The organism is Blautia sp. Marseille-P3087, from assembly GCF_900120195.1.
In the GTDB taxonomy this organism is placed as follows: domain Bacteria; phylum Bacillota; class Clostridia; order Lachnospirales; family Lachnospiraceae; genus Blautia_A.
On record NZ_LT635539.1, the window covers coordinates 692058 to 807400 of the forward strand.

A 115343-nucleotide genomic window follows, 5' to 3' on the forward strand; every position below is an offset into this window, starting at 1 on the left:
ATCTTGCCACCCATTTTCTGATAACGGATGGACTTTTCCATAATCGTCCTGCCATTGCTACCGCTATATTCCAATGAAATCCGAGATGTAATGACATCACCACCAGTCCCCAGTATGCGCAAAACATATGTATCTGTCTGGCTGTCATATATGTTCCAGAAATCTTTATCCATTTAAATATGTGATTTGACAATAATATTCCACTTATCATGGAACCCATTATAAGAATAAGCATGATGATAACCAGTACTGTCTGTATCACTCTGAACGCATTATATTTTCCTTTCCTTACAGAGGCCACCCATTTATGATTCAGTATGTAATGTGAAATAAAAAGCACAAGCATCGCCATACCAATCCACTCATGTGCAGTCTCGCTGAGCAGACTATATGGCATAAGAAGAAGCAAACATATCGTCATTCCTATATCTATCAATATTTTTGCTGTAAATCGTTTATTTTTCATATCCTACCTCTTATCTAAAGCATTCATATTGTCTTTATCTGCATATAGTATCCTCCATTTTCACTTCAGCTAAAGTATAACAAAACGAGACTCCATTAGAAGTCTCGTTTTGTTATTCAGTATTAACCTTTAGGTTTCTACTCGCATGTATTCAATTTTCATTTTACCTTGTTAATAGCATTTATCAGCCGCTTAACCTTAATGGACGGTTTTTTCGAATGAAGAATGCCAAACGGCATAGTATAATCCCACTCTACTGGAATGATTCTGATCAGTGGATGAACACTTTCCCAGCTCTTGAATGCCAGTAATACCTCATTATTGTTTTCGCATCGGTTAAATGCTTCTACATTGTACAGATTAAAGTCTACAATATTGATTTCAGGATGATTTTTCATCATATCATCCCTTAGCATATCGCCATAATAACTCCATCCTCTTCGCATGAGCATAAGATTTTCTCCAGACAGATCATCAAGTGTTATTTTTTCTTTTTTTGCCAGCCTGTGATGAATTGATACCGCCACACAAAATGGTTCTCTTGAAATCTCAGTGCCATCACAGCCTCTGAGTTCAAGCATTGTTTCATCAAAGATTCCAGCTATCACATCAATATTCTTTCCCATATTAGCCAGTATCTCTCTTGCATTCTCTGGTGTATTTTCAAATGTAATCAATTTAAACTTCATCTCCGGATATATTTTCTGTATCTTGGGCCAAAGTTCCACAAAAACTTCCGGTGGCGTCATCGGAGATATTCCAACACGAATGATTTCTTCATTATGATTCATTGCTTCCTGCGCCCGTATCAACGATTCTTGTGAATATTGAATCAGATATTTTGCATCCTGATAGAGCGATTTACCAGCTTCCGTAATAATAAGACCTCTGTGTGTTCTTTCAAATAATTGCAAATCTAAGCTGTTTTCCAAAGAATTTATCTGTTTAATAACCGCAGGTGCACTTATATATAATTCTTCTGCCGCTTTACTAAAGCTTCCAGCTTCGACAACGCAGATAAATGTATCAAGTTGTGGATTATACATCATGTAATTCACTCCTTTGTTCTTATATACATGTTAGCAATAACGTTTTTTATTTCTATTGGCTTAACACTTGATATTATACTTCAACTCAAAAAATATTGCATCTTTTTCTCAATTTCCCCTCAATGCCTTTTTCCTCCGATTTTCGTATGCTTATCTCACAGCAAACCATGCAGCTACCATCATCAGTTGGGCAAGGCATGGTAGCAGACCGCTGTGAAATCAACCGTCAGATTCGTGCGGATAACAAAATGCTCCGAGAATTAAAAGCAAAAGTAGCAAAACTGGCTGAAGCTGTAGAAAAGTCTATTCCGATAATTGCAGAAACATTGGAAGTAATCCGAAATCACATGATTTTTACACAATATCATTTGCTCCACAATGAGATGCAAAAAGAAGTGATCCATGACTGGATGAATCATTTTAATCCAATACTAAATAAATACTACATCGTTAAAAAGAAACTCAAAGCTAAAGTTACAGAACGGAAAGAGCTGAATGTAAAAAAGAGAAAACCAGTATTTTGAATCCCATTCAGCATATAAAATTGAATCAGCAGCTTACCACTGTTACCGAAGAAATTGAAGAACTGAAATCAAGGAAAGAGCAGCTAATCTTCTAGGCACAATGCTCTACCGATAAAGATATGACAAATCTATCCAAGAAATATGACCAGATGAATAACAATCTTGATATCCTGGATTCTCAGGATATCTCGCTCCAAAAACAGCTTGAAAAAGACGCCGCCGCTTTCCGGGAAGAAAAATTTCGTCCTGAACCAGAACAATATACCGAGTTACTGGATACCAGAATCCAGATACGTCCTGATTTCCGGGATAAGCTGATTGAACAGCTCAAGGGGACTTTCGGTAAATATTATGACTATCACCGTCGTGATATTGCAACCAATGAGGTGGATTATCTCAATGTGGAGGATCCTGATGTTCTCCCATCGTGCATGGGAACTTGAATATCAGAGAAAGCAGGAAATACGGCGAAATCAGCCTGCCAAAGCTAAGAAAAGGTCATATGATATAGAATTATAACCGTCTTTGAATAGATACAAAGAGATCAAACCACTTATGGCAGATCTGAAGCGTGTATATGCAGCTCCTACAGAAGAAGTTGCATTGGCAGAACTGGACAGCTTTGACGAAAAATGGAGCGGGAAATACCCTAAGATTGCAAAGTCATGGAAAGATAACTGGGCAAATCTTTCAACCTATTTTAAGTATCCGGAAGCTGTCAGACGTCTGATCTATACCACGAACACGATTGAAGGATTTAACCGCCAGCTCCGGAAAGTCACCAAATCCAAGACGGTATTTCCATCCGATGACATTCTCTTGAAAATGCTGTATCTGGCCATGATAGATATCACCAAGAAATGGACGGGACACCGTCAGGATTGGGGACAGATCCATTCTCAGCTGGAAATTTTCTTCGAAGAAAGATTGGAAAGGTTATAAGCAGAATGCATGCTAGACAGGGCTGGCACAGCCAGTCCTGCTTGACATGCCCTAAAACTGCATTATAATACAAACAAGGACAGAACCCTGAAAAACAGGTTCTGTCCTCGATAACTAACGACATATCTTATATCAGTTTTTTCTGTTTACACAAAACTTGAAACGCTCTCGGTAAAAAAGGGGGGCTTTTTTCTTAAAAACGAAATCTCTGATAAAGGAATTTCTTCATTCTAATGATTGTCCATCTCTCTCAAACCTGCTTCAATCTCCGGTCTCATCTTTTCAAGCTTTCCTAACGGAATGAGAAGAAGAATCATAAGGATACATGGGATCACCGCACCAAATACATAAATGTATTTGATTCCTGCCAGTGTCATTGCTGTCTGTGTTTTTGCCAGTCCATCATAACCGATGAAAGAAAGTAACCCACCTAATAATGCTCCTCCGAGTCCTGCTCCGACTTTATTTCCAAAGCTTGTTCCACTGAAGTAAATACTCTGCATTGGAAGTTTTGTCTTATATCTTCCATAATCAGCTGCAGCTGATGTGTATACACTAAAACTTGCAAGAAGCGGACATGTTCCAATTCCTTTCAGAAGAAGGGCAATAAATACAACGGTTACACTCTTAGGTACAAGAAGGATAGACCCCATTCCTGCCGCCACAACAACCAGTCCGGCGATTGTTACATTTTTTGTTCCGAATTTGTTCATAAGCGGTACACACAGCGGAATTCCGAAGAACTTCGGGGCATACATTGCTACTGACATCAGAGAGAAGATAATTGGATTCTTCAAAATCTGGTTTGCATAATAGATTCCTGTGCTTCCAACCATTGCAAGCTGAAGGTTCAACAAAAGACCAATTGCTGTTGTGCAAAGAAAATACTGGTTTGTAAACAGTGCTTTCAGGCACGCTCCAAGCCCTACTTTCTCACCTTTTTTCGCTTCTACAGAATGACGTTCCTTTGTATTTTTCATAAATACATATAGGAATACATATCCAACAAAAACTGCCAGGATCATGAATACGGTCCAGCCCTTCTGTCCGCCGCCAAATACTGTTACAAGCGGCATAGCACTCATGGAAATAACAAGACTTGTCATGGACTGGATTGTCTGGAAACTTGCTCCAAGAGCTGTTCTGTCTGCTACATTATCTGTGATCAAAGCAACGGAAGTGGATACTCCAACACCTGTCATTGTGTTAAAAATACCTGTAAAGACAAAATACAGAACTGTTCCGTAAATAATCATTCCCGTTGTTCCAATATGTGGCACATTAAACAACAATGCTGCTGAAAATCCGCTGAATAATCCACCAACTAAGATCCACGGTTTTGCTTTTCCCATTTTCGTTTTTGTCTTATCAATGAGAACCCCCATCAAGATATCTGAAATACCATCAAAAATTCTTGCCACAAGGAAAATCATTCCAACAGCAGCTGCCGGGATTCCTGCAACGTCTGTAAAATACATTGACAAAAATGAGCCGCAGATCAATGCTCCAATGTTCACTGCCGGTGATGCCATACCATAAGATATGATTTCTTTTTTCGATAATCTCTTACCTGTATTTTTACTCATCCTTTTTCCTCTTTTCTTTCGTTCTTTCCTACTTTTACTATCTAATAAATCTATAAACCTTCTTAAATATTCAACTGGAAGTTCCACTGATATTCTCCACTTCCAGTCATAATGCATTTTCCAGTCGGCAGACAGATCATTGCTTTTGTATTGCATGGGATCTTCACCCGAATGGATCCTTTTGATTCTTTCACTTTCCAGACTACCTGCAGAACGCCATTCGGTGTATGCTGAGTACATTTTACATCGGTCAATCCACATTTCATATCTGGACAAATCATAACAGATTCATAACCCGGTGCCAGCTCTTTGATCCCCCCGATTTCGCGGTAGATCCAATCCATCACACAACCGAATGCATAATGATTATAACTGTAAGTACTGACCTGTCCATCTTCTCCGATTGCGCCCCAGCTCTCCCACATCGTCGTTGCTCCATGTTCTACTTCATAAAGCCAGCTCGGGCATTTTGTCTGGAACAGAATTTTATAAGCAGTGTCTCTGTAACCATTCTCACAAAGTACATCCAACAAATAGTGAACACTTAAAAATCCTGTATCAAGACAATTATCATTCTCCTGGATCATCTCATTGAGATGTGCAGCCATCTTCGGCTGTAACTCTTTCTGACAAAGGTGATTCTTCAATGCAATAACATACAGTCCCTGGAGTTCTTTCTCCAATGTACCATCTTTACTTACATATTCTTCGATGAATGCCTCACGAATCTTTTCATACAGTTGTCTGTATTCTTTGGCATCCTCTGTCTGTCCGAGAATCTCTGCAATCTCTGCCATTGTAGCCGCTGTATTTGCGAAATAAGCCGGTGCGACATAACGCATTGTCTGTCTTGCCGTCTGGATCATTGCAGTTCCATCCGGATTTCCCAGAACCATACTTGGAACAAGCCAGTCTGCATAATGGAAATCTGTATTCCACAGATAATGGCTGCGTTCCTGATGTTCTTTATCCCAGGTCTCATATTCCTCCGGATGATGGTTCCATGCACGTTCTTTGATGTAATTAATCCAGCGTTTCATCGCCGGGTAATTTTCTTCCAATACACGTTTATCTCCATATTCCCGGTATAATGTAAGCGGAACCTGTTCTACTGTATCTCCCCATCCGCAGCTCGTATGGAATTTCGTCGTTACATTCGCCATCGTCTTGTAAGATTTCAGATATGGAACAACATTCGGGATTTCACCTTTTTCCATCTGTTCTGCTCTTACATTCATCATCCAGCGGGTTAAGAATGCATCTGCCTGCCGGTTCTTACACATTGTCGGTGCAAATACCATGATATCTCCACCCCATCCGGCACGCTCTCTCTGCGGACAGTCTGTAGGAATTGAGATTGTGTTTGTCACTTGGCTCCACCAGATATTCTGGATCAGCTTATTCAACTCTTTGTGAGAAGTTTCTACTGTTCCGATATCTTCCATTTCACTTGAAAGAACAAAGATCTTAAAGTTTTCCGTCGTCATCTCACCCGGCCATCCGGTCACTCTTACATAACGGAATCCATGCCATGTAAAATGTGGTCTATAGGTTTGTTTTCCCTCTTTCGTCACATATACATCCTGCTGTTCTTTATTCACTCCGATAATGTTATTATAATAGTTTCCTTCTTCGTCTAAAACCTCTGAATGCTCTAATTTGATTGTTTTTCCTGCCTCTGCATCCAATGTAATTTCTACATTTCCTGCAACAATCTGTCCAACATCAAGAATATATTCTCCTTTTGGTGAACGAATAATTTCTTTCGGCTGTAAAATTTTTACTGATTTTACCGACGCTCCATACTGTCCAATCAGATTCTCAAATCCATACTCTGCTTTTTTCACTGGTTTCCAGTCATCCGCAGGGAACTCTGCTGTATCCCAGTTCGGCATCTCCAGTCTTGCATCATATTTTTCTCCAACGAAAATATCTGATCTTACAAGAGGACCCGTATGTGATACTCCATTTTCTGCTGAAACAGTCTGAACAGTTCCATCTTCAAATGTGATTCTTGCTTCCAGAAGAAGCCCTGTTGTATCACCAAACTGACAACTGTCACCTGACATTCCGGTTCTTCCGCTCCACCAACCATCAGCCAGCTCTACTCCAATTACATTTTTCCCTTCCCTGAGTCTTTCTGTAACATCATAAGTCTGATACATTAAAATTTTTTCATACGACATAAGATCTGGCGTCATTTCTCGTTCATCTGCTCTGGATCCGTTCAGTGATAATCTGTAAAATCCGTGTGCTGTAGTATAGATTCTTGCTTTTACCGGTGTTTTCTCCAGCTCAAATGGAATTCTTATGTACTGTACCGGCTGGAATTCTGCAAAATCTCTTTCCTTTCCCTTGTGTGGATCATTAAACAAGCTCTGGCGGTTCATCGTCTTTCCCTTGGAGCTGTCCTCTGTAGGTATCTGTTCCGGTTCAATCCAAGAAGCCTTCCATTCTGTTCCCAATTTGCCCGTTTCAAATCTACCTTCAATTTCTGCACTTTCCTGTAAATTATTCCATACTGTTATATGAACATTATATTCGGTCATTGGTTCAGGCTGAAAATGTTCAAGTGAAAGAAGTACATTCTCTTTACTTTCCACTCTTCCACTATCCGCTTTTGCATTTCCCCACTGATCTGTAACTTTAATCTGATATGCACTTTGGAAAATACTTTCCTTTTTGCTGTGCAGCTCCCATGAAAATCGTGGTTTCTCACAGTCCAGACCAATTGGATTCTTCTGGTTTTCTGTTCTGAAATGTTCTAGCCAAAAACCTGTTCCCTCTTTTTCCATCTCTCTCTCCTTTCCAAGAACACTTATTTTCTTGCTTTCTGAGACGAAGTATAATACAATATCTTTCAAGTAAAAACTGATAATACTGCTGATATACCATATAATCTTGCCCAAAGGAGGATTTAATTATGTTTGATAAAATTCCGCTTCTTATGTTTCAATGGAAAATTCCGAGAACTCCCAAAAATAAAAAACTCTTTTCCGACTTCTCTTTTTCTTTTCCAAAAGATGCCATGAGTGCCACAGATGCATCCTTTTCTGATTTTGCTCTGGATGGCACACAGCACTTTATTCATCTGCGCCCAATTTCAGACTATACCAGGGAGCACTTCCTATACCTGCAGTCTTTCGTTTATCTTGAATCGAAATCCGCATATTTCACAAGACGGCAGAATTATTTTTCTTTTCTGATTCAGTATACTTACGAGGGAAGTGGAATTCTTGAATATGAAAATAAAACCTATCTGTTGACTCCTGGGACCGGTTTCCTGATTGATTGCCGTAAACCACACTATTACCACACAGAGTCAACTAACTGGACTCATAGTGATATTCATTTTAATGGAATTTCTGCCGATTACTTTTGTCAGCTTTGGGAAAAGAATGGGGATATTTCTTTTTCAATCCCAAAAGCTGAATTTCAAAACGCATTAGAAAACATCCTGTATCACTATACCAATTTCAGTATTGAAAGAGATTTTCTCGTATCAAACCGGCTGGAATCACTATTGCTTTTACTTTTCCATAAACGTAATGAAAGTACGATGTCTTCCGATAAAGTCATCCCAGAAAATATCCGGTATCTGATTAAATATATGGAAAGTAATTATGCCAAACCACTTACTTTAGATTCCCTTTCTGCCTTTGCCGGAATTTCAAAATTTCATCTGAGCCGGGAATTTAAGAAGTACACAGGACAATCCCCAAATGAATTTCTGATTGATCTCCGGCTTGCAAATGCAAAGTTTCTCCTGTCAGACACCAACCTTCCATGCTACAAAATTGGAGAATTATCTGGAATCTCAGACTTCAATAATTTTGTCCGTTTATTTAAGAAAGATACGAACATGACGCCGGCACAATACAGGAAACAGAATGCACTGCAATAATATATGCCTGCATATTTCAGCAAATTTGTATGGTTGTTTGGCAATATAATCTGTTTTTTTTCTAAATAATCCATATTACAATCTGCTTCACAGAGCAAGAAAACATTGTTATTTATTTTGATATTTAACATTTTTACGAAATGAAGGAGAATACTTTTATGGAAATTGTAACACTGTTGATTCACCAAAATATCATTATGGTCGTCTATATGGCGTGTGGATATTTTCTGTATAAAAAGAAAATTATTACAAAAGCCGGAAGCGGTGATCTCGGAAAAATGCTGCTTTATCTTGTAATGCCAATGGCCATTATCAAGTCATACATCCGGGAATTTTCTGTTGATCTGCTTTTGAGTTTTCTGATCTCCTTTGGAATCTCTTTAATGGCATTAATTCTGGCTATTTTGATCAGTAAACTTTGTTTTAAAAATACCTCTGTTGTAAAACAGTTTGGAAGTGCATTTTCCAATGCAGGCTTTATTGGAATTCCTCTTGTACAGATGGTCTTAGGTGAAGAAGCTGTCTTCTATGTAGCTTCCTTTGTCGCTCTTTTAAATATTCTTCAATGGACTTACGGTGTCTTCATCTTTACCAAAGATAAATCTGTCATCAGTATAAAGAAAATTATCACAAATCCTATTGTGATTGGACTGTGCATCGGATTGTTATTATTCTTTCTTCCGATACAACTTCCAGCTGAGATTACTTCCGTTATCTCAACGCTGGCCTCTATGAATGGACCTTTGGCAATGATCGTACTTGGAACTTATCTGGCTCAGATCAGACTTTCTGAATTATTTAATGATAAAGGAACTTATCTTTGCTCCGTTATCCGTTTATTTCTGATTCCAGTGGCAACTGCACTTCTTTTACTTGCACTGCCGGATGAATACAAGACGATGAAACTGGCTTTGTTATTCGCTGCCGCTGCTCCTGTCGGTGCAAATGTAGCGATTTTCGCCCAGCTCTACGGTCAGGATTATACAGAGGCTGTAAAAGATGTTTGCATGAGTACGGTCTTCAGTATTGTCAGCATGCCGGTGATCACTTTATTAATGAATACCATAGGATAATCCTGCCTATGATATAGATTAGGAAATCAAGAAAGGGGATTTTCACAATGGAAAAAAACACAAATAAAGCTCAAGACAGAATGCAACAGTTTTTTGCAGGAGAAAAACTCAAAACATTAAAACGTTATCAGTATCTTAATAAGATTGCCCAGAAGGGAAAAGTACTTTTTACAGGATCTTCCCTAATGGAACAATTTCCGGTAAATGAAATGTTAATGACTGAAAACATTCCCCTTACCGCTTATAACCGTGGAATCGGCGGATATACAACTGATGATATGCTGGAGCATATGGAGGAAATGATCTTCGGTACAGAACCGTCAACTATCTTTATCAATATCGGAACTAATGATATCGGAAGTAGCGGTTATAAGTTGGAGCATCTGATTGAAAACTATGAAAAAATTCTTCAGCAAATTCGTGAACGGCTTGGGAATGTTAAAATCTATCTGATTGCTTATTATCCAATCAACGACGCACCGGATGTAGCTACTCTGGCATGGGTGAAACAAGTATTAGCAACACGAACCATTGAAAATATTAATAAAGCCAATCAGGCTGTAAAAGAGCTAGCTGATAAAATGAACTGTGAATACATTGACCTGAATGTCGGATTAACTGATGAGAATGGTCGTCTGAAAAAGGAATTTACAATTGAAGGAATTCATATGTATCCGAATGGATATCGGGTTGTTTTGGAAAATCTGAAACCTTATTTAAAGAATATTTCAAAATAATTTTGAATATATTTTTAAGTTTAAGAACATCAAAAAATATATTTAATCCTAAAGGAAAAGAGGTAATCCGTCGTCATTCTTCCTTGACTGGTTACCTAAACCTGATGATGTACGGAAAGCCCTTTTCTATCACAATGTCATTAACTTAAAAGCAGAGATATGGGAGTATCCCAAAGTTTGTATAAACCTCCAAACTGATGTAAGATAGAATTACTCAGTTTGGAGGTTTATTTTATGGCAAGAAAAAAGGATTCACCACCAAAAGCAGCGCTTAGAGAACTCATGGGAAACTACCTGAAAGAAAACAATGTAAAAGTAAAAGATGGAACAGATGTTAATTCCATTATGCAGGATATGATGTCTATCATTTTGAAAGGTGCCCTTGATCAGGAACTGGATGAAAAACTGGGATATTCCAAGTATGATTATCGAAATAAAGAAACCGATAATTCCAGGAATGGACATTCCCAGAAAACGTTACATACCAGTTACGGAGATATGGAGATTGATATTCCAAGGGATCGAAAAGGTGACTTCGAACCACAGGTTGTAAAGAAGTATCAGAATTCGATTACGCAGGACATGGAAGAAAAGATCATTTCCATGTACGTAATGAGGGGCAGATTGTAAAACGTGCTGTTTACATTGCGATTGGGATCGATATGGAAGGACGTAAGGATGTCCTCGGAATGTATGTTGGTCAAAATGAAAGTGCCAAGCTCTGACTCTCCATCCTGAATGGCCTGAAAAACCGGGGTGTAGAAGATATATTGATTGCGTGTGTGGATGGACTGACCGGTTTTCCACAGGCAATTGAAGCAGTATTTCCCCAAACCGAGATCCAGCAGTGCATAATCCATCAGATCAGGAATACCACGAAATTTGTTTCTTACAAAGAGATCAAACCACTTATGGCAGATCTGAAGCGTGTATATGCAGCTCCTACAGAAGAAGTTGCATTGGCAGAACTGGACAGCTTTGACGAAAAATGGAGCGGGAAATACCCTAAGACTGCAAAGTCATGGAAAGATAACTGGGCAAATCTTTCAACATATTTTAAGTATCCGGAAGCTGTCAGACGTCTGATCTATACCACGAACACGATTGAAGGATTTAACCGCCAGCTCCGGAAAGTCACCAAATCCAAGACGGTATTTCCATCCGATGACAGTCTCTTGAAAATGCTGTATCTGGCCATGATAGATATCACCAAGAAATGGACGGGACACCGTCAGGATTGGGGACAGATCCATTCTCAGCTGGAAATTTTCTTCGAAGAAAGATTGGAAAGGTTATAAGCAGAATGCATGCTAAGCAGGGCTGGCACAGCCAGTCCTGCTTGACATACCATAAAACCGCATTATAATACAAACAAGGACAGAACCCTGAAAAACAGGTTCTGTCCTCGATAACTAATGACATATCTTATATCAGTTTTTTCTGTTTACACAACACTTGAAACGCTCTCCAACCGTCTCAAGTGTTGATAACTTTTCCAAGGAAATCATATGCTCATCCGATTTCTCCTTGTCCAAAGAAATCCCCTTGATTTGTACTACTTCCTTGCCTTCTTTAATAATCGGTACCGGAAACTGAAACTTAATATTCTGAATCCAATCTCCATCTTCCCGTCTTTCCGGGAATATATCAATGCGTTCAATAAATGCCTGCATGAACTGCTTCTTTTCTGCATCCATACATTCCGAATACACTTCATTAAAGGCACCTAAAAATCTGTATATACTATCCGCATCAATTTGATTTTTCTTAAACTCATAAATCTGAGACTTCAGTTCTGCCATTGTTTCTTCCACTTCATATCATGGTAATCTATCTATATTTGTGAAACGAGGAATCCGGTGTGGATAATCATCGCCCGAGAGCAGGTAACAGCCCCTGCCGTCATTTAAAAAATACTGCTGCAATGCCGTGGCAAGTGTTGTTTTTCCGGAACCGGAGCCACCGTAAATGCTGATGACCATGCGATTTTTGGTATTCCTCTCACACCATTTCTATACTTTTTCGTATAATACTCCAGCCTCTTTCAGCTCTGTAAAAACAAACTGATACGCCTCATATTCTCTGGTAAACGGCGGAAGCGGAATTCCCGCATGCATCAGTGCTGCACCGGAATACTGTCTGCTGCTCTGTTCTTCCAAATACACGGCATCCGGTTTTAACCCACGCAGGCGGACATAAACGGCTGCCTGATTTGCCTCTACCCTAAGACGCACTGCGCTGACTAATGCATGATCCTGTTCCTCTGACACCGTCATCCATGCCGCAATTTCATCCATAAACGGATCGGACAGCCGCCAGTAGGTTCCCTCGTTAATAAGCGTTTCATACTTCTTGTATGTTTTAATCTGTTCCCGGATCTGCTGTTTTTCCTCATCGGATAAAAGCGCCGGGTTTAATTCGTAACCGAAGGTTCCAGCCATCGCCGTCACCCCTCGGGTGTGGAAACTTGTCACCCGTCCGGTCTGGTGGTTCGGCACCGCTGAAACGTGCGCCCCCATTACGGAAACCGGATAGAAAAACGACGTTCCGTACTGAATTCTTGTGCGGTTGATTGCATCGGTATTATCACTACACCAGATCTGTGGGGAATAATAAAGCATTCCTGCGTCAAATCTGCCGCCGCCACCGCTGCATCCCTCAAGCAGAAGATCCGGATACCGGCTGCACAGGCGCTCCATAAAATTATAAACACCAAGCACGTAATCATAGGAAAGATTTCCGGCATAGACATCTGCCATACTGCGGTTCATATCCCACTTGACATAATCAATTTTTCCCTGATCCAGCACGGCACAAATCTGATCAAATACACAGTCGCGCACTTCTTTTCTGGAAAAATCAAGCAGTAACTGGTTTCTCGAGCGCACCGGCTTTTTCCCCGGAATCTGAATTGCCCAGTCCGGATGTGCCCGGTAAAGGTCGCTGTCTTCATTGACCATCTCCGGCTCAATCCAAATGCCAAATTTCACCCCCTGATTATGCACACGGGTAATAAGCTCTGCCAGGCTTCCCCCCAGTTTCTTTTCATTGACCTGCCAATCCCCTAGGGAAGAATTATCATCGTTTCTTTTCCCAAACCAGCCGTCATCCATCACTACCATATCAATTCCAAGGGAAGCAGCTTCTTTTGCCAGATCCACGATCGTATCTCCCGTAAAATCGAAATATGCTGCCTCCCAGCTGTTGATCAGCACCGGGCGCTGCATATGGACATATTTGCTGCGGCACACATGGTTGCGGATGCAGTTATGATATTGCTGCGACAGTGCAGACAATCCGTCTGCCGAATAAGACAAAATGACTTCCGGTACCGTAAAGGTTTCTCCTTCCGCAAGCGGATAGGAAAACAGTTCTTCATTTAAACCTAGAAGCAGGCGCGTCTGGTTGAACTGATCTTTTTCTGCCTCACAGGAGAAATTTCCGCTGTATACAAACAGCATTCCATAGCAGATGCCTGCGGTCTCTGTTGTTCCTTTTTCTGCCAAAATCACTGCCGGATTATACTGATGGCTGGACGTTCCCCTGCGGCTGCCAAACGCAATGGTTCCATGCCCTAGCGACGTACGCTCCAGATTGCGCTCCATGGCATGCTTTCCATAAAACCGCAGGACATCAAAATCTCCCTGTACAAAATCCAGACAGGCTGCCGCTGCCTTTTCGATCGTAATCTGCCCAGTTCCCGTATTTTTAATCTGGACGCTCCTTGTAATGACATCGTTTTCTTCCAAAACACCATACAGCAGATGAACTTCAACCTGTGCGTTTTCGTCTGCAAGGACAATTTCCAGTGTCTGTGCTTCCTCTTTGTCTGCCCAGACAGCCGGAAGTCCCTGTAACTGGTATTTGCCGCTTCGGATCTCATAACTTTTAAAAAGCAGATCTGCGCTTTCCACCCCTTTTTCATTTTTGATATTCAGCGCAATATTGCGGTAATCCCCAGTTCCAATGGAAGGATACTCCTGTGGCAGCGCATCCAGCGAATAGGTGCGGTCCATGCCCGCTGCATAAGGATTTCCGGAAAATCCACGGTCTGCATAGGTTAAAACATAATCCATGGGGCTGTTTGTTTTATCTCCATAGTACAGATGCAGCAGATATCCCAGTGGATCGACCTGCATCTGATAAGTTGTATGCGCTGTATGCAGGGTAAAGATTTTTTTATTTGGATGATATATAATTGCCATAGAAGCCACCTCGTTTTATTTTTTATCCTTTGACTGCGCCGTTTGCCACACCATTCAAAATCTGTTTCTGACAGATCATATAAAAGATCATGATCGGGATCAGTGCCAGAATATAGGAGGCAAACGCCAGATTGTAATTGGTTCCAAACTGTGTCTGGAAGTTAAGCTGTGCAAGCGGCAGCGTATTCTGTCCGGTTCCGGACATGATCACAAGCGGTGTCATAACATCGTTCCATGTTCCAAGGGCTGTCAGAATCGCAACCGTCGCATGCATCGGTTTCATCATCGGGAATACCACTCTCCAGTAAGTCGTCCAGGTACTTGCCCCATCAATATCTGCTGCTTCTTCGAGTGCTTCCGGAATATTTTTTAAATATCCACTGTAAAGCAGGACATTCATTGGCATGTAAAATACCAGATACAACACGATGACACCGGCACGGTTTCCAAGTCCCATGTGTGCCGTCTGTTTTACCAGAGGCATCATTAAGATGGAAAATGGAACAAACATACCACTGACAATATACAGATAGATAAAACGGAAACTTTTTCTTCTTGCCATGCCCCTCCCGATCACATAGCCTGCAATCGAGTGGATCAGAATTGCCAGTACGATCGTTACCAGAGTGATCAGTAAACTGTTTCCAAGAGAACGCCAGAAATCGGTCACTTCCATTGCCTGACGGAAGTTTTCAAAACTCCATTGTTTCGGGAAAGAAAGTGCACCCGCCACATCGTTTGTCATCTCACTCGGTTTCTTAAATGCAATAATCACTGCCATATACAGTGGGAAAAATACAGTTAATGTCCCCAGAATCAGAACAATTGTAAGTACCAAGTTTGTTTTCTGCTTTTTTTTCATCATAACTGCTCCTCCTTCTTATTCATAACTGTCATCTGGAAAAGTGAAATCGCCACGATCACAATAAAGAATATAACTGCATTTGCACTCTGGAATCCAAACTGTCCGCCATCCATACCGTTTTTATATATCAGATAAGAAATGGATTCCGTGCTCTGTGCCGGACCTCCCTTGGTCAATGACATAATCTGATCGAATACCATGAGGAAATTCTTTGTGCTCAGCACCAGATTGATCGTTACAAACGGCATAACCAGTGGAAATGTTACTTTCCAGAACTGTTTCCATTTACTTGCTCCGTCAAGCATACTCGCCTCGTATACTTCCTCCGGGACGGTCTGCAGACCGGAAATATAAATAATGGTATTCATGGCAACTGCCTGCCATACACCAACAATCAGCACACCAATCCATGCGTATTTTTCACTTGCAAGAATACTGTTCTGTAAAAATCCAATATGGAACACATTTCCCACAGTTGGAAGAATGTAAGTAAAAATAAAACTAAAAATATAACCGATGACAAGTCCTCCTAAAATATTCGGTACAAAATAAATACCGCGCAGTGCACTTTTAAAACGGATTGCACTGTTTAATCCAACTGCCATGATCAGACTCAGCACATTTACCAGTATCGTTCCTGCCAGTGCATATTTAAACGTAAACAAATAGCTTTTTCCCACTCGGGAATCCGTAAACAGATCTGCATAGTTCCGGAATCCAACATAATCGTAAGTTCCATATCCTTTATAATTGGTAAAACTGTAAATCACACCTTTGATCATTGGAAGTGTATTGAATGCAAAAAATAAGATTACAACCGGTATGATAACCGCCCAGAATGTTTTGTCCCTGTTTGACATTTTCTTTTTCATTGTGCATCCTCCTGTTCTTTCTGATAATCCTGTACTTTCCGAATCAGATCCCGGTTATAGCGCTTCCAGTCGGAATCAAATTTTTTCAAAAACTTTTCCTGTGCATTATCGCTTGTATCCAGCAGGAACGTCTGGATCATGGCATCCACACTCATCTCACTCGGATAATGGTGATCCTGATAATCTGCCATGCGGTTGTTTTCAATGTAAGGACGCATATCCTTGAGTGTTTCCGGAATTGCAAAATCCCCGTCTTTGCAGGCAATTCCGCCCTGATCATCCAGATAAATCTGAATGGTCTCATCGTCATACAGATATTTTAAAACTTCATATGCAGCCTCTTTATTTTTGCATGCTTTCATTACGGAAAACTGCAGATCAATTCCTGAATTTAATACATTGTCTGATTCGTTATCATTTGCAGGAAATGTAAAAGAGCCGATATTCATGTCCGGGTTGACCGATTTAATCTGCGGAATTGCATAGCTTCCGATCGGATACATGGCAGCTTCCCCACGGGCAAATGCTGTACAGGCATCGTTATAACCGTATGCATACGGATTTTTTTCGGCGTAATCCAAAAGCGCACGCATCTTTTCTGCTACCGGTCCATACGTATCGGAAAATGTGGTATTTCCCATATTTACCTGATTGCAGGTGTCCGAATCGGTAAGTCCGACCGCCAGCGCATTCCACGGAGCCAGACAGGTCCAGGTATCTTTAAATCCCAGATACAGCGGAAGTGTTCCGCTCTGTTTTATTTCATTACACAGTGTGGTAAATTCCTGCCAGGTGGTCGGAACTTTCCAGCCATTTTCCTCAAACAGATCTTTGTTATATAAAATTCCTGCCGCGTTTGCCACATATGGAAGTGCATACGTGCCATCCTTTGGAATAAACTCCAGTTCCTTATCCATATCCAGATATGCCTGTTTTACGGTCTGGACTTCATCCAGATCGGAAATATCATCAAACAGATCTGCATCTAAAAAGTTGGAATAGTTGATGTCTCCTCCGATTGCGATGATATCCGGATAATCCTCCCGGATAAAACGTGTCTTTAAAATAGTCATTGCTTCGTTTGGAGATGAAATCGTCAAATGAATGTCATCATGTGTTTCATTGAACCGCTTTTCAATTTTTTCAAATGCCTTAACTGCTTCTGGTTTGTAGGAAACCACTTCAATCTCCGTTTTTCCATCCGCCCTTTTTTCGCTTCCGCATCCAGCAAGTCCTGTCATACACATACCAAGTGCAAGCACAGCCGCAAGACCACGGAAAATATTCCTTTTTGCCATATTCCTCTCTCCTTTTCTTAAATATATCCGCTTGCCTTTTTGATAATCTAATTATAACATACCTTTATGCGTCCTTAAATACCCATATTTTTTTAATTTTATATCTAAATGCAATATTTTGTGCTATAATAGATACTAATATCGCATTTTGGTATATAAGGAGTATTTTATGAGCAATATATTATTTAATATTTTTCCGAATGAAAATTTTATTGATCTGTGTATGTATCAGTTTGGATATGAACAGTGTGATCCCGGTCATTCTTTTGGTCCTGCCACACGCAATCACTATCTGTTCCATTACATTCTTTCCGGAACCGGAACCCTTATGGCTGACAATGCAAAAGGTGAAACACAGACCTATTCCATAAAAAGCGGGCAGGGATTTATTATTTTTCCCGGTCAGATCAACACCTACATTGCCGATAAACAGCTTCCCTGGGAATATATGTGGATTGAATTTGATGGCTTGCGTATAAAAGAAGCTTTAAGTGTCACAGATTTGTGTAAAGATGTGCCCATTTATCATTCACACTCCAAAGAATTGCGTGAAAAACTTGCTGATGAAATGCTTTATATTGTAAATCATCCTCATGAATCTTCTTTTCATCTCATTGGCCATCTGTATTTATTTATGGATTATCTGCTGCAGTCAGCAAAATCTACTAAGCTGGTTTCCAGTGGGCGCATGAGTGATTATTATATAAAAGAAGCAATCAATTATATTGAACAGAATTTTCAGAATAATATCTCGATCGAAGATATCGCTACAGTATGTGGCATCAACCGGAGTTATTTGGGGAAAATCTTCCGCAACTCTATTGGCCGCTCTCCGCAGGAATTTCTTATGAACTACCGCATGGTAAAGGCTACCGAATTATTAAAGCTGACATCCTTATCTATTGCGGACATCAGTTCCGCTGTCGGATACGAAAATCAGCTTCATTTTTCCCGTGCATTTAAAAATATTTATGGTGTCTCCCCACGGGAATGGAGAAATCAGAACAAGTAACAATAGATAAGATAGATATCATTCCTATCAGTCTTAATATCTCTCAGTATCATTACCTTGTCCATTGAACATTTCCATATCAGCAAAAAGGACATCCCCTGACCTGTAAAATCTACAGTTCTGGAATGTCCTTTTTACCCATACTTCACTATATTTTTAACACATGATGCTGTATCTCTTCATTCTCATCATGTAGTGCCAGCTCATACCATGCGTTAATCTGCTTATCATATTTTTCCTGATTCGTGCATTTATCCGTTATTCTTCTTGCATCAAGCATTACCGCAGTCTGCCAGATAAGCATGTTACAATTCGGATATTCCTTTATAAATCTCAATGCCCATTCATAAGTCTTTTCATAGCCTTCTTCTGAAAACATCCTGTCCATCTTCCTGATAATTTCTTCGATTTCAGTATCTGAAAGTTTTTCATGAAAAGAAAGTAATGTATCAAGTGAAATATCAAGCAGTCTTGCAATTGGTGCCAGCAGTTCAATATCCGGCTTGGAATTACTATTCTCCCATTTGCTTCATCTCCTAAAAAATTCAAAAGCTTTTGTATACTCAGCATATCAGATTCATATAGATTGCTCAATTGAACAGTGTTTAATTTCTATTCAATTTAATTAACCAGTAGGAAATGTTGCTAAAATACTGTTTAGATTTATCATACATACAAAATGGAAGTTATCTATTTCTCCTCTTCGTTAAGACCTAGTTCATTACATATTACTTGCTATCCCTGATACCTTATTCTTTCTACCAGCGTTTCCTTTTTCAGATTACTGCTTAAAACGCAGGAAAGTACAATCTGCAACAGACCGACAAAAAAAATCATAATAAAAATTGGTACGATTGGAACATGATAGATATTCATTCCAAATATTCCATTATGTTTTGCATAGGAAAAAAGTGCATAGCCGAGCGACAGACCAATGATCAAAGCTACGCATATGGTACCAACCGTAAACATCATTCCCTGTAACTGCAGACATAAATTTAATTGTTTATTTGTCATACCCACAGCCTGTAATACACCATATTCCTGCTTTTTTGTCGTAATATTCATGATTATGGTGTTTGCCATATTCATAAAACCAATGAGTCCTACAACCGCCATAAACAGATAACAGCCAAGCTTCATCATGCGAGCTGTGAATTCTGCAGATTGTAACTGTGCATGATAGGTATCCATTTTTATATGCGAAGTATTAGGAATCAAAGTATTCAGACTCTGTTCCACAGATGCAACATCTTTTTTATCACAGTCCACCCACAGATAGCCATAGGCTGTTCCCCTCGGATTCATGGAACGATATACACCTTCCGGAATGACAAGATAAGTGTCCGCGCTTACAAAGGATCCTGCAATCTTTCCCTGATAGGTATAGGTTTCACTTCCATTCTCAAAATCAAATGCAATGGATTCACCCGGAGCATATCCATCTTGTTCCATCCACATCAACCAACCAAAGAAAATTTCACCATTCTTTACCGCCTGATCATAGTCCATAGAGCCAATATCCCCGTCTTGGCGCATAAACTCAAAATCATTTTTACTCACAATATCAGCCGGAAATCTTGTTCCGTTCAGATTTACAGAGACAATCTCTCTCGTCATGACATCTGTCACTCCTGGAATGCTTTTGATTTCTTCAATCATTGAATCATTCAATGGATTATCCGTCAGAATCGTATCCAGATTATTCTCCGGATATCTTTCATCGTACTCAGCAGAATAGTCAAGCTGCAGTTCAAATTGTCCATGATTAACGGAAAGACGTGCTTCATGCCCCGTATCAATATTTCCTACATAATTAGAGATAATCACAAACAATGCGCAGGAAAGCCCCAGTGTGAGGATGGTACCAATGGTTCTTTTTGGATTACCCGTTATATTTGCCATTGCCATAGAAAACACGGTGACATTTTTTCTGCCATTTCGTTTTCCTTTTTTATGTGTTTCTGCATTTTCTATATACCGTGTTGCTTCGATAGGTGAAATCCGTGAAACAATTTTCATTGGTTTACGCAGCGCCAAAGCAACGGTAAAAAATGACACAAAAATACATAGAAGCATAACAGGCAGGGAAAACAGTGGCATCTGCTGATTTTGGACTCCCATAGAGCCAGTTCCGGTTGATACAAGGTTTCCCTGTTCTACCAGCCAGTTAAAACCGCATTTTGCAATCAGAAAGCCAAGGAGCAATCCAACTGGTATTGAAGAAATTGTCAAAAACATACCCTCTCTGAAGATCAGTTGTTTCATCTGCTTTTTTGTTGCTCCCAGAGCCTTGATTTTTCCATACTCCTGTATCTTGTTAGCAATACCGACCTGAAAAATATTATAAATGACCACAACAGAGAAAAGTACAATTGCAAGAATCAAAACCCCGCATACCGCAATCGTTTCATAACTCGGCTGCAAGACCCATTGCAAATAGAGATCATTGACTATAACGTTTTTTTCTTCGATCCCACAAGCTGCTGCAATCTGCTTTATAACCGAATCAATATTATTCATAGATACATTTGCAGAATCATTTAAAGTAAAATAAATATTATACTGTCTGTCATTCTCTGCGACATGCTCATCATAAAACTCCTGTGACCCGAAAGCAACATAAGATGCCTCGATGGTATACTCATCCCGATCATATAGGATTCCGCTGACAACAAATTCTTCCGGCTTATATTCTGACTGCATCCCTGCGCGGTAATCCAGTGTAACCGTATCTCCGATCTTTACATCACCATACCCCATTGCACGAAAAAATGCTCTTCCTGCGGCAATTTCCTGCATTTTTTCCGGATACTTTCCTTCCTTCAACTCATATTCTTTATTATAAGGAAGCATTTTTCTTGCAGTCTCATCCATGCAGACAAACCCGCCTTTTTCATTGCCTTTTATGATACCTTCGATGCACATAGTGCCTGTAGCATCTATTTCCGCACGGCGGTTTACTTCTTTTAACTGCGATCCGTCTGCGGAAACAAACAGACCATAATTGTTTCCATATGATCCTGCCGCCTGACTTTTCTGTAAATGAATTACCCCATTTCCCACAGTACTGATGATAACAAGCAGCATCGTGGTCAGACAGATTGCCATCATGATCAGTATACTTCTTGTCCTGTTCCTTTTGTCATTGCTATATGCAATCCTGCTTATTGTCTTCATCTGAAATCCACCACCTGTCCGTCCTCAATCACCAGAATACGGTCAGCGACCTGTGCAATTTCGTCATCATGGGTAATCATTACAATTGTCTGTCCATATTTTTTTGCTGTCATCTTAAGCAGAGCGATTACCTCATCACTGGTCTTAGAATCAAGATTTCCTGTCGGCTCATCTGCAAATATAATTTCCGGACGATTCACCAGTGCTCTTGCGATTGCTACTCTCTGCTGCTGTCCTCCGGATAACTGATTTGGCAGATTATAAATCCGGTTTTCAATCCCCAGAGTTGCAATAATATCATTTACATACGCTTCATCCACTTTGCTTCCATCCAGCCCCAGTGGCAGTACAATATTTTCCCAGATATTAACAGATGAAACCAGATTAAATGCCTGAAAAACAAATCCGATTTTTCTTCTGCGGAAAACAGCAAGGGCATCTTCCTTCATCCTGTATAAATCTTTCCCTGCTAAAGTAACACTGCCTTTTGTCGGGGTGTCTAGCCCTCCAAGCATATGAAGTAATGTACTTTTACCGGAACCTGACTTTCCAACAATTGCGACAAATTCTCCCTGCTCAATCTGAATGTCCACCTGATTGACCGCTTTGACCTGATTCTCACCTGCGCCATAAAATTTACAAAGCTGCTTGGTTTCTAATATCACACTCATGTGTTGCCTCCCTTTTTAATTCTGTAAAGTGTACCTTTTCAACCTACATCCAAATTGTATCAGGACAATCTTTCATTTCACTTTCAAAAAACGAGCAGAAGTCTTACAGAATTGTAAGATTTCTGCCCACTTAAAATTTAACCAACATATGGTAATTGAATCACAAACGTGCTTCCTTTTTTCTTTTTGCCGGAGGTTACCATGATTGTACCTCCGTGCTTTTCGATAATTTCTCTCGATAGAAAAAGTCCGATTCCTGTACCACTCTTTTCCATGACCTCCCTGGAACTTCCTCTGTAAAATCGTTGAAAAATTTTGTGATACTCATTCTGCGGAATACCAATTCCCTGATCCTCAATTTCCATTCTTACAAGATCGTTTCTTTTTTGTAACCGGATAAATATTTTTGAACCACCCGGACTGTACTTGACCGCATTATCCAGAACGTTGATCACAGCTTCACCAAGCCACCTTTTATCCTGCATAATCGTGCATGTTTCCAACTCTTTTTCATAGTCAAAAACGAATTCAATTTCTTTCTCATCCGCTTTAGGATAAGTGCGATTCACAGCAGATATGACAGTATCCATAAGCGGAAGTTTTTTCTTATTAATCTGAATCAGTCCAGTTTCCATCTTGGATATTTCAAGAAGCGACTGCAATAATGTCTCCAGTCCATCCAGAGCACTCCGACAACGGATACGAAACTCCTCCTGTTCTGTGGCACTTAAGTCATTCTGCATCAGCACACTAAAACATGTATCCAAAGCTGCAACCGGTGTCTTTAACTGGTGAGAAATATCAGAAACCATTTCTTTCGTGTTCTCTTTTTCTTCCCGTGCTTCTTCCTTTAGCAACTGAATATGATGTCCGATTGCTTCAAGCTGGTCATTCAATTTTTCCAGTTCTGCTGGATTTTCCGTTTTCAGTAAAGCATCAAATTTATTTTCACGGAATCTGATCAGAATTTCTTCCAACTGGTCTAAAATTTTCTGATGACACGCATCTTCTTTTTTCTTCCAATAAAGTAAAAAAGTCAAAAGAAGCACGCATATCACAGTGCTTACAGCACCGGTCACCATAACCTGATGCCGGAATTGCATATAAAATGCATTCCCTTTATTTCCCCAGTATCCATATTGCTCCAATAATTGCTTTCCCTGTTCGTTGGTTTCAATATCCTTATCCTTAAGCAATTCCGAAACAGCATCCAGCCCGGAAACTTCTTCCTTTGCAGCAATCTCTGTCATAAGATTCATTTTATATTTGTAATCTTCATAAAACACATACGTGGTAAAGCAATTTAATATTGCAAACACTAATATGACCGGCAATACCAACGACAAGGCTGATGTGAGTTTCCTGTGATATCTCTTTGTCACTGCCTTACCTCCTGATTCCATATATATCCAAGTCCTCTGATATTCTTTATATAGACCGGTGCAGCCGGATTGTCTTCAATTTTCTCACGGAGTCTTCTGATATTGACAGCGATTGTATTTTCATCCACAAAATCACCTTCCAGATCAAACACATTTTCCAATATTTGTGTTTTTGAAAGAATCTGTTTCGGATTCTGAAGAAAAAAAGTCAGCATTTTCAACTCCGTTTTTGTCAGACTGATTTCACGACTCTTTATCAGGACTTTCATTTCTCCTGCGATAAATACGATATCTCCCGAAATCATCTTTCCGGCTTCCGTTTTCTCCTGTCTGCGGCGGAAATATGCTTCTATTTTCAAAAGAAGTACCGAAAGACTAAACGGCTTTGTAATATAATCATCTGCCCCTGCTTCATATCCCATGACCTGATCCATCTCCTGATCTAGTGCTGTAAGACAAATAATGTATATATTATAATTGCATCTCATCCACCTTACAAATTCCAGTCCATTCCCATCCGGAAGATTCACATCACAAATGGTAACATCCACATTATTATCACTTGCAATTCTTTTCGCTTTTTTCACTGATTCTGCTGAAAAAACCTCATATCCGGATTTTTTCAGTGAGAATGTAATTCCACGATTTAAATTTTCATCATCTTCAACCACGAGTATACCTGGCATAGCATATGCACCTCTCTTTATTAACTATTCATCTTAAAATGCTTCAATGCCTCCACAATTGCACTCTCTTTATCTTCTGGATACTGCGGTTGCCTGCTATCTTCATTTTTAGGTAAATTAGGACTTGGAACAAGTTCCAAGTCTGTCGCGGCAGTCGTCGAATTGCCCTGCAAGCAGTCCATTCTCCTCGTTGCAACGCGCAAATTCTTTCCAACCTCAATTCCGCATTTTCTCTTTACCTGTGAGATATACAGATTGGAAACCTTCATGCCGGCATTATGTTCAGCCACATACTTCTTTATCTCATCATATGTAGCCTTAGTCTCTGCAGATGTTATATCCATATCATCAAGTTCAATCGTGACATTAATGTAATCATCCGGCTTTTGTTTCAGTTGGGACAAAAGAACTACCGTCTCGACATGGCTCGATAGGTCCGGATTGATGTCAGTTTTCGAGAACCGTTCCAGACTAATATGAAATGTTGAAAAATATCTCCGTTTGTTTGCGGAAACATATCAACAAATTCTGTAGCAAAAAAGTATTGATACATTTCGTTATCCATGTCACACTCTGAACCTCGCCCGTCCACGGAAAAAGTTCAACTTTTTTATTCGTTTCTACTATTATAGTGATTCCAACATAAAAGTCAAATTTGACGAAGAACTGCCATCGTCTCCACCTTGTCTGTTCTTCGTACTTATAACAGGTCAAACGCTATTTTTCATCCCGACTGATGACCCAACTCCCATGCACTCGACCTTGGCAAACTGAAAATTTTAATGGCGATGCTACTACTTCTTCGCATTCTCTTCCAGTTCCAGCATGTACTTATCAAAGTCAGACATAAACAGCCTATCCTGAATGACACGATATTTTTCAAATTCGGTTTCGGCCTTTGCCTTGGCAATTTCAGCAGTGATTTTACCTGCATCCTGAAGGACCTCTCTGTCATCTGCCATCAGGAATAGATCCAGTCGCTTTGCCCAGTCCTCCATTGTCATCGGAATATGACGTTCCGCACGATCCTCTGCCAAATCCAGATAAGCAGATACAATACGTTCCAGTGAACGCATTTCCTGCTCACTCAAATAATTCTTTGCAACGCTCACATCGCTTTTTACAATCTTACCTTCCGGTGCTGCTGCCCAAGTGGTTAATCCCATATGTGGCTTATCAGCATCGGCACGTTCATAAATCAACTTCGCTGCTGTATGTCCGTGAACTGCATAATGCATCTTGTTTTGGACCTTTGCAAAGAACTGCTTTGTTGTTTTTGCTGTTCTGTCATAATCAAGAGCTGTAGCATAGATATCCGTTATCTTCTGGTAAAATCTACGTTCAGAAAGACGGATTTCACGAATCTGCTCAAGCAAACGATCGAAGTATTCTACTGTAAGCACAGAGCCACCATTTTTCAAACGCTCATCATCCATAACCCAGCCTTTGATGGTGTAGTCCTTCACGATGCCATTGGCCCACTTGCGAAACTGTACTGCTCGCTCATTATTAACCTTGAATCCAACCGCAATAATCATTTGAAGATTATAATGCTTTGTATCACGAGTCACCTGACGTGAACCTTCGGTTTGAACTATTCGGAAATTCCGAATAGTTGCAGACTCTTCTAATTCGCTATCTGCATAAATCTTTTTAATATGTTCATTTATCGTTGGCAAACCAACGTCATACAATGTGGCCATCATCTTCTGTGTCAGCCATATATTCTCATCCTCATAGCGCATCTCAATGCTGTCCTGCTGATCACCGATAGATGCAACATAAGTCAGGTATTCCGCTGCGCTGGAACGGATGGTTATTTCGTCTTTTTTCTTTTTCAAATAAGAGGCCTCCTTTAACGTCCCAAAATCATTATTCTGCCTGTGCATCAAAGGATTGTTTCACGATTTCCATGATTTGATCTAACTCATCCTGATGCTCCATAAACAATTCTACATCGCCATTTCCCCAACGTCCTAAGCCAGTAATATCTTTGCAAATACCATTAAGCTTACTTTTCTTTCAGCATATTTCAACTTTAGTTTACCTTACTATATTTCTAATAATTTTTCAATTCAAATCCGCGCAAAATAAAACCTCTATCGTTTGCAAAGGTGTGCACTTTTGAAAGTAAAACAACCGTCTCTACATGTGTTGTCACTAGCATAGGAACACACATCCTTTACCTCGTCTGCGATATGGGAACACATTTCTTTCGCTTTTTCTACTGCTTTTGATTTCTTCCCAAATCGTTCTTTTGCGTTTCCAATTTCATTTTTGAATCCTGTTTTATATATGAAAATGATTTTATAGGGATCTTTCTTCCATGAGATTACAGCAAACGTAGTAGTAACGTCTATCAAAAGGCTTTTACATATTAGATAAAATCATGTAAAATTTCTTTTACATAGCTTAATTGCAGTCTATTTAGCTTGTTTCTTGACTACTCATGAAAAATATTTTTACTTTCGCCCCACCTGTATTTTCAGAATTTGAAAGTTTAATCCCTCCGCCATATTTTTCAGCCACAGTTTTTGCAAAAAATAGTCCCATCCCATAATGGGCTTCGCCATTTCTACTTGTGTCATCCATAAAAAACTGCTCTGTGCCATGCAATAATGCTTCTTTTGTAAATCCTGATCCACTATCTTCCACAATGAATGTCAGCTGACCATCCTGCTCCTTTGCACCAATATAGATGATTTCCTTTTCTTTCGTATGCTCCACTGCATTCTGAATCACATTCATTACAGCCCGAAACATTGGATCATAAGCAATCGTTACCTTTTTATCACTTTGCTGTGCCTTCCAGTTTATTTTCTGATGGCAGATTTCTGCCAGCCCGAGTGCCTGTTCCTTTATATCTGCGAAAAAATCTTCTAACCTCACCGTTGTATAGGTAACATCACTGCAATTCCATGATTTTGTGACATCTATCAACTGTTTTACATAACTTTGTATCTGTGTTGTGCCGTTCAAAACATAAGTGATATTATTCTTCTGTTCTGTGGTCAGTTCAGTCTCTGAAAGTAGTTCTGCATTTCCCCGTACAATCGTAAGAGGTGTTTTAATATCATGCGCCAAAGCAGACATCTGTTGTTTCTTTTCCTGCTCTGTTTTCCACTGCTTTTCTAAAGATTCTCGCAATGCATCTCGCATATCATCGATTGCCGATAAACAGTCATCAAACTCTTTGATACCGGAACAGGATGTCTCATATTCCAGATTTTGATCCTTTATTTGTCTGATTGCGTCTAATACAGGCTGCATCTGCTTTTTGATTCTTTTTCCAAAACGTATGGACGGAATGATGATAATCGCTACCGCTCCAATCACTGACATAATACTCATCACATTCTGTGGTCCTATAAAATGCTCCCTCAAAAAAGCTGAATGATATTGAGGTGTCAGGCGATATTGCAATACAACATATTCATTTTCCCTTACAATTACTTTATAAAAATATTTCCCGGATGCGTTTCCGTACTTTGCAACATTCCATGCTATCTGTTCGTATTGTTCTGACAGATCTCCACCTATTTTCTCTCCATTCTCTGAAAAGATTACATAATCACAAAGTGCAGGAATCATCTCAGCAGTTACTTTATCCGCACGTAAAATCGTATCATATGCTTCATTAATCTTTTGCTCTGCATAATTCGCCGGATAGATACAGCCCACACTAATCAAAAGGTACAGCAGCAGCCAAGCAACAATCACCAAACCTACTAATGATCCAAGCATGACCAGTACATATCTCATAAAAATCCAGCTGAGTGCATTGCTTCTCTTTACTCTTCCCATTTATATCCAATCCCCCAGACTGTTTTTATCGGTGTATAATCATAATCCGCAAATTTTGCTCTTATATTTTTGATATGCGTGATAATGGTACTGTCATTACTCTCACTGTCAAAACCAAAGACCTCTTCTAAAATCTGTTCTTTCGAGAAAACCTGTCCCCTGTTTTTAGCCAGGAATTCACAAATTTCGTACTCCGCTTTCGTAAGAGGAAGTTCCTTATCATCAACCAATAGTTTCTTTTGAGATATTTGAATACAGACCCTCCCCAAAACCATCCGGACAGAATGTTCCCTGTGCTCTCTTCTAAGATGTGCATGAATCCTTGCCCGAAGTTCCATCACTCCAAATGGCTTTGAAATATAATCATCTGCTCCCAACGAAAGTCCGTTCACCAGACTTTTTTCCTCCGTTTTTGCGGTAAGAAACAAAATCGGACAATCCACAAGTGCCCTGATTCTTTTGCATAATTCAAAGCCGTCCATTCCAGGCATCATAATGTCAAGTAAAATCAGGTCATAACGATGTAATTCTTCCATATTAAGTTTCAGCGGATTACTTACTTTGGTAACCAGATGTCCATCCTTATTCAAAATGCTTTCTATCATTTCCAGAATTGCCGGTTCATCATCAACTGCCAGTATTTTTGCCATAGTTTCCCTCGATTCTATTCCGATATTCTGTTTCCTTCCCAGTGGTTTACCCACCAAAAATAGTATACCATACTAATCCCTGTAAATATTAAGCAACCTGGTATGAATGACAACCATTCACCTACACTAGTTTCTCCCAATACAGATTGCAGATAAGTATATGGTACTCTACCCGTCCAGCAGACAAATACATATTTCCACACATAATCTCCAAGTCCGGTAAGCATCAATGCACTAATTAGTCCTGATATAATCCCTGCTCCAATGGATACCCCTTTTCCAAACTGAAAAGCCAGAATCAGCTGCCACAGATAAAGTGGAACACTGCTTCCCCACAGCAGCAATGCTGCAAATATACATCCTTTCATGATTTTGATATCGCTTGATGCGATTCTTCCAAATCCAATTCCGAATATGATTGCTGTCAATAGGATAGAGCACAGACACAAAACCAGTAGCATCAACAGTTTCGATAAAAATGCTGCAGGTTTATCCGGTAAAGACAATAGATTTTGAAAATCACCTGCATTTTGTTCCTGTTCCATCACACTTGCTGTAAAAATTCCAATAAGTACCGGAAGTCCTGCTCCTATTGCCTGATAAAATGCAATCACTTTCATATTTTCATTCCATGGTGAAAAAAAGTAATATATTAAAAATATAACGCTGGTTATAATCGGAATCAGTAAGTGTGCCAGAATCACAGATGTTCCTTTCATCTTTCGCAAGTCTGCATTAAGAGATCTTCCAATCATCTTATTTCACCTCTCTTCTCTCAAACCATTTCAAAAACAGAACCGTTACAAAAACAAACCAGATGATTGAGAGACACATTCCCGGAACAATGACTCCCGTATCCAAAAGAGGATTCCCTGCTTCTGCGGCAAGTCCATTTGGTAAAACATGAAGCAACGGGCACATCATCCTCATAGGAATTGCAGAGACAAGTACATACCAGATTCTGGTTTGTGATATTACCACACCGCTGACGGTAATAAATAGGCAGACGAACAGGTTTACAATCATTCCAAAGCGTTCACTTAAAAATAAAGCTACCGGAATCTCCCATAATTCAGAAACCGTCAGAAACAATACTGCAATCAACGCTCCTCCAACTGGAACATGTGTCGTTAGAAGAAAGCCTCCAAGCGTTGCTCCTGCAAACACAATCACATTAGAAAACAAAATCATGTACCCAATATAAATAATTTTCCCCAGCACCAATTTTCTTCTGTCTGTGGGAATAGTCGTTAAATGATAGTATTTTATCTTTTTCTCCTGCGCCACAGAAAGATAACAAAATAGAGCAATCATCCCCGGCAGCAAAAGTGTATACCACCAGTTCCAAACACTTTCTGCATAAGCATTTGTCATCCCAAGAGTAAATATAAATGCCATGACAAATGTAAGAAGAGGAAATCCCCAGATAAACTTTTTTCGCATGGTTCTTTTGGCTTTTTGATGTTCTGCTTTTATAATATTAACCATGGATTTCACCTGCTTTCTGGTTTTTTCTTACCACATTCATAAACAAATCTTCAAGATTATCTCCCTGCTTTAATGCTCCTTCGTATCCTAAGATTCCACCTGAAATAATCCCGACTTTATCTGCAAGTAACTGTACCTCTGAGAGAATATGACTGGAGAGAATTACAGTGATTCCCTGTTCCGGAAAAGACCGGATCAGCTCTCGTAATTCCTCGATGCCTATTGGATCTAATCCATTCGTAGGTTCATCCAATATCAAAAGTTCCGGTTCTCCAAGCAATGCCATTGCAATGCCTAGTCTTTGCTTCATTCCCAAAGAAAACTGTCCTGCTTTCTTCTTTCCGGTGTTTGTAAGTGATACAATCTGCAAGACCTCACCAATTCTATTTTCATCTGTACCAAGCAATAATTGTCTTACCTTCAAATTCTCTCTGGCGGAAAGATTTTCATAAATAGGCGGATTTTCAATTAACGCTCCTATTTTTGATAAATCTTTCCTATCCCATGTTATTCCATCAAAGTAAATCTTGCCTGCAGTTGGTTTCATCATACCGGTCAGCATTTTCAATATGGTAGATTTACCAGCACCATTCGGTCCAAGCAGTCCATAAATCTGTCCCTTTTCTATATTAAGTGAAACATTATTTACCGCTTTCTGTTTTCTAAAATATTTACATAGATTTTGTGTCTGCAACATCATTTTCATCTTTACCATTCATCCTTCCTTCTATATTTCATTTCTTACTGAAATATAATCTATCAGGAAAAAATAAAGATTTGATGAAGATTTATTCTCGTATGGAATAAACCATCAATTGAATATCATTATCAGAACTCGGCTTTCCACTGAAATCAGCAAAACTGTTACAAATACGAAGTCCCAGTTTACCGAATATCTCCGTGATTTCATGCAAACTATATAACCTTATAGGATTTCCTTCTTTTATTTCAGGCTTATAAAATGCTTCTCCATACATATAGTCTACCTGCCCATATATCAGTGTTTTTCTTTCCTTCTCCCATTCAAAAGCAGATAATGTAAGTCCCTTTTCTCCTGCATCCCATAACTTACACGGGAAATGTGTTTCTGCATAGCTTCCATTCATGATATCCATAAAGTGCTTTCCACCTTTTTTTAATGCTTTCGCAATAACAGAAAAAATCTTATGATTTTCCTCATCGTCTTCAAGATATCCTATTGCTCCGTCCGCCATATTCAGCACAACATCAAATTCCTTATCAAATGTAATCGTGCGAATGTCCTGACAAAAGAACTTTGCATTCAAACTTTCTTCTTTTGCCTGCTCGTTTGCATAATCTATGTACGCTGGTGTAATATCAATACCAGTAATCAAAACAAATGGCTGATTCACTCTCCATAACTTTACTCACTCCGCTAAGTAACTGCTCGAAGTCCTTCTTTTCAAGATAGTAACTGATTCCTAACAGGCTGCCAAATGCTTTAGAACCCTTCTCATAACCAAATGTTAAAAGCTCATTCTTCCATTCTGGATCTGCCAGATCACAAGGAACATTAACAGCCGATGCCTTAAGATTTGCCTTTTTGATTCGCTCTGCCTTATCCTTTAACAACTCTGGATAATCAAGTTCGTACACTTTTGTTGCACTATCTTTGTTTCTTAACGCATACAGTCAATCAGAATATAATCATATTCATCCTTCAGCAGTTCCAGATACTCTTTCAGTACTTTTTCCCTATCCTCAACAGTAAATAAGGACATATCCATTCCGGCAAGCAATTTATTGGACGGAATCAGGTCCATCCCTTCTTCATGGTGCAGGACTGCTTCCTTTGGATCAAACTCCAGCCCCATGATGATATTTTCCATCATACTCTTTAAAGTCACTTTGAGATTTTTGGGAAATCCCAGTCCCATTGTCAGATGTCCCTGTGGATCTGCATCTACCAGCACTACTTTTTTCCCATTCTTTGTCAGTCCGGCTCCCAGATTGATGGTTGTCGTCGTCTTGGCTACTCCGCCCTTCTGATTTGCAATAGCAATTACTTTACACATATACTTTCCTCCGATTTACTGTTTTTCTTCTACTTCTACATAAACACGAAAATATTTACTTGTTCCTTTATTTGCGTAAGCATCAGATATTTCCAGGACATCCAGTTCCTTATGCTTTTCCAAAATACGGCGAAACCATTGAATGTCCTTTAAAGTACCCTGTAATCTAATTTTCAGCATATATATCCTCCCAGTCTTTGTAAAAGCAATATTCTGGATAACGGATTTTAATGGCTTCCCAGAAATACCGGGCATATCCACAGCAAAACAGATCCTCTACGGTATAACACTGACATTCTTTCAACTGATCTTCTTCTGCTTCGTAATCTCCGACGCTTGGTGTTCCATTACAATACAGGTTAAATGCCATACGGACGATTCGTAAACTTCCACTGGTCTGCCACCCTTCCTGCAGGCATTCCGTTTTTACACATCCAGTTTTAAAATTATAGATTTTATTCACATTATTTCTTGTGTCCCTGTCGATACCCAGGCAATAAACCAAAGCCCGATGGTAAACATCCTGATATCTGCATTTTTTCAGATATTCCTCATAAAATTTTTCGTGTTCCCTGCTCTTGAAAGTAATTGTTCGAGAATTGCTATTCTCTGCTCTTAACGCTGTGTTTGTCATTCTCATTTTCCTCCTGAATTTTTAATATTTGGGTATAAAAAAGACACTCCATTTCTGGAATGCCCCATAAAAAATAGGGACACCCGCTTTTAACAAGTATCCCTATAATCTATCAATGATCTGATAGCTCTCTATTCATTTTCATATTCAAGATTCTTTGTGTTCCCCGTCCCGAGGTCTAACGCAACAACAACGGTTACTTTCTTCACAAGGCTCTTTTCTTTGTGATTTTCACCTATTTTTCTGAAACTGAAAAACTCCACAAAGTGCGTAAATTCAAGGATTTCTACATATTTTTCCTTTGTAACAACACCACAGTCTCAACGGTACTTTCGTTGTCCCAACAAAGTTCCTGTGTTTCCCTATCTCCAAAATACACCGGAAAACGGAACTTTATGTGCTTCAGGAATCTGCCATCTGGCTGCTCCTGCTCATAAATGTCCACCTGTTCCACAAAGCTGTTAAGAAATTCTTTCTTCTCTAGGTCGGTGAACTTATCATATAGTTTATCAAAATATAAGAGAAATTGATAGACGTTTTCTTCTGATATTTTCTGTTGCTGGATATTCAGCAGGCGGTTCTTAACTTCATCTATACTGTTCTCCACGCCTTCGATCTCATCGTACAGACGGTATAACCTTGTCTCCATATCCTGATATTTCTTCTCATAAAATTTATCCATAATATCCAGACTGTCCATCTGCTGTCCAAGTCTTGCTTTTGCTCCGGTCAGCTGCCTGTGCTGCTTTTCCAATCCGTCAATCTCTTTTTCTATTTCTTCTGTATCTATTCTTGAACCAATTTTATTCAGAATTGCTTCTTCAAATTTAGGATTCTTCACCAGCTTCCGAATAACCTCTTCCACTGCATTGTTAATCTTCTCCTCACTCCATTGTTTACGATATCCACATTTATGACCGTCTACCAGACGACGATGTTTACAGGCATAATAGAAATAATCCTTATATAAGGTTCCGTCTTTCTTTTTCTTTCGGTTCACGTTCCCATACATACCGCTTCCACATAACGGACAGCTCAATATTCCGGATAAAATATGCTCATGATCCAGACTATGTGTCTTTTCATATTTCACACCCGTTTTTTCCCGTTTTTGATGAGCAAGCTCCCAGTCTGTTTCTGAGATGATTCCTTCATGGATACCATCGTGCAGCATATAATTTTCCTGCTTTACAATGCGATATTCATTTCTTGTTCCAGAAACTTTCTCGTTCTTCCTTCGTCCATAAGCCAACTTTCCACAGTATACCGGATTATCCAGAACACCTTTTATAAAGGAAGAGGCAAATGCGTCCAATGTATTATTCTGTCGTTTTTTCTTTTTATATCCATGCTGGTTCAGCCATGCAGCAATCGCAGAGATTCCCATATTAGTATGAATAAATTTGTCATAAATCAAACGAATAATCTCCGCTTCGTCCTCTGCAATCTGTAATTCTCCATTTACCAATTCATAACCATATGGAGCGAATCCTCCGTTCCATTTTCCTTCCCTGGCTTTCTGCTTACGTCCTTCCATTGTCTGAACAAGGATATTCTCTCGTTCAATCTCTGCCACCGCAGACAGAACAGAAATCATCAGCTTTCCGCTATCTTTTGAGCTGTCAATCCCATCTTCAACACAGATCAGATTCACTCCAAAATCCTGCATCCTCTGCAAAGAGTTTAATACATCTGCCGCATTACGACCGAATCTGGAAAGCTTGAACACCAATACAAACTGTACCTCATCTGTTCCATTCTCAATATTATCTAACATTCTCTGAAATTCCGGTCTGCCCTCTACGCTCTTTCCAGACTTACCTTCATCGGAATACTCATTTACGATTTCCATGTTTTGAAATTCCGCATATCTCTTGAGTTTTTCTTTCTGAGCATCCAGACTGTAGCCATCTACCTGCATGGTTGTGGATACTCTGGTATATATATCGCATTTAATCTTTTTATTCTTCATAATCTTCCTCGCAGTATAACTCTGTTTTATTGTCCCAACCTTATTTTAGTACTTGTTCCAACTACTTTCAATACTTATTTTCCGTATTGACGCATTTCTTCGCCAATCATATAATTAAGTTAGATACAGAGCATTTCTGTTATCAAAATATTACCCGCCCACCATCGGCGACTTATAAATGATTGGCTCGAAAATATTGTTCGCTTACCGGAAGCGTCTAATAAATGTCCGGCTTGAAAATTATTTAGAAATAATTTCTGTTTTTGATATTGTGTTTTTATCACACATTGCATATACTATAAATACACAAAAAAGCCAAAAAAGAGGAGGTGTTAGTATGGCTACTTCAAGTATTACTCATAATTTTGTCGTATCCAATCCAAATAGCGTAAAGCGTTTTGTCGCAGCAATTGACGAAGCTGACCGTGACCGCACACCAAAGCAGACACTTCCCGGACGTCAGTTAACAAACCCACAGGAAATCTTAGCTTTAATGTCAAAAAGGAAGAAAAAACATGTCTGATAAATATTTTACCGTTAATATTCGGGCATATTTGGATAAAGACGAACCGACATATATCGGAGAGGAAAGTCTTTACGACTTACTCTCCGATTTTTCTTGTCCCAAAAATCCCGATGTGGAATACTTTTTATTACATAATGCGATTGAGTTTACCAAAAAAGATCAATCTATCACTTATCTGGTATTTGATGCTGAAGATGCTTCACTGGTTGGTTATTTTTCACTTACAGTAAAACCCATCTCTGTCCGTGCTTCAAATATCAGCAAGACAATGGCAAAAAAGCTGTCCCGTGTCAGTATTTTGGATGAAGAAACACACTCCTATACTACCGCAGCTTACCTGATCGCCCAGTTGGGAAAGAACTATTCTCTTCCAAAGGAAAAACGAATTCCTGGAAATATTCTACTGGGATTTGCACTGGAAACCATATCCAGTCTCAAATATTCCGTAGGTGGCGTTATGGAGTTTCTTGAATGCGAAGATAATGAATTTCTTCTGAGCTTTTATACGCAGAATCATTTCAAGCCATTTGATACTCGTATTACCGCTTCTCAGAATAATGAGCCACACACTCTGCATCAGCTTTTAAAATTTATTTGATTTAAAAATGCATGAAAAAAGCGACAGTCTGATTTACATTTTGTATTTCAGGAAACTGCCACTTCTTTTTCTTCCTTATTCTGTTTTTCTTCCTCCAACTCCCGGAGGACTTCTTCGCCGTACTTATCAATCATCCGTACCAGAAAATCAATGCACCGCTCAAATTCAATATTCTGTTGCATAAGCTCCTCCCGTCATTGTTTTGATCTGAGCTTATTTTACAGAACCTGCCGGAAAACCACATTGAATAGAAATTGATTGCAAATTGACACAATCACTTTAAAAATATCCACATTTTCTTGAACCGAATATATGTTCGTGTTATGATAGATATACTCAATCTTAACTACGAAAGGGGAATTTCTATTGAATCGATGCGATTTTTCTTCTATTAGCACTTGCTTAAAAAATCATATCAGCGAAAGTAATCAAATGAGTCAGCCTGATTTTTTATACGAATTATTTGAAGATTTTATGGATGATCCGGCAAATCAGGATTTTTCAATGGACAACGGTCTGGTTTGCCGCTGGATGACTGGTCAGGCTAAAATCAGTCCTAAAATATCCGCTTACTATTCCAAGCCATCCAATCAGGAAAAATTAGCCCATACCATCCACCAGAATCTTCTTCCACTGATGTCTGACTGTAATATGACTATACAAGATATTTACACTTTATTCATTCAGGATGACAGCATCTCAGATGCAAAAAAGAAAAATCTGGCTTCTCTGTACAAACCAGCCAGTTCAAGACTGCTGTTTCTTGCAAAACTGATTTCTTTTGGCATGGAACGCCAATTCATCAAACGTAATACCAAAAATCAGAAGCTACTCGCCGGAGGGGCTTTATCCCCCATTGTGCTGGATTATATTATGGATAGTGAGGTTCCGAAACCATGCCGTCATTTTATCGGAAGAGATAAAGAACTGGAAGAATTATATACCATGCTTGAGGAAAACCGTCATGTTTTTCTTTGCAGAATCGCCGGAATCGGAAAAAGTGAACTTGCCAAAGCCTACGCAAAGCGGTACATAAAGCAATACACCAATATCCTTTATGTAGAATATACCGGCAATCTTCATCAGGATATTACTGACATGGATTTTATTGACGATCTTCCGGAAAGCACTGAACAGGAACGGTTTCAAAGACATAACCGTTTTCTGCGTTCCCTGAAATCTGATACTCTGCTTATCATAGATAATTTTAATGTCACTGCTACACAAGACAGCTTTCTGGCAGTAGTATTAAAATATCGCTGCCAGATTTTGTTTACAACCAGAAGCAAACTGGATGAATACTGTACTCTGCCATTAAAAGAAATATCAGATATGAACGCTCTCTTCCAGCTGGCATCAGTATTTTATTCAGAGGCAGACACGTACCGGGCAACAGTTGAAAAGATCATCGAAACTGTTCACTCTCATACTTTTGCCGTGGAACTGGCAGCAAAACTTCTGGAAAATGGAATCTCGACTCCAGACCAGTTATTAACAAGACTTCAAGTGGAAAAAGCATCTTTCCATAACGAAGATAAAATTAAAATAATCAAAGATGGACAAAGCAGCAAAGCCACCTATTATAGTCATATCCATACGCTGTTTTCTTTATACACTTTATCTCTTAAACAGCAGGATATCATGTGTAATATGTGCTTTCTTCCTTCCACCGGTATTTCTGCCCGTATATTTGCCAAATGGCTGGAACTGTCCACACTAAATGAAATCAACGATTTAATTGAGACTGGTTTCGTTCAGACAACAACACGTCGCACTATCTCTCTGCATCCGATGATTCAGGAAATCACCCTTTCAGAGACAAAACCATCTGTAAGTAGTTGTCACACGTTGCTGGATTCTTTGCAGCACATATGTTTAATGCATGGAATGGAAGTAGATTATTATAAAAAGCTATTTCAAACAATCGGAAATATCATAGAATTGATTGAAAAAGATGATATGCCAAAGTATCTGCTTTTTCTGGAAAATGCATTTCCATACATGGATAACTATAACTATCACAAAGGTATGAAGGGAATCATTCAGGAACTGAAGGTGCTGTTAAAGACAAAAAGCATTGGCACCAACTCTGACCGAGCGTTATTACTGGATTTTCAAGCAACCCTTGAAACCAAACCTGAAAAAGCAATAAAACTGGAAAAGGATGCACTTGCCCAGATAGAAAATATCACTGCTGACAATGCTCGTCTTGTTTCCAACCTTCATGCCAATCTCGGTGGACTTTACCGCATAAACGGTCATCTGAAAGCTTTTGTCAAGGGGGTGCGTGGATATTTTTCATATTACTTACGCAGATTCTCTCTCTGCTTCTGCCTGAATAATGCGTTTCAACCTGTCCTCCGCAGTCAAACCGCTACTATGGTCAAAAAACACTTTGACTTTATAATTTGTTTTGCCTTGCTTAATCACAAAAACTCCATCCGGTTTGTTTTTCTCCGAATGGTTATTTGGGGTGGGTAGTGTACTGTTCACAATATTTGTCATACGATATTCCTCCTACTTAAATGAAAAAAGCCCGACAAGGAAAGGTCTGACAACGAAGTTCCGACAACGGACATCAGAAAACCTTTTTTCTTTATCGGGCGATACTATCTTTTTACTATTTCCTTTTTCTTTATAATATTGGTTGTCATGGTTGTCAGAAAGGGAAAAGTGCCGCAATATCAAGGCTTTCGGGATTTTCGCCCGACAACCAGACCGACAACCGGCTCGACAACCGAAGCGACAACTGGCTTTTATTTTTGCTTCAACCATTCTTCCGGAAGTCCTAACTGTTCCATTTCCTCTGTCGGGATTTCCTGAAAACCATCCATGCTGTTGTCAGGCTCGTTGTCGTTCCTGATACGCTCCCAGCCTTTTTGTCTGCGGTAAGGCTCTGGAAAATACCTAGGATCTAGGATTGCTGAACGCCCTCCAGCCTGTGACAGCGTTATTCATAATGTCGTTGATCTCTCGCAGTTCCCATTGTTTCGGTTCGTCATAATCATGCCCCAGTGCTTCCTTATAAAGCTGTTTGGAACAGACCATGCTGCCGGAATAGCGTTCCAAATAGTCTAAAATCTGTCCTGCCTTTGTGTCCTCCGGCATAAAGTCCTTTTGGTGGGCTTTCAGATAAGCGTTCATAGCCGGACTGAATCTCAGACGGAAATTGCCGCTTCTGTAAATCTCCATAGCCTCTGCCCACATCTGATTGATATACTCTCTGGAAGCCTGTTCATCCGCCAAAATATGAACCTCAGCCCTTTCAGGATAGACCATAACCGGAACGAAGCGGCGGTTGCCTGTTCGGTCAAGGGGAAGAAAGTCAAGGGTATTAGAAGAACCTCCAAACACACATTGTCGTTTTCTGTCTGCCGGATGTGTTTCATACGGTATCTTATAGGTTTCCTTTTGGCGGCTCAGAAAGGATTTGATTTCTTCAATGCTCTTAGCGTTGGCGGTTGCAATCATTTCCGACATTTCAATAATCCAATGCCCCTGCATTTTGCGGTACACGTTTTCATCATCCAGCTTTTTCAAGTCATCAGAGAACCAATCATCATTGACCGCAAGCAAACGGAAGAAAGAGGACTTTCCGGCTCCCTGACCGCCTACAAGACAGAGCATTACCTCAAATTTGCACCCCGGCTTAAAGGCTCGTGAGATAGCACCCAACAGAAACAACTTCAATGCTTCATAGGTGTAATCATCTGTATCAGAACCGAGAAAGTGGTGCAGACAGAAGCGTATGCGTTCCGTTCCGTCCCATTGCAGGGCATTGAGAAAATCACAGACAGGATGGTAACGGTTTTCGTTGGCAATAACCGCAACTGCGTCTATGATTTTCTTCTCTACGGTCAATCCATAGTTTTCTTCAAAATATAGGAGCAGATATTTCACATCTACATCCGTCAATGTCGGGCTGTCACGATACCAGCCGAGGGGCTTCACAATGTCGATTCTTTCGGTCAGAAGATTTTTTCGGATAGCCCCTTTCAAAAGTGGGTCATATTGCAGAACACGCTTATAATTTGCGGCAGTATTATAAACCTTACCTTTCTCGCTCTGCTCTAAGCTGTTTCGGATTTCTTCTACTGTGCATGGTTCTGTCTGCTGACAGTTCTGCAATTCGCTGTTCAAGTTTCAACGCCTCCTTTCTCTGTTCTGCCACAAGTGCTTTTCGTTCCTCCAATGAACCATACAGAAGAATATCAAGCAGATATTCGATATAGTTCTTCCTGTGCAGTGCTTCTGCAAACAGAGGATTCCATTCCTCATCCGGCTGTTTAGGAGCGTATTTCTTTTCCCATTCTCTAAGAAGATGAAAATAATCCGTCAGCACCTTGTAGCAATGATTTTCTCCTTTTTGATACTTCTGTTCCGGTGTCGGCTCACGAATACGAGGGCGGACACTGGGCTTTTGTCGGCTGTCATAGTTAAGACCAAAATCTTCAGCAAGTTTGACAGCAGCTTCCCTCAGCCCGATACCGAATAGCTTCGCTGTCAGATCAACAGCGTCTCCGGTTGCTCCGCAGCCAAAACAGTAATAGCGTTCATCCAGCTTCATACTGGGGGACTTATCCGAGTGAAACGGACAGCACGCTATACCTGTGCGACCCACTTTCAAGCCATAGGCTTCTGCGGCTTGTCGGGCAGTAACATTTTCTTTTACAACTTCAAATACATTCATGTGACTCCTTTCCTGAAACGAAAAAAGCACCTGTCATTTTCAAAACGAAAACAGCAAGTGCCTTAGAGTTCCATATTCAATTTTGGGTGCAAAAAAGCAGGAGACCTTTTCGGATTTCCTGCTTAGTAAAGCTGTGAAGATTTATTAGTAAGAAGATGTCTAAATTTTATTTCTCATCTTCTACAAATTCAAATAACTCCTCCACTGTAACATGAAATACTTTTGCAATATCCATGGCTAATTTAAGAGACGGATTATATCTGCCATTTTCAAGGTGAACTATCGTTTCTCGTCTCGCACCAACAAGCTCTGCAAGTTCGCTTTGCTTATATCCTGCCTGCTCACGATATTCTTTAATTTTTGTAACAAGAGCCATATCATACCCCCTTGCTATCTATAATCACAAACATCAATGTTCTAATAATAGATAAAATCAAAATAGTTAAAACTATAATCCACCCAACTACGCCCATATTGATAGCATCAACATGACCCAAAACAGCACATCCCCAGGCAACTACAACCATAACAGCGACAAAAACCTTCAAGCAAAATGAATCACATCGTTTCAAGTTTCGCTCTGCCATTTCATCAATTCCTTCCTTTTTGTATTTCTTAATTTCTCATTTGCTGAAATGCAAAAAAAGCAGCAAGGAAACAACCAAGTACAAGCTGTAAAGTTAGATACCAGTCTTTCCAATCCGTTCTTGCCCACATCCAGTAGTAAGATGCAAGAATGATTGCGTAGATTATTTTTGTTCCAACAATTTCTCTTAAAGATACTTTTTTATTCATGTTTCTTCCTCCAATGTTATATATTTCGCACTTGCTATGTTATAAATATATCACTCAGATATACAAATGTCAATAGCAAAAGTGAAATATTTTTAACTTAGTTTTCTGACAAACTTACCCTCCCTAAAGCAAAAGCACCTGTCATTTTCAAAGTGAAAACAGCAAGTGCTTTAGAGTTCCATATTCAATTTGGGGTGCAAAAAAGCAGGAGACCTTTTCAGATTTCCTGCTTCTTCTAAATGATAATTATTTCGTCTAATTACTGAAAATCGGGAATTTCCTCACAAAATTCCTCGTTATAATAAGGCACGCCATCTTTGATACCCATAGTGATTTTTGAATCTAAATCCAAATAGTATCCCTCATACTGATAATCTGCCACTTCTTCTGATTCCTCTATCAATTTCTTCAGAGTTTCAGCAGCTTGCAAACTCTCAGCATTGTTCAGACCACCAATCGCCGGTCCGCTGCTTCCCTCATACACTTCCAAGTAAATTTTTTCAGAAGACTCCGACTCAACAAATAGAATATAAGAGTAAGCGTCTTCAAAATTCTGTGTTTCATAATTGGGTTCTCCAAATAATGCACGCAGTCTGCCATAGGCGATTACAGGTTCTAAATCTAAGTTTGTAAGATTGCTGCTGTTTTCCGGTATACTTGTCAGGCTTGTGTCTTTCTTGAAATCAGATATTGTCATAGCATTTTCTCCTCGTATGGTAACTTCCAATTAACCTAATCATCTCGATTTTTCTCTCGAAATAATTGCTCCATATTTGGTATGTGGCAAAAATTCAACTTCTAAAAAATCGTTTTCATCAATGTATTCTGAAAAAACCGTAATTTCAAATACTTTTCCTGTATCTTCATCCTTTACAAAAATGCTTCTACGTTCATGAGAAACATCCGCACCACCATGACTTTGTTCAATAGTATAGCCTTTAATGTAAAAATATTCTTTATTAATTATGTACGGAATATCAAAAATAATTTTCATTATATATACTAAAATAAAAATTACCGTTATTAATAACATTAAATTAGCACCTCTAAGTAATTTAATATCATTTCTACCGTTATATTTATATTGCTCTACAACACTTTTTTTCTTAAAAAAAAGTGCAAATAAAAACTTTCTTTTTTTATACAATACACTATATAACATAATACTGCTATTCCAAACAATATCCCTCTTATTTCAAGTCTAAAAATACTAAATTCCATTTTATGCCTCCCCACAACCAAATAATTCTGTTTTTATATAATCATATATCTCTCCTGCTACTCCATCTCTTATCGATTCAACTAATTGTGCAATATATCCTTTTAATAATGTTTTAAGATGCATTGCACCTGTCCCATTAACAAGCCTTGTTATTCCTCCTGCAAAAATTGCTTGATAGTTATTTCTTCCTGCATTTAATCCTTTTATTTTTATTTTTGATCCTATACCGCCTAAGATACCTCCTAAAATCAAATCTTCAAGTACATCCAAGCTGATTTGTTCTATTCCCCTTTTATTTGTTCCTGTCATCGTTTCAAGACTTTCCCCAACTAATGTTGATGTTCCACTTGAAATCCCTCCAATAATAAAGGGCTTTGATAAAAAATTTAGTATCTTTTCAGAAGCGCCTATAGTTGTACCTACTTTTCCTATAGCTGAAGGTGCTCCCAAAATTCCACCTAATGCACCACCAAATGCTGAACCAATATACGTTTCAATACTGGAAAATTGTACCAGTAAGAGATCTGGTGTTCTCCGCTTTCCTTTTTTATCCGAATAAGTACTGCTTCTTCTTTATCCTAATCTTCCACATTATTTATCAATCACATTACAGATATTTTTTCATCCTTTAATCTCATTAGCAAAACTTCTACATTTTCATTATATCTGTCTATTTTTATTGGTTTTTCTCCTTTTACATAAATAATTATGTACTCCTTTTCTATTATACTTTTGTGTTGCTCAACCTTTGTAATCTCTTTAAATTCAACTGTCCGCATTTTCTTTAGAAAATCTTTCTTATAAAGTTTGTCTTGTACTTCCAGTTGATCATACCAATAGACACCGCTGTAATAAAGCAACAGTAAATCTATCACTCCCAGCAACAGATACATCCAAATTTTCCCATCTCGAGTCAAAAATAATACAATTGTAAAAAAAGTATAAATGCAGAAACCTATGATAGGCAATATTTTCCGGATAATCATTGGCTCTACGATGCAGTGCTCTTTCGTAGATGGAATCAATTCTTCTTCATCTATCCCCCTTTTTTTCAAAATAATTAGTAAATCATAAACATCTCCTTCTGCATCCATTTCATACTGGAATATCTTTTTCTCCCCCTGATAAAAGCGATATTGATTTCTTCTCTTTCCTACGCATCTTGTAATATCTTCAATTCTATATTTCCTTGTAATTCCTAATGCAGAACGGTAGATAATCTCTTGTGTGTCATATTCTATCTTCCATATGTATCCATATAATGTCAGAACAATTCCTAATACTGTAAATCCTATAGATACCAACAAACAAATCAACATAAAATAACAATTTTCTATCTGTTGTACAAATTCCCATTTGAAGATCTGACTTAAAATAAAAGCAATAGTTGTACAACCAAAAAATATTCCGCATGGTAATCCTACTTTCAAGATGCTGGGTGCTGTAATTATATATTTTTTTGTCTGCTTTCTGGATTTCTGCTTTTTGGTTACCTCAACGTCTTTCTGTTCCTTATATTTTTTCATAGCGTATTCAGCTATTCTTATGGATAAAAGAATGCTGATTACTGGTACAAGTTCTTTAATATTCATAGCTGGTCTCCTATCCCATTACTCCACAAATTTCTAACGTTTCTTCACCATCTTTATCGACCTTAATATTGTTGCTTAATATCGACATTATCCAATCATCACTGTTTTCTATTGGCAAAAAATCTTTTAACATATCTTTAATATATCCTCGTACATTGTTCCCTAATGCACAACCGCTTAAGCATAGTGAAACAAGTAACACCAATGTTAATAATTTTTTCATGATAGCCGTTACCTCTTTAAGATTCTCAAATAGTGTATCTCCATTATACTTCATCAACCTAAAGAATGGAAGATATTTTCTTGCTCCCTAAAGCAAAAGCACCTGTCATTTTCAAAGTGAAAACAGCAAGTGCCTTAGAGTTCCATATCCTGTTTTTTGCTTTTCGCCGGAATTGTCCGGCTGACTTCACGCTCTGCCATTTCCTTCTTCTTGCGGCTCAACTGATCTATAATGGAACTTTTGGCTTTCTTCTTGATTTGCTCCGTTCCGGCTTTTTTGACCTCCGGTTTCATCAGCGTAGTTTGGATTTTCTGAATGGTTGATTTCATAGCATTTGTGATTCTTGCAATCACGCCATCCAATCGTTTCGTTGCATACTCGATTTCTTTCTTTGAAGCCTTACGCTCAGGGGAGAGAACCCACGCTTTAGACTGCTCCACAAGCTTAATATCCTCCTTGTGCGTTTCCAGTTTCACAGTATCAGCAACGACCTCAACCGCCTTGTCATAGGCAATATCAGCAACCTCATCCACCAGAGCTTCCACATCCTCAATCTTCATCGTGAGTTCTTCCAACTTTTGCTCCTGTGCTGCCAGTTGCTCCTTTTGCTTGAAAAGAATATAGTCCTGTTTTTCCAGATAAGCACGACCACCATATTCCGGTTCTTCTTCCAGTTGTAAGCCATGCTTTTTCGCCACATCAAACAGAAGCACTCGGCAGGCTGAATCGAAAGTCATCTTGCGGTTGTTTTTTCTTCCGACCGGCTTCTCCGGTTCCGGCAGTTCAAACCCCAGTGCTTCCAAAGCCTTTTCCTGTTGTGGGGCAATCTCCCCATATTGATTTTCACAGTCGAACACATGACGCTCGTGAATATGAGGGGTGCTTTCATCCAAGTGAAGCGCCCAATTCAGGATATGGACATGAGAGCCGAAACGCTCATTTACGATTTCCATAAATTCTGTGACGATCTCAATGAGCAATTCCGGTGGAACATGATTATCAAGCGTTCCAATCTGATAGACCGTTTCCTCTGGACAGGTCTTTTTGCTTTTGAGTAAATCTCCGGTTTCCTTATTTCTTTCAGGGTGTCGGTTCTTCACATTTCTTTCGTTCTGTCCGGTCACAAAATCACGATACCGCTGACGATAGAAAAGCTGTTCCACATCTTCAAAAGTGGCAGACAGCTCATTTTCCTTTTCGGGATTTTTGAAATTGCGGAAGCCATTGTAACAGTCCCAATAGAGATTTTGTTTGGCTCGTTCTTCGTCAATGTGTTCGCTGTTGGCAATATCAAAGCTGCGGTCATTGTGCTTCGGATTATAGACGCCATTCTTTCCGGCTCGTCCATTGTGCCTTGTTAATTTCACATGAGTTCCTCCTTTTCTTTTTGATTTCCCCGACAGGGGAGAAGGGCAGCGAAGCTGATTCCTTGCGGCTTTCTGCGTCAAGTAATACCCAGTACTAAGTGGCGAAACGCCACTTAACTGGGCAAGGCTGCCGCCCTTGACCTGCACAGGGGTATTGCATTCCCTGTACCCATGCACAAAGGGTTGCACCCTCCGTACTCCCGCCCGAACAAACTGACTTCGCCCCGTCCCAAGCTCTGTCAGTTCCTTCGGTTTTACAAAACAGTCCACCGGACTATTTTGCAAAAAGAAAAACCGACGCATGATCGCTTTACGCTCAATACATCGGTTTCTTCATCTGACCTTGACGGTCATATTCAGTTGTGGCAGATTAGCCAATTTGAAAAATTACTCTGGCACATCTACTGAATAACTTAGATTGTTTCCTCTCTTGTCGCTCTTTAAATCATCATAATACCATAGATACATCGTTCTGTCATATACATTGATTTCAATAACACCATCTGGCTTTTGACCTTCTACTTCTAATGAGTAAATTTCCTTATCATGTGCATAGCCAAAAACAAATCTGGTATCTGGATAATTTGGATTCAAGTCCTGTTGAAAATCACTTAATTTTAAAGATGAACGAATTAGTTCTGTAATATCAGATATAAGAATGCTATCCGCTTTAGTTGTAACCGGTGTAGCATTCATAAATGCATATTGTACACTTGCTTCCTCCACCTGTTTTTTGCAGCGTGCCATCACAAAACCTTGAACGGGATCGTTATCGCTTCCTGCCCGATAGAAAATAGTATCATACTGTTTGCCATTCCATATATGCAATATTTCATCAACATGATTAAGAAAATCTTCTGGAACAGAAAATTCTTCATTTTCAGCATTCAAAGGAGAATTCAAAATAGCTTCTTCGACAGAACTATAATATATGAGTTCAGAATCCTTTTTATCGTAATCACTCAAATTGAATTCGACATATGCATTGTCTTTATTGTCATCTTCCGGAACATAAGTATAACGACCATTTTCAATATGGTCATCATAATCAACAAACAGTCCAATACATATCAGCGCTGCAAAAATCAAAAAAACTATTCCTACAATGATTAGCAATATTTTCAAAAATTTTTTCATACAAAAGTCCACCTTCTTGCTTCATTTCAGTAAATTATATCATACCGATATGAACAATTCAATTCACGCTCTATCAAGTAGTTTTTTACTTACCTATAACGCACATTTCCGCAAAATCCATAGTCTCCGATACTTTCCTCACAGGCGATATACAGTCGGAATTCTGTCAGCTCATGAAATAAGAAAAACCGACGCATGATCGCTTTACGCTCAATACATCGGTTTCTTCATCTGACCTTGACGGTCATATTCAGTTGTGGCAGATTACAGGTAATCTACAAATTTCCCAAAACAAAATAGGATATTTATTTTTATTCTATTCAACTACATACCCATATTCTGTGTGTGGTAAATACCTTACAGTTATCTTATCTCCTAAATCGCTACCTGTTCCCCAATATTTTAATGAATGTTCTTCTCCAGTTTTCTCATCTCTAATATGTATTCTTCTTTCACTATTAGAGTTTTCTCCTGACATTGCACCTTGTGTAACTTCTCCGGTAACTTCAACTAAATTGTTAGGTAGTAAATAAGGTATATCCAAGCAACAAGGAACAGTTATAAATATACCGAGAATCAATAACCCAACAACTGCCATCACATTGATTATTTTTTCCCATTTTTGATATTTTATTTTTTCTTCTTCATTGACAGCCTTTCGTTTTATAAACTTCCCATTTTTCTTTCTATGCAAAACATACATAATTAAGACTATAAATGATACTATAATCACTCCAAAAGTTCTAAACATCAATAATGCCATAAATTTGTACTCCTTTCAAAGCGACACGCTATTTATTAACAGCTTTATCAGCTAATCTTTTATCTCCCCATGGCGTTTTCAGCATAGGCTCATTATCAATAATTCCTGCTCTTAAAATTTCAAGGGGTTTTTCTAATTGTAAGATGTTTTTATTATCTATAATAATAGCAGTTTGAAATTCCTCAAAACTTTCAAAAACTCTGTCTTGAAATATAAAAGATATATTTTCTTTACATTCCTCTGCGTTAGCAGGTAAAACACAGGAACCCATCACATATTTTTTCTCATTATAGGAAAACTCAATAAGAGTAAAAGCCATATCATTATCATAATCAGACTTGATAATTTCCATTAGATCTTTTGCTTCAATAATGAGCGTTGGCTTTTCATTTTTCTTAAAACCAAACATGAATAACACCTCCAAGAATTAACTTTATCTTATTTTTCATTATACTTCATCAACTTAACGAATGGAAGAAAAAATTTGTGTGCAGAGTTCCTGTTCAAGCCTTGTAACGCGCATTTATGCAAAATCCATAGTCACCGATACTTTCCTCACGGGTGATATACAGTCGGAATTCTGTCAGCTCATGAAATAAGAAAAACCGACGCATGATCGCTTTACGCTCAATACATCGGTTTCTTCATCTGACCTTGACGGTCATATTCAGTTGTGGCAGATTACAGGTAATCTACAAATTTCCCAAAACAAAATAGGATATTTATTTTTATTCTATTCAACTACATACCCATATTCTGTGTGTGGTAAATACCTTACAGTTATCTTATCTCCTAAATCGCTACCTGTTCCCCAATATTTTAATGAATGTTCTTCTCCAGTTTTCTCATCTCTAATATGTATTCTTCTTTCACTATTAGAGTTTTCTCCTGACATTGCACCTTGTGTAACTTCTCCGGTAACTTCAACTAAATTGTTAGGTAGTAAATAAGGTATATCCAAGCAACAAGGAACAGTTATAAATATACCGAGAATCAATAACCCAACAACTGCCATCACATTGATTATTTTTTCCCATTTTTGATATTTTATTTTTTCTTCTTCATTGACAGCCTTTCGTTTTATAAACTTCCCATTTTTCTTTCTATGCAAAACATACATAATTAAGACTATAAATGATACTATAATCACTCCAAAAGTTCTAAACATCAATAATGCCATAAATTTGTACTCCTTTCAAAGCGACACGCTATTTATTAACAGCTTTATCAGCTAATCTTTTATCTCCCCATGGCGTTTTCAGCATAGGCTCATTATCAATAATTCCTGCTCTTAAAATTTCAAGGGGTTTTTCTAATTGTAAGATGTTTTTATTATCTATAATAATAGCAGTTTGAAATTCCTCAAAACTTTCAAAAACTCTGTCTTGAAATATAAAAGATATATTTTCTTTACATTCCTCTGCGTTAGCAGGTAAAACACAGGAACCCATCACATATTTTTTCTCATTATAGGAAAACTCAATAAGAGTAAAAGCCATATCATTATCATAATCAGACTTGATAATTTCCATTAGATCTTTTGCTTCAATAATGAGCGTTGGCTTTTCATTTTTCTTAAAACCAAACATGAATAACACCTCCAAGAATTAACTTTATCTTATTTTTCATTATACTTCATCAACTTAACGAATGGAAGAAAAAATTTGTGTGCAGAGTTCCTGTTCAAGCCTTGTAACGCGCATTTATGCAAAATCCATAGTCTCCGATACTTTCCTCACAGGTGATATACAGTCGGAATTCTGTCAGCTCATGAAATAAGAAAAACCGACGCATGATCGCTTTACGCTCAATACATCGGTTTCTTCATCTGACCTTGACGGTCATATTCAGTTGTGGCAGATTACAGGTAATCTACAAAAATTATTTTTTCCATATAACTTCCCCACAATGCGGACACTTTTTGGGAATGATTAAATTGCTATTTTCATATTGAATTAAAGATATTTTCTTATTCTTGCGGTCACAAATATCTTTAACTTCTTTATTTACAAGACTACCTCCTTCTTCTCCTAAATATCCCAAAGTAGTCTTATACCATGGAAATTTTCCTTTACATACAGGGCATTTCCATAAAAACAGGAAAATGTATTCAAAAAAGAAAGACACCAACCACATCAAAAAGGTTAAGAAAAATATGACTAAGCAAACAAGTCTAATATAATCAGGCAACACTCCTTTTATAGGCAACATTTCTTTTAGAAAAACCGCAATTCCCCCTACAACAAGTGATGGCACACAAATATATGGCAAAATACGAAATATTTTTTTATTCACTATACTTATCTTGTTTAATGAAGAAATATTTTTATATACAAATTCTACCTTACTTTTTTCCATATATACTGCCTCCCGAAAAGCTCACTTCTAAAATTATCTTTTGTCTATTATACTTCATCAGCCTAAAGAATGGAAGAAAAATTTTGTGTACAGAGTTCCTGTTCAAACCTTGTAACGCACATTTTGGCAAAATCCATAGTCCCCGATACTTTCCTCACAGGCGATAGGCAACGGTCAAAACATCAGGTCTGCACCTGACATTTTAACCGCATATCAGCCCTGATTATCACATTATCCCTGCTGGCTGTTCAGCCCATGCTTTTTCGCATATTCGCTGGCTTTCTGTCTGCGTTCCTCACTGTAAGGCGGCAGGAAACGGATAGACAGACGGGACTTTGCCAGCTCATAAGAAACACCGCCTTGAACATTGGATTTTTCCAGTCGGCAAAGGTCAGGGTACTTCTTAGCAAAAGCAGCCAACCTCTTTTTCAATCCGGCGTTGTGGGTGTAGATATTTGCCTTGTCCTCGCCCTCATTAAAGAGAACGATTGTTTCTTTCTCAATCTTCGTCAGTCTCGTCATAGCAGCCCTCCCTATGGTTTTTCAACACACGCAGCTTGCAGTAAAAGCAGCGATACCACCTTTCAACACCCTCAGCACTCAGCTTGACGGAAAGCATATAAAACAGCTTCTTCGCCACTGGATCGGGTGCAAGGGCAGCTACCATACGCAAACGCTCGACAGTTGCTTTCAGGTTCGGACAGCCAAAGGCATAAAGGGCTTCCATTTCATTCCGGTTCATCTTCATTGTGTTTTCCTCCTTAAAGTTTGATAAATGAAAAGCGACAGACACTTCATAAGGAAATACCTGTCGCTTCGTTTACGATACAAATTTGTTGGTTTTGGACTTGATAAAATCAGCAGTAAATCATTTCCTGTCTGATGATTTCTTCGGCTCGGTTACGGATAGAGTTCATGGACTGTACCCACAACATCTGATTGTCTGCTTTCATGGTTTCGGTCACGCCCTCGGCTTGTTTCATCTGCTCAATGATAAGGCTGCACCTTTCCGTTGCCTGTTCGTTCAGGTCAGCAAGGTAAGTATGCAGTTCGCCGGATAAACAGAGGGCAGAGAACCTTGCAGGGCGGTACTGCTCCAAATATGTCCTGTGCAGTCTGCCCCACATACCGATAGGGCGGTGTTCCTCCGGTAGCTTCAAGTCCGGCACATAGTAATCGCCCACAAGAACATAGTCCAGACCGTTGCTTTTGTCATGGATTCGTGATTTTAATTCTGTCATGCTATTTTTTCTCCTTTCACTTTTTGCCGATTTGATTTGCTTGTGACGTTCTGTTCAACACACACATTGCTATCAGAACTTTTTTCTTCTGCTATACGCTCATGCTCCGCAAATTCTTTTGATTTCTCACGAATCTTTTTCATATACTTACGATTGGATTCTCGTTTTCTGCGAAGTCGTTCCGCCTCTTTTTCAGCAGCAATCCTTTCTTCCTCTGTTGGTTCATGCTGCTCCACAGGTACTTGAAATTGCCCGACATAGTTAAGATATATCTCCACCTCTGTGGTGCGGTCTGCACCTTTTCCTTGTGGCTCGTGAACCAGAATTTTGTCGATAAATTCATTTATCATGGCAGGAGTAAGTTCTGTAATATTCTCATACTTTTTAACCAGCTTTAGAAAACGCTCCACATTATTTTGACCGCCTATAATCCGTTGCATATCAGCGGTGTCAGTCTCAATAATCTTGTTTAGCTCGTTCTGCTCATTTTCATAATCAGTAAGCATACTCTGAAAAAGCCTGTCCGGTAATCTTCCAATCACATTATCCTCGTAGATTTTCCTGATGAGCATATCCAGTTCGTGAACTCGCTTCTGATTTCTTTCAATGCGTTTTTTTACAGTTTCAGAAACAGCAATATCTTTCATCGCCGATTCTTCTTGCAGAGAATAGACAAACTCCTGCTCATTCAAAGAAACATAATGGCAAGTCTCTTGTATGGTTTTCAGAATGATGCTTTTAAGTGCTTTTGTTGAAATATGGTGGCAAGTACAATGTCGGTCATACTTCTGATAAGCAAGATTATATGTGGAACATTCATAACAATCTGCCGGATTGGAATAACTTGTCCTTTTTTCGCCTTTGGCAGTATAGTATATTCTTTCTCGCCCTTTCCGCTGCCTGTGATTATACATCGGCGCACCACAATCAGCACAGTAAATCTTTCCGGTCAGAACATTAGGCTCGCCCATAGGATCTGCTTTTCTTACATTCTGTCTTAACTTTTGAGCAAGCAGCCATGTTTCTTCATCGACAATAGGCTCTTGTGTATCATCAAAAACCACCCAATCTTCCTTATCTGCCCTTTTCGTCTTTTTGTCCTTATAGGAATTTTTGAATGTCCTGAAATTGACAGTCTTTCCGATATACTCTGGTCGGGCAATCAGAGTAGTAACCTGATTTCCTCGCCACATATACGGATTTTCTTTGTCATAGTTGCTTGCATGATTTCCAAGTCCCTTTTTGCCAAGATAATAAGATGGTCTTTCAATTTTTTCTTCTGAAAGTTCTCTTGCTATCTGATAAGGTCCTTTTCCCTCAATAGTCATGCGATAAATTCTGCGGACTACTTCAGCAGCTTCTTCATCAATAATCCAATGGTCGGGGTTTTCGGGGTCTTTCAAATAGCCGTATGGTGGGATATTACTTGTATGAGCGTTGCCGGAAGAACCTCTGGATTTCAGTACAGCTTTAATTTTCTTACTTGTGTCCCTGACAAACCACTCATTCATGATATTCAGAAAAGGGGCAAACTCACTGGTTTCTTGACGGTCACTGTCAATACCATTATTGATTGCTATAAATCGAACTTCCTTTTCTCTAAACAGAATGTCAGTGAAAAAACCTACTTGCAGATGATCTCTGCCGATTCTGGACATATCTTTGCAGATACAGGCAGTGATTTCTCCGTTTTTAACACCTTCAACAAGTCTGTTCCATGAAGGTCTGTCAAAGGTCGCTCCACTCCAACCATCATCGGTAAAATGAACAAGATTCGTAAAGCCATGTTTTATAGCATAATCTTCAAGCATTTGCTTTTGATGAACGATACTGTTACTCTCTCCAGCATTATCATCATCACGAGACAGTCTTTCATACAAAGCAGTAATGCCATTGCTTCTATCTTTTTTTCTTCTCATGCTGAACTCCTTTCTTCAATTCCTATCCACTCCTTACGCTCACAAAATATCACATCCCGATCTTGCAAGAGAACACATGGAAAAAAGTATCTCACTGCTTGACCAATTTAACCTGCTTCATATAAATGACAGCATACCTCAGATTGCCAATTATGCAATGTTCCTGACAGAACAGCAGGAACCCGAAAGAGGAATCTCCGAATTGCAAAAATTATCCGGCATCATCAAGGAATACCATTCCGATGAATGTCTGGATTATGCCAAAGTACAGGAAACCCTTGCAACCATTTATCTGATGACCGCCAATCTTTCACACGCCAAAACACATTTTAAAAAAGCTTTCAAAATATATGAAAAGATCTGGGCTGATGAGCCTGAAATGATTGAAGCAAAATATCTGGAGATTCAGGAGTTATATCCACAGATTGGATTTTCCATTGGAAAAACTCTATCCGGTCTTTTAACAAAATAAGTACAATTTACGGCGGGCAACTTGCCCGCCGTTATATTCAACTATTCGTCAAATAAATATATGCATCTTCCAAAGTGATATCATTATCCAGGACACAATTCTCATTTGACTTTCCTTTGCTTAATATTTTCATATGAATTCCATTTTCTACATACTGCTTAGATGAAATAGAATAATTGGCTTCTAACAAACGGGCCTCTTCTGCATTTTGTACCGTACAATTCCAAACACAGCCCTTTGCATTTTCCAGCAATCCACTCACGCTTCCGGAATATAAAAAACTTCCTTTTTTCATAATGGCAAGCTGTGTACAGGTTGCTGCTAAATCTTCTACTACATGAGTGGAAAACAGCACCGTTCTATCCTTTGAAAAATCAACCAGAAGATTGCGGATCCTGATTCTTTCTTCCGGATCTAACCCAGTTGTTGGTTCGTCAATAATCAAAAAATCCGGATTATTAAGAAGTGCCTGTATGAGTCCGACACGTCTCTTCATACCACCAGATAATTGTCGCATTTTTTTATTCTGATGCTCTGTAAGAGAAGTCTTTTCCAGATAATAGGTAATTCTTTGTTCGAGGTCATTTCTGGATACTCCTGACAGTCCCCCCATATATACAAGACATTCTTTCACCGTAAGATTCGGATATAAGTCGATTTCCTGTGGAAGATAACCAATCTTTTTCTGTATTTTCTCATAATTTCCCTCGTTATATAGAATTCCATCAAGGGAAACCATTCCTTCCGTTTGTTTTAAAACGGTTGTAAGAACCCTCATCAAAGTGGTTTTTCCAGCACCATTCTCACCCAAAAGTCCGTAAATTCCCTTGGGTATTTCAAGAGATGCCTTATTTACTGCAACTACACCATTTTTAAATCTAACTGTTAAATCATTTATTCTAATACTCATAATCTATCCTCTTTTCTTTAAAGCCATTGGTAATACTGCAAATAAAAACAGCCCCGTTATAAAAGACACAAGCGTTCCATAAATCCAACTCTCGGACATTAATTGAGTAGGTTCACAAAAGCTGAAAGAGAACAATCCCAGATTTCCGAAAAATGAACTTCCCGCTTTTGATATAAGTCCAATGACAATTCCAAATAAACATCCAATACCTGCCCACATATTTCGAAGCAATGTACACAAAATCACAGTGCATATACTCCAAAACCAGATAGTTCCAAACATTGCAATGAAATATAAAAGAAATATCTGAATACCCGAAATGCCTTCGTTTACACCGCCCGGTTTTTGCCAGAAAAACAAAACATATCCAACACAAGAAAGTATTAATAAATATAATATTTGAACGCCCACTCTCTGCGATATTACTTTTAACTGCTTTTTTTGATCATACAAATGAAATACATCGGCACGCTTACTTTTTACTTCCATCAAATATGTGTCACTACAAAAAATAATTGTTAAAAATGCTATTGGAGACTGAATTGCTGAACCGATTTCTTCATAGTATATAATCGGATGAATAACACACAATATCAGTATAAATGCACATGAATAAAAAATCTTATATAACGATAGGCAGTTTTTTAGTTCCGTTTTCAATGAACCCTCCTCCTTTTCCAGATTGTAACAGAAATACATACTAATATAACAGATGCGATCACAAGCATAATCTGATTTATATTTGACATTTTGGCTGCATGTGTTTCAAAAAACCTGCCAGGAAATCGCACCATAATAGAGAACGGTCTCATATAATAAATATCATTCTTCTTGGTCAGCATATTTGAATATATAATGTGTAAAAACAAAACTGGTGCTGCCGGAAGCGGATTTTTAAATATTAATGCTGTAATTGTATAGACACAACATATCATCAAAAGATTCGGCACAATATAGATCAGAGAATTCACGCAAAAATCAATTGGTGTTACCGGAAATCCCGATTCTAAAGACGTTTTCAAACACAGCATAAAGAATATAACATTCAAAATCACTAATACGCCCAACATACTAATGAATCCGCTTATTATTTTCCCACATATATATTGGATTGCCGTAACAGGCTTTGTATGTAATAATTCATAGGTATTTTTTCGTGTATCCTGAATAAATAAAAATGATAGCAAGACTGTTGCAAAAAAGGCCATATGCAATCCTGCAAAATCCGTGAACTTTTTGGCAAAGTACCAGGAAAAAGAATGTTCGGATAATTTCCGCTCGATATAATGATTGATTTCTTCTGCTGTCCCCTTATGAATTTCAAGGTTCTCATAAGCATATATTGCATTATAATAGCCATATTGGGATTCCAAAAACTCAGAAGCAGTCTTTACATCCATATTCTGAATTTCTTTCATTACATGATCCGCTTCCTGCCTGCTAAATCCAAAACCATTTTGGGAGGTGTCCATTAACGTCTCTTTGATCGTATCTTCCCACTCCCTTCTTCTTTCTTTATCATCAGATGTGGGAATGTACCCATCCATGACATCGGCATCTTCCAATTCTACATCATTTTGTGTGACCTGTTCATTCTGTTTGATATAATGAATTTGCAAATACGGTGACAGACATTGATACATACTGGCAACTATAATAATCAAGCCAATCCACAAAACAGGGTTCTTTAAATAATCAAGTATACTTCTTTTTATGATTGTTTTCATTGTATCTCTTCCTTTCTTTATTTCTTTAACAACATCATACAAATCAATTCTCAATAAATTCACAACAAAAAAAGACTAAAACCACTTTATTTGTGATTTCAGCCTTATAAAGTATTTTTATTCAGCTTTAAAAAGAGCTTCTACATAAGCACCACCCTGTCTGGCATTATATATTTTCAAATTTCCTCCATGCTTTTCACAGAAAATACGAGAAATATACATACCAAGGCCAAAATGCTTTAAATCATCTTGCGGATTCTTATGATAAAATGGCTCTGTTACTTTTTCCTCGGTATCCACAAATCCTATTCCATCATCTTCAACAGAAATTATAAGAAAACCATCCTTTTTCTTTATCTGCAAAGCAATACTTTTTTGTGCATATCGAACCGCATTTTCCAGTAAGTTGTCTATCACTTCCATGACAAGTTCCTCATCCACTTTCACAATGTTTTGTTCCTGCGCTCTTTCTACCTTACATAATTTACTTTCCTTCTTGGACAGCATGGCAGCTTCTGCCTCAATCTTTTTTGCCAGTTCCGATAATTCTATCTCTGAGCATTGCAGTTCCCTCTGTTCTAAATGGGACATTTTTCTCATGTTTTCCGTGAAATGCTCTATACGGTCAATCTGATACATGCCTGTTTGTAAGATATCAATAACATCCTCTGTTTTTATACTCTCAGCAGAAACAAACTCTAAGAGCATTTCCTGATACCCACGCAATATGGAAAGTGGAGAACGTATATCATGTGCAATTGCATTCCGCAAAGCCTTCTCGTCATCAATCATTCGCCACATCTTTCTGTTGTTATCTGCTAAAGCACTTCGCATCATTTCAAATTCTTTACACAAAGTTCCCATCTCATCTTTATTTTCATAGGACACATGGAAATCCAGTTCATTATCTGCAATCATTTGCGAGGCATCTTTTAGTTCCTGTAGAGGTGTCTTTAACTTATTTTTATAAAAAAAGAATACCGCAGCAACACTCCCAACAATCGAAAAAATCAGTACCGAATATGTTTCCATAAAGTCACACATTTCCGAAAGATGATAGTCCAAACGATTCATCTGCGATTGATTAGGTCTTGATATCTCAATCTCGTATTTCTTTCCATATTGCCGAAACACGTCCGTATAATCTGCATAATCAATATATTTTTCCCATATTTTATTCTGCATATTTCTTGCAAAATGAACTGTAAATCCAGATAACAGAAATGCTGCCGTTAAGCTGATCACAAAATAAAGCAGAATTGTTTTTTTCAGTGACAAGTTTCTTATTTTTTCCATCGGTATCCAATCCCCCATACAGTTTCTATGTATTCTTTTTCTGAATAATCTGCTATTTTTTTCCTTATACGCCGTACTAATTCCGTTATCGTTCTACTATCCCCTTCCGCATCATATCCACAGACTTGTGCATATATACGTTCTTTATCAAACACCTGCCCTGGATGCATGGATAAGAATTCAATAATCTGATATTCAATTTTTGTGAACTCCATCCTGTGTCCAGCTATAGCTACTATTTTTTCAGAATAATCAATCAGCATTTCATCCATGAAACGGTATTCCGTTTTTTGTTGATGCCTTTCTTCTCTCTTTATGTTTGTGACAATCCTTGCTTCCAACTCCCGAAGACTAAATGGTTTCGTAATATAATCATCCCCACCCGAAAGCAACCCATTAATTTTATCATCTTCATCAACTCTTGCTGTTAGAAACAAAATCGGACATAACACTTTACTACGTATCAGACGACATACTTCAATCCCATCCATGCGTGGCATATTGATATCCAACAAAATAATATCCGGTTTCATTTTTATTTTATTTAATGCTTCCATTCCGTCTGTAGCCGTAATGGTTTCATATTGTTTCATATTAAAATAACTACAAAGCATTTTCACCAATTCTTTATCATCATCGACAACTAAAATCTTGTATTTCATCCAAACCACCTCCAGTATCCATATTATACGATAAAAAACAATGAAATCACAACAAGAGTACATGAAGAACGTAAGCACAATATATCTTTTTTCTCAATTTCCCCTCAATGCCTTTTTCCTCCGATCTTCTTATGCTTATCTCACAGCAGAGCAGCACCACACCGGTATGACCTGCTGAATCAATCAATACGAAAACGGAGATGTTTTTTTATGCAGGTGGGACAGCAAAAACCTCCTGTGGCTGATTGCTTTCACAGAAGGTCTTATTTGTTTATGCTGTCACATTTTCATTTTTCAGATATGATTGTCTTTCTCACACACCAGCCTTTCATAATCCAGAAATCCTCGAATATACATTTCTTTTTCCATAATCCCTTCCATGGAATTTTTCGCTGAAATAATTCTGTCCAATGCCTGCCACATCTCCTGTCCGTCACCTCTGAGGACTGGTTCCAGTATTTCTATGTAATGATGAATTTCTGCTTCCAGAGAAAACGTCTCTGGATCGGATTCAAGAAATTATTTTCAAACACAGAATCCATATATGGCTCTATGTCCTTGGCATTTCCCCACCTTGCGGAACCGTATTCTACACCCTGTCGGAACTTCTTGACATTCTTGGCTTTGTAATACACCACAAGTCGGAGTGCTATGCCGCCTGCCACACCAATCAGTAAATCCCTTGGGTGGAAGCTGGGCAAGGGATTGGCAAACAGCTTATCAAGGCGGTTCATGATTGCCATCATCTTATCGGAAGCATTTGTCCCCTCCGATACTCTCCACAACCATGCAACCTTGTCACAGAAATACCCAGCAAAGATATAGGGCAGATTCAAAAGCACTAGCTTCTTGGTATCCATACCTCCTGCTTTTGCTTTCAGATTTTTCGGGATTTCCGTCAGGTCTTTGGTTATGCCTTCAATGATGTTACTCAAAGGCTCTGCCCCCTGTCCTTATTCTTTTCCCGGCTCCGTTCTCTGTTCTTATTCTGTGATACTGCATCCCTAAAGCGTTTCAGTTTCTCCCTTACGGAAGTCCTGCCCTTTCGTTTCTCATTACCATAAACAAATTCCTTGAATGCCTGTGCTACTGCATCGGCATCCCTGCCCTTGAAAAATACCACATATTTCGGCGGGTCCGTTGTCTTGTCTTTCTTGACGGCAAAATCAACATTATATTTACGAGCTACCCGCTCAAAGGATTTGATATTGCCGTCCGTCACTTCGATAGACGAAACTCCCACGCCTTCGCCAACCAGCTTTTTCACAGAAGTTTTACCATGCGTTTTCTGTGCTTTCTGCCTGCGGTGGTTCAGATACATCCGCATTGCAGCCTTCAAGACGTTGGCATCCAATTTAGCGGTCTTAATTACAAGAGCGATTGTTTTCTGCGTTACTTCCTCTTACATAAGTACCTCCGATCTGCATTTCCATGTGCGTATGCTCCGCTAAGGTGGAACATACAGCCGATGTAATAAATACCTCATAATTCTCCTTTCCGCTTCTGGACATCGTGTCCAAAAGCAATAAAAAAGGGCAGCTATAAATCTCTCGACTTATAACTGCCCTGACGCTGTTTTATTTTTATTATTCTATTTCAAACTGACAAACAATAGTCTATCACTTCATTTCTACTATAATACTACTTTTCAAAAGCAGCAAAAATTTCCCTAAGTAGCAAATCGCACTCTTCCCATTCATCTAAAACAAGTTGATCCTGACTTCTTTTAACCTTCAATTTAAACTGTTTCAACACTTCTGATTTAGAAACTATTTCACCTTGATATGCATCTACTTTATCAATATAGGATTTCCAACGAACAGGCTCGTATTCTCCACTTTTTTTCAGAATATCCTTACCAAGAAACATTTCTATTGAGCAAGCACGACCATTAATATTGTCTATTGAACTTCCTCCCGGTCCAATAGTTGGATAATGGAGACACATTTCTAAATCTGGCAAGTGCATAATTCTTACATTTGATGGAATTGGAATATTTTTTAAAACTTTTATTTCACTTAAACCAGCTGAATCATTATCATATAATGCAATAATTCTATTCCTGATTCCAGCAGCAATAAATGCTTTTAAATAATGCGTTAAGTAATTTGTACTTCCCTGCACAACATAAGTTGAAAAATCAATAAAAGAATAAAACTTTACCATGTGAGGATACAACAATTTCATTGCTTCAGATATAACTCTTGCATCTGTACTACCTTCTGTAAGTATAACTGTCTTAGATACTAAATACTCTTTTTCCTCTGGAACCTCATCACACCATCCACCCTCAAATAGATTTGTATAATCAAGAGTAATTATGTCTTCCGATTTAAATGCTTCTAAAATAATACGAAATACATCCCACGGTGATCCTATTTCTTCATCTAAATAATAGAAATCAATGCCAAAATATGTATCATCCTTACAATGTGGTAATGAGTCTAATACTATTTTCTCGCACAGAGAATTGTTCTCTCCCCTGCATTTCTCTAATGATATATAATCACCATTCTCATAAATATCGGACGCTAATATTGAAGAATACTTTTTTACTGCTCGGGCCCAATTTTCAAAGGTATACTCTCTTTCAATATTGTCACTATCGACTTCATCATCAAAATCATCTTCTAAGTAGTCTAAATAATTCTTCTTATGGTATTCAAATAAACTTTTTGCCTTTAGAGTTGTATGTCCCATTACATCTAAACACATTTTTGCATTATTAACAGTCGTAGTAAAATATCGTCTAGTAATACTTTCATCTAGTTCTTTGTCAAATACTTCTTCTATCGTCAAATCATCTTGACTAAAAATTGATAATAAATCACCAAAAGTATTTTTGCGTGATAAAAATTCATAACTTCCAATACATAGTCCAACAATCTCTCCCATGTTACCTCCTTGTCAGCGTTTTCTTCTTTGATTAAGTGTTACTATATATTACTAATTCAGTACCATGGACCAGTATGAAGCATCCCCCAAGAATTGAACTAGTATGTTTACTATGATTACATTATTACTGCAAGCTGAAATCTACCGAATCAAAATAACTTATATACATGGTTCATCAACTTTATATAACTGTTATTTCCCCAAGATGTACTGGTTCTTTTAGTTTAATTCTTTCATATCTCACCCTACTTTTCATTTCCCGTATTTCCGAGAACACATCACTTAATATTAATTGCCTCTTAGATGAATTATTTTCAAATAAATAAGCAAGCATAAAAATTGGAATGGCATGCCGATTTGTTCCATTATCATGATACTGTATCCTTTTATCAACAAAAAGATATAAGGTATCAACGTCTCCTTCCCTTGTAAAGTCAATCTGATTATCAAATAGCTCATTTAGTCTATTAATATCTCTTTCAAGATAGGTTTGATGTTTTTCCAATTGATTATCATATATTTTTTTTAAGGCATCTTCAATTCTTATATAATTCTCACGGTTTTGATATACATTTTCCTTCCATTTACATTCAATAATTAGCAACTTTTTGCCTATTTTATCATATATTGCAACATCAATATCACTATTAAGGGGCTTTCCCTTAAATGTCTCATTAGGTACTGAATAAACATAATTTGTATTATAAAGAATATTCGAATATTTATTCACATGATTAACAATATAATCAATTATTGACTGAGAAACCGTCTCATCCTTATTCTCGAAACGTATTCCTTTGTAGTAATGTCCATTTACTATCGAGAATTGAAAATCATTCAATACTATGGAGCTTGGTATCCAGATAATTTTATTCTTAAATTTTAACAGGGGAAATTCAGTAAAATTTCCACTTGTCACGTTAACATCCATCGAAAAATAATCTATATAACTCATTACAGAATCTCTCGAGATTCCTATTTGCCTCCCTAATGCTAATATTTTGACGAGATCATACTGACATACATATTCCAATTCACCCACCATAGTCGACGAAGCCAACATATACTTCTGCATACAAAGCCTACTCAGATAATAAAGCAATGCCAAAAATGTGGTCAACTCATCTTTGCTCCCAATAATCACTTTATTCGTATTATCATCTAAGCTTCTAAGTGAAGACGACGATATCTTATTTAAGTCTGACATTACACGTTTCTTACACAACTCGAAATATTTAGTATCAATAACATTTGCCATTCTATTTAGTATATTATAAAAAATATAAATCTTCTGAGGATGTTTTATTAACTCTTTCACATTGATTTTATCCTGCAAGTATTTCTCACATTCAACAAATATTTCTTTTTCTACCTCAAAATTCAAAGTATCATCTAAACCATAATAATATAATAATTCTTTATGATATTTTTCTGAAATAACAGGAAAATAGAAACCATATGTATTATCATCTTCAGGTTTTATCATTACCTTTGAAGCGCAATCACGTATTTCTCTTATTTGCTCTCCCCGCTTAAATTCGTCGTGCAATTGTAATACATACTCAACAAATGAATATTCTTCACCTAAACTAGGAACATATCTTTTCTTTGAAAACAAAATCTTCCTATCGGATATGAGCACCCTATGTATGTACCAATATATAGCTTCTCGAAGAGGATTTACTAAAATGAGATATTCATTAGAATCACCCAATCCCGCAGCTAAAGATTCTTCAGATTTCATTTTATAGTTCATTTCTAACACGATAAGTGGAAAAAGAATCTCATAATAGAAATCATGATTAAATAACTGTAATTTTTCAGAAAATACTCTGTCGACATCATTTTGTATAGCATCTGCAATTTTCTTTCTTAATTCATACTCTTGCTGTCTCTCCATATACCTCACCTTTTCTCATCAAATAATGTTCTTCTTAGCATGTTTTTCCATACGGAATTCCTTATAATCTATTAAATATGAATTGCATTCGTTTTTACAACTGGAATTTATTTCTCTCTTAGAACGAATTTTTTGAAGTAAGAAAGCAATACTTTCCACATATGATTACAATGAACGAACCGATATAGTATCACAAAAGTTTTATGGAGTAGCTGTTTTCTTACATAACACTGCCAAAGGTAAGGAAGGATCAGGTGCTTTCTTTTCACAATAGATGACATTGGTTTTGCATCCAAGATAACGATAAATTTCCATCGCCTGCGATGACAATGCATAATCACAGGTAACAAAATAGTTACATTTTGACGCATAACAGATATGATCAACATCATAAAAACCACTTCTAATGGTTCTGTAAAACTCACGATCATAAGTAGGATAAAAAGCTTTATATGTAAACTTTGTGCGCTTCTCAATTTTATTTCTGTGATAGCCTAATGCATTCATTAGTATAAAAAGAAGCCGAACCGCTTCTCTAATCTCGGAAAAGATTCTTTCCTTTTTACAATAATCCTTAAAGTCCTCAACTGGAAAACGAGAACCACAAATCTCGTAAAATACCCTATTAATGCTTTCGTTATCAATCATCTCATTCTTCGGATCAAATAACTGTGTAGATGTTAACAAAGAAATTTCCTTTCTGTGTGTTTCCACCTCTTTTTCGTCCCATCTGAGTAATCCACACGTTTTTTCCTCTAGAGTCTCAAATGTAGCGCATTCTGACTCTTCAGCATATTGATTCAAAACCTGAAGTTTTTTCGCACGGTCAAAGCACACTTCTACAGGTTCTGTGAGAATTTTGAGACATCCGTCCCGAACCGGAAGGACTTCGCAGTTGCTACAAATTTTTGAAATATTATCTCGCCGTTTGCCCTCAAATATAGAATTGTCCATCCTACATACTTCCTCCATATGAGTAGGACTATACACAAATTGAATTTCATCCATTTCGGCATAATTATACAGTTGTGTGTGGAAAACTTCATTACTCTCATATAGTTGATAAACGCCAAAATCCATATACACAAGCGTTTTCTTTTCCAATACACATAACGGAATGTTCTTCGTCTGAAAGTCTCTACAAGTTGTTTTTATTTCAGTGTTCAGAATGTTGTCGATAGACCGTACTCTGTTCCATTCGTTCAGACTAATTTGAAGTTCCTTACGATCTTTTTTTCCAGATATTTCCTTAACAACTGAACACTTTTTATCAATTCCAACCAGTCCACTCCGCTCGGACACTCATCCCACTGTTCACAAAAACCAACCGCTTCTAAATAATAATCTGCGATTACTGCTTCTATCTCTAATTTTTATGTTTTCTCCATATCATCACTATGCATATTTTTAGCAATCATTTCTAAGTCACTAAAAATAGTATAAGGTAAAACAGAACAAATATCACATCTTAGATCAATCTGATTAAGTCCCTTTTCTGTCATCAAAATGCTCGCATAAGTATTATATATATATCGATAATAAACAAAACATTCTGGTGTTGAGCATTTCCGGTCTGCGTATTTTGGTACATCATTTTCCGGATTAGGACATTCATGAAGCTCATGTATCTTGTCCAACAGGTGCAGCAAGGCATAATAATATTTCATCAGTATTAAATCAGCACATCGATCCTTTACGTTTTTCAACTGATTTTTTTCTCTTTCTCGTTGATACAAGTACATTCCCGCATAATTCGGCAAATCTTTACAGACTTTGCAAACCCAATTAATATCATTATCCGTACCTTCACAGGCAATATGACTATTAAAATTTTCGCTCATATTACACACTCCTTTGCACAATAAAACATTTTCATCTATTTTTAACTTACAAATACCAAGTTGCAAATCTCATTTTGCATTTCTATATGAAGTTACAATATGACTTGGTGCAAATAATACTGATGCAATAATCAATAACACTGAACTACTCATAATCCCACTAAGCAGGAATAAAATTGAAAGAATAATTGCACAGTAAATCATTCCATCATAGCCCTCCTCAAATACCGATTGAACAAAATCGCTGCGCGATGGCCTGCCAAGGCTGTAGCGCAGTTTTATTTTTATTAAAAAGCAGAGGAATTACTTTTCATAATCCGTTATTGTTAAGTTACCACACGAAACAACTGAACTAAGAAAGCTCCACTGCCTATGATAAGAATAACATTTTCCAGTCTCTTCCGCAATCGGAATTATGACGCTAATGCACCTCCGAATAGGTAGATGTAATTATTAACACTACTTATTTTGGAGGTTTTATTATGTATAACGATATTTTTGAATCTATCCGCAATGAAGCGGAAAAACGTAACCTGCGTGAAAGAACTATTCAACTGTATTGCTCTGATGTCAGTTACTTCCTTCGTTGGATCGGAAAAAATGTTTCTGATCTTACACTTGAAGATGCGGAAAGTTTTCTTACTGCCAAACGTCTGGAAGGAAGGTCTCCTGAAACTCACAATCACTATCGGTCTGCAATAAAGTTCTTATATAAAAAGGTGCTGAAGACTGTCTGGGATGATGACACTGTTCCAGCTATGAAAAGAGAGCGCAATCTTCCTGCCGTTCTGTCCCGCGATGAAATAAATGCAATCATTGACGCCACTCCGAATCTGAAACATAAAGCGATTATTGCAACTATGTATTCTTCCGGATTACGTGTATCGGAGGTTGTTCATCTTCATTATGATGACATTTCACGTACCAACATGACAATTCATGTTCGTGAAACCAAAGGAAGAATTGACAGGTATACAATTCTGTCTCAAAAGAATTTAGACCTTCTCACAGAGTATTGGTACAAATGTGGTCGTCCCAAAGATATCCTTTTCCCAAGTTCCTGGTCCGGTGGATATCTTGATATAGCCAGTGTTAACCAGTTCTTTAAGAAAAGTGCTAAACTCGCCGGCATTAACCGTCATGTTTCCTCTCATGCGTGCCGTCATAGTTTTGCCAGCCACTTATTCGAAAGTGGCACAGATATAAAATATATCCAGTCACTTCTGGGACATGTTGATCCTCGCTCTACAGATGTTTACCTTCATGTGAGCAACAAGACAATTCTGGGAATCCGCAGCCCGTTCGACAACCCGGAAGGTGGTGAATCATGAGTAAGGATTGTACGATTCAGGATGTTTTTCATCGTTTTTATTCATCTTTTGAATCCACACATAGTATTTCTCCCGCTCAGAGAAAAGCCGCTTACCACATCATGAATTGCAAAACCGGCGCCTTTGGTGTGAATGTAAGCGTATGCGAGGACTGCGGCTGCATATCAGTCCACTATAACTCCTGCCGTGACAGGTGCTGTCCTATGTGTCAGGAGTTTCCAAAAGAAAAATGGGTAGATGCACGGCGTGAGGATATCTTAGATGCTCCTTATTTCCATGTGGTTTTTACAGTTCCGGAAGAACTTAATCCCATTATCTACAGCAACCAGAAAGTCTTATACACTGCTCTTTATCATGCGGCTTCAGATACTCTCAGTGAACTTGCTGCTGATTGTAAATATCTTGGGACTGATATCGGCTATATCTGTATCCTTCATACATGGGGAAGTACCATGAATTTTCATCCTCATATCCATGCGATTGTTCTTGGTGGAGGGCTGGATGTGAAAAATCATTGGAAAGACAACGGGAAAGATTTTTTCCTTCCGATTAAGATAATCTCAAAAACGTTTCGTGGAAAATACATGGCTGAACTTAGGCAACTTTGGGAAAATGACAAACTTGAATTTCATGGCTCAGCTGCCTTGGAAAAAATCTATCCGGTCTTTAAATTATGCTTTGATTTTCCAGAAAATACTTTGTTTTTCATGAGTATGAATACAATTTTTACTTATTTCCGTATCTGCGAAAACTCTTATAAATAAAAAGCAGTAAGGCTATTGCCATCACTGTATACATTACCATTACAAGCGGAATTTGTCGAAATACACAATTCCCAATCTGATAAATAAGTGGGACTTTTACACTTGCCTGTACATTTGTCAAAATTGTTGGTACCAAATTGAAAAGCGTTGTATACCCAGAAAGTGCCCGTCCTATAAATGGCAATAAGCAATATAAAAAGAACGGAATGCAAACAGCGACACTAATTGTATGCATTTTAGCCGCTACTAACATAGACACTGAAGCCGCCAGCATACTGGCTATAAATCCACATACAACTGTCAACAAATAGTATTGTCCATATGACATAATGTAAATACTATATGCCTGATACATTTGATAGGGTGTATTCATACCACTGGTTCCCATAATTCCAAAACAAATCACACTAAGTAATATAATTTCCATACAATAAATCATAACTGTCGTAGCTATTCCTGCCAGTATTTTTGTTTTAACAGCTTTTGTACGTCCATACTTTGTAGAGAAAAATACTGCATCTGCTTTTGTCTGAAAATCATCTGCAAATATTCCAGCACAAATAAAACCAACTATGATTGCCAGAATAATGGAATACGTTTCTACATACATAATCATAGTATCCCACGAACTATAAGATTCGTATTCTACTGGTAATTTTATTTCATTATATTTCTTTTCCAAGTATTTTTTCTGAACAGAAGTCTTTCCATATTCTTCTGCCATCTTTTCCATATTTTTATGATAAGTGTCATAGAACTCTTGTATATTTTCTTCTGTAATTTGATTTAGAACACTTTCATCATATTCTGCATCCGGTGTTAATACCGATATTATAAAACCCCTAATATCATCTATCGGTTGTAATGTCGTTCCATAAATCGCATTTTCTTCTGAGGATTGTGTCATCGCATTTTTATTTTGTTCTATAACCTTTCCAAGTTCATCTTCTGTCAATGTACCTTTCCATGCTCGTCTGTTATCTGTAAGTTTTCTTGTTGCCATAATTCCAGTACTAGCATTTCCATTCTCATCCACATAGCGATTACTTGTAACTGCAAATCCGCTAAAAATGACAGCAAGTATCAATGCCAATCCGATTGCAAATACATTAATTTTCTTTGAAAAAATTCGTTTTAATTCTAATTTAAGCATCTTGTTTTTCCTCCGATTTTTCTCCAAAATAAAATAGAAATGCATCTTCCAGATTTTTTTCTACAGCCACAGCATCTTCTGTTGGCTTTTCTATTGAAATAATTCTAAGCTCTGCTCCGGTTTTTGTTGTTTTTATATTTCCAACCAAATATTCATTCATATATTTGTCTATCATACTTCTCGAAACATTACATTGCCATACCTTTTCTTTCATAGAAGATACTAAATCTTCCGCAGTACCTGCATAAAAAAGTTCTCCATCTTTCATTAACATAATGTTATTCGCAATGTACTCAATATCCGATACAATATGTGTAGACAAGAGCACCAAACGTTCTTCCGACAATTCACTAATTAAATTACGAAAACGTATTCTTTCATTCGGGTCTAATCCAGCGGTAGGTTCGTCCAGGACAAGAATTTGCGGATCGTTTAACATCGCTTGTGCTATTCCTACACGTCTAACCATTCCTCCAGACAAATTCTTCATTTTTCTTTTACTAAATTTTTCCATTCCTACTTGATTTAATAATTGCTTCACTTTTTTTCTGGCAAACGGCATTTTTAACCCTTTTATAGAAGAAATGTACATCATATAATCATATACGGTCAAATCTGGATAATATCCAAAATCCTGTGGTAAATATCCCAGAACGTCTCGGTATTCACCTCCTAGTTTCCATATATCTTTACCATTCCATAATATTTGTCCTTCTGATGGTTGAACAATCGTACAAAGCATACGCATTAATGTGGTCTTTCCTGCTCCATTTACTCCAAGCAGTCCATAAATTCCTTTTTCCATAACACAATTCACTTTATTAACAGCATTTACTTCTCCGTATTGTTTTGTTACATTTTTAAATTCTAATTTCATACGTGTAATCCTCCAAAATTTTTTCATCAAATACTAATGACTTCTGAACACAAAAAACAAAATATACAAAAGTCAATATCAGCATAGCCACCCATACCGGAGTTACAATTTTCTGATAAATAACATCATTTGCAACAATCATCATCCATAAACCAACCCATACCAGACAGGAAAGCACTGCTATATATTCTGATTTTTCCCATCTGCTGTACAATACACGAAAACATATACAACATGAAACATTTACTGGAAGCAAAAAATTAACCACCAAATCACTTAACGAGAGTATTGTTGTTTGATATGTAATTGCCAAAAACACCATAACAATCACCAGATCCACTACTCCAAACATTAACATTCTTGCTGTACAAATCTGACGCAGTGTGTAATAAGACGCCTGCTCAATTTCAATCGCACCATTTCTTCTGTTTTTCCAAATTTCCGGGACAATCAGAACCACAAATATTGTGGCAGATATTCCCATAATCCTCATCATATCTTTTATGTCTGACGTATAATTACTCAACCATATCCATAGACACATAAGAATACAACCTTGTAAAATCCACCATCTTTTTTTTATGAATTTTGTCTGCTCATACAAAAATTCAAAATAAGATGTTCTATGCGATTGTTTCGATAAAATTGACTCTGACAAAATATTCTGACATGCTTTTACTGTTCTGTTTTCTGCTTCAATCCTTACATATTTTTTTTCAATCTCCTCTTTATATTCCTTTATTTGTTGCTTATATTTCATCATAGTTTTTCACCTCCAACTCTTTCATCAAAAGTTCTTTTGCTCTTCCAATTCGATATTTTACAAGCGAAAGTTTTATATGAAGTAATTCTGCAATTTCTCTTTGTTTCAATTCTTGAAAAAAATATAAAACTGCCGTTTCTCTAATTTCTTCCGGTAACTTTCTCACTGCCTGTTCAATAGTTAATCGGACTCCTAGCTCTTCTACATGATTTTTACTACAGTCCTCTGATTTTAGCAGTTCCTCTGATGGAATATCTTTTTTCTTTTTGTAATAATTTTTAACGGTATTTCCGGCAATTGTATAAAGATAATTCTTAACTTTTCCATATTCTTTATATCTATATAAATTGGAAAAGAAACGTGTAAATACTTCTTGTGTCAAATCCTCTGCCTCATAGGGATCATTGATATGTAGCAAACAATATTGATATATACTTGAGTAATATTTTTTGACCAGTTTTTCACAAGCATCTTCATCTCCTGCTCTTGCTAGATGTACTAACAAAGAATCAGTTTTGTATTCCATTCGCAAATTTGCCTCCCTCTGTTTTCTAAATAATATAACAATCCTACTATAAAAAAAGTTAGGATTTTCTTTTGTTTTTATTTATATTTTTCTAAATATTCTTCCAAACATAAATTTTCTTCTTTCATTATTTTAGCGACAGTCGTTCCAACATAAAGAAAACCAGTATTTTGAATCCCATCCAGCATATAAAATTGAATCAGCAGCTTACCACTGTTACCGAAGAAATTGAAGAACTGAAATCAAGGAAAGAGCAGCTAATCTTCCAGGCACAATGCTCTACCGATAAAGATATGACAAATCTATCCAAGAAATATGACCAGATGAATAACTATCTTGATATCTTGGATTCTCAGGACATCTCGCTCAAAAAACAGCTTGAAAAAGATGCCGCCGCTTTCCGGGAAGAAAAATTTCGTCCTGAACCTGAACAGTATACAGAATTGCTGGACACCAGAATCCAGATACGTCCTGATTTCCGTGATAAACTAATCGAGCAGCTCAAAGGTACTTTTGGTAAGTATTATGACTATCACCGCCGTGATATTGCCGCCAATGAGGTGGATTATCTCAATGTGGAAGATTCGGATGTCTTCTCCCATCGTGCATGGGAACTTAAATATCAGCGAGAACAGGAAATGCGGCGAAATCAGCCTGCAAAAGCTAAGAAAAAGTCCTATGATATGGAATTGTAATCATCTTCGAGTAGATAACATGCTCTTACAAATCTCTTGTTCAAAAATAAACTCCTTTCAAAAAGGCGTATGGAAATCAAAACTTCCATACGCCTTTTTATATTCTGCTCTTCAACTTGTCTAAAAGTTGACTAAAAATATATCACCGTTCATATGATACAATAATTTCTTTACTATCTGCTGTTTTATAATCAATTGTTCCCAAATTACCAATCAAATCAAATGTCATATCTGCATTAACCTGCAATTCATCTTCAAGCTTGACTGCAGACGGCTCATCTTTTAGAAAAACTGTTAATCCATAAGGCTCTGTTTCAGACTGTATCTCTATACTATCATATGAGTATCCCTCCGGATACTCTTGACCGCTTACAATATTTATAACATTCGAAGAATCTCCTACATAATCTGTCTTATACTGCGATAGATCAGGAATTTCGTACAGTTTTTCTTTTTTTCCACACGCCGAAATCAACATTATTGACATGGCAACTAACATAATTGCAAGTACTTTTTTCTTCATAGAAACACCTCCCGAAAGCTTTATTCAACACTTTTCGATTTGAGTAAAAGCCCAAGGGACTTTAATGTCCCTTACGCTTTTCTCTTTTCTTTCGCTGTTTCAGTTCAAACATTCGCTGCTCTTCTGCCTCTTTTTTCTTGCGTCTTTTCTCTTTGCGTTCCTGCTTGTTCTGTTCCTGCTGTAATTTCAACGCCTGTTGCGATTTTGTACCAATGCCTATTTCCAGCATCTGTTTCTTTGCTTCCCGCTGCATCCGTTTCGGATTTCTTTTGATATCCTTTACAACAGTTTCAACAACCGGACTGAATTTCAAACTGAAATAGCACTTTTGAATATATTCCTGTACTTCATAATCTTTTGGCTCTGCACCAAATGTTACCTTTGCCACAGATAATTTACCATCTTCGATGCGTTCAAAGATTCCCACCCAAAACGGCTCTTCAAAAAATACTGTCAGCTTTCCATTTACTTTGTCCATAAGAATCCCTCCTAAAATTGATTGAACAAAGAATGGACAACCCGGAGGGGCAGGTTACTTACCCTATTTATATAGGACGGCCGGGCTACCTACCGGCTCTGGCACATCAAAGATGTACGTTGCGTTTTTATCTTTGCGTTTATAATCAAGCCATATGGCACGATTAACTTAATTCTGTAACTTCTAAGTTACGTTCCTCCAAAATATTCTTCTTACTTCATAAGATTCTATCTTCTGTTCAAATCATACCATATGATTAATGCATTTTCTATATACTTTCTTGATAACCAGCAAAAAGCTCCCGAAGGAGCTTTCCACGTTTTAAATGTACGCTAATTCGCTTAACACAATCTCTTCTGCATCATTCCTTATTTCCCATGAAGAATGTTGTAAATTAGTAATATCCACAACGATAGCAGGTAATTTAATTATTCGTATTTTTTCCCGATAATGTAAATCGAAACTACCATACCACCTAATATCATAATTAAGAAAATTTTATTCAAAATATCCCATAAAGCTATATTGAGACAATTGATTATTATAATACATGCAAGAGGATATAGAACAACCGTTGCAAGTGTCCATATTTTTAAAGTTGTGCAGATGTATATCCAATTTCCATTGTTAAAAGATAAACCAACTAGATGTATTCTAAAAATTCCTTGCGAAACATAATTTATCTTGTTGGCATCATAATATGTTGGTAATATGTCTTTTGCAAAGAAACAAAACCATGCACCAAATAAAAGCATTCCCACGGTAACCAGCAATATATCCCCTTTCATCTCAGCTAATGAACTTCCAGATACAACTAACATAATAATTTCTGTAATAGATATAAAAAAACATAACAAATATGCTAATATCCAGTTTTTTCTATGCTGATGAATAGAATTCCTAACAGCCATATCGAGAGAGCCTACTACCAATTCCTCGACTTCTTTTGTATCAATATTTTTCTGTGTATCTATTTTTTCTCCACGTAACAATTCTGTAACGGTAACATCTAATATATCAGCTATTGGTATGAGTAATACGACATTAGGCATACTAAGACCACGTTCCCATTTGCTGACCGTTTTATCCGATACATATAATTTTTCAGCCAAATCCTTTTGAGTTAAATTCTTTTTCTTTCTTAATTCGGTTACAAATAAACCGAATTTTTCATTACTAATTTGATACATACATCCACCTCCTGCACACATATTATAATGGGAGTACGCATAAATCAATCGACTAGTAGTAGAATTGCAGAATATTAGCACAAATATATCAAATAATCTCCCCATTATAATTATTTCTGTGAAGTTATATTCGGATATTTTTTAAGCCATACTGTGGAATAATTAAATCTGTGTAACTTATAACCATGGCAGAAAAAAACAACCTTCCGGAACTTAGAAAAGGTTACCTGATATGGAATTGTAATTTGATTCTTCTTTGAACCCTTACAAATGCAGAAGCTGAACAAATAGGATTTTTCTTCCTACCTGTTCAGCTCTTTGTTTACCTGTAAATCAATTCATTTAACACAATCTCTTCTGCCATATTACGAATACCATTTACTGCTCTGACCCATGCCATCTGGTCACGAGCTTTCAATTCTTCCGTAATGCCCTGCCGCTCCATCATCTGACGCACCAGAATATCCATTCTCTCCTGTGCTTCATCGTCCACAGTATTCAAATGTTCTGTCAGTCTGTCTTCTAACATATACAAAGAATACATTGCCAGACGATGCTCTTTCAGATATGTTTTTCGCATCATTCCATATTTCCCATAATGCGGTTCTTCATCTGTACTGATAAGATTCGGATAGTAAATTCCATCTGCGCCAAGTGTGTAGGTTCCACCCATTTTTTCAAATGTGCTTTTCATGTGTTATTCCTCCTTGAAATCAGCGATGTCCTTAGATCATCGCATAATATTTCAGGGCAGCCTTGATAGCATCTTCTTTCTCTTTCGGGCATTGTGGAACTCTTGCATTTTCTGATTTTGGAAGATTATAGTTTTCTCCCACTTCAATTCCACATTTGCGTTTTACCTGAGAAATATATAAACTTGAAACCTTCAAGCCAAATTCTTTCAGCACATAATCTTTGATTTCCTGATAGGTTGCTTTCAACTCGGCACTGGTGGCATCCAGCTCGTCCAGGTCTAAGTCGATCTCTATCGTGTCATCTGGTTTTTGTTGGGACAAAAGAACAACCGTCTCGACATGCACTGTCTGAGGGAACTGATCAACTCCGCAGACTTTTTTTAACTCATATCCATTGTCACATAAAAATCTCAGATCCCTCGCCAGTGTTGCGCTGTCGCAGCTTACATATACCACACGTTTCGGCTGCATTTTCAGGATCGTCTTAAGAAGCATTTCATCGCATCCCTTTCGTGGTGGATCGACTACGATCACATCTGCATACACGCCATTTTTCTCATATTCACGCGGCAACACTTCTTCTGCCTTTCCGACAAAGAACTCTACATTGTCAATTTCGTTAAGATGTGCATTTCTTCTGGCATCTTCAATAGCCGCCGGAACGATTTCCACACCACGGACAAATTTGGCCTTCTGCGCAAGGAAAAGCGAAATGGTTCCAATTCCACAGTAAAGATCCCATACTGTTTCCTCTCCATGGAGATCCGCATATTCCAGTGCTTTGGAATACAGCTTCCATGTCTGATGCGGATTTACCTGAAAGAAGGACAACGGCGAAATTTCATAAGAAATATCTCCGATCTTATCTGTAATGTATTCTTTTCCCCAGATTGTTTTAACCTTGTCACCGAGAATTACATTATTTCGTTTTTTATTGATATTCAGGGAAATACTTGTCATGCCCGGAATTTCGCCAAGCTTTTCCACCAGTTCTTTCTGATGCGGAAGATCCTGCCCATTGATGATCAGACAGACCATCAGCTCTCCGGTAAAAAATCCGTAACGGACAAAAATATGGCGAACCAGACCTTTTCCGGTCATTTCATCATAAGGAGCAATGTTATACTTTTCCATATGTGCGATCACACGATCCAGAACTTCTTTATTCTGCGGAATCCCGAGTGCACAGTCACGATTCTCAATAATGGCATGTGTACGGCCTGCATAAAAACCGGTCACGATCCTGCCTTCTTTATTTCTTCCGACCGGAAACTGAGCTTTATTACGGTAGTGATACGGCTCGTCCATTCCGATCAGCGGCTCCATCGGAAGCTCCTTAAATCCACCAATCCGTTCCAGATGTCCGCGAAGCTTTTTCTCCTTAAAAGCTTTCTGCTCTTCATAGGAAACAGCCTGCAGCTGGCAGCCACCACACTGACGGGCAGACGGGCAAATCGGCTCTACACGATATGGAGATGGTTTCAGAATCTCCATCAGGCGTCCGTAACCGTAGTTCTTTTTTGCTTTCATGATTTTGGCTGTAACTGTATCTCCAATGACTGCGTCCTTTACAAAAACAGTGAAGCCATCAGCTTTGCCAATGCCTTCACCGTCTGTTCCGCAATCCACAATTTCTAACGTAACAATGTCATTTTTACGATATTCCATGAGGATCAAACGTCTCCTGTTCTTCTCAGATTTGATTCAAAAAGTCTGTTATATCCAAGCCATTCCTTCTTGCCCTTGTCTGCTGCAAAAATCTCTGTCAGCGTCTCCATCCGGGCATCTGTATTATCCGCAAGATTCAGCGCAACTGCTTCTGCAAGTGCAGGTTTTTTCGGTGAACCATACTCCAGTTCTCCATGATGCGCCAGAATGCAATGCACAAGCTGATTTTCCAGTGTTTCAGGGAAATTCGGAATGTCTTTTGCCAGATCATGGATCATCTGTGCACCGATGATAATATGTCCAAGAAGCTGGCCTTCATCTGTATAGTCATTTAAAGGAAAAGAAGAAAGTTCTTTTGTCTTGCCGACATCATGAAGAAGTGCAGCAGTGATCAGCAGATCTCTTTTGAGCAGTGGATAAGCATTTGCCATGTAATCACAAAGCTTCGTAACACTTAAAGTATGCTCCATTAATCCACCGATAAATCCATGATGAACCGTCTTTGCAGCAGAATGTTCCTGAAAAGATTTCAGAAATTCTTTATCTTCCACAAAGAGTTTATTCAAAAGTGCGGACAGGTATTCATTTTTTACTGTTTTGATCATGTTTAAAATCTGTCCGTACATGTCATCTGTACTGTTTTCGCTGACCGGAAGATAATCAGCCGGATTATACTCTCCTTCGGAAGCTTTGCGGACTCTTTTGATATTCAACTGCATTGCTCCTGCAAAAGTCGTAACATCTCCAACTACATCAATATAATCCAGTGTGTCAAAATCATCAATTCCGAGAGAATTCGGATCCCAGATTTTACCATCCAGTACACCTGTCTTGTCCTGCAGGATCACATTATCGTACGGCTTGCCGTTTTTTGTCATTGCTGACTGTTTCTGCTTGCAGAGGTAAATTCCGCTGACACGGTCTCCCTCATGTAATTCATTGATAAAACGCATATATTTTTGCCTTTCTATTTTTCCTTTATTATTACATTCAATTCTACGTTCACATATGTACCATAAGAATTTCTACGATAGATCTCAAGTTTGACTTTTGAGCCTCTGTTCAGACTCTGAAGCATCGAAGAGTAGTCGTCCATAGACCGGATTTCCTGTCCGTCAAGTGTATGTACAATATCTCCGCTTTGAACACCGGCTGTCATTGCCGGAGAATCAGATTCAACTGAATCCACATAGATGCCCTCCGGAAGTTCCAGATTTTCTACCTGATATTCTGAAATCGTTGCTCCGTGGATTCCGATATAACAGATATCGTCTCCATTCGCCATGCCCTCCAGAAGCGAACGAAGCTGCGTTGCCTCGACTGCACGAATCACACTGTTGTTCTCATCTTCCTGTCCGCCGCAGATGATCCCGACTACCTCTCCTGACATATTTAGAAGAAGGCCGCCTCCGTCTTCACTTCCTACCATATTTGTCGTCAGCATTCCATATTCTTCATCTGCCACTTTCATAGTGCCCGTAACAGCAGTAATCATCCCACTGACAAGAGAATCATAATCTCCTGTCGGACTTCCCACTGCGATCACAGCATCCATCTGTTCGATGTCATCGTCTCCGGCAAGTGCTACCTGCGGAATATCTTTTGCCGTTGCCTCTTTTACATCAGTAAAAGGAACCTGGAATACCAGGAAACCGGTGCGGCTGTCACTCTTGCAAAGCGTAGCATCTGCCATATCTCCATTCGAAAATGTCACCTGAAATTTTCCGGCATCATTCATATTGTCAGAATACGTCATGATGTAAAATGCCTCATCATTTTTGAGGAAAACAAATCCCTCTTCTTCACCATATTTCAAAACCGAATCATCCAGAAGATCGGCATCATTTCCCAATGCCAGAATTCGCACCAGTGCCTTACGTGGTACTTCTGCAACATTTCGCACCAGTTCTGCCCATGCATCATCTGCTGCCGTGTCCTTAGCAGCTATGTCTTCTGCTGTAGATGACTGCGCTTCATTCTGACCGGATTCCTTCGTATTAGCCGTTCCTTCTCCTGTTTCTGTCTGCTCCTGTTCTTTCAGATCAGCCGGTGCTTCCGTAACAGCCGGTATCAGGGTGACTTCTGTATGATGATCTGTCGAATCTTCAATCGTTTCAATCACTCCCGGCAGAAATAATGCTACAGTTCCAACCGTACAGCCGCCAAAAATCACACCACATACAGCCGCTGTCAGAAATTTCTTTACAGGGCTTTTTCTGTCTGTCGGACGTTCCTTAATTGTCTCTTTTATAAAAGAATAATTCTCCGAGGATGGTTTCTTATCACTCCGCTTAACCATAAGAATCCTCCTATAAGTTCAAACCTGATAATTCATAAATTATTTTAGCAAAATTTTATGAAATTTTTATGAACAATTCTTTTCGATTTTTATCATGTTTCATCAAGTGCATTTTTCCTTATATTTACGGACTGTTCGGTACTTTAAAATCGTATTTTCGTTGAAGGAATTTATGTTTTCAAAAGAAATCGTGATCACCCGAGTACCCAGGCTGTTTTTCTTACTATGTTCGTGATAAAATTACAGTAATTACAAAAGCTTCCCATTGCTTTCTTTTTACAGGAGGATTTTTCAATGCAGGAAATACATCATTTTTTTCACTCATTATTCAGCCTCACCCTTGATTTCCGTGTCCGTCTGTTTAATATTCTGGCTTTAGAAGGCACTGTGATCAGCCTGATCATGATTTTTCTGATTGTTTTTCCGGCGATGTTTTTTTCCAGCAGCGGATATCATGGCGGCATGCCGGCCTTCTTCGTGTTTGCCATTATTTTTACCGTGCTGATGCTGGAAAAAACACGGGCTCTGATCGTTTCTCTGCTGGAGCTTGTCCTATATATAGAAATGTAGATGCGCTTGCATGCCAGACTGATGATTATACATTTGGACTTTTTATCCTGACTCCGTCAGACTCCTATGATAAGGCCGCTGAAAAGGAAGCTACAGAGCTGATCAAATCCATAGATTTTGTTTACGCAGAGTATGTGGATATGGTCATGACGGATTACTTCCAGGTTCTTACCCCGGAGCGCTGGAAATATCTCTGCCGTTATGAAACGACCGAAACCGAAAATGGTGGATATAAACTGACTTATTACAATGAGGATGTTCCTGTGCTGACCCTGGAAGCCATACCTGATTTCCCTGTCGGGTTCGTGCGTCTCTAAAACACAAAAAAGAGAGCCCTCAGAGTTCGCACCTCCGGGGGCTTTTGCCTGTATTTCTGTGTCTGCGGGTACAGGCTGTCGCTTTTAAAAAAGCTATTGCCTTATAACTTCCGCTAACATCGACAGCAACTTATCAACCTGGATCGGCTTTGCGATATGACCATTCATTCCGGCTGCAATAGCCTCTCTCTTATCTTCTTCAAATGCATTTGCTGTCATTGCAATGATCGGTATGCACGCTTTATCCTTATCTGGCAGGTTTCTGATTGCCTGCGTTGCTTTATAACCGTCCATTTGGGGCATCTGGATATCCATAAGGATCATATCATATGTTCCTGTTGGCATTTCCATTATTCTGTTTACGCACTGAATACCATTCTCCACACGCTCTGTCTTAAGGCCGGCACGCTCAAGGATTGCCTCTGCAATCTCCGCATTCAGATCATTATCCTCCGCCAGAAGGATATTCCTGCCTTCAAGGATTTCACTTCCTGTTCCGGACTCTTCAATGTACTCTTTTACATAATAGCTTTCATCCGCTATCCTGTGCTTTAATGTAACTGTAAAAGTGCTGCCCTTTCCAAGTTCACTCTCTACATTTATTATTCCACCAAGCAGCTCAACATATTTCTTAACGATTGACATCCCAAGTCCGGTTCCTGCGATTTTGCTCTTTGTGGTGTTCTGCTCACGTGTGAATGCTTCAAAAATCTTTGTCTGATAATCCTGACTCATACCGATTCCGGTATCACTGACACTAATCCTCACTATCATGTATCCAGACTCATCACAAGATAATTCATCTACATCTACCATAACAGAACCACCGGCCGGAGTATATTTTATGGCATTGCTGAGGATATTGACGAATATTTCTTTTACCTTGGTAACATCTGTCAGTACATGCTCATGTTCTACATTCATCGCGTAATGAAGCACAATATTCTTTTTCATTGCTTTCTCATCAAACACTGCAAACAAAGACTTCCAGACATCTTCAATCCGGCAGTAATTCTCATCAAGCTCCATCCTTCCACTCTCAATTCTGGCCATATCCAGTACATTATTTATGATTGACAGGAGAAGAGTTCCTGACTGCTGTAGTTTTTCCAAATGCTCTGAAGTTTCAGGCAGCCCTTTTCCTTTCAGCTCATCCTCCATAAGCTGTGCATAACCAAGAATTGCATTCATAGGAGTACGGATGTCATGTGACATATTGTTAAGAAAACGGGTCTTTGACAGACTGGCATCCTCTGCTTTTTTCAAAGCGATTTCCAGTTTGTCATTGAGCTTTTGTGTATCATTTGCCGCAAGCTTTGCAACAGCTTCTGCTTTCCTTGCCTTCCGTAAAAGTACCAGGATAATGCCAATGATGCCAAGTGAAGAAAATCCTGCCGTGACAAAAAAAGCAGGCATATTGTCTTTTACAAAGTCCCAAAATGTCACCTTATCTGCTGTACTGTCATAGATAGCAAGTGCGCTTGTAAGCATGTCAGACGGCATGGCTTTTAAAGTTTTATTCAATATCGATAAGAGGGTTCCTTCTCCACCTCTTACTGCAAAACACGCTTCCATTGTTTTGGTAAGTGGAACACTCTTGAAATCTCGATTGTTATCATACTTCAGTGCCTGACTGGTTCCTATGAGAAAACAGTCTGCTTTTTCATTCATAACCATATCTGCGGCATCCTCAAGCGAATCATAATCTACCATCTTCCATTGCGGATAACCGAAAGCAATATGCTGTTTTAAGGCGTCTTTTTCCTTTGGTACAGCTACTGTATACACCCTGTTCTCATCAAACTTTCCCTCATCCGTTACCGCCATCAGGTTGTAGGTCCAGGCTGTGTTTGTAAGTGCATACCCGTTTTTTTCTGCGAGATCAGGATTTCTGCCGGCATAAAAAACTACATCAATCTCACAATTCTGCAGAGCCTGCGTCATTTCGTCATAGCTGTCATATTCCTGTATATAAAATTTCAGTGACTGATTCCCCAGACAGTCTTTGGCATAGGAGACATATTCTGATAGCATACCCATTAGTTTTCCAGTTTCTTCGTCCATGGAAAAGATTGCCGGATCATTATTCAAAAATCCTATGCGGATGTCACCTTGTTCTTCCAGCCAGGACTTTTCTTCGCCTGTAAGAATCTGACTATAATCAAGGGTAAAATACTTCTTATACAAATCGGCCTTAAAAAAAGGACTATCCTGTTCTAGCTGACGCATTGCCCAATCCAGCTCTGTCTTGATATCGCTGCGTTCTTTATTTATTGCAAAATATATGCCAGATTTACCAATCGTGGTAACAGATGCTATTCCCTGTTCAGACCAGATGGATTCCTCCAGGGATACAAAACAGTCAATCTCATGATTTGCTAATTTCTTTTCGACATCATCATCACTATTCACATTTACATGTTCTGTATGTATGCCATTCTTATTTTCCCATTCTGTCAGCATGATTTCAGGTTCTGTGCCTAAGAGCACGCCTACACGTTTTCCATCCAGCGACTTAAAATCAGAGGTTTCAATATCCATATCCGATAAATCAGCATAAAGGATATATTTTTCCTCACCCATCGGTTCATCCGGGAAAAGCATCTTTTGTGCACGTTCATCGGTGTAAGAGATATCGCCCATGATATCAATCTCACCATTTTCAAGCTTGTCAAAACAGTTGGACCAGTCACATTTCACATACTCAAATTTCCATCCGGTATAGCCTGCCAGAGCCTGCATAAGCTCGTAGCCATAACCCCGTCTGACACCATTTTTATCAACATAATCAAAGGTATCCTCAAATGAACCGACACGGATGATCTGTGACTGCTTTTCATCGTTATCCGTCTCAGCAGCCTGGCAAGGTACTGTCAATATTATCCATATTACTAAAACCACAAATATACCTGCACATAGTACGGTTGATTTTTTTCTATTATTATCCATATTTTTTGTTTCCTTTATTTGTGGGGGCTAATACTCCGGACAGCTAATTCAGGTTTCTCTGCAGGGTGCTGATCAATTCCTCTATGACAATTGGTTTGGACAGGAACCCATCCATACCGTATTCCAGTGCTTTCTTTCTGTCTTCATCAAAGGCATTGGCAGTCATGGCAAGGATAGTGATTCCCGACAGTGCAGGATCATCCAACGCACGGATCTGCTTTGTAGCTTCATATCCGTTCATTACCGGCATCTGCACATCCATCAGCACCAGATCATACTTACCTGATGTTGAATTTTTAACTTTCTCCACTGCCTCTGCTCCATTTTCTGCGGTATCAACCAGGAATCCATATTCATTAAGGATCTCCACCGCAATTTCTCTGTTCAGTTCATTATCTTCCACAAGCAGTATACATCTGCCTCTGAAATCTGAACCTGCTGCCGGAAGAACCGAATCTTCTGGTTCAGACTGACTCTGGCCGATGGCAGTCATCAAAGTTTCTCTGATATCCGACATGAACAGAGGTTTCGCACAGAATGCAGTCACTCCTGCTGCCCTGGCCTCTGCTTCGATATCAGACCAGTCATAAGCAGTCAGGATAATGATCGGTGTATCATCACCAAGGCTGCGGATCTGACGGGTGACCTCTATCCCATTCATATCCGGCAGACGCCAGTCGATGATATAAGCGTGGAATGCATCTCCAAGTTCCATAGACTGTCGTGCACGTAGAACAGCTTCCTTGCCGGAAAGTGTCCATTCCGAACGCATTCCAACCCTCACAAGCATTTTTGTCACGCTGTCACAGGTATTAAAATCGTCGTCTACAACCAGCGCCTTAAGGCCCTCCAGTTCAGCAATCTTCTCTATACGTTGGTGCTCAGACTGAATCCGGAATGGCAGACGAACAATAAATTCGGTGCCTTTGCCCTGTTCTGTCTGAACCTCAATGGTTCCGCCCATCATATCCACAATGTTCTTAGTGATGGCCATGCCAAGTCCTGTGCCCTGGGTCCTGCTGACTGTGGAAGTACGCTCCCTCTCAAAAGGAGCAAAGATCTTCTGTACAAATTCCTGGCTCATGCCGATTCCGTTATCCTTTACCCGGATCTCGTACAGCTCACTGCCTTTCTGTGTTCCAGGACGCTGTCTGATCCGGACAGAAACGGTTCCTCCTGCAGGTGTAAATTTAACTGCATTTGACAAAAGATTCAGCAACACCTGGTTCAGACGCGTCTTGTCACAATAGACATCCTCATTCGTAATATCCATTGCATCCATATAAAGTTCCAGCTGCTTCGCATGAATCTGCCCACTGATGATCGTCTTCAGGTCATGAAGTACATCCGACAGACTGACTTCTGTTTCTTCCAGATGGATCTTTCCACTCTCAATCCGGCTCATATCCAGTATATCGTTGATCAGTGAGAGCAGATGGTTACTGGAAGAAAGAATTTTCCCAAGATAATCCCGTACTCTTTCCTTATCATCAATATTACTTACAGCCAGTGTAGTAAAACCGATGATTGCATTCATTGGTGTCCGGATATCGTGAGACATATTGGAAAGGAAAGTACTCTTTGCCTTGTTTGCTGTCTCTGCAGCACGTACTGCCTCAGAAAGTGCCTGATTCATATTCCTGTCAGAGGTACGGTCCGACATAACCAGAATATATTTCTTCTTCCGGTTCACCTCACTGCCCATTGCCACAATATGAAACCAGCGTCGTTCTCCTGTTTTCTGATGAAGATATTCAAAATCCCATTCCTGCTGTTCCGAAGTCTGGATTCCCTCCAGATAATTCTTCTTCGAATTCTCAGAATCCCATGGATGCAGTTTTCCCAGAATATAAATATCCTTCCGGATCTGTTCTACCGTAAATCCCATCAGTTTTTCCACATTCGGGCTGACATAATCTGCCTGATATGTTTTGGCGTCCAGCATCAGGAAAACATCATCCACATTCATTGACAGCTTTTGAAACAGCTCATCCCTGTACAGGATCTCTGTATCTTTTCTCCTGAGACTTGCCCTGCTTTTTTGAATAATAAAGCTGATAAGTAAAGCTGCAATACAGAGCACAACCACACTGACAAGAAGCATTGTACTGCGCTGCAGACTGTTCATACTGGCGTTGACGATATCCTCCCTTACAAGTCCCAGAAACATCCAGTCCTGGATATCCGATTTTTCATAGACCAGATAGTAATTCTCTTTATCCAGATTCACCAGCATCGCATCGGTACGTCCTGCTTTAAACTTTTCCGAAAGCTCATTGATTTCTTTTTCGGACATGTCTGAATGTTCTCTCAGAACGCCAAAGAAGTTATACACGTTCCCCCATGACTCAGAAGAATGATCGACCACAACACGGCCATCCGGATGAACAGTAAAACTCTGAGCATCTCCATTGAAGGCAGAAATATCCAGCACATCTACAATATCAGAATTTTCATACGCAATGGCAATTGCATCATATTCAAATCCCTGATAGATTCCATGCGCCCTGGGAGTGGCAAAAACAAGCAGCTGAGATTTTCCGGGAACTGTTGCATTCGCAATAACATCATTTCCCTGCCGGATCTCCTCTTCAGTATTTCCCTGTAATCCAAGGTACCCGTTTTCCCCTGTTGCCGTCTTATAGTTCCCGTCAGCTGACAGAAAAAAGAATTCCAAAAAGCCGGCATCTTCCTGCGCTTTCTTAATATAATCATGAATTTCATCTTCGCTGGAAATATTCTGCAGATTCTCCCCCCACATATGAAGATAGGTCAGGTTCTTATCTGTCAGTTCCCTCAGCATGTTATCAGACTGATGAAAAACTTCCGTCAGATGAGAAACACTTTCCTCATAAATAGTTTTCGACACAAATCTGGAATACCGGAAAACCAACAGAACAATTCCCAGTAAAACAGCTGTAAAGACAGCTATCCGGAATCGTTTTCCCATGACAGGTTTCTTTCTACCTTTATTATGATTCTTAATATCCATTCTTCTCACCTCAGAGTCATGTAGTCTTCAGGCTCTGCAAGAATGGCATCACCATCTGAAATATGTCCTGTCCAAGTATCTTTCACAGTGGTATCTCCTCCCTCAAACACAATATTCTCATCTGCAGGATAAGCTTCCATATGTTTTGGTGTCGCAAGGCAGGTTACCGTAAAAGTATCCTCGTCCTGAACTTTTTTTCCATCTTTTGTAACTTTGCTCAATGTGTAACCATCATCTGTTTCTTTGACTTCCACGGAAATGCCACTGACCACAGGCAGAGAGCCCCGGTTAAACGGAGTAAATCCGCCCTCATAGCCTTCTACAAAGTTTTTAACTGTCTCTTTCAGTTCGGCTCCGCTCATCTTGCTGCTGTAAGCCGAAAGACCATTTGGCATGATCATGTCTCCCGCCATTTTTTCTGTATAGCCGGCTTTCAGCACATTTCCCGTAAAGCTGTTTCCGGTTGCGATCAGCACATCCGTCCCATAAATGCCACGCAGAGTGTTTGCCATAACAGAATATGCCGTGTTCCCGCCGCTACTATGAAAACGGTTGGAATAAGATTTCTGTGAATCCAGCACGATATCCTCAGAAGCAGATTCTTCTTCAAGAAGCTGCGTGTTAAATGACTCATAGGCCTGCCCTGCATCATATTCTCCTGAGATCATCTTAGACACCACATCCCTGGAAACGGAGAAAAAGTCATTTGATGCAATGCGGATATACATATGGTTTTCTTCGATCACAGGTTTCACATCCTTCAGGTATTCTGTAAGCTTAAGATCCACATCCTGACTGTAGCTTAACAGATCCTGTCCATCATAAACAATCCTGTTCTGCGCATCCGCTGAAAGCATTGTGTTCAGCACCTTCATTGCTTTCTTTCTGCGTGTTTCATCTTTTGTCAGATCACGGTTTAAAGCCATCTGGAAATATGGCGTAGTCATAATCCACTTTTCACCGTTCTCCTGAAAGAATGGAAGAAATGTCGTGTTTATGCCCTGATCCTGAAACATTTTTACACCGGCAGAACTGCCAAAGTACATGGCAAGCTTGCCGCTTTGATACATCTCAACTATATCGTCATAATTTATATCCAGATCATCCTGGCTAAGCCCTGTATCCTGGATGAACTGCTCCATACGTTCAAAAGCCTTCGGCCAGACAGTACTGTCCAGTCCTTCTCTCTTTGTATTATCCGGGTCACTGTAGGCAGTACGCCACTTACGTCCTTCTACAGAAGACAACTCTGATGCTGACAACCCCTGCAGTGTCTCCATACAGGTATAATCATAATAATAGTCTGCAGTAAAGCCACGAATACCCACTTGTTCAAATGCCTGGCAGGCAGAAACAAAGCTTTCATAATCTGCCGGAAGAGGAATATCATACTTTTCAAAAAGGTCTTTGTTCACTACAAAACCATGCGCATCCGCACACACCGGGAGCCAGTTTACGCTTCCATCCTCATTCATAAAATTGCTGAGATAGGTATCATAGACAGCACCTGCCTCATTGGTTGTGGAAAGATCCATCAGACTGTCTTTCATCGGGCTTGCATCATGCAGCGAAAAACGACAACAGGTTATAATATCCGGTAATCCACCATTTTCCTTAAGGAACTTATAGAAATCCAGATCATTATTCCCGACTACAAATTCAACGTTGATATCCGGAAGCTGTTCCTGGATATATGGTGCATATTTTTCATACAGATTTGTGCTCCATAAGTACACCGTGATTGTTTCTGCATCTTCTTTTTCCGCACTTTTACTGCCACATGCTGACAGAAGTGATACGGCTGTCACCATTGCCAGAAGTGCAGCCAAAACTCTGTTCCATTTTTTCTGTTTCATTACGAGTCCTCCTTAATTTATTTTGCACTGTCAATATATCCAATAATTCCTATATAGCCATCTTTCTTTAATGGAGACCACAACGTATGCAATTTCAGATTATACAGCTGACGGTTATTTTCCAGCTTCGCTTCTATCTGCACAGAGATTTCTTTATCCTGCACAGATGTATGAGCCAGTAACCCCTTGATATGTTGAACATCTTCTTCACTTACTTCAAACTCTTTGAATACATCAAATTTTGGATCATCTCTCTGATATAGTGTCTGCTGATTTTCATTTATTATAGTCAGCTGACCTGAAACTGCATTGTAATCAACAGAGTTCCTGCCACTGTTTTTCTTAAAGAAATCTATCTTTTCCTGCATGACTTTGATGAGATGCTGGGAATAGTTTTTGCGCGGTAAAGATTTTTCACTGAGAATTTCATTAGAGAGCCTCTGTGCTTCATAATACTGTTTACTATCATCCGTCTCGTTACTGAATATTTTGAAAATCCGGGGGCTTAGCTCTTTCAAACACTTAAGAAGGATTGGATTAAACTGGCCGCACTGTCCATCCAGAATCATTTTGATTGCTGTATCATGATCGAATGCTTTCTTGTAACATCTTTCACTGGTAAGTGCATCATAAACATCAGCAATCGATACAACCTGCGCAGAAATCGGTATCTCTTCACCTTTCAGTCCATCCGGATATCCCTTTCCATCCCATCTTTCATGATGCCACCTGCAGATTTCCCATGCAGTATGCACCAGCGGCTTTTCTTGTGGTAAGTGTATATCCTGGATTATATCTGCTCCAAGCTTACTATGAGTTTTCATGATCTTAAATTCTTCATCCGTCAGTCTTCCTGGTTTATTCAGTATTTCTTCCGGGATATAGATTTTACCGATATCATGAAGTGAAGATGCAGTTGTGATCAAAGCAATATCTGCTTCTGTCAGATGATAGACGTCCGTTATTTTTATCAGTTGTCTCAGCATCATTTCCGTTGCTGTTTTAATATGCAGGATGTGTTCCCTGCTCTCACTGTTACGGGATCCCAGAATACTACTTAGAATTCTGATCATAATATTATTATTTTCTTCTTTTTCATAAATCTGGTCTACAACCACATTGACCAGATTATTTTGATTTGCATAAAGGCTCAGCGTGTTCTGGACCCTTTTCTTTACAATAACAGAGTCAAACGGCCGTGTGATATAGTCTGTGATTCCCATCTCATATGCTTCTCGCATAGTATCAACAGATTCTTCAGAAGAGATCATAATTACAGGAGTTTCTTCAATACACTGACTTCTTTTCATTATTTTCAGGACTTCAAAGCCGTTCATCTGTGGCATATTGATATCCAAAAGCATCAGATCAATCCCAATATTTTCTCCTATCATCTGGATTGCCTGATTTCCATTTTCAGCTTCCAGATAATTATAAGTTTCTCCGAGAATCTCCTTCAATATATCCCTGTTAAATTTTGAATCATCTACAATCAGTATTTTTTGTCTTTTATCCATATTTTTTCATCACTCCACCAATCTATGAATTACTTTTATCAGTAATTCTACGTCAACAGGCTTAGCAACATGTTCATCCATTCCTGCTTCTTTTGCTCTTATTCTGTCCTCCGCGAACGCATTTGCTGTCATTGCAATGATCGGTATTGCCTTTGCATCCTCTTTGTCCAGAGACCTGATCATCTTTGCAGCTTCATAACCATTCATGACCGGCATCATGATATCCATAAGAATAACATCAAACTCACCAGACCTGCTTTTTTCGAATATCTTAACAGCTTCTTGTCCATCCCAGGCTTTGGTCACCTCAGCACCTTCATTCTGAAGCATAAATTCTGCAATTTCCATGTTCAGCTCATTATCTTCCGCCAGAAGAATGTGCAGCCCGCGGATGGAAACTTCTGTTTTTTCTCCGGTTTCAACTTTGCTGTCCCTGTCTGTATCAATCCGGAATGGAACCCTGATCACAAATGTCGTCCCTACGCCTTCTACGCTTTCAAAGGTAATCGTTCCACCCATTTTCTCAATCAGTTTCTTTGCAATCGGCATTCCCAGACCTGTTCCGGCAAATTTTGTACGGCTTCCTGAATGTTCCTGTGCAAATGGTTCAAAAATATGTTTTTGGAACTCTTCTGTCATTCCGATTCCGGTATCCCGGCAGACAAATTCCATTGTCGTCGTTTCTGGCTGTCCGGATGGAATTTCAATACAGCTGATATAGATGTGTCCGTTTTCTCTGTTATATTTCATCGCATTGGACAGAATATTCATCATCACACGTTTCACATACCCCGGACTTCCAATAAGATCACGATGTGTGATTTCTTTTTTCTCCCATTTGATCTGAATATTCTGTTCTGCTGCCATCTGCTCGATCACAACAAATACTTCCCTGGAAATTTTGCTCAGATTAAATGGAATCTCTTCCAGAACGATTTCACCTGACTCAAGCTTACTCATGTCCAGAACATCATTTACCAGTTCCAGCAGCAGATTGGATGCCTCTTTCACCTTTGTTCTGTATTCTGTCTGTTTCTCCATATTATCTGCATAATGTTCTGCCATATTGACCAGACCGCAGATTCCATTGATCGGAGTCCTGATATCATGGCTCATTCGCTGAAGAAACTCTGTTTTTGCCTCATTGGCAGCTTCTGCCTTTTTTGCTGCTATCAGAAGTTCTGCCTTATATTTTTCATCTTTTTCCTGTTCCAGTTTCTGATGTACCTGATTGGTTCTGTGACTCCAGAATAAGAATATACTGAATATCAGAAAATAAAGAAAAACAACACCTGCTACACTTAATGGAAGGTTATGAAACACTTCAATGTCCGGAAGATATGCATAAATATAATAATCCCGCTGCTTCAGCATGATTCCGTAACACCCGGTTCCTTCATTCTTCAAATGATAAATGTGCTGACTGTCTGTATGCTTTTTCATTGCCTGAACGACCTCGTTGCCGGATGTATTCTGCCCTAACATGCTCTCATCATTGCTAGCAACAACTGTTCCATCATCTGCAACAATAATCGTTCCATCCTTCTGGACACTATAGCCGTTTAAAAGCCCCTGTATCGTCAATGTGTAGTTTCTGACAAATTCCGGAGATGTATAATAATAAACAGCAACGATACCCGGTGCATCTTTTCTGGCACAGGCTGCAATGTCGATACGTGACCCGTCTTCTCTGATAAAACGTTCCGAATAAGATCTTTCTTCATATCCGGCAAAATCCATGATAATTTCTTTTTGCAGATACTCCGTAATCTCATTGGCAAGAGATTCATCCGTGCTGTATTCACAGTCCGTCTTTCCTTCTTTATCCAGTACAATGATACCATCCACCCAGAGAGTCTGCAGATTTCCTTTCAGCAATTCCCGGCTCAGCTGACCGCCGTTTTCTGTTTCCATGTTAATATTTGTACTCATCTGTCTGGCACTTTCAATAGCACGGAGAAGGCTCTTGGATTCCGAAGATTCATTATAATGAGTGTAGGTTGAACACTGCACTTTGACATAATTTACAATCTCCACCATTCTTTTCTCTGCTTCCGCTTTTTCTGCGTGGAAGAAATAAAACAGAGAGACTACAGCCACACAGATTCCAATCAGACCACCGATCAGCCGGATTCGTTTTTCTTTTTTCTTTCTCTTAATATCCAAGATCATCCACCTCCAGATACTTTTCCGGATCATCCAGATATTTTCCAACGATTTTCAGAGTCGTGCCGTCCTGCCGCATTTCTTCCAGAGTCTGGTTCATCTGCTCACAGATTCCTCTGTCATCATCTTTTGCGAAAGCAACACCTATTCCGGTGAGCATCAAAGGTTCTTCCAGGATACGGAAGCTTGCATCATAATCTTTCATATACTGGACAATCGATTCCTCATGTGCGGCAGCTGCATCTACATATCCTTTCCCCAGGAACGTATAGATCAGCTCTCTGTGTCCAAGACTGATCAGATTTCCCAGTTTTGGGATTCTCTCATCTGTCCGGTTCAGAAAGATGCCTTCCGGTTTGGTTGTGGACTGAACAGCCAGGTTCTTTCCCTCCAGGTCACTCAGTTTATAGATATCACTGTTTTCATTTACAGCAACCACCTGACGGCTTACTATGTACGGTCCGGCCCATCGGTAATCATCAAGGCGTCCTTCCATGGAAAAACAGCCCATGATACAGTCAATCTCTCCGCTCTCCACCAGTTCTTTTTTCTTCTCCCAGTCAATCTGGACAACATCCACCTGATATCCCATTCTTTTGAAAGCTTCTGCCGCCAGTTCTACATCTATGCCCGTAGGCTCACCATCTTCATTCAGATAATTGTATGGTGGATAGTTGTCGCTGCCAAGCGTGATGACCGGCTTTTCGGTTTCTTTATTTCTGCTGTCTGTATTTTTACACCCTGTCAGGGTGACTGCTAAAATTCCCACAAGCAGAATGCCTGCGATCACTCTTTTTTCTTTCATTTCTTTTCCATCCCTGCTATTTTTTTGATTTTCATATTATTCTCTCTTCCCGATAAAATCATGATGATTACGTCTGTGAAATAACATCATAAAAATAAAAAAACACCGTCTCACAGACAGTGCACCTCATTTTATGCAACTGGCTGCCATTTTACAGGCCCTGTAGCTTTGCGTCCCAGACTTTCATCTGGTTTGCCGATTTCCTTATTATAACTTTTAAACGTGTGCAAAAAACTGCTTTTATTATACTTTAATGCTATATTCTACACAAGAAAAACCTTACTGATTTAATGATTAAAAGTAAAACAAGGTTGCTGTGAACGGAATAAACAGTAACAAAACAAGAACAGTCACTATATATACTCGCACACCTTTTTCTTTTATCATACTGCCACTTCTGCTATAACACAATAGATTACAATTCGACACTTTTCGACAAGTATTTCTGAAGAGTCGGATTTTATGAAGTTTTTATGAACAATTCTTTTCGATTTTTCGTCACGTTTTATCAAGTGCATTTTTCCTTGTATTTACGGGCTTTTCGGGATTTTTCACTCGTCTTTTCGTTCCATCTTTGTTCATCACGTTCCTTTTAAATGTCACAAAAATTGTCACAATGAAAAAAGCTATTGCCTGGTAAAGACAACAGCTTTCTGATTCTATCCTATTTTCACGATTCCTTCGGTCTTGCTCATTTCATTTTGTACCCTGACTTCATCAACATGATTATACCGTTCCATCGTCATGGTTATGTCTGCGTGTCCCATTATGTATTGCAGGCTCTTGACATCCATACCGCTTTCCGCCGCTCTGGTGCAGAATGTATGCCGCAATATATGTGCGCTGATATGAGGCAGCAGGAAAGGCTCTCTGTGCTCCTTATCAGCCTGTTTAAGCTCTTTCTTGTTGTAGGCCTTGATTATGTTACGTAAAGCACTGTCAAGGACCTGTGGAGCAAGCTGGTTGCCCTGATGATTAAGGAAAACAAAGTTCTTCAAGCCTGCTACTGGCTGTTCCTTTGCACGCTTCCCCAGTAACAGATCATACTCTCTCTGCTTCATCAGAACCTTTTTTGCAGTCTTTGTTAATGGGATGTCTCTTTCTCCTGCTTCTGTCTTCAATGGCTGAATATGGAACTTACAGCCGGTTCCGTCCAGATTCCGATACACCAGCTGTCTACGTACATGGATCATGTTCTTTTCCAGGTCAATATCATCCCAGAGCAGGCCGCCCAGTTCACCAACACGAAGCCCTGTAGATAATGCAAATACGATCAGCGGATAATGGATTTTATACGAATTGCTTTTTCTCGTAAACTCTAACATGATTTCCTGTTCCTCAATTGTCAAAGCTCTTTTCCTGCTCACTTCTTTATCAATTCCTTTTCTGCTTCCCTTTGCCGGATTCTTCCTGATCATATCAGAATCAACTGCTGCCTGCAGACATTCCGATAATATAATGTGATATGCCCTGATCGTTCCAGGTGAATATCCCTTTTCCAGTAAATCCGCATACAGTCTCTTTACGTGGATCTGTTTTATTTCTGAAATCTTCATTATTCCCAAGGCACTGGGAGCAATGGCGTTTTTCCAGTACGATTTATAGTTGCATCGTGTACTGTCTCTGATGTTCTTCTTCGTGCTCATGAACAGCCGGAAGAACTCATTTAATGTCAAATTTCCACCCTTTGTATAAATCCCATCCATCTGGTCACGTTTTATCTGTTCTTCCTTTTTTCTCAGCTCTGCCAGGGTAAGTGCATATACAGTGCTACGTTTCCCGTTGCTATCCGTCCATTTATAACAGTACCGGCCATCTTTGTTCTGCGATTCACCTACACGCAATACACGTCCTTTATTGTCTACTCTTTTAGCTCTCGCCATGCTGTCACTCCTTTAAGGAAAGGGCAGCAGTTGCCGCCCCTCGCTGTGATTGTACTATTTTATTCCCAGAAAACTACAAACAAATCTGAAAATTGTATATGTTTGGGCATGATCTGCTGTCTCTAACAGCTCTATGCTTTTCTTTTTATAGTCCATATTTTAATATCCTCTGTTTTTTAATACTCTGGCAATGAATCTATAGAAGAATTCAAGCAGGCTATCATCATTTACCTTCTGTAATATCTCAATAGTTTCTTTCTTGTAATCCATATTAGTACCCCCACTGCTTCTTAAATGAGACAATTACGTTATACAAAAAATTCAGAAATTTCTCGCTCTGGATTTCATTCAGAAAATTTTCAATTTCTTTTTTATAATCCATGCTATGCCTCCGCCACTTTCGTATTATCTTTTATTCTCCTTACCATCAGATAATTAGCAAGGTTATGTACTCTCTTAAGGTCTTCCAGATCATTCATCATTAAAGCATCTGTAATCAGCCAGAAACGCTCCTGATCTTCCTCTGGCAGCTTCATAAATACTTCATTACTGGAACAAGCCACCTGAAAGAGTTCTGCCAACTCATAGGTGTGCTGTAATGATCTTCTATCTTTGTTGGCCTGGACAACGTCCACGATTGCTTCTCTGCAAGGGACCTGTGTTAATGTACATTTTTTCATCACTCTTCGCCCTCCTGTTCTTCCTCTTCTTCCGGCGGCTGCTGATTATACGCAGCTCGCACAAAATTTTGAGCCATTTCTAAACACTTATAATCGTGAAATTTCAACACAAAATTAATAATATCCATCTTCTTCCGTAAAATTTCACGCTGACCGAGAACAAACATCCAGTCTTCTGTAACTGCCTTTGCTTCCTCTTTTGCCTCCTGCAGTTGCTCTTTAAGATCTGCAATAATCTCTGTCGCCATAACCACACCTGCACCTTCTGTCTCCTGTGCCGGAACACCAGTGGTCCGCATCACTTCTACTGCTTCTTCTGCCTTTAATACTTCCTTTTTACTCATTTCTCATTCTCCTCTCTCTAACTCACGAATACTGTCACATACCTTTGCGGATATAAACCCACCAAAGAAAATCATAAGAACGTCCATTACTGATATCATTCTGTCCATTCCTTTCTTTTGTTGTCTGAGGGGAATGAGTATGTTATAATACGCACAGCCCCTCAATTTTGATCGTTTGTCGGGTTACTATGCCTTTATCAGAGTTGCCGCTCTGGTAAGGGCTTTTTATTAAATTGCTTCTACCTGAGACTTTCCGAAGAAACTGGCTTTGTATGTTGCCCCATCTTCTCTACTTCCCCAGATCAGAGAACATCGGAATAATGCTGATGCTCCATGCTTTACCTTATAACCAAGCTCTTTCCACTTAGCAAAGGTATTGGTTTCCTCCGTGATGCCTGCTGCATGTTTCGCATCTTCGATTCTCTTTGCATTGATTTCTTCTGCCTTTGCAGATAACCATGCTCTGTGAAGTGCTTCTGCAAAGCGGATATTCTTTGTCTTGCGGTAAACTTTCCATGCTTTGAACATGATCTTGCTGAGATTGTACTTCATGTTGCTGTCCTCCTTTGCTTTTCAAGGTCTCTCAGCCTTTCAAGCATCTTCCTGACTATTGATATGCCCTATTGCGATTCTCACAGGTATATGGCTTGAAGTATTGGGGGCTTTCGGCTCTCCCGGCTGTTGTCTGTTCCCTTGAACTGATTATAGTATAAACATTTCCGTTTATAATGTCAATAGTTTTGTTTAAATAATTTTATTTCTTTTTTCCACTTTAATGTTGTCTTTTTAAATATTATCGTTTATAATTTATTTATATATAGTGAAATTTATTTATATATTAAACATCAAATATTAGAGGTGAATTATTATGGCAGTTTCAGAACAGGTCAAAATATTATGTGTCAAACTCGGTATAAGTGTATCTGAGCTTGCTCGCTTATATGGTTCAAGTCCTCAAGCATTTAACCAAAAATTAAAGCGAGAGGGATTTACTCCAGCAGAACTCAAAAAAGTAGCAGAAGCAGCAGGATGTATCTATCAAAGTTCGTTTATTCTTCCTAACGGGGATAAAGTAACCGATTAATAATATGAAATACTCTCATACTCAAATTATAAAAACTAATTTCCCATTATGGGGCATTCCGCATACTGATCCTATTTATATTCTGGTCCCGTCTTCTATAGTAAATTCCGGAAAATCAGTCGATTACTATAACAATTCTGTTAATTTTTCAGAGATAGATAAAGATATTAGGCGCGGATTATACCAAATAGTAGCACCTATTCCTGATACAAATACCAAACAAATTTTCGAATCGTATATATTAGGATTAAAGAGTCTTCTTGAAAATTGTAATTATCAAGTTTTTAACGTTTGGGACTATGGATTGTTATATATTATTGAAAATACATTAATCCTTTATATTTCTATAAATATCGAATTTACTAATTCACTTGTTGTTGAAGAAATATTCGATGCTGGACATTATGATTTCGGAATAAAAAAATACACTCGCACAATTCCCTTGTGTTCTTACTGGGGATTTAATGGTATTTTGGGCTATTCAAATCCATATCACATAAGTAAGTATGAACTAATTAACGCTGCGTTTCCTAATCTACAAATAAATGATTTATACAACAAATGGGAGGGAATTCCGTATTCTTATGCACTATTCGATCTTAAAGAAGAGCCTTATCATGGGATTGCAATTTGTCATACCAATGCGAAACAAACTTTAAAAAAAATATATGACATTGGTTCAGATCTCTTGTTTGCCTGCGTTACATGTTCTAACCCAAAACACTTCAATACCTGGGCAGGATTAAAATATTTATTTACTTTTAATTCCGATATGCATACTGTTTTAACTGGTCGTTTGAATGGTACTTTTGATATTTCATGGAGAAAGAAAAATTTAGGAAATGGAAAACTCGGTATCGAAGAAAAAGGAATGTCATTTTGCTGGCTCACTGCATATATGAAATCTTATAATGATGTAGAATTATTAAAATCCATTGAAAAGGGAATGTATGCAGATATTGATTTATATGAATATTCAATTCCAGAAAATAAATGGAAATCAGAGCAACTTATGTTTCAATTAATAACCCAAATGTTTCCTAAAAAACCTGTTTACTATCAATATCGTGCCGATTTCTTAAAACAAGGAAACAGTCAATTGAGTTATGACGTTTTTATACCAAGTCTTCATCTAGCTTTTGAATATCAGGGGAAGCAACATTTTGAACCTATTGATTTTTTCGGTGGAAAAGATGGCTTTGAAAAACAACAATGGCGCGACAAGCAGAAACTCAAACTCAGCATTGAAAATCATATAACTCTTGTATACATCAATTATTGGGATGACTTAAACGTTCAATTAATACAGCAACGAATCAAAGAAGCCCAGCGTAGAAATCAAATATAGTATATTTATCCAGGCAGCCAGTAGAGCGGCTGTGGTTCCCTGATCCTGAGCCTTGACAGGAGGGAATGCTTATGAGCGATTATGAGATTTTTATGATAGTTCTGACGACAGCCAGCTTAATTGTATCTATCCTTACATACACACATAAGAAATAGCCGCCCTGCTCTCTGGTAAAGAATAGGCGGCTAAATCTTAGCTAAACATATTTGCCAGAACGGGGAACCTTGACTTCCCTTACTGGCTGTCTTGATAAGTATATTATATGCCAGCTTCAGGAATTTGTCAATTTCCCGTTACAAATCACCCATATCTCTTACTATCCCCATTTTCTTCTTATACCGCTTCGAGGTATGCCAAATCTTTCACCGCTTCAAGTCGTTTCTTACAATCCCTGTATATTCCCTGATAATGTTTCCCTTGCATAATTCCCAGGTCAACCTCATGCAAAATAATATTTTCCATTAAAGATAAGTTATTAAGCTGCATCACCGTAGCTTCGTCCCTTTTATTGATTCCTGCCATTTTATTTGCCAGTCTGGTATAAGTCATATAAAGCATTTCTGCATGACTACTGCCCTGTCCCTTTGCATACTCAACAAGTTTCTGAATCGTATCCGTCTCTGCCTTTCTGGTAAGCTTTCCTGCCTTCCGGGTTTCAATCCACATCTGAGTAGATTTCTCACGGATAAAGTTCTCCATCTGATTAAATGCCCGGATATACTGCAATTTCCATTCAAGAGCTTCTTTCCCGGTAAAGCCCATTGCTAAAAGAGAAAAGCCATCACGATTCATATAAAATTTTCTATATGATTGCCCGTTACCAGATTTGTAAGAAGAAATCTTAAACATTATTTTCACAGCTGAATTTTCAGCAATGAGATTATCAATACTCTGCAAAACGTTTTTATGTTCTTTTCCAAACTTCTCAGCTACCTGCAAACTATCACACACAGCTTCATCATTCTTTAAATAAACAAGTTCATTCATCTGCACGCCTTTCTTTAGCTATATCCAAAAATACCATCTTATTCCATCAATTTATTAATTTCTCGCCTGTTCCTCGCCTGTTCGAGCAAATATATCGATGTTAATCGACAGTTCAGGCACTCCCGGTTCTTGCCGCCTTTTTTACCATTCTTCACGGCTTCCTCACGGCTTCATTCTCAACAACACTCCTTAAAATAGTGAAAAAGCTCCTTGAACCGTAGGTTCGGCAGCAGGATTTTTATTAAATGCCAGCATCATCGCTTCTACTGTTTTATCGGCTCATTTAACCTTTTTATCTGCTCTCCCTTACAACTTTACCTCAAGCACTTTGCAATCGTTTCTTGCCCTGTTTTATCCTTGTGTTGCTGTATTTTCAGACCTGTTCTGTTTCAGTCTTTCTCCCATCTGCTGCCGCTGTTCCTCTGTGTACTGCCTTGGCGGAGAAATCCGAAGCCAGGATACTGGAACATGAGCACAAATGCTTCCGTCCTCGTTATCCGCAATGATCCGGCAATCTTCTGGGTGCTTCTCTGCCAGCTTGCGGATTGCAGACTTATACCGGCCCTGTGAGAATGATAAAGTTGCTCTGGTACCGTTGGTCATAAATTCAATTACATTTTCGTTACATCCATCCATAAAAATCTCCTTTTCGTTTTGTTCGATAATAATTATAGTCTTATTTTTCGGGGTTCGCTCAGGCTTCGTTCTAACGCACTTTACTCTTTTAGGGACTCCGAAATCTCCGAATATCTACGCGCGTAATCGTGTCAACAAACTCCTTTGCGTGCGTAATCGCGTCCACGAATCCCCATACTCCCGACATTTTTTGTTTAAAAATCCATCAATTTGTAATCATCTTTAATATCATCAGGTAATCCCTTAAAAAGAAAATTCTGAGGCATTCTTCGCAGTACTCCAACAATTTCAAATCGCTGTTCACTCTCCAACATAGTTTTTATTTCTGGATATTCTTCAACATTCTTTGTATACCATGACTTCTGCTGTGGCGGAGAATACCGTGGATCATCACGCACATACAGGAACAGCCACTCTATACACAGGCTCATTGTAAATTGAACATGCAACCCACATTCGTAATAATATTGAGCTATCATTAATGCATCATGAAGTGTAGTTGTTATCCGCTCTGGTTCCTGATAATTTCCCTCTGGATAATATTTCACGATACATTCATCTTTCATAAAACTCCATGGAGCAATGGACACAAACGGAGCATGATCTGCCTGAACCGCCATTACCATCTGAGCTCTTTGGTATAAAGCATCAAGCCTTTTAATCAACGGACTTCCCATGATTCACCACCACCTTTAAATATGCAAATCCTTTGTCTGTTTCTTCGTCCCATTATGCCCCTGTGATTTCTTTCTGGCATTTTCCCTTTTGCAAGCTCTCAACCACTGATGTAACTCCGGCACGCTTGTAGCCCTTATCGTTACACGCTTATTTCTTCTCGGCATTTAATACTCCTTCCTCTGGCAAACGTGGAATATTAAGAATGATGGTCGTTACAACGCTATGCTTCTGCTGAAATTCAGCCAATTTCTTCTCATTGTAAATACCATCTTCGCCCAATATTGTATAAAGTCTTTCCTTTCCGGGAACAGGCTTTACCATGATCAAGTGAATAGTATCTGCTTTCTTTTGCAATAGCATAGCCCGTTCTTCTGCTTGCTTTAATCTTGCTTGTATATTCATTATGTCCGCCTCCGCTGTGATTTCTGTTCCTGTTCTACTTGTGACATCAATTCTTCCATAGCTTTCAGACGTTCAATCACATCTACATTCTTTGTCCACTGAGAACACTGTGACAATGCTGCATTAGCCGCGTTCACTCTGATCTGTGCCGGCACTTCCGTATCAGTGGCTGTATTGACCAACACTGCTGCGCATTCTCCAAGTTTTCCCTGCAGGTATGCAATTGCTCCTGTTACGGCCTCGTTTCTTGCCTCAGAATACTTACGCTGGAAGCTGTCTGAATGAATCACAGTATAAATTGTAGGTCTGGGAATCTTCGTCTTTTTGGATATCTCACTTATATTTGGACACGTTAAAAATGCCTGTACTAATATGTCCTCACGTGCTTCTGCTGATATACCTTTTGCCATAGTAATCACCCCTAACTAATCAATGATATTTTCCAATATATAAAAACAGACAGTTTTGACAGGTTCTATTCCAATTTTTAGAACGGATATCTATTACATGCCTTTAATGCCTCCCGGAACACAGCCAGCGTTTTCTTCCGGTATGCATAGAAATCTTTACGATCAAGTGGAACAAAGTTCTTTTTATTCATCTTGTCATAGCTCATTCCAATTACGATACAACAATAAAGTTCGTAACAAACGTTCGGATACACTTCTGCTGCGCACTGTAACAACAATATCTTGTCCCTCATTTCAAGCTTTCGACAAAACTCATTAAATTTCTTATCTTCATCTTCTGAAAATCCATAATCTTCATAAGTTGCTTCCCTCGTAAGCATTTTTCTTCCTCCCTGTGTTCTCCCTGCCACACTTTTTAGCATGACAGGGAATTGCTTTATGCCAGTTCAAACGGGTTTCTGCCGCTTGCATTCTGTCTCAACTTTGCTTCTTCAATAATTTCATCGAATACTGTTCTTCGGTTAATCTGAGCGGTAAATCTGACGTTTCCGCCACTCTGCTGTCCGCCAGATTCTTCACGAACAATCTTTCTGAGCAGTGCTTCTGGTGTTTCAATGTTATTGCCCTGCTTCTGGTCACCAAGGACAGCCAGAAATTCACTTCTAGGTGGAATAACTGCACCTTTAGCTAGGTATGGAACTGTATTCACCCTTGGCAAACTCATATTGTAATAGCCCCATCTCCGGTTGCCTGTAGGACCCGTTACATCATAAGAAAAGCTGAATGCTCTTTCGATTCCAGACAGAGAACTATTAATATTTCCTATCGTGCTGTTTACTTTTCCAACAACATTATTCAATGTCCTTGTGATTCCACTGGTTGCATTTGAAATCCCGTTTGCCAGATTGTTTCCCATCCTCGTTCCGATAGACTTCATCTCACGTGCCAGCCCTTCCAGGCTTCTTTCTGTATTCCGAATCATCTCAGAAATTATCTGTGCAATACGTTCACCGGCCCATTTCCATTTATTGGTCATGGTATTGTACTGACCGGAGAAATGACTATCTACCGTCTTCTGCATCTCTCCAAGCTTCAGATTTGCATGCTGCTTCATCTGATCAAGGTTCTTATCCACCTCCGCTGCTGAATTGCCCCAGTTTGTCACTGTCGCTGTACTCACACCGCCGGAGGCGTCCTCTGCCGCTTTCTGGAGTCCTGCCAGATTCGTTTCTGCATCTGTCTTCATCTTTCCGGTAGAAGTCGTTACAGTCTGCTGCGCACCAACAATATTTTTATCTACGCTGGTCTTTGTTACCTGTACTGCATTTGGGAATACCTCTGAAAAAATCCTTGCAGCAGTCTCAGTATTTCCGCCCATATTCTTAACTGCTGCCATGACGTTGTTATATGCATCCTGTGCAGTACCACCAGAATCCACTGTTCTTTCCAGTGCGTTCAATAACTGTCCCTGTTCATCCGTTCCAAGATGCATCTGATTTGTCAAATTTCCAATAACAAGTTTCAGATCATCGTAAGATTTCTGAGCACTCTGGCTTCCAAGATTGATCTGGCTTGCCATGTTGGTTGTATCCCTGCCGAGTGTTTTAATGGATTCTGACAGGATATCAAACATATCATCTGTGACAAGCCCCTTCTGTCTCAATGTCTCGAATGCCTGTGTTGCCTGCTCAGATGTCACACCCATTTCACCCAGCTTATCAATAAGTTTCTGCGTTGCACTGGACTTTTCCTCAGCAGTCATTCCCTCTTTCTCAAGAGACTCTTTCAGATTCCAGATTTCTGTTGCAGAACCGGATATGATATCACCACGCCGCTGTAATGTCTGGATGAAATTATCCATGGTATTTCCAAATGTACCACCGACACCATTACCGCCCTGCATGGTCTCTACCATTTTGGCAATCTCAGAAGTAGCTGCGGCCGCCGCAACACCCACACCGGCAATTAGCCCTGCAGTGCCTACCAGTGGGGTAATAGCTGATGCAAGGGAAGTAAAGCTTCCTGCCGCATCTTTTACTGCATTGCCTAAAAGTGTAGTCAGATTACCGGACAATTCTCCGATGGCTTCGGATCCGATCAGTTTCTTTCCAATTGCCTTTAGTAGTAATTTTACGAGGTCACTAATTCCCGTTATATCTGCCATCTTCACTGCAATAAATGCTTTACCAAGAAAAGCAGCTATCTTACCGGCTGTTCCGCTCGCCTCCATGCCATCAAACAGGCCTCCGAGCGATTTGACAACAGCTTTTATCACCTGCTTCAGGTGTCCAAGCCAGTCAACTTGTGTCAGCATATCTCCGACACCTTTTCCAAAAGCCTCCCAGTCTGTCTTTTCTGCCATATCCACTAGGGATCCGCACAGATTGTCCAGAAAGGCTTCCAACTTACGTCCATTCGCTTTCCAGTCAAATTCCGATACAAAGGTGTTGATACCACCGGCAATGTTATTTACCAGCTCTGACCAGTCAAAACGCTCTGTAAAGCTGTACAATGATGTGAATGCACCATTTAATCCGGTTGCCAGTGTATCTCCGATTTCTGAAAGAGAAAATCTTGATACAGCACCATTCAGGCCATCCGCAACCGCCTGTCCAATTTCCTTATACGGAAGGTTATGGACCATTCCGTTAAAGATATTCCAGGCAATCATAAACCGATTTCCTATGAGCTGTCCAAGATTGTTCCAGTTGACTTCCCGAACAAAGCCGGCGATTCCGGTTGCAAATTTCTTACCAAGGTTTTTCCAGTCAATTCCTGTAATCAAAAGATTCAGCGTATTTATAATCGTGTTGATACCGGCACCAACCGTCCGCCCCATCAAATCCCAGTCGATGTGATTTACCAGACTGTTAAATGTTCTGGTAAATGCATTGCAGAATTTCGTTATCTTAGGACCAACCTTTTTCCAGCTGATAGCATCATAGACTTTTTGAAGTCCTTTATTTATTCCACTGGCAATATAAGCTCCAAGACCTTCCCAGGCTTCCGATTTAATGAGCTTCTTGATTTTATCCGCAATTCCTTTAATACTATTTGCAATCGGGACCGTTTCAAACATCTGTCCCGGTGTAGGTGCTTTGTATCCACCGGAATCATCTGTTCCTGCACTCCCACTGGTTGAAGCTTTATGCACCTCGTCCAACGAAGAAAGATAGTCTTTTGTCTGCTTCGATGCCTTTTTCGCATTCTTCGAGGTCTTATCAAGGCTTGCCGCATAATCTTCCTGCACTCCAACAGCTTTTACAAAAGTATCCTGTCCGGTTAATGCTGCTGCAAACATTCCCACATAAGTAATTGCCCTGGAAATCATATCAATAAATCTTGACATGATCGGAGCTACCGCGGTGAGAACAGGTGCAAAGGCTGTAGCAAATGAGTTTTTCAGCCTCGTCATGCTGGACATTAAAGAGGAGATTGCTGAATTGGTACTGTTAGAATACTGTGCCAGATTTTCAAATCCGGTCTTCACACCATCACTGACAGCACTTATCGCCCGGAATACCCCTGAAAACAGCAACGACATTCCCAGCATTCGGGAAAGACTCATTCTCGACCGATTTGTCTGTTTGTTCAGATTAAACATGTTCTCTACAGCTTTTTTCATCGCTGAGACCATGCTCTTAATCGAGGAACCGGCACTTCTCAATGCTGAACCCATATTCTTTACAACCATACCTACACGGGCAGCAGCCTTTTGAAGATTCTGCATGGCCTGTGCCAGCCGGTTGTTTTTCTGTCGGTATTCCTCAACCTTGTTTTTCAGATTATTGTATGATGAATACAGCCTTCCATTTATACGTTCCAACTTCTGCGACTCCGTATTATACTTCTCGGCTGTACCCTTATACGCATCTGTTGATGTGGGATTCACATAGGCCCTTCCAGTTGCCTGCATCTCTTTCTGTTTCCGCTGTAACCGGTCAATATCTGCCCAGATACCGTCCATCTGTTTGTCAAGTTCCTTAAGCGGTGCAGAGTCTATCGAAAAGCCCATGTCCAGCCATTCACGCTGTTTCGCTTCTATCTTTTCAAACTCATCTTCCAGAGTTTTCATATCGTCTTTGAGCTTTTTATATTCTTCTGTCTCGATCTTGACCTTGCTCAGTTCTTCCAGCTTCGATTTCAACTCTGACACTTTACGTTCCTGTTTCTCATAATTCTGATACAGGTCCGTTATCGCTGTTATCTGCCTCTGGAAAGAACTTTTTGCTGAATCGCCCATCTTCGATACCTGTGCGGATATTCTGGTCATTCCAGCCTTTACAGCATTCATTCCTTTCGACACACCGCCGGTATCTATTCTGGTATCAATGATAATTGAACCATCTGCCATGTTATATCTGCCTCCAAACTATTTGAGGTTCGGGCACTGAATCCTGTTTCCAATGCCGTTATATACTCAGGACCATCCCGTTACCAGGACAGCCCTGTTATGTAGCTACGCTTCGGCTACTTCTTTCTTTGCGTATTTGTCAGTATACTTTTTTATCCTTTTCTGCTGTGCCTTTTCCCTTGCATCCAGCTCTTTTTCGATGATTCCACCAATTACAGTGATAATCTGTTCTGCGAACATTTCCCCGCTGTCGAGAATGGTAAACGGACTGGTAATCTTGAAGAAACTCTCTGATACAGGAGCACCAAACAACAGATCAATCTTTTCACCAGCTTCTTTTTCCAGATCCGGTAGAATTTCCTCGAAGTCTTTGTCCTTGATTTTGTCATTGATTCCTGTAAAGAAAGTTGCTGCCTCTTTATACCTCTTTAAAATACCTGCATCTGAAGGAATAAATCTGAACACACCCAGATCATTTCCGTCCTGGTCTGCAATCTGGTATGTCTTCGCACCAGTCTGAACTATTACCTTTTCCATTAATCTTCCTCCTCGCTTTCCTGTTCTTCTGCTTTCAGCTGTTCTTCCAGTTCATTAAGCTCCCTAATCCCATCCATGCATTCTGTGACCTTATCTGCTGTAGCTCTCATTGAATTGCGTACCTCATCACTTTGAACGAAATCCGCATAAAGCTCTCCGATATGTCCAGCCGCATTAGCCAGAGAACTAAATACCCCCTTCTGCAACCTCATTCTTTCCGTGTATAAACGTCTCTGATCTGAAATCTTTTTCTTTCTTCCCATGTCACTTACCTCCATTCTGTCTGTCATAAATAGCCGCCAGCTCACATACAATCACAAATAACAAAAGTGCAATAACTACCACCAATATCACCTCCGCAACAATGAAATATTACCTGTTACATATATTTTACCATCAAACCTGACCACAGTTGTGGTACATGTTTGCCCCATCTTGCACCGTTCAGTCTGGCATGATATGATGAATCACAAGGGTGACCGCCCTCATTACTCTTTCATACTGGCAGCAGGATTACTTCTTTTGGATTTTGTTTCTAAATTCCTGACAACAGCACAAAGAAGGTCCTCACACAGCCGAGAATGATGATGATTCTTCCGTAACACTTCTAATTCTTTCATCATTCCCTGCCAGTATGCATCGTCTTCAGGTCTGCTCGGAGGATACAGCTTTTTGTATAACCTCCAGCAACCCGTGAAGATGTCATATATCTGCTTTAATTCTTCTTTACCATCCATTAGCTACTCCTCCGGCATGATATACGCTTTTTCTCCTGCTGCATACTTTTGAAACATATCATTCAACACTTCTTTCGCGCGTTCTGGACTTGCATATTCTGCAATACCAAAATCACCCTCACAAATACGGTTCTTACTTACATAACTGATATACGTCATTTTAAAATTTAAAACTCTTGTTTTATCCTGTGTCATTATTTTCATAATTATTGTCCTTTCCGGCGGTAAGCCGCCTATAAAATCCATTACAAAATCCAACTACAGACTACAACTACAATCGTTCCAAAGAGTTTAAAGTTTTCTTTATATACCCTTATATCCCTCTATTATTATCTTTTATATATTTCTTTTTATAGAATGTAGTATTTGTAGAATATGTAGAAACACTTGTAAATACTGAGTTTAAGCGAACTACATTCATTCTACAAACTTCACTACAATTCATAAAAACAACCGCAAAATTACTTAATCAAACGGAAGCTCCATTTGTTCTTGCTCTGAAACAACAACAAACTCAGAATTTTCAGATTCCTCTTCTGTAGTTTTCATTGCTATTTTTCTGAAGCCTCGTTGTTGTCCATATCCATCAAATTTACGTGGTGTTTTAAGCCTTTCCCATCCCGGTACTTTAGCAACAATGTTATTTATTTCTGATGCCTGCCAGTTTTTAGGCGGTATAGTTTCCTTTAATGCTTCAAACCATATTTCTCTTGCACACACCTGAGTTTTCCCTTCCAAGTAGTCCATAATAATTCCACGCTTGCCATCATCTGCCATATTTGCCTCTTGAAGCTCTTTAGCCTGCTGCATACATTTTTCCGAAAGTATCAACTCTGGATCTTCGTTTTTCCAAATATGCACTGCTTCCGCCCATGCCTGTTTTATATCGTCCATGACTTCTGGTGCAAAAAGGCTCTTAGATGGTTTTATAACGCCTGTATGAATAATAAGAAAACGCCTGTTTCCTGTCTCATCCTGCAAGAAATCATCTTTATTAGTGGTTCCAGCAAATACACACTGTCTATAAAACGTGTCTGCTCGCCTTTCATAAGGAATCCTATATTTGTCCTGTGTGGCTGTCAGGAATCGCTTTACGCTCTCCACACCGCCCGCCGTCCTTGCCAAAGATTTAAGTTCTGCAAGCTCAATGATCCATGATCCGGTAAGCGACTGGACCGCTTTGTCTGAATCCAAGCTGTCCAATGAATCATTGAACCATGAATCGTCCAAAGCCATCAATTTCAGAAACGTACTCTTGCCAATGCCCTGTGACCCCTGTAAAATAATTGTATAATCAAATTTACTTCCGGGTTTATACACTCTTGAAACAGCTCCTAACATCCATAAGCACATTACCTGGTATGTATAATCAGAATCCTCTGCTCCAAGATATTCCGGTAGCAGGCTTCTTATATGCTCTTTTCCATCCCATGTAAGGGAATCCAGTAATTCTCTTACTGGGTGGAATTTATTCCGCATAGAAACATTTTTCAATGCATCTGCAAAGTCCTGTCGGCTTTTAAGCCCATAATCAGCCTGTATCAGTGAAAATAGGGCTGAATCATCATGACTGCTCCATGCTCTGCAATTATTCTCATTTTCCCATGGTACATTACCATATAAGTAAGGTTGTTGTGCAAACTCATTAAGGCGGATTTTTCCGGCAAAACGACTGTCTTTATCCATAACGATTTCAAAATTATGTACAAGCTGTTTTACGCTTTTTACATTTCCATCTTCATCATAGTTGCAGTCGAGGAATTTAAAGACTAATGCCGGACCTCCAGCTACTTCGTCCTTGCTTTTTTGTGTTACGGCCCGTTTTTTGCCTACATCTTGCTTCTGATCTTGCTGAACATCTGTACAAACCTTCTCTGTATCGTCAACATTCCTTATTAGATTTTCAAATTCTTCAACAGTATGTCCTGCTTCAAAATAATCAGTAATGTCTGCTTTAGGCACCTCTGGCATTGGAATAATTATCTTGATACTCTTAGCAGTACCTTTTAAGTCTCTTACAACAGTAGACGCTAATTTCTTTCCCGGATCATCATTATCTGCCAAAACTATCACATCTGCATCTTTACAAAGTTCAGATACATTTTTATTCCAGTCATTAGCACCACCACATGAAAAAGCAGTATATCCTTTTTTTACTAAGGTATTAACATCTTTCTCACCTTCTGGAATAAATACTGATTCTTTTCTCTCAATAGCCCTTTTTATACTGGATATGCTTCCGTATACTGCATTAAACGTTTTCTTATTTTTCCCATTTAGGCCATAAGCAAAACGTTCATTACTCAAGATTCCAAAAAGCATTTTCTTGCCTTCTAATCGTACTTTCGTATAAGCATAATCACCATTAATGGAAGCATAATTGTACACAGCCTCGATTTTTCTTTTTTCACGATTCTCTATGTACGCTCGCCATCTTTCCTTTGCCAATCCATCTCCGTAAAATAAATCTGACATTTTTAATCCTGCTGCATCAACAACTTTCTCAGCACTACATCCAGCATGACACATAATCAATGCTCGATCATTACCATCCGTAAGTGTTAAACTAGCCTTTGTATCTACATGTGCCGGACAAATGCATTGCGCCTTGCCTGTCCCGCGTTTCATAACTTGAAAGTGTGATAAAATCCTTTCAAAAGTCAATTCTTATCACCTTCCAACTCTTCCAAAAGTTCTCTTGCACTCTCCAAAACCCGTAAAGTATTCTCTCCTCGATTCTCAAGCGTGCGAATAAACTTCCGAATTTCCATTGTGTCTCCTGCTGCTGGAAGATAATAGCCTCCAGGCGGCGTGGTGTTTGATAATATGACTTTGCCAGCCTTACGTTCTGCTTCGATCTGTTTTTGAAGCATTCGGACACTGGAAAAGTGACATTTCACAGTAAGGTACTCTGGTGTCAGTGCGTTTTCTTTCCCCGGCAGCAGGTTTTCATATACTCCCATAGAATCACCGCATTACTCAGAGATTTCGTCCAGATATTTTCTGATTTTTGCTACATTCCATAAAACGCGTCTTCCTACATAAATCTTTGCTCCTGCTGCCACTCCAATTTCTGTTGCAGTTTTAATACCTGCGTGCGTTAATGCCTGAAGCCCTGCGGTATCGACTGTTAAATCATTAAATGATACATTGTGTTCGTTTGTTTTTATCATGCTTTCACCTCGTATTCACTTCGTCTTATTAACTGTTTGCTATTTACAAGTCTAATTGTATCTGATATGATATAGGTAAACAATTACCTATTTACTACTCATTGTTGGAGGAATATTGAATGAAAATAAGTAATAATATACCTATAATTGAGCATGAAGATGTAATAAACACATTTACTAAAAATCTGAAAAAGAAACGTAAAGAAAAAGGATATACACAAAGACAATTGGCAGATATACTTGATGTAACTCTTAAAACATACAGATCTTGGGAAAAAAACACCTTACCCAAAACATTAGAACTAATTAACTTATCAACAATTCTCGACTGTGATGTAGACTTTTTATTGGGTAGACTACAATCTGATACTCATTTTCAGGCATATATAGATAAAACTTATGCGCTCTCTCCTGATGCTTTTCAAAAATTAAGCATATTAAATATGTATCAAATTAGAAAAGAAAATTCCACATATAGAGAGATTGCCACTGACTGGAATATAATATTGGATTACCTTATAACAACTGAAAACGGTAATTTACTATTAGATCAAATCAGACAATATGCAACCTCTTGTAATACTAATATTTCAAATAGTTATTGTTATCATGCACTCCTTACTGGTAAAGAAAAACATGGGCGTAATACAATCAAAGATTTAAATTCTTTATCTGCGATTCTTAAATCTCTTGATGAATTGCAAATATATATGTCTAATCTCAATGTAGAAAAATATCGAGCTAAATTTTACGATTTAAAAGCAACATTCCTTGAAACAGAGAATATTTCAAACAAAAAAGCACCCAATACCTCTCCTGATTCCCCTTAAGTAGATCCGGTTGTTTCCCTCGTCTACTTAAGAGGCATCAAGCCATAGGCATTGAGTGCTTTTAACATGTATGGCCTAATTTTTAAATACATCCTCTACTATTTCGTCCATTTCTTTTTCTGTTGGTAAGGCATCAGCCTTGCTCGCAACTGAATTGTACGGAATTTCCATATCCTCTTTATAGCGTTTTTTAACTATACCATTCAAAATAATCTCACCTAACACTATTAGTAAAAAACTTCCTATAATCACTAATATTGATATAATACATTTATTTGTTTTTCCTGCTTCCCCGTATATTCCGACTATATAACCTGCGCCAATATAGAAAAATGCGCATCTGTTCATAAATATTTCTCGCACAACTTCTTGTACTCTCTCTTTTTCCAAAACAATATTATCTTTGTTATCTCTTTCCACCAAATTACTACCCGGAAAATATCTATCAATTATTTGATTGTGAGTATTTCTACAATAATTAATAATCAAAATAACTGCGCCTGCAAGTTGCAAAGATATCGCAATAATGTATATAACTGTAACTTTTTCCATTCCTATTTCTCCTCCCGTTTTTCTTTTATCATATCTTCAATTATGTAACAGTACAACAATTACAATTCGACATTTTTCGACAAATCAAAACCGCACCTTCACACAAATAAGATTATTGGAGTGCAAAATTAGTATTGCTATTGTACGGACATTTGCATATAATAAAGATAGATGGAAACACTACTCACGAAAGGAGATGTTTTATATGGCTACAAAATCAGCAAATTTATATGCAAGGATTGAACCGGATGTCAAAGAAAAAGCAGAAAGTATCCTGTCTACACTTGGTATCCCTGCTTCCAGTGCTATCAATATGTTTTATAAACAGATTATCTTACAGAGAGGACTTCCGTTTGAAGTAAAAATACCATCTGCCAGACCTGTTGACATCAACACATTATTAGAAGCAGAGTTCAATGAAGAATTGGAGAAGGGCTATGCGGATATGCAGGCTGGACGGACAAAAAATGCTAAGAAAGCCTTTGCTGACATTCGCAAGGATTATGGCTTATGATATATGAAGTAGAAGTATCCGAACAGGCTGACTGTGATTTAAGAGGAATTTTTGAATATATTGCTTTTGAATTACAATCGCCGGAAAATGCAAGCGGACAGCTTGACCGTCTGGAAGAACAGATGTTAAGTCTGGATACGATGCCGGAACGTTATCGAAAATATGAAAAAGAACCGTGGAAAAGTCGTGGACTTCGTATATTGCCAGTAGACAATTATGTAGTATTTTATATTCCAGATAACGCTAGAAAGGTTGTAACAATACTTAGAGTAATGTATGCCGGACGTGACATAGACAATCAGTTAAATCTCCACACAAAGCAATAAAGGATATGATTTAAAGCAGTCTTTCATTTATGATCGGCTGCTTTTTTCATACTCAAAATTAAAAAGAAAACATCATATCTTTTCTACTGCTTTCTTAGCCAGTAAATTTATGTTTTTCCCGGCATTTGTCACAACAATGTCACAAAACCCTCATTCCCCACTCACTGCCTATTCCCGCAAGCCCTGTAAATACAATACTGAGAGAAAATCATACCCGGATTTTATGAAATTTTTATGAACAAAATTTCACATTTTTCTTTTCATTCCTGCCTAAATCATGTAGAATAGAAACTGGTAAACTAAGCCAATTCAGCAACGAGGAGTAATTATGAATCAAAAAGCACTTAATGCATTGGAATATCCAAAAATCATAGAAAAACTTACAGACAAGGCTTCTTCCTATATGGGTAAGCAGCTCTGTAAAAATCTGGAACCCTCCACCGATCTTGAAGAGATCCGTCTGATGCAGCTTCAGACGAAGGATGCCCTGACAAGACTTTTTCAGAAAGGCTCTGTTTCTTTCGGAAATGTCAAAGACGTACGTGGGTCCCTGAAACGTCTGGAAATCGGAAGTTCTCTCGGTATTCAGGAAATTCTTGCTATCTGCGCTCTTCTGGAAAATACTTCCAGAGTCAAAGCATATTCACGTAAAGAGCGAAACGATCTTCCGGTCGATTCTCTGGATGGTATGTTTGATGTACTTTCTCCACTGACACCACTCTCTGCCGAAATTCGCAGATGTATTATTTCTGAGGATGAGTTCAGTGATGATGCAAGCCCGGCACTTCGCCAGATCCGCCGCAATATGAAAATCACAAATGACCGAATCCACACACAGCTCGCTTCACTGGTAAACGGCGGTGCCCGTACTTATCTGCAGGATTCTGTCATCACCATGCGAAACGGCAGATACTGTATTCCGGTCAAAGCCGAATACAAAGGTCAGGTTCCCGGAATGATCCACGACCAGTCCTCCACCGGTTCTACACTTTTCATCGAACCGATGTCTGTTGTTAAATTAAATAACGACATTCGCGAACTGGAGTTACAGGAGCAAAAAGAAATCGAAGTGATCCTTGCAGATCTCAGCCAGCAGATTGCACTGGAACAGGAAACTATTTCACTGAATCTTAAGATCATGGTACAGCTTGATTTCATTTTTGCAAGAGCTGCACTTGCCATGGATATGAATGCCAGCGAACCGATTTTTAACGATGAAGGACGCATCAATCTCAAAAAGGCCCGCCATCCACTCATCAACAAAAAGAAAGTGGTCCCAATCGACATCCGGCTCGGTGACACATTTGATCTTCTTGTCATCACAGGTCCGAATACCGGTGGTAAAACCGTATCCCTCAAGACAGTCGGCCTTCTGACTCTTATGGGACAGTCCGGGCTTCATATTCCGACACTTGACCGCAGCGAACTTGCACTTTTTCATGAAGTTTATGCAGACATTGGTGATGAACAGAGTATTGAACAGTCCTTAAGTACTTTTTCCTCACATATGACCAATATTGTTTCTTTTCTGGATAAAGCAGACCGTCATTCTCTCGTACTTTTTGATGAGCTCTGTTCCGGAACGGACCCGACAGAAGGCGCAGCACTTGCCATCTCCATTCTCTCTTATCTTCACGAGCGTGGAATCCGGACCATGGCAACTACTCACTACAGTGAACTGAAGATATTTGCCCTCTCCGCGTCAGGTGTCGAAAATGCCTGCTGTGAATTTGATGTAGAAACCTTAAGCCCGACCTATCGTCTCCTGATCGGTATTCCGGGTAAAAGTAATGCCTTTGCAATTTCCTCCAAACTCGGCATTCCTCAGTCCATCATTGAAAAAGCAAAAGAACAGATCAATGAACAGGACGAGTCTTTCGAAGACGTCCTGACTTCTCTCGAAGAAAGCCGTGTCACAATTGAAAACGAACGCACGGAAATTGCACAGTACAAACAGGAAATCGAAACACTAAAAAAACAGTTAGAAAGCAAACAGGAAAAGCTGGATGTTCAGAAAGACCGCATCATCCGTCAGGCAAACGAAGAAGCCCACAAAGTTCTGCAGGAAGCAAAAGATTATGCAGATCAGACCATGAAGCTTTTCCATAAATTCCATAATGATTATGTAGATACGGCGGCCGTGGAACGGGAACGTCAGAAACTTCGTCAGAAACTCAATAAAACAGAACAAAAGATGTCTCAGCCAGCTGCCAAAAAGAAGCCAAAGAAAGAGCTCACCGCAAAAGATGTCCGTCCGGGTGATACTGTACGTGTCCTCAGTATGAATCTCAAAGGTACGATCAGTACGCGCCCTGATTCCAAAGGATATCTGTTTGTACAGATGGGAATCATCCGTTCCAAAGTTCATATTTCTGATCTGGAACTGATTGATGAACCGGTGATCACTACACCTTCTCTTTCCCGGACCGGAGCCGGAAAGATCCGCATGTCAAAATCTGCAAGCGTCTCCACCGAGATCAACCTTCTCGGCAAAACCGTTGACGAGGCGATTGCAGAGCTGGACAAGTATCTGGATGATGCATATATCGCACATCTGAAAACAGTACGAATCGTTCACGGTAAGGGAACCGGCGCACTTAGAAAAGGTGTACACAATTACCTGAAACGCCAGAAGCATGTCGCATCCTACCGTCTCGGTGAATTTGGCGAGGGCGATGCCGGTGTTACAATCGTAGAATTCAAGAAATAACAGAAAGGCGAATACCATGGTAACAAAACAGAAAATCTTAATCGTAGATGACGACAACAACATTGCTGAACTGATTTCTTTATATCTTACAAAAGAATGTTTTGAAACCAGAATCGTAAATGACGGAGAACAGGCACTGAAAGAATTCAATACTTTTCATCCTGACCTGATTCTGCTCGATCTGATGCTTCCGGGAATCGACGGTTATCAGGTCTGTCGCGAAATCCGTCACAATTCCGACGTTCCGATCATTATGCTTTCTGCCAAAGGAGAAACTTTTGACAAAGTTCTCGGTCTGGAACTTGGTGCCGACGACTATATTATCAAACCTTTTGACACAAAGGAACTGGTTGCCCGTGTACGCGCCGTTCTCCGTCGTTTCAAGGTTCGTCAGCCAGCCGGTAACCCTGATGAAAAATGTGTAAGTTTCCCGGATCTGACAATCAATCTTACCAACTATTCTGTCACCTATATGGGCAGACAGGTGGATATGCCGCCAAAAGAACTGGAACTGCTCTATTTTCTGGCAGCCTCTCCAAATCAGGTATTTACCAGAGAGCAGCTTCTTGACCATATCTGGGGATATGAATATATTGGCGATACCCGAACCGTAGACGTACACATCAAACGTCTGCGTGAAAAAATCAAAGATCATCCGCAGTGGAGCCTTTCCACCGTCTGGGGCATCGGTTATAAATTTGAGGTCAAAAACAAATGAAAAAGAAACTGATCTCGGTGTTTTTTGGCATATATATCCTGCTTGGTGTACTCGGATTTTTTGTGGTAACATACGTGGGCTCCCATCTTCTGGAAAACCAGCTGGAAAAATCCATCAGTTCCGATATGTATCAGACTGCGCACCGGATTGCCAAAAGTGATCTGGTCAGCCACAGCATTACCTCTTCTGATATGGAAGAAATCCAGAACAATCTGTCTCTTGCCACAGGTAATGATACGATCATCTGGATCATTAACAGCAACGGTCAGCTCATCCTGAGTACACGCAAGGATATTTCTCCTGATCATCCGATTGATCTGGATGGTTTTAATCCTGCTTCCTGGGGAAGCAACTATTACCAGATTGGGAACTTCTATGGTTATTTCCCGGAAGCTCGTTTAAGCACGATTGCTCCGATCATTGAAGATATGAATATCAAAGGGTATGTTGCTGTTCATTATCTGATGAGTGACCTCTACCAGAGCCGCAGCGGTCTTTTGTGGATCATCCAGCTTCTGTATATCATCACTTATCTGGTTGCAGCAGCGCTCTTTCTGTGGTACAGCCGGTATATCCGCCGTCCACTGAGGGAAATCACAAAAGGTGCTTCAGAATTTGCAAACGGAAATCTTTCTTATCAGATCCCCCTTGATTCCGAAAATGAAATGGGCTATCTGGCAAAAAACCTGAACTACATGGCTGATAAACTGAATCGCAGCGGAGAATACCAGAGACAGTTTATTTCCAATATTTCCCACGATTTCCGTTCTCCGCTTACCTCTATCAAAGGATATATAGAGGCAATGATCGACGGTACGATTCCTGTGGAAATGCAGGAAAAGTACTTAAAGATCATCTCCTACGAAACAGAGCGTCTGGAAAAGCTTACCCGCGGGCTTCTGACTCTCAACGAACTCGATATTCAAAAACGTATGCTGAACATTCAGCCTTTTGATATCAACGGTGTAATCAAAGCAACCGCAGCCTCCTTTGAGGGTTCCTGCACCAGCCGTAATATTCTTCTGGAGCTGATTCTGTCCGGCAAGGAACTGCTGGCACAGGCCGACATGGAACAGATCCAGCAGGTTTTGTATAATCTTCTCAGTAATGCAATCAAATTCAGTCCGGATAACTCA

At 39.1% G+C, this 115343-nt stretch carries 113 protein-coding genes, 10 pseudogenes and 1 riboswitch (2 of these 124 cut by a window edge); of the genes and pseudogenes, 24 read left to right on the forward strand and 99 right to left on the reverse strand.

What is annotated here, in order from left to right:
* Both BQ7344_RS03240 and BQ7344_RS03245 read right to left on the reverse strand, forming a co-directional pair.
* Positions 1-466: the 5' portion of a DUF4405 domain-containing protein gene (locus BQ7344_RS03240; protein WP_072521415.1), read on the reverse strand. The gene continues 227 nt to the left of window position 1, outside the view; 466 of the gene's 693 nt are visible here — the first part of the coding sequence; the start codon lies at positions 464-466; the stop codon falls past the left edge of the window.
* Positions 467-624: 158 nt separating this feature from the next.
* Positions 625-1515, reverse strand: a complete 891-nt coding sequence (locus tag BQ7344_RS03245) for a LysR family transcriptional regulator (RefSeq protein ID WP_072521416.1) — start codon at positions 1513-1515, stop codon at positions 625-627.
* Positions 1516-1706: 191 nt separating this feature from the next.
* Between BQ7344_RS03245 and BQ7344_RS16765 the strand changes: the two are divergent.
* Together BQ7344_RS16765 and BQ7344_RS03260 are read left to right on the forward strand one after the other, a co-directional pair.
* Positions 1707-2558, forward strand: a pseudogene (locus BQ7344_RS16765) (MobQ family relaxase); the annotation flags it as partial.
* A gap of 15 nt (positions 2559-2573) precedes the next feature.
* Positions 2574-2981, forward strand: a pseudogene (locus BQ7344_RS03260) (transposase); the annotation flags it as partial.
* Between the two features lie 230 nt (positions 2982-3211).
* On the opposite strand, the gene BQ7344_RS03265 reads toward BQ7344_RS03260, so the two are convergent.
* Together BQ7344_RS03265 and BQ7344_RS03270 are read right to left on the reverse strand one after the other, a co-directional pair.
* Positions 3212-4567, reverse strand: coding sequence for an MFS transporter (locus BQ7344_RS03265; protein ID WP_072521418.1), 1356 nt, complete (start codon positions 4565-4567; stop codon positions 3212-3214).
* Positions 4568-4629: 62 nt separating this feature from the next.
* Positions 4630-7362 (reverse strand): alpha-L-rhamnosidase, encoded by a 2733-nt coding sequence (locus BQ7344_RS03270; protein WP_072521419.1) that lies wholly within the window; start codon positions 7360-7362, stop codon positions 4630-4632.
* A gap of 128 nt (positions 7363-7490) precedes the next feature.
* On the opposite strand from BQ7344_RS03270, the gene BQ7344_RS03275 reads away from it, so the two are divergent.
* The 4 genes and pseudogenes from BQ7344_RS03275 to BQ7344_RS03290 all read left to right on the forward strand — a co-directional run bounded on the left by BQ7344_RS03275 (position 7491) and on the right by BQ7344_RS03290 (position 11579).
* Positions 7491-8471 carry an AraC family transcriptional regulator gene (locus tag BQ7344_RS03275; RefSeq protein ID WP_072521420.1) on the forward strand — a complete coding sequence of 327 codons (981 nt, stop codon included), beginning with the start codon at positions 7491-7493 and terminating at the stop codon, positions 8469-8471.
* A gap of 158 nt (positions 8472-8629) precedes the next feature.
* The gene (locus tag BQ7344_RS03280; RefSeq protein ID WP_072521421.1) at positions 8630-9544 is read left to right on the forward strand and encodes an AEC family transporter; all 915 of its coding nucleotides are present in this window, start codon (positions 8630-8632) and stop codon (positions 9542-9544) included.
* Positions 9545-9591: 47 nt separating this feature from the next.
* Positions 9592-10281, forward strand: coding sequence for a GDSL-type esterase/lipase family protein (locus BQ7344_RS03285; RefSeq protein ID WP_072521422.1), 690 nt, complete (start codon positions 9592-9594; stop codon positions 10279-10281).
* Positions 10282-10515: 234 nt separating this feature from the next.
* Positions 10516-11579, forward strand: a pseudogene (locus BQ7344_RS03290) (IS256 family transposase).
* A gap of 132 nt (positions 11580-11711) precedes the next feature.
* Here the strand turns inward: BQ7344_RS03290 and BQ7344_RS03295 are convergent.
* The 6 genes from BQ7344_RS03295 to BQ7344_RS03320 are packed head-to-tail and all read right to left on the reverse strand — an operon-like array spanning position 11712 to position 17521.
* Positions 11712-12083, reverse strand: a complete 372-nt coding sequence (locus BQ7344_RS03295; protein WP_072521423.1) for a hypothetical protein — start codon at positions 12081-12083, stop codon at positions 11712-11714.
* Positions 12084-12101: 18 nt separating this feature from the next.
* On the reverse strand, positions 12102-12263 hold the full coding sequence (locus tag BQ7344_RS16770; protein WP_083585472.1) for an adenylyl-sulfate kinase: 162 nt from the start codon (positions 12261-12263) through the stop codon (positions 12102-12104).
* A 30-nt stretch (positions 12264-12293) separates the two neighbouring features.
* A complete protein-coding gene (locus tag BQ7344_RS03305) occupies positions 12294-14486 on the reverse strand; it encodes an alpha-galactosidase (protein WP_072521424.1) in 2193 nt (730 codons plus the stop codon).
* Positions 14487-14508: 22 nt separating this feature from the next.
* On the reverse strand, positions 14509-15351 hold the full coding sequence (locus BQ7344_RS03310) for a carbohydrate ABC transporter permease (RefSeq protein WP_072521425.1): 843 nt from the start codon (positions 15349-15351) through the stop codon (positions 14509-14511).
* Complete coding sequence (locus BQ7344_RS03315; protein ID WP_072521426.1) at positions 15348-16223, reverse strand: carbohydrate ABC transporter permease; 876 nt, start codon at positions 16221-16223, stop codon at positions 15348-15350. The genes BQ7344_RS03310 and BQ7344_RS03315 overlap by 4 nt, the downstream gene beginning before the upstream one ends.
* Entirely contained in the window at positions 16220-17521 is a 1302-nt protein-coding gene (locus tag BQ7344_RS03320) for an ABC transporter substrate-binding protein (protein WP_072521427.1), read from the reverse strand. The genes BQ7344_RS03315 and BQ7344_RS03320 overlap by 4 nt, the downstream gene beginning before the upstream one ends.
* Before the next feature lie 169 nt (positions 17522-17690).
* Between BQ7344_RS03320 and BQ7344_RS03325 the strand changes: the two genes are divergently transcribed.
* Positions 17691-18533 carry an AraC family transcriptional regulator gene (locus tag BQ7344_RS03325; RefSeq protein ID WP_072521428.1) on the forward strand — a complete coding sequence of 281 codons (843 nt, stop codon included), beginning with the start codon at positions 17691-17693 and terminating at the stop codon, positions 18531-18533.
* Positions 18534-18681: 148 nt separating this feature from the next.
* On the opposite strand, the gene BQ7344_RS16405 is transcribed toward BQ7344_RS03325, so the two are convergent.
* The 19 genes and pseudogenes from BQ7344_RS16405 to BQ7344_RS03415 all read right to left on the reverse strand — a co-directional run bounded on the left by BQ7344_RS16405 (position 18682) and on the right by BQ7344_RS03415 (position 35036).
* Positions 18682-18912: a hypothetical protein gene (locus tag BQ7344_RS16405; protein WP_235816022.1), complete on the reverse strand. Its 231-nt coding sequence runs from the start codon at positions 18910-18912 to the stop codon at positions 18682-18684.
* A 356-nt stretch (positions 18913-19268) separates the two neighbouring features.
* Positions 19269-21713, reverse strand: coding sequence for an ABC transporter permease (locus BQ7344_RS03335; RefSeq protein WP_072521429.1), 2445 nt, complete (start codon positions 21711-21713; stop codon positions 19269-19271).
* Positions 21710-22384 carry an ABC transporter ATP-binding protein gene (locus BQ7344_RS03340; RefSeq protein ID WP_072521430.1) on the reverse strand — a complete coding sequence of 225 codons (675 nt, stop codon included), beginning with the start codon at positions 22382-22384 and terminating at the stop codon, positions 21710-21712. Before BQ7344_RS03340 ends, BQ7344_RS03335 begins: the two co-directional genes overlap by 4 nt.
* A 137-nt stretch (positions 22385-22521) precedes the next feature.
* Positions 22522-23787, reverse strand: coding sequence for a sensor histidine kinase (locus BQ7344_RS03345; protein ID WP_072521431.1), 1266 nt, complete (start codon positions 23785-23787; stop codon positions 22522-22524).
* On the reverse strand, positions 23763-24452 hold the full coding sequence (locus BQ7344_RS03350) for a response regulator transcription factor (protein ID WP_072521432.1): 690 nt from the start codon (positions 24450-24452) through the stop codon (positions 23763-23765). Before BQ7344_RS03350 ends, BQ7344_RS03345 begins: the two co-directional genes overlap by 25 nt.
* A gap of 20 nt (positions 24453-24472) precedes the next feature.
* On the reverse strand, positions 24473-24856 hold the full coding sequence (locus tag BQ7344_RS03355) for a 23S rRNA methyltransferase (RefSeq protein ID WP_330392806.1): 384 nt from the start codon (positions 24854-24856) through the stop codon (positions 24473-24475).
* Positions 24857-25246: 390 nt separating this feature from the next.
* On the reverse strand, positions 25247-26293 hold the full coding sequence (locus tag BQ7344_RS03360; RefSeq protein ID WP_072521433.1) for a virulence RhuM family protein: 1047 nt from the start codon (positions 26291-26293) through the stop codon (positions 25247-25249).
* Between the two features lie 258 nt (positions 26294-26551).
* Positions 26552-26776 (reverse strand): annotated as a pseudogene (locus tag BQ7344_RS16910) (recombinase family protein); the annotation flags it as partial.
* A gap of 103 nt (positions 26777-26879) precedes the next feature.
* Positions 26880-28256, reverse strand: a complete 1377-nt coding sequence (locus tag BQ7344_RS03370) for a sensor histidine kinase (RefSeq protein WP_072521434.1) — start codon at positions 28254-28256, stop codon at positions 26880-26882.
* A complete protein-coding gene (locus tag BQ7344_RS03375) occupies positions 28244-28906 on the reverse strand; it encodes a response regulator transcription factor (RefSeq protein ID WP_072521435.1) in 663 nt (220 codons plus the stop codon). Before BQ7344_RS03375 ends, BQ7344_RS03370 begins: the two co-directional genes overlap by 13 nt.
* Before the next feature lie 14 nt (positions 28907-28920).
* Positions 28921-29661, reverse strand: coding sequence for a lantibiotic immunity ABC transporter MutG family permease subunit (locus tag BQ7344_RS03380; protein ID WP_072521436.1), 741 nt, complete (start codon positions 29659-29661; stop codon positions 28921-28923).
* Between the two features lies 1 nt (position 29662).
* Entirely contained in the window at positions 29663-30394 is a 732-nt protein-coding gene (locus BQ7344_RS03385; RefSeq protein ID WP_072521437.1) for a lantibiotic immunity ABC transporter MutE/EpiE family permease subunit, read from the reverse strand.
* On the reverse strand, positions 30387-31100 hold the full coding sequence (locus BQ7344_RS03390) for a lantibiotic protection ABC transporter ATP-binding protein (RefSeq protein WP_072523338.1): 714 nt from the start codon (positions 31098-31100) through the stop codon (positions 30387-30389). The genes BQ7344_RS03385 and BQ7344_RS03390 overlap by 8 nt, the downstream gene beginning before the upstream one ends.
* 82 nt (positions 31101-31182) lie before the next feature.
* The gene (locus tag BQ7344_RS03395; RefSeq protein WP_235816023.1) at positions 31183-31767 is read right to left on the reverse strand and encodes a class I SAM-dependent methyltransferase; all 585 of its coding nucleotides are present in this window, start codon (positions 31765-31767) and stop codon (positions 31183-31185) included.
* A complete protein-coding gene (locus BQ7344_RS03400) occupies positions 31733-32047 on the reverse strand; it encodes a class I SAM-dependent methyltransferase (RefSeq protein ID WP_083585473.1) in 315 nt (104 codons plus the stop codon). Before BQ7344_RS03400 ends, BQ7344_RS03395 begins: the two co-directional genes overlap by 35 nt.
* On the reverse strand, positions 32035-32430 hold the full coding sequence (locus tag BQ7344_RS03405) for a ParA family protein (RefSeq protein ID WP_235816024.1): 396 nt from the start codon (positions 32428-32430) through the stop codon (positions 32035-32037). Before BQ7344_RS03405 ends, BQ7344_RS03400 begins: the two co-directional genes overlap by 13 nt.
* Before the next feature lie 15 nt (positions 32431-32445).
* Entirely contained in the window at positions 32446-32610 is a 165-nt protein-coding gene (locus BQ7344_RS16260; RefSeq protein WP_200793029.1) for a hypothetical protein, read from the reverse strand.
* A complete protein-coding gene (locus BQ7344_RS03410) occupies positions 32597-33064 on the reverse strand; it encodes a DUF6075 family protein (protein ID WP_044987252.1) in 468 nt (155 codons plus the stop codon). Before BQ7344_RS03410 ends, BQ7344_RS16260 begins: the two co-directional genes overlap by 14 nt.
* A gap of 286 nt (positions 33065-33350) precedes the next feature.
* A complete protein-coding gene (locus BQ7344_RS03415; protein WP_072521439.1) occupies positions 33351-35036 on the reverse strand; it encodes a recombinase family protein in 1686 nt (561 codons plus the stop codon).
* A 337-nt stretch (positions 35037-35373) separates the two neighbouring features.
* Here BQ7344_RS03415 and BQ7344_RS16415 point away from each other — a divergent pair, with 337 nt between their 5' ends.
* Together BQ7344_RS16415 and BQ7344_RS03425 are read left to right on the forward strand one after the other, a co-directional pair.
* Positions 35374-35559, forward strand: a complete 186-nt coding sequence (locus tag BQ7344_RS16415) for a hypothetical protein (protein WP_014080774.1) — start codon at positions 35374-35376, stop codon at positions 35557-35559.
* Positions 35552-36160 (forward strand): GNAT family acetyltransferase, encoded by a 609-nt coding sequence (locus tag BQ7344_RS03425; protein ID WP_072521440.1) that lies wholly within the window; start codon positions 35552-35554, stop codon positions 36158-36160. Before BQ7344_RS16415 ends, BQ7344_RS03425 begins: the two co-directional genes overlap by 8 nt.
* A 47-nt stretch (positions 36161-36207) precedes the next feature.
* Here the strand turns inward: BQ7344_RS03425 and BQ7344_RS16640 are convergent, their stop codons facing one another.
* A complete protein-coding gene (locus tag BQ7344_RS16640) occupies positions 36208-36342 on the reverse strand; it encodes a hypothetical protein (RefSeq protein ID WP_255367425.1) in 135 nt (44 codons plus the stop codon).
* Between the two features lie 250 nt (positions 36343-36592).
* On the opposite strand from BQ7344_RS16640, the pseudogene BQ7344_RS16775 reads away from it, so the two are divergent.
* A pseudogene (locus tag BQ7344_RS16775) lies at positions 36593-38422 on the forward strand (Archaeal ATPase); the annotation flags it as partial.
* A 45-nt stretch (positions 38423-38467) separates the two neighbouring features.
* On the opposite strand, the gene BQ7344_RS15925 reads toward BQ7344_RS16775, so the two are convergent.
* The 22 genes and pseudogenes from BQ7344_RS15925 to BQ7344_RS03540 form a co-directional block, all read right to left on the reverse strand.
* The gene (locus BQ7344_RS15925) at positions 38468-38665 is read right to left on the reverse strand and encodes a hypothetical protein (protein ID WP_005335835.1); all 198 of its coding nucleotides are present in this window, start codon (positions 38663-38665) and stop codon (positions 38468-38470) included.
* 251 nt (positions 38666-38916) lie between these two features.
* A pseudogene (locus BQ7344_RS03445) lies at positions 38917-40300 on the reverse strand (VapE domain-containing protein).
* Positions 40212-40850 carry a CHC2 zinc finger domain-containing protein gene (locus BQ7344_RS03450; protein WP_015541027.1) on the reverse strand — a complete coding sequence of 213 codons (639 nt, stop codon included), beginning with the start codon at positions 40848-40850 and terminating at the stop codon, positions 40212-40214. The pseudogene BQ7344_RS03445 and the gene BQ7344_RS03450 overlap by 89 nt, the downstream one beginning before the upstream one ends.
* A 166-nt stretch (positions 40851-41016) precedes the next feature.
* Positions 41017-41226, reverse strand: coding sequence for a helix-turn-helix transcriptional regulator (locus tag BQ7344_RS03455; RefSeq protein ID WP_015541026.1), 210 nt, complete (start codon positions 41224-41226; stop codon positions 41017-41019).
* Between the two features lies 1 nt (position 41227).
* Positions 41228-41437 (reverse strand): hypothetical protein, encoded by a 210-nt coding sequence (locus tag BQ7344_RS16420; RefSeq protein ID WP_015541025.1) that lies wholly within the window; start codon positions 41435-41437, stop codon positions 41228-41230.
* 28 nt (positions 41438-41465) lie between these two features.
* Entirely contained in the window at positions 41466-41645 is a 180-nt protein-coding gene (locus BQ7344_RS16425; RefSeq protein ID WP_235816025.1) for a hypothetical protein, read from the reverse strand.
* A 259-nt stretch (positions 41646-41904) separates the two neighbouring features.
* Positions 41905-42342 (reverse strand): hypothetical protein, encoded by a 438-nt coding sequence (locus BQ7344_RS03465; RefSeq protein WP_015541023.1) that lies wholly within the window; start codon positions 42340-42342, stop codon positions 41905-41907.
* 39 nt (positions 42343-42381) lie between these two features.
* A complete protein-coding gene (locus BQ7344_RS03470) occupies positions 42382-42807 on the reverse strand; it encodes a hypothetical protein (RefSeq protein ID WP_235816026.1) in 426 nt (141 codons plus the stop codon).
* Between the two features lie 60 nt (positions 42808-42867).
* Complete coding sequence (locus tag BQ7344_RS03475; RefSeq protein ID WP_072521442.1) at positions 42868-43317, reverse strand: hypothetical protein; 450 nt, start codon at positions 43315-43317, stop codon at positions 42868-42870.
* A 152-nt stretch (positions 43318-43469) separates the two neighbouring features.
* Positions 43470-44459: a DUF6560 family protein gene (locus BQ7344_RS03480; protein ID WP_015541022.1), complete on the reverse strand. Its 990-nt coding sequence runs from the start codon at positions 44457-44459 to the stop codon at positions 43470-43472.
* A 10-nt stretch (positions 44460-44469) separates the two neighbouring features.
* Positions 44470-44682, reverse strand: coding sequence for a hypothetical protein (locus BQ7344_RS03485; protein WP_143143532.1), 213 nt, complete (start codon positions 44680-44682; stop codon positions 44470-44472).
* Between the two features lie 134 nt (positions 44683-44816).
* Positions 44817-46352, reverse strand: a complete 1536-nt coding sequence (locus BQ7344_RS03490; protein ID WP_200793030.1) for a plasmid recombination protein — start codon at positions 46350-46352, stop codon at positions 44817-44819.
* Positions 46353-46436: 84 nt separating this feature from the next.
* Positions 46437-47186, reverse strand: a complete 750-nt coding sequence (locus tag BQ7344_RS03495; RefSeq protein ID WP_003023129.1) for a hypothetical protein — start codon at positions 47184-47186, stop codon at positions 46437-46439.
* A 316-nt stretch (positions 47187-47502) separates the two neighbouring features.
* On the reverse strand, positions 47503-47949 hold the full coding sequence (locus BQ7344_RS03500) for a hypothetical protein (RefSeq protein WP_072521443.1): 447 nt from the start codon (positions 47947-47949) through the stop codon (positions 47503-47505).
* A gap of 28 nt (positions 47950-47977) precedes the next feature.
* Positions 47978-48358 (reverse strand): hypothetical protein, encoded by a 381-nt coding sequence (locus BQ7344_RS03505; protein ID WP_003023131.1) that lies wholly within the window; start codon positions 48356-48358, stop codon positions 47978-47980.
* A 324-nt stretch (positions 48359-48682) separates the two neighbouring features.
* The gene (locus tag BQ7344_RS03510) at positions 48683-49129 is read right to left on the reverse strand and encodes a hypothetical protein (RefSeq protein ID WP_072521443.1); all 447 of its coding nucleotides are present in this window, start codon (positions 49127-49129) and stop codon (positions 48683-48685) included.
* A 28-nt stretch (positions 49130-49157) separates the two neighbouring features.
* Positions 49158-49538, reverse strand: coding sequence for a hypothetical protein (locus BQ7344_RS03515; protein ID WP_003023131.1), 381 nt, complete (start codon positions 49536-49538; stop codon positions 49158-49160).
* Positions 49539-49830: 292 nt separating this feature from the next.
* On the reverse strand, positions 49831-50307 hold the full coding sequence (locus BQ7344_RS03520) for a hypothetical protein (protein ID WP_015541018.1): 477 nt from the start codon (positions 50305-50307) through the stop codon (positions 49831-49833).
* 231 nt (positions 50308-50538) lie between these two features.
* The gene (locus tag BQ7344_RS03525; protein ID WP_005930793.1) at positions 50539-50829 is read right to left on the reverse strand and encodes a hypothetical protein; all 291 of its coding nucleotides are present in this window, start codon (positions 50827-50829) and stop codon (positions 50539-50541) included.
* A complete protein-coding gene (locus tag BQ7344_RS03530; protein WP_005930789.1) occupies positions 50807-51055 on the reverse strand; it encodes a hypothetical protein in 249 nt (82 codons plus the stop codon). Before BQ7344_RS03530 ends, BQ7344_RS03525 begins: the two co-directional genes overlap by 23 nt.
* A 109-nt stretch (positions 51056-51164) precedes the next feature.
* Complete coding sequence (locus tag BQ7344_RS03535; protein WP_072521444.1) at positions 51165-51548, reverse strand: TnpV protein; 384 nt, start codon at positions 51546-51548, stop codon at positions 51165-51167.
* Positions 51545-53467 carry a recombinase family protein gene (locus BQ7344_RS03540; RefSeq protein ID WP_072521445.1) on the reverse strand — a complete coding sequence of 641 codons (1923 nt, stop codon included), beginning with the start codon at positions 53465-53467 and terminating at the stop codon, positions 51545-51547. The genes BQ7344_RS03535 and BQ7344_RS03540 overlap by 4 nt, the downstream gene beginning before the upstream one ends.
* A 52-nt stretch (positions 53468-53519) precedes the next feature.
* Here BQ7344_RS03540 and BQ7344_RS03545 point away from each other — a divergent pair.
* Positions 53520-53939 (forward strand): annotated as a pseudogene (locus tag BQ7344_RS03545) (tetratricopeptide repeat protein); the annotation flags it as partial.
* Between the two features lie 37 nt (positions 53940-53976).
* Here BQ7344_RS03545 and BQ7344_RS03550 read toward each other — a convergent pair.
* The 11 genes and pseudogenes from BQ7344_RS03550 to BQ7344_RS03605 form a co-directional block, all read right to left on the reverse strand.
* The gene (locus BQ7344_RS03550; protein WP_072521446.1) at positions 53977-54849 is read right to left on the reverse strand and encodes an ATP-binding cassette domain-containing protein; all 873 of its coding nucleotides are present in this window, start codon (positions 54847-54849) and stop codon (positions 53977-53979) included.
* Positions 54850-54852: 3 nt separating this feature from the next.
* Positions 54853-55509, reverse strand: coding sequence for a transporter (locus tag BQ7344_RS03555; protein ID WP_235816028.1), 657 nt, complete (start codon positions 55507-55509; stop codon positions 54853-54855).
* Entirely contained in the window at positions 55506-56576 is a 1071-nt protein-coding gene (locus tag BQ7344_RS03560) for an ABC transporter permease subunit (protein ID WP_072521447.1), read from the reverse strand. Before BQ7344_RS03560 ends, BQ7344_RS03555 begins: the two co-directional genes overlap by 4 nt.
* Before the next feature lie 117 nt (positions 56577-56693).
* Complete coding sequence (locus BQ7344_RS03565) at positions 56694-57872, reverse strand: sensor histidine kinase (RefSeq protein WP_072521448.1); 1179 nt, start codon at positions 57870-57872, stop codon at positions 56694-56696.
* Positions 57860-58534: a response regulator transcription factor gene (locus BQ7344_RS03570; RefSeq protein WP_014080778.1), complete on the reverse strand. Its 675-nt coding sequence runs from the start codon at positions 58532-58534 to the stop codon at positions 57860-57862. Before BQ7344_RS03570 ends, BQ7344_RS03565 begins: the two co-directional genes overlap by 13 nt.
* 512 nt (positions 58535-59046) lie before the next feature.
* A pseudogene (locus BQ7344_RS03580) lies at positions 59047-59469 on the reverse strand (VirD4-like conjugal transfer protein, CD1115 family); the annotation flags it as partial.
* Positions 59466-59915 (reverse strand): PcfB family protein, encoded by a 450-nt coding sequence (locus BQ7344_RS03585; protein ID WP_320055380.1) that lies wholly within the window; start codon positions 59913-59915, stop codon positions 59466-59468. The gene BQ7344_RS03585 and the pseudogene BQ7344_RS03580, both read right to left, overlap by 4 nt.
* 260 nt (positions 59916-60175) lie before the next feature.
* Complete coding sequence (locus BQ7344_RS03590; RefSeq protein WP_072521449.1) at positions 60176-61429, reverse strand: HEPN/Toprim-associated domain-containing protein; 1254 nt, start codon at positions 61427-61429, stop codon at positions 60176-60178.
* Positions 61430-61610: 181 nt separating this feature from the next.
* Positions 61611-63329 (reverse strand): hypothetical protein, encoded by a 1719-nt coding sequence (locus BQ7344_RS03595; RefSeq protein ID WP_072521450.1) that lies wholly within the window; start codon positions 63327-63329, stop codon positions 61611-61613.
* Between the two features lie 201 nt (positions 63330-63530).
* The gene (locus BQ7344_RS03600) at positions 63531-64409 is read right to left on the reverse strand and encodes a hypothetical protein (RefSeq protein ID WP_159431348.1); all 879 of its coding nucleotides are present in this window, start codon (positions 64407-64409) and stop codon (positions 63531-63533) included.
* A 293-nt stretch (positions 64410-64702) separates the two neighbouring features.
* A complete protein-coding gene (locus tag BQ7344_RS03605) occupies positions 64703-65170 on the reverse strand; it encodes a hypothetical protein (RefSeq protein ID WP_072521452.1) in 468 nt (155 codons plus the stop codon).
* A gap of 482 nt (positions 65171-65652) precedes the next feature.
* Between BQ7344_RS03605 and BQ7344_RS03610 the strand changes: the two genes are divergently transcribed.
* Both BQ7344_RS03610 and BQ7344_RS03615 read left to right on the forward strand, forming a co-directional pair.
* Complete coding sequence (locus BQ7344_RS03610; RefSeq protein ID WP_072521453.1) at positions 65653-66501, forward strand: tyrosine-type recombinase/integrase; 849 nt, start codon at positions 65653-65655, stop codon at positions 66499-66501.
* Positions 66498-67172, forward strand: a pseudogene (locus BQ7344_RS03615) (IS91 family transposase); the annotation flags it as partial. The gene BQ7344_RS03610 and the pseudogene BQ7344_RS03615, both read left to right, overlap by 4 nt.
* A gap of 55 nt (positions 67173-67227) precedes the next feature.
* Here the strand turns inward: BQ7344_RS03615 and BQ7344_RS03620 are convergent.
* Genes BQ7344_RS03620 through BQ7344_RS03635 form a run of 4 tightly spaced genes read right to left on the reverse strand, consistent with a single transcriptional unit; the run spans position 67228 to position 70584 of the window.
* Positions 67228-68418: an ABC-2 family transporter permease gene (locus BQ7344_RS03620; protein ID WP_072521454.1), complete on the reverse strand. Its 1191-nt coding sequence runs from the start codon at positions 68416-68418 to the stop codon at positions 67228-67230.
* The gene (locus BQ7344_RS03625) at positions 68411-69295 is read right to left on the reverse strand and encodes an ABC transporter ATP-binding protein (RefSeq protein ID WP_072521455.1); all 885 of its coding nucleotides are present in this window, start codon (positions 69293-69295) and stop codon (positions 68411-68413) included. The genes BQ7344_RS03620 and BQ7344_RS03625 overlap by 8 nt, the downstream gene beginning before the upstream one ends.
* Positions 69279-70058, reverse strand: coding sequence for a hypothetical protein (locus BQ7344_RS03630; protein ID WP_072521456.1), 780 nt, complete (start codon positions 70056-70058; stop codon positions 69279-69281). Before BQ7344_RS03630 ends, BQ7344_RS03625 begins: the two co-directional genes overlap by 17 nt.
* Complete coding sequence (locus BQ7344_RS03635; RefSeq protein WP_005335535.1) at positions 70045-70584, reverse strand: RNA polymerase sigma factor; 540 nt, start codon at positions 70582-70584, stop codon at positions 70045-70047. Before BQ7344_RS03635 ends, BQ7344_RS03630 begins: the two co-directional genes overlap by 14 nt.
* 155 nt (positions 70585-70739) lie before the next feature.
* On the opposite strand from BQ7344_RS03635, the pseudogene BQ7344_RS03640 reads away from it, so the two are divergent.
* A pseudogene (locus tag BQ7344_RS03640) lies at positions 70740-71279 on the forward strand (MobQ family relaxase); the annotation flags it as partial.
* A 142-nt stretch (positions 71280-71421) separates the two neighbouring features.
* On the opposite strand, the gene BQ7344_RS03645 reads toward BQ7344_RS03640, so the two are convergent.
* The 7 genes from BQ7344_RS03645 to BQ7344_RS03675 form a co-directional block, all read right to left on the reverse strand.
* A complete protein-coding gene (locus tag BQ7344_RS03645) occupies positions 71422-71802 on the reverse strand; it encodes a DUF4825 domain-containing protein (RefSeq protein WP_072521457.1) in 381 nt (126 codons plus the stop codon).
* Positions 71803-71863: 61 nt separating this feature from the next.
* On the reverse strand, positions 71864-72280 hold the full coding sequence (locus BQ7344_RS03650) for a YjdF family protein (RefSeq protein WP_072521458.1): 417 nt from the start codon (positions 72278-72280) through the stop codon (positions 71864-71866).
* Between the two features lie 428 nt (positions 72281-72708).
* Positions 72709-73470 (reverse strand): helix-turn-helix domain-containing protein, encoded by a 762-nt coding sequence (locus BQ7344_RS03655; protein ID WP_072521459.1) that lies wholly within the window; start codon positions 73468-73470, stop codon positions 72709-72711.
* A gap of 322 nt (positions 73471-73792) precedes the next feature.
* The gene (locus BQ7344_RS03660) at positions 73793-74164 is read right to left on the reverse strand and encodes a TnpV protein (RefSeq protein WP_072521460.1); all 372 of its coding nucleotides are present in this window, start codon (positions 74162-74164) and stop codon (positions 73793-73795) included.
* 31 nt (positions 74165-74195) lie between these two features.
* Complete coding sequence (gene rlmD, locus BQ7344_RS03665; protein WP_072521461.1) at positions 74196-75833, reverse strand: 23S rRNA (uracil(1939)-C(5))-methyltransferase RlmD; 1638 nt, start codon at positions 75831-75833, stop codon at positions 74196-74198.
* A 5-nt stretch (positions 75834-75838) separates the two neighbouring features.
* Entirely contained in the window at positions 75839-76786 is a 948-nt protein-coding gene (locus BQ7344_RS03670; protein ID WP_072521462.1) for a 3'-5' exoribonuclease YhaM family protein, read from the reverse strand.
* A gap of 14 nt (positions 76787-76800) precedes the next feature.
* Entirely contained in the window at positions 76801-78132 is a 1332-nt protein-coding gene (locus BQ7344_RS03675; RefSeq protein ID WP_072521463.1) for a S1C family serine protease, read from the reverse strand.
* Between the two features lie 294 nt (positions 78133-78426).
* Between BQ7344_RS03675 and BQ7344_RS03680 the strand changes: the two genes are divergently transcribed.
* Both BQ7344_RS03680 and BQ7344_RS16430 read left to right on the forward strand, forming a co-directional pair.
* Positions 78427-78702, forward strand: a complete 276-nt coding sequence (locus BQ7344_RS03680; protein ID WP_072521464.1) for a hypothetical protein — start codon at positions 78427-78429, stop codon at positions 78700-78702.
* 140 nt (positions 78703-78842) lie between these two features.
* Entirely contained in the window at positions 78843-79019 is a 177-nt protein-coding gene (locus BQ7344_RS16430) for a hypothetical protein (RefSeq protein ID WP_235816032.1), read from the forward strand.
* A 93-nt stretch (positions 79020-79112) separates the two neighbouring features.
* On the opposite strand, the gene BQ7344_RS03690 is transcribed toward BQ7344_RS16430, so the two are convergent.
* The 10 genes from BQ7344_RS03690 to BQ7344_RS03735 form a co-directional block, all read right to left on the reverse strand.
* Positions 79113-81920 carry an ATP-binding protein gene (locus BQ7344_RS03690; protein WP_235816033.1) on the reverse strand — a complete coding sequence of 936 codons (2808 nt, stop codon included), beginning with the start codon at positions 81918-81920 and terminating at the stop codon, positions 79113-79115.
* A gap of 91 nt (positions 81921-82011) precedes the next feature.
* Positions 82012-84960 carry a hybrid sensor histidine kinase/response regulator gene (locus tag BQ7344_RS03695; protein ID WP_072521466.1) on the reverse strand — a complete coding sequence of 983 codons (2949 nt, stop codon included), beginning with the start codon at positions 84958-84960 and terminating at the stop codon, positions 82012-82014.
* Positions 84961-84965: 5 nt separating this feature from the next.
* A complete protein-coding gene (locus BQ7344_RS03700; RefSeq protein WP_072521467.1) occupies positions 84966-86816 on the reverse strand; it encodes an ABC transporter substrate-binding protein in 1851 nt (616 codons plus the stop codon).
* Between the two features lie 17 nt (positions 86817-86833).
* On the reverse strand, positions 86834-88333 hold the full coding sequence (locus tag BQ7344_RS03705; RefSeq protein WP_072521468.1) for a response regulator: 1500 nt from the start codon (positions 88331-88333) through the stop codon (positions 86834-86836).
* Between the two features lie 9 nt (positions 88334-88342).
* Entirely contained in the window at positions 88343-90505 is a 2163-nt protein-coding gene (locus BQ7344_RS03710; protein WP_015540876.1) for an ATP-binding protein, read from the reverse strand.
* On the reverse strand, positions 90489-91304 hold the full coding sequence (locus tag BQ7344_RS03715) for a substrate-binding periplasmic protein (RefSeq protein ID WP_072521469.1): 816 nt from the start codon (positions 91302-91304) through the stop codon (positions 90489-90491). Before BQ7344_RS03715 ends, BQ7344_RS03710 begins: the two co-directional genes overlap by 17 nt.
* Positions 91305-91435: 131 nt before the next feature.
* A riboswitch (cyclic di-GMP riboswitch) is annotated at positions 91436-91511 on the reverse strand.
* A 452-nt stretch (positions 91512-91963) separates the two neighbouring features.
* On the reverse strand, positions 91964-93187 hold the full coding sequence (locus BQ7344_RS03720; RefSeq protein WP_072521470.1) for a tyrosine-type recombinase/integrase: 1224 nt from the start codon (positions 93185-93187) through the stop codon (positions 91964-91966).
* A gap of 383 nt (positions 93188-93570) precedes the next feature.
* On the reverse strand, positions 93571-93867 hold the full coding sequence (locus BQ7344_RS03725; RefSeq protein ID WP_072521471.1) for a hypothetical protein: 297 nt from the start codon (positions 93865-93867) through the stop codon (positions 93571-93573).
* Positions 93867-94211: a hypothetical protein gene (locus tag BQ7344_RS03730; protein WP_072521472.1), complete on the reverse strand. Its 345-nt coding sequence runs from the start codon at positions 94209-94211 to the stop codon at positions 93867-93869. The genes BQ7344_RS03725 and BQ7344_RS03730 overlap by 1 nt, the downstream gene beginning before the upstream one ends.
* Before the next feature lie 228 nt (positions 94212-94439).
* Positions 94440-94763, reverse strand: coding sequence for a hypothetical protein (locus BQ7344_RS03735; RefSeq protein ID WP_072521473.1), 324 nt, complete (start codon positions 94761-94763; stop codon positions 94440-94442).
* Between the two features lie 316 nt (positions 94764-95079).
* On the opposite strand from BQ7344_RS03735, the gene BQ7344_RS03740 reads away from it, so the two are divergent.
* The gene (locus BQ7344_RS03740; RefSeq protein ID WP_055066188.1) at positions 95080-95295 is read left to right on the forward strand and encodes a helix-turn-helix domain-containing protein; all 216 of its coding nucleotides are present in this window, start codon (positions 95080-95082) and stop codon (positions 95293-95295) included.
* Positions 95296-95299: 4 nt separating this feature from the next.
* Complete coding sequence (locus BQ7344_RS03745; protein WP_055066187.1) at positions 95300-96643, forward strand: hypothetical protein; 1344 nt, start codon at positions 95300-95302, stop codon at positions 96641-96643.
* A gap of 333 nt (positions 96644-96976) precedes the next feature.
* On the opposite strand, the gene BQ7344_RS03750 is transcribed toward BQ7344_RS03745, so the two are convergent.
* From BQ7344_RS03750 to BQ7344_RS03815, 14 genes are all read right to left on the reverse strand, one after another.
* On the reverse strand, positions 96977-97630 hold the full coding sequence (locus tag BQ7344_RS03750; RefSeq protein ID WP_072521474.1) for a Rha family transcriptional regulator: 654 nt from the start codon (positions 97628-97630) through the stop codon (positions 96977-96979).
* A gap of 351 nt (positions 97631-97981) precedes the next feature.
* On the reverse strand, positions 97982-98266 hold the full coding sequence (locus tag BQ7344_RS03755; RefSeq protein ID WP_072521475.1) for a hypothetical protein: 285 nt from the start codon (positions 98264-98266) through the stop codon (positions 97982-97984).
* A 194-nt stretch (positions 98267-98460) separates the two neighbouring features.
* Entirely contained in the window at positions 98461-98943 is a 483-nt protein-coding gene (locus BQ7344_RS03760) for a hypothetical protein (protein ID WP_005427358.1), read from the reverse strand.
* A 148-nt stretch (positions 98944-99091) separates the two neighbouring features.
* Positions 99092-99346, reverse strand: a complete 255-nt coding sequence (locus tag BQ7344_RS03765; RefSeq protein WP_005427356.1) for a hypothetical protein — start codon at positions 99344-99346, stop codon at positions 99092-99094.
* A complete protein-coding gene (locus BQ7344_RS03770; RefSeq protein ID WP_055066182.1) occupies positions 99346-99756 on the reverse strand; it encodes a hypothetical protein in 411 nt (136 codons plus the stop codon). The genes BQ7344_RS03765 and BQ7344_RS03770 overlap by 1 nt, the downstream gene beginning before the upstream one ends.
* Positions 99757-99833: 77 nt before the next feature.
* The gene (locus tag BQ7344_RS03775; protein ID WP_072521476.1) at positions 99834-100136 is read right to left on the reverse strand and encodes a hypothetical protein; all 303 of its coding nucleotides are present in this window, start codon (positions 100134-100136) and stop codon (positions 99834-99836) included.
* A gap of 56 nt (positions 100137-100192) precedes the next feature.
* A complete protein-coding gene (locus BQ7344_RS03780; RefSeq protein ID WP_072521477.1) occupies positions 100193-104110 on the reverse strand; it encodes a hypothetical protein in 3918 nt (1305 codons plus the stop codon).
* A gap of 105 nt (positions 104111-104215) precedes the next feature.
* A complete protein-coding gene (locus BQ7344_RS03785; RefSeq protein WP_072521478.1) occupies positions 104216-104647 on the reverse strand; it encodes a hypothetical protein in 432 nt (143 codons plus the stop codon).
* Positions 104647-104910 (reverse strand): hypothetical protein, encoded by a 264-nt coding sequence (locus BQ7344_RS03790; RefSeq protein WP_083585475.1) that lies wholly within the window; start codon positions 104908-104910, stop codon positions 104647-104649. Before BQ7344_RS03790 ends, BQ7344_RS03785 begins: the two co-directional genes overlap by 1 nt.
* Before the next feature lie 225 nt (positions 104911-105135).
* Positions 105136-105384 (reverse strand): hypothetical protein, encoded by a 249-nt coding sequence (locus tag BQ7344_RS03795; protein ID WP_072521480.1) that lies wholly within the window; start codon positions 105382-105384, stop codon positions 105136-105138.
* A 3-nt stretch (positions 105385-105387) separates the two neighbouring features.
* The gene (locus BQ7344_RS03800; RefSeq protein ID WP_022380604.1) at positions 105388-105588 is read right to left on the reverse strand and encodes a hypothetical protein; all 201 of its coding nucleotides are present in this window, start codon (positions 105586-105588) and stop codon (positions 105388-105390) included.
* 261 nt (positions 105589-105849) lie between these two features.
* Positions 105850-108048 (reverse strand): virulence-associated E family protein, encoded by a 2199-nt coding sequence (locus BQ7344_RS03805; protein WP_083585476.1) that lies wholly within the window; start codon positions 108046-108048, stop codon positions 105850-105852.
* Positions 108045-108347, reverse strand: coding sequence for a hypothetical protein (locus BQ7344_RS03810; protein WP_072521483.1), 303 nt, complete (start codon positions 108345-108347; stop codon positions 108045-108047). Before BQ7344_RS03810 ends, BQ7344_RS03805 begins: the two co-directional genes overlap by 4 nt.
* Positions 108348-108359: 12 nt before the next feature.
* On the reverse strand, positions 108360-108557 hold the full coding sequence (locus BQ7344_RS03815; protein ID WP_072521484.1) for a hypothetical protein: 198 nt from the start codon (positions 108555-108557) through the stop codon (positions 108360-108362).
* Positions 108558-108676: 119 nt separating this feature from the next.
* On the opposite strand from BQ7344_RS03815, the gene BQ7344_RS03820 reads away from it, so the two are divergent.
* Positions 108677-109387: a helix-turn-helix domain-containing protein gene (locus BQ7344_RS03820; RefSeq protein WP_072521485.1), complete on the forward strand. Its 711-nt coding sequence runs from the start codon at positions 108677-108679 to the stop codon at positions 109385-109387.
* Positions 109388-109462: 75 nt separating this feature from the next.
* Here the strand turns inward: BQ7344_RS03820 and BQ7344_RS03825 are convergent, their stop codons facing one another.
* Positions 109463-109939: a hypothetical protein gene (locus BQ7344_RS03825; protein ID WP_072521486.1), complete on the reverse strand. Its 477-nt coding sequence runs from the start codon at positions 109937-109939 to the stop codon at positions 109463-109465.
* Between the two features lie 205 nt (positions 109940-110144).
* Here BQ7344_RS03825 and BQ7344_RS03830 point away from each other — a divergent pair, with 205 nt between their 5' ends.
* From BQ7344_RS03830 to BQ7344_RS03850, 5 genes are all read left to right on the forward strand, one after another.
* Positions 110145-110453, forward strand: a complete 309-nt coding sequence (locus BQ7344_RS03830) for a type II toxin-antitoxin system RelB/DinJ family antitoxin (protein ID WP_072521487.1) — start codon at positions 110145-110147, stop codon at positions 110451-110453.
* On the forward strand, positions 110450-110779 hold the full coding sequence (locus tag BQ7344_RS03835; RefSeq protein WP_072521488.1) for a type II toxin-antitoxin system RelE/ParE family toxin: 330 nt from the start codon (positions 110450-110452) through the stop codon (positions 110777-110779). The genes BQ7344_RS03830 and BQ7344_RS03835 overlap by 4 nt, the downstream gene beginning before the upstream one ends.
* A gap of 328 nt (positions 110780-111107) precedes the next feature.
* Positions 111108-113489, forward strand: coding sequence for an endonuclease MutS2 (locus BQ7344_RS03840; protein WP_072521489.1), 2382 nt, complete (start codon positions 111108-111110; stop codon positions 113487-113489).
* 16 nt (positions 113490-113505) lie between these two features.
* The gene (locus BQ7344_RS03845) at positions 113506-114207 is read left to right on the forward strand and encodes a response regulator transcription factor (protein WP_072521490.1); all 702 of its coding nucleotides are present in this window, start codon (positions 113506-113508) and stop codon (positions 114205-114207) included.
* Positions 114204-115343, forward strand: the 5' portion of a protein-coding gene (locus BQ7344_RS03850) for a sensor histidine kinase (RefSeq protein WP_072521491.1). 267 nt of this gene lie beyond the right edge of the window; only the first 1140 of its 1407 coding nucleotides appear in the window; its start codon is at positions 114204-114206; the stop codon falls past the right edge of the window. Before BQ7344_RS03845 ends, BQ7344_RS03850 begins: the two co-directional genes overlap by 4 nt.

Bases quoted from the DNA above. Each gene is read 5' to 3' on its own strand.
- BQ7344_RS03570 (WP_014080778.1), bottom strand. From the start codon at position 58,534: ATGAAATACAAGATTTTAGTTGTCGATGATGATAAAGAATTGGTGAAA.
- BQ7344_RS03755 (WP_072521475.1), bottom strand. From the start codon at position 98,266: ATGGATGGATGTAACGAAAATGTAATTGAATTTATGACCAACGGTACC.
- BQ7344_RS03825 (WP_072521486.1), bottom strand. From the start codon at position 109,939: ATGGAAAAAGTTACAGTTATATACATTATTGCGATATCTTTGCAACTT.
- BQ7344_RS03485 (WP_143143532.1), bottom strand. From the start codon at position 44,682: ATGAAAAAATTATTAACATTGGTGTTACTTGTTTCACTATGCTTAAGC.
- BQ7344_RS03350 (WP_072521432.1), bottom strand. From the start codon at position 24,452: ATGCCAGGTATACTCGTGGTTGAAGATGATGAAAATTTAAATCGTGGA.
- BQ7344_RS03565 (WP_072521448.1), bottom strand. From the start codon at position 57,872: ATGGAAAAAATAAGAAACTTGTCACTGAAAAAAACAATTCTGCTTTAT.
- BQ7344_RS03505 (WP_003023131.1), bottom strand. From the start codon at position 48,358: ATGTTTGGTTTTAAGAAAAATGAAAAGCCAACGCTCATTATTGAAGCA.
- BQ7344_RS03725 (WP_072521471.1), bottom strand. From the start codon at position 93,867: ATGAAAAAATGTACATTAACACAGGTCCCTTGCAGAGAAGCAATCGTG.
- BQ7344_RS03345 (WP_072521431.1), bottom strand. From the start codon at position 23,787: ATGGAATCAGGAGGTAAGGCAGTGACAAAGAGATATCACAGGAAACTC.
- BQ7344_RS03765 (WP_005427356.1), bottom strand. From the start codon at position 99,346: ATGAATATACAAGCAAGATTAAAGCAAGCAGAAGAACGGGCTATGCTA.
- BQ7344_RS03465 (WP_015541023.1), bottom strand. From the start codon at position 42,342: ATGACAATATCTGATTTCAAGAAAGACACAAGCCTGACAAGTATACCG.
- BQ7344_RS03530 (WP_005930789.1), bottom strand. From the start codon at position 51,055: ATGAAGATGAACCGGAATGAAATGGAAGCCCTTTATGCCTTTGGCTGT.
- BQ7344_RS03670 (WP_072521462.1), bottom strand. From the start codon at position 76,786: ATGCGTTTTATCAATGAATTACATGAGGGAGACCGTGTCAGCGGAATT.
- BQ7344_RS03635 (WP_005335535.1), bottom strand. From the start codon at position 70,584: ATGGAATACAAAACTGATTCTTTGTTAGTACATCTAGCAAGAGCAGGA.
- BQ7344_RS03705 (WP_072521468.1), bottom strand. From the start codon at position 88,333: ATGGATAAAAGACAAAAAATACTGATTGTAGATGATTCAAAATTTAAC.
- BQ7344_RS03370 (WP_072521434.1), bottom strand. From the start codon at position 28,256: ATGGGAAGAGTAAAGAGAAGCAATGCACTCAGCTGGATTTTTATGAGA.
- BQ7344_RS03520 (WP_015541018.1), bottom strand. From the start codon at position 50,307: ATGGAAAAAAGTAAGGTAGAATTTGTATATAAAAATATTTCTTCATTA.
- BQ7344_RS03785 (WP_072521478.1), bottom strand. From the start codon at position 104,647: ATGGAAAAGGTAATAGTTCAGACTGGTGCGAAGACATACCAGATTGCA.
- BQ7344_RS03820 (WP_072521485.1), top strand. From the start codon at position 108,677: ATGAAAATAAGTAATAATATACCTATAATTGAGCATGAAGATGTAATA.
- BQ7344_RS03760 (WP_005427358.1), bottom strand. From the start codon at position 98,943: ATGGGAAGTCCGTTGATTAAAAGGCTTGATGCTTTATACCAAAGAGCT.
- BQ7344_RS03735 (WP_072521473.1), bottom strand. From the start codon at position 94,763: ATGAAGTACAATCTCAGCAAGATCATGTTCAAAGCATGGAAAGTTTAC.
- BQ7344_RS03745 (WP_055066187.1), top strand. From the start codon at position 95,300: ATGAAATACTCTCATACTCAAATTATAAAAACTAATTTCCCATTATGG.
- BQ7344_RS03390 (WP_072523338.1), bottom strand. From the start codon at position 31,100: ATGAAAATGATGTTGCAGACACAAAATCTATGTAAATATTTTAGAAAA.
- BQ7344_RS03660 (WP_072521460.1), bottom strand. From the start codon at position 74,164: ATGAAAAGCACATTTGAAAAAATGGGTGGAACCTACACACTTGGCGCA.
- BQ7344_RS03715 (WP_072521469.1), bottom strand. From the start codon at position 91,304: ATGAAAGAAAAAAGAGTGATCGCAGGCATTCTGCTTGTGGGAATTTTA.
- BQ7344_RS15925 (WP_005335835.1), bottom strand. From the start codon at position 38,665: ATGACAAATATTGTGAACAGTACACTACCCACCCCAAATAACCATTCG.
- BQ7344_RS03470 (WP_235816026.1), bottom strand. From the start codon at position 42,807: ATGTTATATAGTGTATTGTATAAAAAAAGAAAGTTTTTATTTGCACTT.
- BQ7344_RS03375 (WP_072521435.1), bottom strand. From the start codon at position 28,906: ATGGCAAAAATACTGGCAGTTGATGATGAACCGGCAATTCTGGAAATG.
- BQ7344_RS03310 (WP_072521425.1), bottom strand. From the start codon at position 15,351: ATGATGAAAAAAAAGCAGAAAACAAACTTGGTACTTACAATTGTTCTG.
- rlmD (WP_072521461.1), bottom strand. From the start codon at position 75,833: ATGGAATATCGTAAAAATGACATTGTTACGTTAGAAATTGTGGATTGC.
- BQ7344_RS03800 (WP_022380604.1), bottom strand. From the start codon at position 105,588: ATGAAAATAATGACACAGGATAAAACAAGAGTTTTAAATTTTAAAATG.
- BQ7344_RS03550 (WP_072521446.1), bottom strand. From the start codon at position 54,849: ATGAGTATTAGAATAAATGATTTAACAGTTAGATTTAAAAATGGTGTA.
- BQ7344_RS03775 (WP_072521476.1), bottom strand. From the start codon at position 100,136: ATGCTTACGAGGGAAGCAACTTATGAAGATTATGGATTTTCAGAAGAT.
- BQ7344_RS03295 (WP_072521423.1), bottom strand. From the start codon at position 12,083: ATGGCAGAACTGAAGTCTCAGATTTATGAGTTTAAGAAAAATCAAATT.
- BQ7344_RS03645 (WP_072521457.1), bottom strand. From the start codon at position 71,802: ATGAAGAAAAAAGTACTTGCAATTATGTTAGTTGCCATGTCAATAATG.
- BQ7344_RS03810 (WP_072521483.1), bottom strand. From the start codon at position 108,347: ATGGGAGTATATGAAAACCTGCTGCCGGGGAAAGAAAACGCACTGACA.
- BQ7344_RS03525 (WP_005930793.1), bottom strand. From the start codon at position 50,829: ATGACGAGACTGACGAAGATTGAGAAAGAAACAATCGTTCTCTTTAAT.
- BQ7344_RS16640 (WP_255367425.1), bottom strand. From the start codon at position 36,342: ATGCAACAGAATATTGAATTTGAGCGGTGCATTGATTTTCTGGTACGG.
- BQ7344_RS03595 (WP_072521450.1), bottom strand. From the start codon at position 63,329: ATGGAGAGACAGCAAGAGTATGAATTAAGAAAGAAAATTGCAGATGCT.
- BQ7344_RS03320 (WP_072521427.1), bottom strand. From the start codon at position 17,521: ATGGCAAAAAGGAATATTTTCCGTGGTCTTGCGGCTGTGCTTGCACTT.
- BQ7344_RS03620 (WP_072521454.1), bottom strand. From the start codon at position 68,418: ATGCTTAAATTAGAATTAAAACGAATTTTTTCAAAGAAAATTAATGTA.
- BQ7344_RS03280 (WP_072521421.1), top strand. From the start codon at position 8,630: ATGGAAATTGTAACACTGTTGATTCACCAAAATATCATTATGGTCGTC.
- BQ7344_RS03560 (WP_072521447.1), bottom strand. From the start codon at position 56,576: ATGAAAACAATCATAAAAAGAAGTATACTTGATTATTTAAAGAACCCT.
- BQ7344_RS03455 (WP_015541026.1), bottom strand. From the start codon at position 41,226: ATGGCTCTTGTTACAAAAATTAAAGAATATCGTGAGCAGGCAGGATAT.
- BQ7344_RS03695 (WP_072521466.1), bottom strand. From the start codon at position 84,960: ATGGATATTAAGAATCATAATAAAGGTAGAAAGAAACCTGTCATGGGA.
- BQ7344_RS03340 (WP_072521430.1), bottom strand. From the start codon at position 22,384: ATGAGTGTGATATTAGAAACCAAGCAGCTTTGTAAATTTTATGGCGCA.
- BQ7344_RS03740 (WP_055066188.1), top strand. From the start codon at position 95,080: ATGGCAGTTTCAGAACAGGTCAAAATATTATGTGTCAAACTCGGTATA.
- BQ7344_RS03315 (WP_072521426.1), bottom strand. From the start codon at position 16,223: ATGAAAAAGAAAATGTCAAACAGGGACAAAACATTCTGGGCGGTTATC.
- BQ7344_RS03830 (WP_072521487.1), top strand. From the start codon at position 110,145: ATGGCTACAAAATCAGCAAATTTATATGCAAGGATTGAACCGGATGTC.
- BQ7344_RS03515 (WP_003023131.1), bottom strand. From the start codon at position 49,538: ATGTTTGGTTTTAAGAAAAATGAAAAGCCAACGCTCATTATTGAAGCA.
- BQ7344_RS03535 (WP_072521444.1), bottom strand. From the start codon at position 51,548: ATGACAGAATTAAAATCACGAATCCATGACAAAAGCAACGGTCTGGAC.
- BQ7344_RS03305 (WP_072521424.1), bottom strand. From the start codon at position 14,486: ATGGCAATTATATATCATCCAAATAAAAAAATCTTTACCCTGCATACA.
- BQ7344_RS16260 (WP_200793029.1), bottom strand. From the start codon at position 32,610: ATGCTGAAAATTAGATTACAGGGTACTTTAAAGGACATTCAATGGTTT.
- BQ7344_RS16770 (WP_083585472.1), bottom strand. From the start codon at position 12,263: ATGGTCATCAGCATTTACGGTGGCTCCGGTTCCGGAAAAACAACACTT.
- BQ7344_RS03500 (WP_072521443.1), bottom strand. From the start codon at position 47,949: ATGGCATTATTGATGTTTAGAACTTTTGGAGTGATTATAGTATCATTT.
- BQ7344_RS03720 (WP_072521470.1), bottom strand. From the start codon at position 93,187: ATGGCGAGAGCTAAAAGAGTAGACAATAAAGGACGTGTATTGCGTGTA.
- BQ7344_RS03675 (WP_072521463.1), bottom strand. From the start codon at position 78,132: ATGGTTAAGCGGAGTGATAAGAAACCATCCTCGGAGAATTATTCTTTT.
- BQ7344_RS03265 (WP_072521418.1), bottom strand. From the start codon at position 4,567: ATGAGTAAAAATACAGGTAAGAGATTATCGAAAAAAGAAATCATATCT.
- BQ7344_RS03285 (WP_072521422.1), top strand. From the start codon at position 9,592: ATGGAAAAAAACACAAATAAAGCTCAAGACAGAATGCAACAGTTTTTT.
- BQ7344_RS03790 (WP_083585475.1), bottom strand. From the start codon at position 104,910: ATGGGAAGAAAGAAAAAGATTTCAGATCAGAGACGTTTATACACGGAA.
- BQ7344_RS03540 (WP_072521445.1), bottom strand. From the start codon at position 53,467: ATGAGAAGAAAAAAAGATAGAAGCAATGGCATTACTGCTTTGTATGAA.
- BQ7344_RS03730 (WP_072521472.1), bottom strand. From the start codon at position 94,211: ATGAGTAAAAAGGAAGTATTAAAGGCAGAAGAAGCAGTAGAAGTGATG.
- BQ7344_RS03815 (WP_072521484.1), bottom strand. From the start codon at position 108,557: ATGATAAAAACAAACGAACACAATGTATCATTTAATGATTTAACAGTC.
- BQ7344_RS03590 (WP_072521449.1), bottom strand. From the start codon at position 61,429: ATGGGAGAGATTGTTGGACTATGTATTGGAAGTTATGAATTTTTATCA.
- BQ7344_RS03710 (WP_015540876.1), bottom strand. From the start codon at position 90,505: ATGATCTTGGATATTAAGAGAAAGAAAAAAGAAAAACGAATCCGGCTG.
- BQ7344_RS03385 (WP_072521437.1), bottom strand. From the start codon at position 30,394: ATGGTTAATATTATAAAAGCAGAACATCAAAAAGCCAAAAGAACCATG.
- BQ7344_RS03510 (WP_072521443.1), bottom strand. From the start codon at position 49,129: ATGGCATTATTGATGTTTAGAACTTTTGGAGTGATTATAGTATCATTT.
- BQ7344_RS03270 (WP_072521419.1), bottom strand. From the start codon at position 7,362: ATGGAAAAAGAGGGAACAGGTTTTTGGCTAGAACATTTCAGAACAGAA.
- BQ7344_RS03625 (WP_072521455.1), bottom strand. From the start codon at position 69,295: ATGAAATTAGAATTTAAAAATGTAACAAAACAATACGGAGAAGTAAAT.
- BQ7344_RS03410 (WP_044987252.1), bottom strand. From the start codon at position 33,064: ATGACAAACACAGCGTTAAGAGCAGAGAATAGCAATTCTCGAACAATT.
- BQ7344_RS03380 (WP_072521436.1), bottom strand. From the start codon at position 29,661: ATGATTGGAAGATCTCTTAATGCAGACTTGCGAAAGATGAAAGGAACA.
- BQ7344_RS03680 (WP_072521464.1), top strand. From the start codon at position 78,427: ATGCAGGAAATACATCATTTTTTTCACTCATTATTCAGCCTCACCCTT.
- BQ7344_RS03495 (WP_003023129.1), bottom strand. From the start codon at position 47,186: ATGAAAAAATTTTTGAAAATATTGCTAATCATTGTAGGAATAGTTTTT.
- BQ7344_RS03835 (WP_072521488.1), top strand. From the start codon at position 110,450: ATGATATATGAAGTAGAAGTATCCGAACAGGCTGACTGTGATTTAAGA.
- BQ7344_RS03335 (WP_072521429.1), bottom strand. From the start codon at position 21,713: ATGAAGACAATAAGCAGGATTGCATATAGCAATGACAAAAGGAACAGG.
- BQ7344_RS03845 (WP_072521490.1), top strand. From the start codon at position 113,506: ATGGTAACAAAACAGAAAATCTTAATCGTAGATGACGACAACAACATT.
- BQ7344_RS03415 (WP_072521439.1), bottom strand. From the start codon at position 35,036: ATGAAGAATAAAAAGATTAAATGCGATATATATACCAGAGTATCCACA.
- BQ7344_RS03480 (WP_015541022.1), bottom strand. From the start codon at position 44,459: ATGAATATTAAAGAACTTGTACCAGTAATCAGCATTCTTTTATCCATA.
- BQ7344_RS03630 (WP_072521456.1), bottom strand. From the start codon at position 70,058: ATGATGAAATATAAGCAACAAATAAAGGAATATAAAGAGGAGATTGAA.
- BQ7344_RS03425 (WP_072521440.1), top strand. From the start codon at position 35,552: ATGTCTGATAAATATTTTACCGTTAATATTCGGGCATATTTGGATAAA.
- BQ7344_RS03770 (WP_055066182.1), bottom strand. From the start codon at position 99,756: ATGGCAAAAGGTATATCAGCAGAAGCACGTGAGGACATATTAGTACAG.
- BQ7344_RS03750 (WP_072521474.1), bottom strand. From the start codon at position 97,630: ATGAATGAACTTGTTTATTTAAAGAATGATGAAGCTGTGTGTGATAGT.
- BQ7344_RS03840 (WP_072521489.1), top strand. From the start codon at position 111,108: ATGAATCAAAAAGCACTTAATGCATTGGAATATCCAAAAATCATAGAA.
- BQ7344_RS16405 (WP_235816022.1), bottom strand. From the start codon at position 18,912: ATGTTTTCAGAAGAAGGCTATGAAAAGACTTATGAATGGGCATTGAGA.
- BQ7344_RS03780 (WP_072521477.1), bottom strand. From the start codon at position 104,110: ATGGCAGATGGTTCAATTATCATTGATACCAGAATAGATACCGGCGGT.
- BQ7344_RS16430 (WP_235816032.1), top strand. From the start codon at position 78,843: ATGGTCATGACGGATTACTTCCAGGTTCTTACCCCGGAGCGCTGGAAA.
- BQ7344_RS03245 (WP_072521416.1), bottom strand. From the start codon at position 1,515: ATGATGTATAATCCACAACTTGATACATTTATCTGCGTTGTCGAAGCT.
- BQ7344_RS16425 (WP_235816025.1), bottom strand. From the start codon at position 41,645: ATGAATAAAAAAGTATCTTTAAGAGAAATTGTTGGAACAAAAATAATC.
- BQ7344_RS03275 (WP_072521420.1), top strand. From the start codon at position 7,491: ATGTTTGATAAAATTCCGCTTCTTATGTTTCAATGGAAAATTCCGAGA.
- BQ7344_RS03605 (WP_072521452.1), bottom strand. From the start codon at position 65,170: ATGAGCGAAAATTTTAATAGTCATATTGCCTGTGAAGGTACGGATAAT.
- BQ7344_RS03405 (WP_235816024.1), bottom strand. From the start codon at position 32,430: ATGTGTAAAGTAATTGCTATTGCAAATCAGAAGGGCGGAGTAGCCAAG.
- BQ7344_RS03655 (WP_072521459.1), bottom strand. From the start codon at position 73,470: ATGTATCAAATTAGTAATGAAAAATTCGGTTTATTTGTAACCGAATTA.
- BQ7344_RS03325 (WP_072521428.1), top strand. From the start codon at position 17,691: ATGAGCAATATATTATTTAATATTTTTCCGAATGAAAATTTTATTGAT.
- BQ7344_RS03700 (WP_072521467.1), bottom strand. From the start codon at position 86,816: ATGAAACAGAAAAAATGGAACAGAGTTTTGGCTGCACTTCTGGCAATG.
- BQ7344_RS03795 (WP_072521480.1), bottom strand. From the start codon at position 105,384: ATGGATGGTAAAGAAGAATTAAAGCAGATATATGACATCTTCACGGGT.
- BQ7344_RS03600 (WP_159431348.1), bottom strand. From the start codon at position 64,409: ATGGATTTTGGCGTTTATCAACTATATGAGAGTAATGAAGTTTTCCAC.
- BQ7344_RS03450 (WP_015541027.1), bottom strand. From the start codon at position 40,850: ATGAATGTATTTGAAGTTGTAAAAGAAAATGTTACTGCCCGACAAGCC.
- BQ7344_RS03650 (WP_072521458.1), bottom strand. From the start codon at position 72,280: ATGGACAAAGTAAATGGAAAGCTGACAGTATTTTTTGAAGAGCCGTTT.
- BQ7344_RS16415 (WP_014080774.1), top strand. From the start codon at position 35,374: ATGGCTACTTCAAGTATTACTCATAATTTTGTCGTATCCAATCCAAAT.
- BQ7344_RS03610 (WP_072521453.1), top strand. From the start codon at position 65,653: ATGTATAACGATATTTTTGAATCTATCCGCAATGAAGCGGAAAAACGT.
- BQ7344_RS16420 (WP_015541025.1), bottom strand. From the start codon at position 41,437: ATGGCAGAGCGAAACTTGAAACGATGTGATTCATTTTGCTTGAAGGTT.
- BQ7344_RS03490 (WP_200793030.1), bottom strand. From the start codon at position 46,352: ATGCGTCGGTTTTTCTTTTTGCAAAATAGTCCGGTGGACTGTTTTGTA.